At 73.4% G+C, this 110,830-nt stretch carries 106 protein-coding genes and 1 pseudogene; 34 read left to right on the top strand and 73 right to left on the bottom strand.

What is annotated here, in order from left to right:
- Positions 1–104: 104 nt before the first annotated feature.
- The 8 genes from pheT to infC form a co-directional block, all read right to left on the bottom strand.
- Positions 105–2,582 carry a phenylalanine--tRNA ligase subunit beta gene (gene pheT / locus ABTW95_RS24305; protein ID WP_500227453.1) on the bottom strand — a complete coding sequence of 826 codons (2,478 nt, stop codon included), beginning with the start codon at positions 2,580–2,582 and terminating at the stop codon, positions 105–107.
- Positions 2,582–3,691 (bottom strand): phenylalanine--tRNA ligase subunit alpha, encoded by a 1,110-nt coding sequence (gene pheS, locus ABTW95_RS24300; RefSeq protein ID WP_396452044.1) that lies wholly within the window; start codon positions 3,689–3,691, stop codon positions 2,582–2,584. Before pheS ends, pheT begins: the two co-directional genes overlap by 1 nt.
- A gap of 133 nt (positions 3,692–3,824) precedes the next feature.
- Complete coding sequence (locus ABTW95_RS24295) at positions 3,825–4,913, bottom strand: sensor histidine kinase (protein ID WP_396452042.1); 1,089 nt, start codon at positions 4,911–4,913, stop codon at positions 3,825–3,827.
- Positions 4,914–5,122: 209 nt separating this feature from the next.
- A complete protein-coding gene (locus ABTW95_RS24290; RefSeq protein WP_500227452.1) occupies positions 5,123–5,626 on the bottom strand; it encodes an STAS domain-containing protein in 504 nt (167 codons plus the stop codon).
- Between the two features lie 322 nt (positions 5,627–5,948).
- Complete coding sequence (locus tag ABTW95_RS24285) at positions 5,949–6,764, bottom strand: TrmH family RNA methyltransferase (RefSeq protein WP_396452039.1); 816 nt, start codon at positions 6,762–6,764, stop codon at positions 5,949–5,951.
- Positions 6,765–6,798: 34 nt separating this feature from the next.
- Positions 6,799–7,176: a 50S ribosomal protein L20 gene (rplT, locus tag ABTW95_RS24280; protein WP_396452037.1), complete on the bottom strand. Its 378-nt coding sequence runs from the start codon at positions 7,174–7,176 to the stop codon at positions 6,799–6,801.
- Positions 7,177–7,246: 70 nt separating this feature from the next.
- Positions 7,247–7,441 carry a 50S ribosomal protein L35 gene (gene rpmI, locus ABTW95_RS24275; protein ID WP_396452036.1) on the bottom strand — a complete coding sequence of 65 codons (195 nt, stop codon included), beginning with the start codon at positions 7,439–7,441 and terminating at the stop codon, positions 7,247–7,249.
- A 182-nt stretch (positions 7,442–7,623) separates the two neighbouring features.
- Positions 7,624–8,154 (bottom strand): translation initiation factor IF-3, encoded by a 531-nt coding sequence (infC, locus tag ABTW95_RS24270; RefSeq protein WP_279436330.1) that lies wholly within the window; start codon positions 8,152–8,154, stop codon positions 7,624–7,626.
- Positions 8,155–8,750: 596 nt separating this feature from the next.
- On the opposite strand from infC, the gene ABTW95_RS24265 reads away from it, so the two are divergent.
- Both ABTW95_RS24265 and ABTW95_RS24260 read left to right on the top strand, forming a co-directional pair.
- A complete protein-coding gene (locus ABTW95_RS24265) occupies positions 8,751–9,257 on the top strand; it encodes an NUDIX domain-containing protein (protein WP_500227451.1) in 507 nt (168 codons plus the stop codon).
- A 9-nt stretch (positions 9,258–9,266) separates the two neighbouring features.
- On the top strand, positions 9,267–10,220 hold the full coding sequence (locus ABTW95_RS24260) for a PfkB family carbohydrate kinase (RefSeq protein WP_500227450.1): 954 nt from the start codon (positions 9,267–9,269) through the stop codon (positions 10,218–10,220).
- Here the strand turns inward: ABTW95_RS24260 and ABTW95_RS24255 are convergent.
- Positions 10,181–10,915 (bottom strand): HIT family protein, encoded by a 735-nt coding sequence (locus ABTW95_RS24255; RefSeq protein WP_500227449.1) that lies wholly within the window; start codon positions 10,913–10,915, stop codon positions 10,181–10,183. The genes ABTW95_RS24260 and ABTW95_RS24255 overlap by 40 nt on opposite strands.
- Positions 10,916–11,166: 251 nt before the next feature.
- Here ABTW95_RS24255 and ABTW95_RS24250 point away from each other — a divergent pair, with 251 nt between their 5' ends.
- Positions 11,167–12,483 carry a prenyltransferase/squalene oxidase repeat-containing protein gene (locus tag ABTW95_RS24250; RefSeq protein WP_500227448.1) on the top strand — a complete coding sequence of 439 codons (1,317 nt, stop codon included), beginning with the start codon at positions 11,167–11,169 and terminating at the stop codon, positions 12,481–12,483.
- A gap of 14 nt (positions 12,484–12,497) precedes the next feature.
- On the opposite strand, the gene ABTW95_RS24245 is transcribed toward ABTW95_RS24250, so the two are convergent.
- The 7 genes from ABTW95_RS24245 to ABTW95_RS24215 form a co-directional block, all read right to left on the bottom strand.
- Positions 12,498–13,346, bottom strand: a complete 849-nt coding sequence (locus ABTW95_RS24245; protein WP_396452029.1) for a shikimate dehydrogenase — start codon at positions 13,344–13,346, stop codon at positions 12,498–12,500.
- Positions 13,343–14,503 (bottom strand): endolytic transglycosylase MltG, encoded by a 1,161-nt coding sequence (gene mltG / locus ABTW95_RS24240; protein WP_396452027.1) that lies wholly within the window; start codon positions 14,501–14,503, stop codon positions 13,343–13,345. Before mltG ends, ABTW95_RS24245 begins: the two co-directional genes overlap by 4 nt.
- Entirely contained in the window at positions 14,500–14,958 is a 459-nt protein-coding gene (gene ruvX / locus ABTW95_RS24235) for a Holliday junction resolvase RuvX (protein ID WP_396452025.1), read from the bottom strand. Before ruvX ends, mltG begins: the two co-directional genes overlap by 4 nt.
- Before the next feature lie 37 nt (positions 14,959–14,995).
- The gene (gene alaS / locus ABTW95_RS24230; protein ID WP_500227447.1) at positions 14,996–17,665 is read right to left on the bottom strand and encodes an alanine--tRNA ligase; all 2,670 of its coding nucleotides are present in this window, start codon (positions 17,663–17,665) and stop codon (positions 14,996–14,998) included.
- A 2-nt stretch (positions 17,666–17,667) separates the two neighbouring features.
- Positions 17,668–18,003, bottom strand: a complete 336-nt coding sequence (locus tag ABTW95_RS24225; RefSeq protein ID WP_396453054.1) for a hypothetical protein — start codon at positions 18,001–18,003, stop codon at positions 17,668–17,670.
- Complete coding sequence (locus tag ABTW95_RS24220; protein ID WP_396453052.1) at positions 18,000–18,413, bottom strand: DUF948 domain-containing protein; 414 nt, start codon at positions 18,411–18,413, stop codon at positions 18,000–18,002. The genes ABTW95_RS24225 and ABTW95_RS24220 overlap by 4 nt, the downstream gene beginning before the upstream one ends.
- A gap of 103 nt (positions 18,414–18,516) precedes the next feature.
- The gene (locus ABTW95_RS24215) at positions 18,517–19,779 is read right to left on the bottom strand and encodes a replication-associated recombination protein A (RefSeq protein ID WP_396453058.1); all 1,263 of its coding nucleotides are present in this window, start codon (positions 19,777–19,779) and stop codon (positions 18,517–18,519) included.
- Positions 19,780–20,005: 226 nt separating this feature from the next.
- Between ABTW95_RS24215 and ABTW95_RS24210 the strand changes: the two genes are divergently transcribed.
- The 4 genes from ABTW95_RS24210 (at position 20,006) to ABTW95_RS24195 (ending at position 22,336) form a co-directional block, all read left to right on the top strand.
- Positions 20,006–20,404, top strand: coding sequence for a hypothetical protein (locus ABTW95_RS24210; RefSeq protein WP_396453050.1), 399 nt, complete (start codon positions 20,006–20,008; stop codon positions 20,402–20,404).
- Between the two features lie 105 nt (positions 20,405–20,509).
- On the top strand, positions 20,510–21,115 hold the full coding sequence (locus ABTW95_RS24205) for a thioredoxin-like domain-containing protein (RefSeq protein ID WP_396453048.1): 606 nt from the start codon (positions 20,510–20,512) through the stop codon (positions 21,113–21,115).
- Positions 21,112–21,705 (top strand): DUF305 domain-containing protein, encoded by a 594-nt coding sequence (locus ABTW95_RS24200; protein ID WP_396453046.1) that lies wholly within the window; start codon positions 21,112–21,114, stop codon positions 21,703–21,705. The genes ABTW95_RS24205 and ABTW95_RS24200 overlap by 4 nt, the downstream gene beginning before the upstream one ends.
- 64 nt (positions 21,706–21,769) lie before the next feature.
- Positions 21,770–22,336: a TIGR03086 family metal-binding protein gene (locus ABTW95_RS24195; RefSeq protein WP_396453044.1), complete on the top strand. Its 567-nt coding sequence runs from the start codon at positions 21,770–21,772 to the stop codon at positions 22,334–22,336.
- A gap of 614 nt (positions 22,337–22,950) precedes the next feature.
- Here ABTW95_RS24195 and ABTW95_RS24190 read toward each other — a convergent pair.
- Both ABTW95_RS24190 and ABTW95_RS24185 read right to left on the bottom strand, forming a co-directional pair.
- The gene (locus tag ABTW95_RS24190) at positions 22,951–24,186 is read right to left on the bottom strand and encodes a DUF349 domain-containing protein (protein WP_396454279.1); all 1,236 of its coding nucleotides are present in this window, start codon (positions 24,184–24,186) and stop codon (positions 22,951–22,953) included.
- A 72-nt stretch (positions 24,187–24,258) separates the two neighbouring features.
- Positions 24,259–25,005 (bottom strand): peptidylprolyl isomerase, encoded by a 747-nt coding sequence (locus ABTW95_RS24185; RefSeq protein WP_396453135.1) that lies wholly within the window; start codon positions 25,003–25,005, stop codon positions 24,259–24,261.
- A 220-nt stretch (positions 25,006–25,225) separates the two neighbouring features.
- Between ABTW95_RS24185 and ABTW95_RS24180 the strand changes: the two genes are divergently transcribed.
- The 3 genes from ABTW95_RS24180 to aspS are packed head-to-tail and all read left to right on the top strand — an operon-like array spanning position 25,226 to position 29,007.
- A complete protein-coding gene (locus ABTW95_RS24180) occupies positions 25,226–25,957 on the top strand; it encodes an MBL fold metallo-hydrolase (protein WP_500227446.1) in 732 nt (243 codons plus the stop codon).
- Between the two features lie 12 nt (positions 25,958–25,969).
- Positions 25,970–27,250, top strand: coding sequence for a histidine--tRNA ligase (gene hisS / locus ABTW95_RS24175; protein ID WP_396453139.1), 1,281 nt, complete (start codon positions 25,970–25,972; stop codon positions 27,248–27,250).
- Positions 27,247–29,007: an aspartate--tRNA ligase gene (gene aspS, locus ABTW95_RS24170; protein WP_500227445.1), complete on the top strand. Its 1,761-nt coding sequence runs from the start codon at positions 27,247–27,249 to the stop codon at positions 29,005–29,007. The genes hisS and aspS overlap by 4 nt, the downstream gene beginning before the upstream one ends.
- Before the next feature lie 82 nt (positions 29,008–29,089).
- Here the strand turns inward: aspS and ABTW95_RS24165 are convergent, their stop codons facing one another.
- The 17 genes from ABTW95_RS24165 to pgsA all read right to left on the bottom strand — a co-directional run bounded on the left by ABTW95_RS24165 (position 29,090) and on the right by pgsA (position 46,271).
- Positions 29,090–31,261, bottom strand: coding sequence for a RelA/SpoT family protein (locus ABTW95_RS24165; protein WP_396448451.1), 2,172 nt, complete (start codon positions 31,259–31,261; stop codon positions 29,090–29,092).
- A gap of 583 nt (positions 31,262–31,844) precedes the next feature.
- On the bottom strand, positions 31,845–32,369 hold the full coding sequence (locus ABTW95_RS24160; protein WP_396448452.1) for an adenine phosphoribosyltransferase: 525 nt from the start codon (positions 32,367–32,369) through the stop codon (positions 31,845–31,847).
- Between the two features lie 20 nt (positions 32,370–32,389).
- Positions 32,390–33,565, bottom strand: coding sequence for a protein translocase subunit SecF (gene secF, locus ABTW95_RS24155; protein ID WP_500227444.1), 1,176 nt, complete (start codon positions 33,563–33,565; stop codon positions 32,390–32,392).
- A gap of 3 nt (positions 33,566–33,568) precedes the next feature.
- Complete coding sequence (secD, locus tag ABTW95_RS24150; RefSeq protein WP_396448454.1) at positions 33,569–35,383, bottom strand: protein translocase subunit SecD; 1,815 nt, start codon at positions 35,381–35,383, stop codon at positions 33,569–33,571.
- A 42-nt stretch (positions 35,384–35,425) separates the two neighbouring features.
- Positions 35,426–35,914 (bottom strand): preprotein translocase subunit YajC, encoded by a 489-nt coding sequence (yajC, locus tag ABTW95_RS24145; RefSeq protein WP_396448455.1) that lies wholly within the window; start codon positions 35,912–35,914, stop codon positions 35,426–35,428.
- 177 nt (positions 35,915–36,091) lie between these two features.
- Positions 36,092–37,201, bottom strand: coding sequence for a Holliday junction branch migration DNA helicase RuvB (gene ruvB, locus ABTW95_RS24140; protein WP_396448456.1), 1,110 nt, complete (start codon positions 37,199–37,201; stop codon positions 36,092–36,094).
- Positions 37,198–37,803, bottom strand: a complete 606-nt coding sequence (gene ruvA / locus ABTW95_RS24135) for a Holliday junction branch migration protein RuvA (protein ID WP_396448457.1) — start codon at positions 37,801–37,803, stop codon at positions 37,198–37,200. Before ruvA ends, ruvB begins: the two co-directional genes overlap by 4 nt.
- Positions 37,800–38,375 carry a crossover junction endodeoxyribonuclease RuvC gene (gene ruvC / locus ABTW95_RS24130; RefSeq protein WP_396448459.1) on the bottom strand — a complete coding sequence of 192 codons (576 nt, stop codon included), beginning with the start codon at positions 38,373–38,375 and terminating at the stop codon, positions 37,800–37,802. Before ruvC ends, ruvA begins: the two co-directional genes overlap by 4 nt.
- 133 nt (positions 38,376–38,508) lie before the next feature.
- The gene (locus ABTW95_RS24125; RefSeq protein ID WP_396448460.1) at positions 38,509–39,264 is read right to left on the bottom strand and encodes a YebC/PmpR family DNA-binding transcriptional regulator; all 756 of its coding nucleotides are present in this window, start codon (positions 39,262–39,264) and stop codon (positions 38,509–38,511) included.
- A 3-nt stretch (positions 39,265–39,267) separates the two neighbouring features.
- The gene (gene pdxT / locus ABTW95_RS24120; RefSeq protein WP_500227443.1) at positions 39,268–39,885 is read right to left on the bottom strand and encodes a pyridoxal 5'-phosphate synthase glutaminase subunit PdxT; all 618 of its coding nucleotides are present in this window, start codon (positions 39,883–39,885) and stop codon (positions 39,268–39,270) included.
- Positions 39,886–39,971: 86 nt separating this feature from the next.
- Complete coding sequence (locus ABTW95_RS24115; protein ID WP_396448462.1) at positions 39,972–40,586, bottom strand: DUF6928 family protein; 615 nt, start codon at positions 40,584–40,586, stop codon at positions 39,972–39,974.
- A gap of 82 nt (positions 40,587–40,668) precedes the next feature.
- Positions 40,669–41,592: a pyridoxal 5'-phosphate synthase lyase subunit PdxS gene (gene pdxS / locus ABTW95_RS24110; protein ID WP_396448463.1), complete on the bottom strand. Its 924-nt coding sequence runs from the start codon at positions 41,590–41,592 to the stop codon at positions 40,669–40,671.
- Between the two features lie 133 nt (positions 41,593–41,725).
- Positions 41,726–42,760, bottom strand: coding sequence for a DUF3048 domain-containing protein (locus tag ABTW95_RS24105; protein ID WP_396448464.1), 1,035 nt, complete (start codon positions 42,758–42,760; stop codon positions 41,726–41,728).
- A 109-nt stretch (positions 42,761–42,869) separates the two neighbouring features.
- A complete protein-coding gene (locus ABTW95_RS24100; protein WP_396448466.1) occupies positions 42,870–43,412 on the bottom strand; it encodes a LemA family protein in 543 nt (180 codons plus the stop codon).
- Between the two features lie 11 nt (positions 43,413–43,423).
- Entirely contained in the window at positions 43,424–44,581 is a 1,158-nt protein-coding gene (locus ABTW95_RS24095) for a glycosyltransferase family 4 protein (protein ID WP_396448467.1), read from the bottom strand.
- Positions 44,582–44,628: 47 nt separating this feature from the next.
- Complete coding sequence (locus tag ABTW95_RS24090) at positions 44,629–45,582, bottom strand: phosphatidylinositol mannoside acyltransferase (protein ID WP_396448468.1); 954 nt, start codon at positions 45,580–45,582, stop codon at positions 44,629–44,631.
- Positions 45,579–46,271 (bottom strand): phosphatidylinositol phosphate synthase, encoded by a 693-nt coding sequence (gene pgsA / locus ABTW95_RS24085; RefSeq protein WP_396454282.1) that lies wholly within the window; start codon positions 46,269–46,271, stop codon positions 45,579–45,581. The genes ABTW95_RS24090 and pgsA overlap by 4 nt, the downstream gene beginning before the upstream one ends.
- Before the next feature lie 304 nt (positions 46,272–46,575).
- Between pgsA and ABTW95_RS24080 the strand changes: the two genes are divergently transcribed.
- From ABTW95_RS24080 to ABTW95_RS24070, 3 genes are all read left to right on the top strand, one after another.
- Positions 46,576–48,744: an elongation factor G-like protein EF-G2 gene (locus ABTW95_RS24080; protein WP_396448471.1), complete on the top strand. Its 2,169-nt coding sequence runs from the start codon at positions 46,576–46,578 to the stop codon at positions 48,742–48,744.
- 116 nt (positions 48,745–48,860) lie between these two features.
- On the top strand, positions 48,861–49,316 hold the full coding sequence (locus ABTW95_RS24075) for a hypothetical protein (RefSeq protein ID WP_396448472.1): 456 nt from the start codon (positions 48,861–48,863) through the stop codon (positions 49,314–49,316).
- Entirely contained in the window at positions 49,313–50,239 is a 927-nt protein-coding gene (locus ABTW95_RS24070; RefSeq protein ID WP_500227442.1) for an HTTM domain-containing protein, read from the top strand. Before ABTW95_RS24075 ends, ABTW95_RS24070 begins: the two co-directional genes overlap by 4 nt.
- A 35-nt stretch (positions 50,240–50,274) precedes the next feature.
- Here the strand turns inward: ABTW95_RS24070 and ABTW95_RS24065 are convergent, their stop codons facing one another.
- Both ABTW95_RS24065 and ABTW95_RS24060 read right to left on the bottom strand, forming a co-directional pair.
- A complete protein-coding gene (locus ABTW95_RS24065; protein ID WP_396448474.1) occupies positions 50,275–50,676 on the bottom strand; it encodes a thiol-disulfide oxidoreductase DCC family protein in 402 nt (133 codons plus the stop codon).
- Positions 50,673–51,299: an HIT family protein gene (locus tag ABTW95_RS24060; protein ID WP_396448475.1), complete on the bottom strand. Its 627-nt coding sequence runs from the start codon at positions 51,297–51,299 to the stop codon at positions 50,673–50,675. The genes ABTW95_RS24065 and ABTW95_RS24060 overlap by 4 nt, the downstream gene beginning before the upstream one ends.
- A 166-nt stretch (positions 51,300–51,465) precedes the next feature.
- Between ABTW95_RS24060 and ABTW95_RS24055 the strand changes: the two genes are divergently transcribed.
- Positions 51,466–52,047, top strand: coding sequence for an Asp23/Gls24 family envelope stress response protein (locus tag ABTW95_RS24055; RefSeq protein ID WP_500227441.1), 582 nt, complete (start codon positions 51,466–51,468; stop codon positions 52,045–52,047).
- Here the strand turns inward: ABTW95_RS24055 and ABTW95_RS24050 are convergent.
- The 4 genes from ABTW95_RS24050 to ABTW95_RS24035 form a co-directional block, all read right to left on the bottom strand.
- Entirely contained in the window at positions 52,029–52,637 is a 609-nt protein-coding gene (locus tag ABTW95_RS24050; RefSeq protein ID WP_396448477.1) for a hypothetical protein, read from the bottom strand. The genes ABTW95_RS24055 and ABTW95_RS24050 overlap by 19 nt on opposite strands.
- 129 nt (positions 52,638–52,766) lie before the next feature.
- Entirely contained in the window at positions 52,767–54,752 is a 1,986-nt protein-coding gene (gene thrS, locus ABTW95_RS24045; protein ID WP_396448478.1) for a threonine--tRNA ligase, read from the bottom strand.
- 292 nt (positions 54,753–55,044) lie between these two features.
- Positions 55,045–56,508, bottom strand: coding sequence for a sugar porter family MFS transporter (locus ABTW95_RS24040; RefSeq protein ID WP_396448479.1), 1,464 nt, complete (start codon positions 56,506–56,508; stop codon positions 55,045–55,047).
- A gap of 51 nt (positions 56,509–56,559) precedes the next feature.
- Positions 56,560–57,192: a class I SAM-dependent methyltransferase gene (locus ABTW95_RS24035; protein ID WP_500227440.1), complete on the bottom strand. Its 633-nt coding sequence runs from the start codon at positions 57,190–57,192 to the stop codon at positions 56,560–56,562.
- 142 nt (positions 57,193–57,334) lie between these two features.
- Between ABTW95_RS24035 and ABTW95_RS24030 the strand changes: the two genes are divergently transcribed.
- Both ABTW95_RS24030 and ABTW95_RS24025 read left to right on the top strand, forming a co-directional pair.
- Positions 57,335–58,588: a sensor histidine kinase gene (locus ABTW95_RS24030; RefSeq protein WP_500227439.1), complete on the top strand. Its 1,254-nt coding sequence runs from the start codon at positions 57,335–57,337 to the stop codon at positions 58,586–58,588.
- Positions 58,589–58,612: 24 nt separating this feature from the next.
- On the top strand, positions 58,613–59,287 hold the full coding sequence (locus ABTW95_RS24025) for a response regulator (RefSeq protein WP_396448482.1): 675 nt from the start codon (positions 58,613–58,615) through the stop codon (positions 59,285–59,287).
- A gap of 26 nt (positions 59,288–59,313) precedes the next feature.
- Here the strand turns inward: ABTW95_RS24025 and ABTW95_RS24020 are convergent, their stop codons facing one another.
- Both ABTW95_RS24020 and ABTW95_RS24015 read right to left on the bottom strand, forming a co-directional pair.
- A complete protein-coding gene (locus ABTW95_RS24020) occupies positions 59,314–60,270 on the bottom strand; it encodes a quinone oxidoreductase family protein (RefSeq protein WP_500227438.1) in 957 nt (318 codons plus the stop codon).
- Between the two features lie 25 nt (positions 60,271–60,295).
- Positions 60,296–61,042, bottom strand: a complete 747-nt coding sequence (locus tag ABTW95_RS24015) for an SDR family oxidoreductase (RefSeq protein ID WP_396448484.1) — start codon at positions 61,040–61,042, stop codon at positions 60,296–60,298.
- 46 nt (positions 61,043–61,088) lie between these two features.
- Here ABTW95_RS24015 and ABTW95_RS24010 point away from each other — a divergent pair, with 46 nt between their 5' ends.
- Together ABTW95_RS24010 and ABTW95_RS24005 are read left to right on the top strand one after the other, a co-directional pair.
- On the top strand, positions 61,089–62,312 hold the full coding sequence (locus ABTW95_RS24010) for an acyl-CoA dehydrogenase family protein (RefSeq protein WP_396448485.1): 1,224 nt from the start codon (positions 61,089–61,091) through the stop codon (positions 62,310–62,312).
- Positions 62,309–62,971 (top strand): TetR/AcrR family transcriptional regulator, encoded by a 663-nt coding sequence (locus ABTW95_RS24005; RefSeq protein ID WP_396448486.1) that lies wholly within the window; start codon positions 62,309–62,311, stop codon positions 62,969–62,971. Before ABTW95_RS24010 ends, ABTW95_RS24005 begins: the two co-directional genes overlap by 4 nt.
- On the opposite strand, the gene ABTW95_RS24000 is transcribed toward ABTW95_RS24005, so the two are convergent.
- Positions 62,968–64,005 carry an ROK family transcriptional regulator gene (locus ABTW95_RS24000; RefSeq protein WP_396448487.1) on the bottom strand — a complete coding sequence of 346 codons (1,038 nt, stop codon included), beginning with the start codon at positions 64,003–64,005 and terminating at the stop codon, positions 62,968–62,970. The genes ABTW95_RS24005 and ABTW95_RS24000 overlap by 4 nt on opposite strands.
- Before the next feature lie 73 nt (positions 64,006–64,078).
- Between ABTW95_RS24000 and ABTW95_RS23995 the strand changes: the two genes are divergently transcribed.
- A complete protein-coding gene (locus ABTW95_RS23995) occupies positions 64,079–65,254 on the top strand; it encodes an MFS transporter (protein ID WP_396448488.1) in 1,176 nt (391 codons plus the stop codon).
- 92 nt (positions 65,255–65,346) lie between these two features.
- Here the strand turns inward: ABTW95_RS23995 and ABTW95_RS23990 are convergent, their stop codons facing one another.
- The 9 genes from ABTW95_RS23990 to ABTW95_RS23950 all read right to left on the bottom strand — a co-directional run bounded on the left by ABTW95_RS23990 (position 65,347) and on the right by ABTW95_RS23950 (position 73,153).
- Positions 65,347–65,550: a cold-shock protein gene (locus ABTW95_RS23990; RefSeq protein ID WP_067468803.1), complete on the bottom strand. Its 204-nt coding sequence runs from the start codon at positions 65,548–65,550 to the stop codon at positions 65,347–65,349.
- A gap of 187 nt (positions 65,551–65,737) precedes the next feature.
- Complete coding sequence (kynU, locus tag ABTW95_RS23985; protein ID WP_396448490.1) at positions 65,738–67,003, bottom strand: kynureninase; 1,266 nt, start codon at positions 67,001–67,003, stop codon at positions 65,738–65,740.
- Complete coding sequence (locus tag ABTW95_RS23980) at positions 67,000–68,055, bottom strand: amidohydrolase family protein (protein ID WP_396448491.1); 1,056 nt, start codon at positions 68,053–68,055, stop codon at positions 67,000–67,002. The genes kynU and ABTW95_RS23980 overlap by 4 nt, the downstream gene beginning before the upstream one ends.
- A gap of 1 nt (position 68,056) precedes the next feature.
- On the bottom strand, positions 68,057–68,629 hold the full coding sequence (locus ABTW95_RS23975; RefSeq protein ID WP_396448492.1) for a 3-hydroxyanthranilate 3,4-dioxygenase: 573 nt from the start codon (positions 68,627–68,629) through the stop codon (positions 68,057–68,059).
- On the bottom strand, positions 68,626–69,060 hold the full coding sequence (locus ABTW95_RS23970) for a RidA family protein (RefSeq protein WP_396448493.1): 435 nt from the start codon (positions 69,058–69,060) through the stop codon (positions 68,626–68,628). The genes ABTW95_RS23975 and ABTW95_RS23970 overlap by 4 nt, the downstream gene beginning before the upstream one ends.
- Positions 69,060–69,803 carry a 2-keto-4-pentenoate hydratase gene (locus ABTW95_RS23965; protein WP_396448494.1) on the bottom strand — a complete coding sequence of 248 codons (744 nt, stop codon included), beginning with the start codon at positions 69,801–69,803 and terminating at the stop codon, positions 69,060–69,062. The genes ABTW95_RS23970 and ABTW95_RS23965 overlap by 1 nt, the downstream gene beginning before the upstream one ends.
- Positions 69,803–70,588, bottom strand: coding sequence for a 2-keto-4-pentenoate hydratase (locus ABTW95_RS23960; protein ID WP_396448495.1), 786 nt, complete (start codon positions 70,586–70,588; stop codon positions 69,803–69,805). The genes ABTW95_RS23965 and ABTW95_RS23960 overlap by 1 nt, the downstream gene beginning before the upstream one ends.
- A gap of 10 nt (positions 70,589–70,598) precedes the next feature.
- Positions 70,599–72,035, bottom strand: coding sequence for a 2-hydroxymuconic semialdehyde dehydrogenase (locus tag ABTW95_RS23955; protein WP_500227437.1), 1,437 nt, complete (start codon positions 72,033–72,035; stop codon positions 70,599–70,601).
- Between the two features lie 251 nt (positions 72,036–72,286).
- Complete coding sequence (locus tag ABTW95_RS23950) at positions 72,287–73,153, bottom strand: alpha/beta hydrolase (RefSeq protein WP_396448497.1); 867 nt, start codon at positions 73,151–73,153, stop codon at positions 72,287–72,289.
- Positions 73,154–73,363: 210 nt separating this feature from the next.
- On the opposite strand from ABTW95_RS23950, the gene ABTW95_RS23945 reads away from it, so the two are divergent.
- Complete coding sequence (locus tag ABTW95_RS23945) at positions 73,364–74,197, top strand: alpha/beta fold hydrolase (protein ID WP_500227436.1); 834 nt, start codon at positions 73,364–73,366, stop codon at positions 74,195–74,197.
- Between the two features lie 58 nt (positions 74,198–74,255).
- On the opposite strand, the gene ABTW95_RS23940 is transcribed toward ABTW95_RS23945, so the two are convergent.
- From ABTW95_RS23940 to ABTW95_RS23930, 3 genes are all read right to left on the bottom strand, one after another.
- Positions 74,256–76,592, bottom strand: coding sequence for a penicillin acylase family protein (locus ABTW95_RS23940; protein WP_500227435.1), 2,337 nt, complete (start codon positions 76,590–76,592; stop codon positions 74,256–74,258).
- A gap of 61 nt (positions 76,593–76,653) precedes the next feature.
- A complete protein-coding gene (locus tag ABTW95_RS23935; protein ID WP_500227434.1) occupies positions 76,654–77,097 on the bottom strand; it encodes an NUDIX hydrolase in 444 nt (147 codons plus the stop codon).
- Entirely contained in the window at positions 77,094–77,291 is a 198-nt protein-coding gene (locus ABTW95_RS23930; RefSeq protein ID WP_396454487.1) for a hypothetical protein, read from the bottom strand. Before ABTW95_RS23930 ends, ABTW95_RS23935 begins: the two co-directional genes overlap by 4 nt.
- A gap of 182 nt (positions 77,292–77,473) precedes the next feature.
- Between ABTW95_RS23930 and ABTW95_RS23925 the strand changes: the two genes are divergently transcribed.
- Positions 77,474–78,310 (top strand): DUF4253 domain-containing protein, encoded by an 837-nt coding sequence (locus ABTW95_RS23925; RefSeq protein WP_396449424.1) that lies wholly within the window; start codon positions 77,474–77,476, stop codon positions 78,308–78,310.
- A gap of 49 nt (positions 78,311–78,359) precedes the next feature.
- Positions 78,360–79,502, top strand: a complete 1,143-nt coding sequence (locus tag ABTW95_RS23920; RefSeq protein ID WP_396449425.1) for a VldE C-terminal domain-containing protein — start codon at positions 78,360–78,362, stop codon at positions 79,500–79,502.
- Positions 79,503–79,530: 28 nt separating this feature from the next.
- Here the strand turns inward: ABTW95_RS23920 and ABTW95_RS23915 are convergent, their stop codons facing one another.
- The 8 genes from ABTW95_RS23915 to ABTW95_RS23880 all read right to left on the bottom strand — a co-directional run bounded on the left by ABTW95_RS23915 (position 79,531) and on the right by ABTW95_RS23880 (position 88,918).
- Positions 79,531–81,516, bottom strand: coding sequence for an ATP-binding SpoIIE family protein phosphatase (locus ABTW95_RS23915; RefSeq protein ID WP_396449426.1), 1,986 nt, complete (start codon positions 81,514–81,516; stop codon positions 79,531–79,533).
- A 92-nt stretch (positions 81,517–81,608) separates the two neighbouring features.
- Entirely contained in the window at positions 81,609–82,382 is a 774-nt protein-coding gene (locus ABTW95_RS23910) for an SDR family oxidoreductase (RefSeq protein WP_396449427.1), read from the bottom strand.
- 82 nt (positions 82,383–82,464) lie between these two features.
- Positions 82,465–83,325, bottom strand: a complete 861-nt coding sequence (locus ABTW95_RS23905) for a spermidine synthase (RefSeq protein WP_396449428.1) — start codon at positions 83,323–83,325, stop codon at positions 82,465–82,467.
- Positions 83,326–83,368: 43 nt separating this feature from the next.
- Complete coding sequence (locus ABTW95_RS23900; RefSeq protein WP_396449429.1) at positions 83,369–84,388, bottom strand: ABC transporter ATP-binding protein; 1,020 nt, start codon at positions 84,386–84,388, stop codon at positions 83,369–83,371.
- Positions 84,372–85,394 carry an ABC transporter ATP-binding protein gene (locus tag ABTW95_RS23895; protein WP_500227433.1) on the bottom strand — a complete coding sequence of 341 codons (1,023 nt, stop codon included), beginning with the start codon at positions 85,392–85,394 and terminating at the stop codon, positions 84,372–84,374. The genes ABTW95_RS23900 and ABTW95_RS23895 overlap by 17 nt, the downstream gene beginning before the upstream one ends.
- Before the next feature lie 4 nt (positions 85,395–85,398).
- Positions 85,399–86,373, bottom strand: a complete 975-nt coding sequence (locus ABTW95_RS23890; RefSeq protein ID WP_396449431.1) for an ABC transporter permease — start codon at positions 86,371–86,373, stop codon at positions 85,399–85,401.
- Positions 86,374–86,380: 7 nt separating this feature from the next.
- The gene (locus ABTW95_RS23885; protein ID WP_396449432.1) at positions 86,381–87,307 is read right to left on the bottom strand and encodes an ABC transporter permease; all 927 of its coding nucleotides are present in this window, start codon (positions 87,305–87,307) and stop codon (positions 86,381–86,383) included.
- A gap of 6 nt (positions 87,308–87,313) precedes the next feature.
- On the bottom strand, positions 87,314–88,918 hold the full coding sequence (locus tag ABTW95_RS23880; protein WP_396449433.1) for a peptide ABC transporter substrate-binding protein: 1,605 nt from the start codon (positions 88,916–88,918) through the stop codon (positions 87,314–87,316).
- Positions 88,919–89,179: 261 nt separating this feature from the next.
- On the opposite strand from ABTW95_RS23880, the gene ABTW95_RS23875 reads away from it, so the two are divergent.
- Positions 89,180–90,481 carry a M20/M25/M40 family metallo-hydrolase gene (locus ABTW95_RS23875; protein ID WP_396449434.1) on the top strand — a complete coding sequence of 434 codons (1,302 nt, stop codon included), beginning with the start codon at positions 89,180–89,182 and terminating at the stop codon, positions 90,479–90,481.
- A 37-nt stretch (positions 90,482–90,518) separates the two neighbouring features.
- Here the strand turns inward: ABTW95_RS23875 and ABTW95_RS23870 are convergent, their stop codons facing one another.
- From ABTW95_RS23870 to ABTW95_RS23860, 3 genes are all read right to left on the bottom strand, one after another.
- Positions 90,519–91,295 carry an ABC transporter permease gene (locus ABTW95_RS23870; protein WP_396449435.1) on the bottom strand — a complete coding sequence of 259 codons (777 nt, stop codon included), beginning with the start codon at positions 91,293–91,295 and terminating at the stop codon, positions 90,519–90,521.
- The gene (locus ABTW95_RS23865; protein ID WP_396449436.1) at positions 91,292–92,269 is read right to left on the bottom strand and encodes an ATP-binding cassette domain-containing protein; all 978 of its coding nucleotides are present in this window, start codon (positions 92,267–92,269) and stop codon (positions 91,292–91,294) included. The genes ABTW95_RS23870 and ABTW95_RS23865 overlap by 4 nt, the downstream gene beginning before the upstream one ends.
- Before the next feature lie 154 nt (positions 92,270–92,423).
- Positions 92,424–93,068, bottom strand: coding sequence for a PadR family transcriptional regulator (locus ABTW95_RS23860; protein ID WP_500227432.1), 645 nt, complete (start codon positions 93,066–93,068; stop codon positions 92,424–92,426).
- A gap of 103 nt (positions 93,069–93,171) precedes the next feature.
- Here ABTW95_RS23860 and ABTW95_RS23855 point away from each other — a divergent pair, with 103 nt between their 5' ends.
- From ABTW95_RS23855 to ABTW95_RS23845, 3 genes are all read left to right on the top strand, one after another.
- Positions 93,172–94,077: a hypothetical protein gene (locus tag ABTW95_RS23855; protein WP_500227431.1), complete on the top strand. Its 906-nt coding sequence runs from the start codon at positions 93,172–93,174 to the stop codon at positions 94,075–94,077.
- 81 nt (positions 94,078–94,158) lie between these two features.
- Complete coding sequence (locus tag ABTW95_RS23850) at positions 94,159–95,196, top strand: MBL fold metallo-hydrolase (protein ID WP_500227430.1); 1,038 nt, start codon at positions 94,159–94,161, stop codon at positions 95,194–95,196.
- A gap of 70 nt (positions 95,197–95,266) precedes the next feature.
- On the top strand, positions 95,267–95,905 hold the full coding sequence (locus tag ABTW95_RS23845; RefSeq protein ID WP_396449440.1) for a pyridoxamine 5'-phosphate oxidase family protein: 639 nt from the start codon (positions 95,267–95,269) through the stop codon (positions 95,903–95,905).
- A 61-nt stretch (positions 95,906–95,966) separates the two neighbouring features.
- Here the strand turns inward: ABTW95_RS23845 and ABTW95_RS23840 are convergent, their stop codons facing one another.
- Positions 95,967–96,155, bottom strand: coding sequence for a DUF5302 domain-containing protein (locus ABTW95_RS23840; RefSeq protein ID WP_396449441.1), 189 nt, complete (start codon positions 96,153–96,155; stop codon positions 95,967–95,969).
- 144 nt (positions 96,156–96,299) lie between these two features.
- On the opposite strand from ABTW95_RS23840, the gene ABTW95_RS23835 reads away from it, so the two are divergent.
- Together ABTW95_RS23835 and ABTW95_RS23830 are read left to right on the top strand one after the other, a co-directional pair.
- Positions 96,300–97,703, top strand: coding sequence for a cytochrome P450 (locus tag ABTW95_RS23835; protein ID WP_500227429.1), 1,404 nt, complete (start codon positions 96,300–96,302; stop codon positions 97,701–97,703).
- Between the two features lie 56 nt (positions 97,704–97,759).
- Positions 97,760–98,167: a DUF2795 domain-containing protein gene (locus ABTW95_RS23830; RefSeq protein ID WP_396449443.1), complete on the top strand. Its 408-nt coding sequence runs from the start codon at positions 97,760–97,762 to the stop codon at positions 98,165–98,167.
- Here the strand turns inward: ABTW95_RS23830 and ABTW95_RS23825 are convergent.
- The 4 genes from ABTW95_RS23825 to ABTW95_RS23810 form a co-directional block, all read right to left on the bottom strand.
- Entirely contained in the window at positions 98,164–100,116 is a 1,953-nt protein-coding gene (locus ABTW95_RS23825) for an aconitate hydratase (protein WP_500227428.1), read from the bottom strand. The two genes, ABTW95_RS23830 and ABTW95_RS23825, sit on opposite strands and share 4 nt — an antisense overlap.
- A gap of 1 nt (position 100,117) precedes the next feature.
- On the bottom strand, positions 100,118–101,674 hold the full coding sequence (locus tag ABTW95_RS23820) for an FAD-dependent monooxygenase (protein WP_500227427.1): 1,557 nt from the start codon (positions 101,672–101,674) through the stop codon (positions 100,118–100,120).
- A 109-nt stretch (positions 101,675–101,783) separates the two neighbouring features.
- On the bottom strand, positions 101,784–103,385 hold the full coding sequence (locus ABTW95_RS23815) for an acyl--CoA ligase family protein (protein WP_500227426.1): 1,602 nt from the start codon (positions 103,383–103,385) through the stop codon (positions 101,784–101,786).
- 95 nt (positions 103,386–103,480) lie between these two features.
- Entirely contained in the window at positions 103,481–104,344 is an 864-nt protein-coding gene (locus ABTW95_RS23810) for a hypothetical protein (protein ID WP_396449447.1), read from the bottom strand.
- Positions 104,345–104,459: 115 nt separating this feature from the next.
- On the opposite strand from ABTW95_RS23810, the gene ABTW95_RS23805 reads away from it, so the two are divergent.
- Positions 104,460–104,987 (top strand): hypothetical protein, encoded by a 528-nt coding sequence (locus ABTW95_RS23805; protein ID WP_396449448.1) that lies wholly within the window; start codon positions 104,460–104,462, stop codon positions 104,985–104,987.
- On the opposite strand, the gene murA is transcribed toward ABTW95_RS23805, so the two are convergent.
- A complete protein-coding gene (murA, locus tag ABTW95_RS23800; RefSeq protein WP_396449449.1) occupies positions 104,984–106,285 on the bottom strand; it encodes a UDP-N-acetylglucosamine 1-carboxyvinyltransferase in 1,302 nt (433 codons plus the stop codon). The two genes, ABTW95_RS23805 and murA, sit on opposite strands and share 4 nt — an antisense overlap.
- Before the next feature lie 200 nt (positions 106,286–106,485).
- Between murA and ABTW95_RS23795 the strand changes: the two genes are divergently transcribed.
- From ABTW95_RS23795 to ABTW95_RS23775, 5 genes and pseudogenes are all read left to right on the top strand, one after another.
- Entirely contained in the window at positions 106,486–107,751 is a 1,266-nt protein-coding gene (locus ABTW95_RS23795; RefSeq protein WP_396449450.1) for an extracellular catalytic domain type 2 short-chain-length polyhydroxyalkanoate depolymerase, read from the top strand.
- A gap of 169 nt (positions 107,752–107,920) precedes the next feature.
- Complete coding sequence (locus ABTW95_RS23790; protein ID WP_396449451.1) at positions 107,921–108,901, top strand: threonine ammonia-lyase; 981 nt, start codon at positions 107,921–107,923, stop codon at positions 108,899–108,901.
- Between the two features lie 75 nt (positions 108,902–108,976).
- Entirely contained in the window at positions 108,977–109,870 is an 894-nt protein-coding gene (locus tag ABTW95_RS23785) for a hypothetical protein (RefSeq protein ID WP_500227425.1), read from the top strand.
- A 12-nt stretch (positions 109,871–109,882) separates the two neighbouring features.
- Positions 109,883–110,392, top strand: a pseudogene (locus tag ABTW95_RS23780) (tetratricopeptide repeat protein); the annotation flags it as partial.
- 103 nt (positions 110,393–110,495) lie between these two features.
- Entirely contained in the window at positions 110,496–110,627 is a 132-nt protein-coding gene (locus tag ABTW95_RS23775) for a tetratricopeptide repeat protein (protein WP_500227454.1), read from the top strand.
- Positions 110,628–110,830: the final 203 nt, after the last annotated feature.

Below are 110,830 nucleotides of genomic sequence, written 5' to 3'. Positions count from 1 at the left end.
GCGCCGGCGGGCGGCGGTGGGGCGGCGTGCCTGCGGGCGGGCGAGCGGGGGCGGGGCTCGCCCCGGCGCCCCGGCCGGGGCGGTCCGGGGCGCGTCCGGGGACGTCAGGCGCCGCGCAGCACGGCTCCGGTGCGGGCGGACGCCGCCGCCACCGCGGCGTCGCGGGCCTGCGACGCCTCCTCGGCGGTGAGCGTCCGGTCCGGCGCGCGGAACCGCATCGAGTACGCGAGGGACTTGCGGCCCTCCCCCACCTGCTCGCCGGTGTAGACGTCGAACAGCCGGACCGACTCCAGCAGGTCCCCGGCGCCGTCCCGCAGCGCCGCCTCCACCTCGGCGGCGGGCACCGCGGAGTCGACGACCAGCGCGACGTCCTGCGTGGCGACCGGGTAGGACGACACGTGCGGGGCGCGGACGGAGACCGGCTCGCCGAGGCGGCGCAGCTCCAGCTCCATCGCGCACGACCGCGCCGGCAGCCCGTACGCCTTCGTGACGCGCGGGTGCAGCTCCCCCGCGTGCCCGACGAGCGTGTCGCCGGCGTACAGGGCGGCGCAGCGGCCCGGATGCCAGGGCGCGTGCTGGTCGGTCTTGACCGTCAGCTCCACGCCGACCTCGCGGGCCACCGTGCGGGCCGCCTCCACGGCGTCCGCCCACAGGGCCGGGCGCCCCGGGCCCCACCAGCCGGCCGGCTCGCGGGCGCCCGACAGCACGACCGCCACCCGGTGCGGCTGGTCGGGCAGCGCCGCCTCCACCGCGGCGATCTCCTCGGCCGTCGGGCCGCGGTCCACGGCGAGGCGAGGCGCGCGCTCCGGCGCGTCCGCGCGCGGGCGGAACACCACGCCGATCTCGAACAGGGCGGTGTCGCCGAAGCCGCGGCCCACGTTCAGTGCCAGGGTCTTGAGCAGGCCCGGCAGCAGCGTGGTGCGCAGCAGCGGCTCCTGCTCCGACAGCGGGTTCGCCAGCCGCATCGTCCGGCGGCGGGCGTCGTCCGCGGGGATCTGGAGGCCGTCCAGGTCCTTCTCGGCGATGAACGGGAACGCCAGCGCCTCGACGTAGCCGGCGCCGGCGAGGGCGCGGCCGACGCGGCGGCGCAGCCGCTGCTCCGCGGTCAGGCCCTTGCCCGCGACCGGACGCGGCGCGCGGGCCGGGATGTCCTCGTAGCCTTCGAGCCGGATGACCTCCTCGGCGAGGTCGTTCGGGTCGGTCAGGTCGGGGCGCCAGGACGGCGGCGTCACCGTCAGGACGTCGTCCCCGGTGACGGTGCAGCCGACCTGCTCCAGCCGGCGGACGACCGCGTCCCGCCCGTAGGCCACGCCCGCGACCCTGTCGGGGTGGCCGGCCGGCATCGTGACCGTGACCGGCTCGACCGGCGCCTCGGCGTGCGTCACCCCCGGCACGATCTCCGCGCCGCCCAGCTCGGCGAGCAGCCGGACCGCCCGGTACGAGGCGTACAGCGGCAGCTCGCGGTCGACGCCGCGCTCGAACCGGTGCGACGCCTCGCTGTGCAGCCGGTGGCGGCGGCTCATCCGGGCGGTGCCCATCGCGTCGAAGTGCGCGGCCTCGATGACCATGTCGGTGGACCGCTCGTCGATCTCGGTGGCGAGGCCGCCCATCGTGCCGGCCATCGAGATCGGCCCCGACTCGTCGGTGATGAGGATGTCGTCGGGGTCGAGCGTGCGCTTGACGTGGTCGAGCGTCTCCAGCTTCTCGCCGGGCGCGGCCCGCCGCACCACGATCGGGCCGGTGAGCTTGCTCCGGTCGAAGGCGTGCAGCGGCTGGCCGAGCTCCAGCATCAGGTAGTTGGTGACGTCCACGGCGAGCGACACCGGCCGCATCCCGGCGCGGTGCAGGCGGACCTGCATCCACAGCGGGGTCTTCGCGTCCGGGTCGAACCCGCGCACCTCCCGCAGCACGAACCGGTCGCAGGCGGACGTGTCGCCGATGCTCGCGGGGTACGCCTCCCCGTTCTTGGCCGGCAGCTCGACGTCCGCCGGGTCCTTGAACGGGACGCCGTAGGCCGTCGCGGCCTCGCGGGCCAGGCCGCGGATCGACAGCGCGTAGCCGCGGTCGGGGGTGACGGCGATGTCCAGGATGTCGTCGCGCAGCCCGAGCAGCTCGATCGCGTCCGCGCCGACGGGCGCGTCCGGCGGCAGGACGAGGATGCCGCTGTGGTCATCGCCGATGCCCAGCTCGCTGGCCGAGCAGATCATGCCCTCGGACAGCCGGCCGTAGGTCTTGCGCGCGCCGATCTCGAACCCGCCGGGCAGCACGCCGCCCGGCAGGATCACCACGACGCGGTCGCCGGCGGCGAAGTTGGTGGCGCCGCACACGATGTTCTGCGGCTCGCCGGTTCCGTTCGCGTCGCCGACGTCCACCTGGCAGTAGCGGATCGGCTTCTTGAAACCGGTCAGCTCCTCGATCGCCAGGACCTCGCCCACGACGAGCGGGCCGGCGATGTCGGCGCCGGCCCGCTCGACGGTCTCGACCTCCAGGCCCGCCGCGATCAGCTCCTCGGCGAGCGCCCGGCCCGTGACGTCCGCGGGCAGCTCGACGTACTCGCGCAGCCAGGAAAGAGGGGCCCGCATCAGATCTCCATCCCGAACGGGAGGGTGAACCGGACGTCGCCCTCCACCATGTCGTACATGTCCTCCACGCCGTGCCGGAACATCAGCGTCCGCTCGACGCCCAGCCCGAACGCCCAGCCGCTGTAGCGGTCCGGGTCGACGCCGCAGGCCACCAGCACCCGCGGGTTGACCATGCCGCAGCCGCCGAGCTCGATCCAGCCCTCCGAGCCGCACGTCCGGCACGGGTCGCCGCCCGGCTCCGCGGACGCCCCCCGGCACACGAAGCACTGCATGTCCACCTCGGCGGACGGCTCGGTGAACGGGAAGAACGACGGCCGGAACCGGGTCTTCAGCCCCTCGCCGAACATGCCGGTGACGAACGCGTCGATGCCGCCGCGCAGGTCGGCCATCGTCAGGCCCTCGTCGACGGCGAGGCCCTCCAGCTGGTGGAAGACGGGGCTGTGCGTGGCGTCCAGCTCGTCGGTGCGGAACGTGCGGCCCGGCGCCACCACGTAGACGGGCAGCTCCCGCGACAGCAGCGACCGGATCTGCATCGGCGAGGTGTGCGTGCGCATCACCAGGCCGGACTCCTCCGACTCCACGAAGAAGGTGTCCTGCATGGTGCGGGCCGGGTGGTCGGGCACGAAGTTCAGCGCGTCGAAGTTGAACCACTCCGCCTCGACCTCGGGGCCCTCGGAGACCTCGAAGCCCATGGAGACGAAGACGTCGGCCATCCGCTCCTGCATCGTGGTCAGCGGGTGGCGGGCGCCGCGCGGGGCGCGGTCCCAGGGGAGCGTGACGTCGACGGTCTCCTCGACGAGGACCCGCCGGTCGCGCTCCTCCTCCAGCTCGGCCTGGCGCTCCTTCAGCGCCTTGGACACCGCGCCGCGGGCGGCGCCGATGCGCTTGCCGGCGTCGGCGCGGGCCGCGGGCGGCAGCGCGCCGATCTCCCGGTTGGCGAGCGCCAGCGGGGAGCGGTCCCCGGCGTGGGCCAGGCGGACCTGCTTCAGCTCGTCGAGGTCGGCGGCCGCGGCGATGGCGGCGAGCGCCGCGTCGCGGGCCCGCTCCACCTCCTCCGGCCGCAGCGCGGACACCTCGACGGGGTCATAGGACTTGTTGGGTGCAGACATGGTGGTGTGATCGACTCCGGTCGGCGTGGGACGCCCGCAGTCTAGTGCGCGGGCGGTGAAGATCCGGAAAGCGTGCGCGTGACGCGCTGGCCCGTTCAGGGGCCCGGTGCCGTGCCGGCGGCGTGCGCCGCGGTCAGCCGGCGTAGTCGGGGGCCCCTGCGGGCACGGTAAATCGGAACTCGGCGCCGCCGCCGGGCGCCCGGCGCACCGTGATCACTCCGCCGTGCGCCTCGACCAGGCCCTTCACGATGTAGAGCCCGAGACCGGTGCCGCCGCGGCGGTTGCCGCCGGGGCCGCGCCAGAACTGCCGGAAGACGCGCTGGGCGGCCTCGGGCGGAATGCCCTCGCCCTCGTCGCGCACCGACACGGCGGCTCCCTCCTTGTGCGCGTCCGGTTCCACCACAATGGTGACAGTACCCGCCCCGTGCCGCACCGCGTTTTCGACGAGGTTGCCGAGGATCTGGTCCATCTTGTCGGGGTCGAGCCACATCTCCGGCAGCTCGCCGCGCGTCTCGAAGCGGAACCGCTCGGCAGGCTCCCCGGCCGCGATCCGGCCCGCGATGATCTTGCGGACCTCGCCGGGGATGTCGACGACCTGGCGGCGCATCTCCAGCCGGCCCGCCTCGATGCGGGACACGTCCAGCAGCTCGGTGATCAGCCGGGTGACGCGGTCGGCGTCGGCGTTGACGGTCTCCAGCATCACCCGTTTCTGGTCGTCGTTGAAGCGGTGCCACTTGGCGAGCAGCGTGGCGGTGAACCCCTTCACGCTGGTGAGCGGGGAGCGCAGCTCGTGCGCCACGGTGGAGACGAGGTCGGCGCGGTCGCGCTCCTGGCGGGCGCGGTGCACGGCGTCGCGCAGGCACACGGTGAACCGTTCCACCCGGCCCCGCGCGTCCCGCCGGTAGGCGGCCGTCACCAGCACCTCGGTGCCGCCGGGCAGGAACAGGGCGCGCTCCGGGTGCCGGGTGCGGGTGCACAGGCCGTCGTAGGGGGCGAGGCACTTCCACCAGTCGCGCCCCTCCGCGTCGTGCAGCGGCAGGACGTCGCGGAAGTCGCGGCCCACCGCGGACTCGGCGGAGATGCCGGTGATCCGCGCGGCGGCGGCGTTGAACACCGCGACGCGGGCGTCCCGGCCGGCGACCATCAGCCCGTCGGGCAGGTCGTCGGCGGCGTCCCACTCGGCGGCCGGCCCGGACCCCTGCTCGGGTACGCGCGCGGCCACGGGAGGGGACTCCTCTCCGCCCACAGCGGCCTCCAGAACACCGTTGAGAACGCGGCCTGTCGAAAAGAGACTCTAGCCGGAACCGGCCGTGTTGCGGGACCCGGAAACCGCCCGGCGGCAACGCATCTGTAGCCTCCCGGGCGGGGTGCCGCCCCACCGGCGGGCGGCGGCCCCGGCGGCGGCCCGCGGGCCCGCCGGGACGTGCGGGCTCACCGGGACGCGGCGGGCGGGCCGGGCGCGGCCCACGCGTCCTCCACGGCGGCGTGGATCGCGAACAGCCGGTGCAGCCCGGTGATGCGCAGCAGCCGCAGCTGGGCGGGCCGGACCGCGGCCAGGGCGATCTCGCCGCCGTCCGCCGCGATCTGGTTGTGCGCGGCGACCAGCGCGCCGAGCCCGGCCGCGTCGCAGAACGTGACGGCGGCGAAGTCGGCCACCAGCCGGCGCGGCCCCGCCCCCGGCGGCCGGCCGTGCAGCCCGACCAGCCGGTCGCGCAGCGTGCCGGCGGTGCGCAGGTCGATCTCCCCGGCCACCGCGACGACGGCCGTGTCCCCCCGGACCCGCCCGACCTCGATCCGCAGCCCGCCGGCCGCGAGGGGCGCGGTGACGCCCGCCGGGCCGGACGCGGCGGCGGGCGCCGCGACCGCGCCCGCCCGGCACCTCACCTCCGGCGCGCGGCGGCCCGCTCTGCGGGCCGGCCCGGTCTCCTCGGTCATCACGTCTCGCCCCCACTCTGCACGGCGCCATGCCGTCCCTGGTCAACGCACTGATCAACACGGTAGGCGCCGGAGGGGCCGGCGTTGATCCCCCGCCGGTGCCTGATCCGGCTCCTACCTGCGGATGAGCCGCACGGAGCGGCAGGCCCCCCGCCCTCCGCCCGTGCGCGGTCCATCCTCCCAGCCGGCCGGCCGGAAAACGGCGCCCCGGGCGACCGAATGCGGCCAGCCGATCACGGAGCGCAGTGAACCGCGGCGGCCTCCGGACGTACAGCGCCGCGAAGATCACCGGTGTCACCCGCCGCGCCCGGCGCGCCGCGGGTCAGCCGCCGCGCTGCGCGCGCGCCGAGGCGTAAAGGCATACGGCCGCGGCCGTCGCCAGGTTCAGGCTCTCCGCACGGCCGTAGATGGGCACGCGGACGACCTCGTCCACGTGCCGGAGTATCTCGTCGGGAAGCCCCCACGCCTCGTTGCCGAACACCCAGGCGGTGGGGCGCGCGAGCAGCCCCTCGTCGATCGCCCCGTCCAGGGTGCGGTCGCCGCCGCCGTCGGCGGCGAGGACGGCCAGCCCCGCGCCCTTCAGCTCGGGGATCAGCGCGTCGAACCGCGGGCCGGTGACGACCGGCAGGTGGAACAGGCTGCCCGCCGAGGCCCGCACGCACTTGCCGTTGTAGGGGTCGACGGACGCGTCGGTGAACACGACCGTCTCCGAGCCGGCGGCGTCGGCGGTGCGCAGCACGGTGCCCGCGTTGCCGGGGTCGCGGACGTGCGCGAGGACGGTCACCAGCCGGGGACCCGCCTCCAGGGCCTTGGCGAGCGGCACGTCGACGAACTGGCAGACCGCGAGCAGCCCCTGCGGGGTGACGGTCTGGGCCAGCTCGGCCATGACCTCGCCGCTGACCCGCAGCACCGGCGCGCCGGCGCGCTCGGCGGCGAGCACCAGCTCGGGATGGCGGGCCTCCGCCTCGGCGGTGGTGAACAGCTCGGCGAGCGTGCCGGGGATCTCCAGCGCCTCCCGCACCGCCTGCGGCCCCTCGGCGAGGAACCGGTTCTCGCGGCGCCGGAACGCGCGTTTGGCGAGCCGCCGAGCGGCCTTCACCCGTGGTGATCGGAGAGAGGTCAGCTCGCGGCCCGCCATGTCGCCGTACTCGCCCGTCCGCCGGTCGCCCGGCTCAGGCCGCCTCCGTGCCCTCGGCCGGGAGCGCGTCCTTGGCGACCTTGACGAGCGCGGCGAACGCCGCGGCGTCGTTGACGGCCAGCTCGGCGAGCATGCGGCGGTCGACCTCGATCTCCGCCGCCTTCAGGCCCTGGATGAACCGGTTGTAGGTGATGCCGTTGGCGCGGGCCGCGGCGTTGATCCGCTGGATCCACAGCCGGCGGAACTGGCCCTTGCGGTCCTTGCGGTCCCGGAAGGCGTAGGTCATCGAGTGGAGCTGCTGCTCCTTGGCCTTGCGGTACAGGCGCGAACGCTGACCGCGGTAGCCGCTCGACCGCTCCAGGACGACCCGACGCTTCTTGGCGGCGTTGACGCCCCGCTTCACGCGTGCCACGTGCTGAACTCCTTCGTGGGGGCCGGGGCCATCCGGGCCTCGGCCGGTCGCTGATGTTCCTGGTCGAGTGCTACTTGCGCAGCAGCTTCTTGATGTTCTTGGCGTCGGCGTCGGCCACCACGGCCGGGGCGGACAGCCGGCGCGTGCGCTTGGTCGGCTTGTGCTCGAGCAGGTGGTTCTTGTTGGCGCGGCGGCGCATCACCTTGCCGGAGCCGGTCAGCTTGAAGCGCTTCTTGGCACCACTGTGGGTCTTGGTCTTCGGCATGGTCGCCGTCGTCTCCCTTTGTCCCGGCCCCCGTGCGTGCCGCACGGGGGCGCGCCTGATCGGCGCACCGCACGGAGTTCCGTGGACGCGCCTGGTCAGGCTTCAATGTACGTGCGCCGCGACCCCGCTCAGCCGCGAGGTCGCGGAGTCGGGACCGCCGCGAAGCCGTCCCGGAGCGGCCGTCAGGCGGTGCTCTCGGCCTCCTGCCCGCGGGCCGTCTTCTTCTTGTGCGGACCGATCACCATGATCATATTCCGGCCGTCCTGCTTGGGCCGCGACTCGACGAAGCCGAGTTCCTCGACGTCGTCGGCGAGCCGCTGCAGCAGCCGGTAGCCCAGCTCCGGACGGGACTGCTCACGACCACGGAACATGATCGTGACCTTCACCTTGTCCCCGGCCTTCAGGAACCGCACCACGTGACCCTTCTTGGTCTCGTAGTCGTGCGGGTCGATCTTCGGGCGGAGCTTGATCTCCTTGATGACCGTGTGCGCCTGGTTCTTCCGCGCCTCACGCGCCTTCATCGCGGACTCGTACTTGAACTTGCCGTAGTCCATGAGCCTCGCGACGGGCGGACGCGCGGTGGGCGCCACCTCGACGAGGTCGAGGTCCGATTCGCGCGCGATCTCAAGGGCCTTGGCGATGGGCACTATGCCCACCTGTTCGCCGTTCGGGCCGACGAGCCGGACCTCGGGCACGCGAATGCGGTCGTTGATACGCGGTTCGGCGCTGATGGGACCTCCTTGGGGCCGTTCTCAAGTCTGCTGGACCGGTCGTACCCCGAGGCTTCCACAAGAAAAGCCCCGCACGACTCACGCACGGGGCCACCTTCGGTCTCCCTCCCTGGACGGACGGGCCGCCCGGGGACGGCGGCGGGACGAGCGCGCAACGCCCGTTCGCCGGACCGATGACCCACCGGCCTTGCGGCCGGTCAGGTGGGAGGTGGCCTCCGCTTGAGCGCCCGGCGCGCGCCACCGCTCGGATCGCGCGCACTGGGCCGGTCGGCCACCAAGACTACCATCCGGCGGGGCCGGATGCGCCAGACCGAAACCGTCCCGTGACGTCGGGCGGGCGCCGGTGCCTTGGTGAGGTACGCCACTCTGTTCAACAGCACCGGGCGCCCCGCAATTCCCCATCCCGCCGGGCGTCCCGGCGCGCCTCGGCGCGGCGGGGCGCGGGCGGGCGCGGGTGGCCGGGAGCGGGAAGGTGAGGATGTTGTGGCCGGGCGGGCGTCTCGGCGCGCGGGGCCCCGGTTGTTACGGTGGAGCGGAGACGGCCCGGTGGGGCCGGCAGCAGGGAGGTAGTCCCCGCGATGCCCTCGGTCGAGGCCGGCGCCGCCGGCCCCCTCACCGCCTTCCCGCCGATCGCGCTGCAGTTCGCGCAGAAGGCGTTCATCGTGTCCGGCGGGCGGCTGCTGATGGTCCGCAAGTCCGCGTCCGACCCGTTCCACCCGGGCCGCTGGGAGGTGCCCGGCGGGCGGCTGGAGGTGGACGCCGACCTCGACCTCGACGACCACATCCGCCGGGAGGTCTGGGAGGAGGTCCGCCTCAAGATCGATCCGGGCCCGCCGTTCCACCTGTGGCAGTGGTACATGCCCGACCGCGGGTCCCGCGGCGGCCGGGCGCGGGGCGGGCGGATCCGCGTGGTCGCGGCGGCGCGCCGCTGCCGGCCGGTGACGCTGGACGCGACCCTGGACAACCAGGACGGCGGCGACCACCTGGACGGCTGCGCCTGGGTGCCGCTGGACGAGGTCGGCGGCTACGACCTCATCCCGAGCCTGCGTCCGGTGATGCGGGCCTTCCTGCTCCCGCCCGGCTGACCGCCGTCCATGGCCCCGCCCCGCTCGCCCGTGGAGTGGCCGGGGCTCGACGGCGCCGCCGAGCGGCGGTTCTCGATGCTCGTCATCGGCGACGCCGGGATCGAGGTCCGCGCGTCCCTGCCGGACGTCCGGTTCGCCGACGTCCGCGCCGACCGGCTCTGCTACGCCCCCGCGCGGGCCGTGGTCGCCGGCACCGCGGTGAACCTGGCCCGGTGCGCGGCCGCTCGGTTCCGCCGGGTGGGGGTGCTGGCGAAGATCGGCGACGACGACTACACCGCGGTCATCCGCCGGGAGCTGCGCCGCATCGGCGCGGTCGACCACCTGCGCGTCGAGGCGGGCGCGCCGAACGGCGTCTCGGTGATGCTGCGCGACCGCCCGCGCGGCGGCGGGCCGGGCGTCCGGCTGCTCGTCGTCCAGGAGGAGCCGCCGGGGCGCCGGCTCACCGCCGCGGAGGTCGCGGCGGCGGCGGACGCGATCGCGGGCGCCGACGTGCTGGTCGCCGACGGGTACTCGACGCTGTCCCCGGTGTCGCGGGCGGCGCTGGAGGAGGCGGCGCGGATCGCGGGCGCGGCGGGGACGCGGGTCGCGTTCGACCTCGTCCCGCACGACGTCGACGCGCGGCTCCCGGCGTCGGACATGCTGCCGGTGCTGGCCCGCGCGGACCTGGTGTTCTCCGAGGCGCCCACACTGGCGCGCCTCCTGGGGCGTCCGGCGCCGTCCGGCGCCGGCGCGGTGCGCGGGCTGCTGCCGGTGCTGGACCGCGAGGTGCCGGGGCGTCCGCTGTGGCTGCTGCGGTTCGGCCCGACGTCCCTGGAGGGCGTGCTCGCCTACCAGCGGGGACGGCTGCTGATGGAGTACCCCACCGGCTATGGCGCGGGCGTCCGGCGCGCGGGCTTCGGGGACCGGCTGGCCGCGTGCGAGCTCTACTGGTGGCTGTCGGGCGGCGGTTCACCGGACGTCTGATCACCGTAGAACTGGTCACCGGACGGCAGGGCCGCGAGCGCCGCGCGCAGCGCGGTGAGCGTGCGGAGGAAGCGCCGCCGGCTGCCGGGCAGCCCGAACGCCTCCTGCCAGCGCCAGGTCCCGTCCGGCCCGGCGGACGCCACGGCCCAGCGCAGGAACTGGCTCCTGACGCCGTCCCCCGGATGGACGGTCATGACCTCGTCCTCCTCGATCAGGAGGTAGGAGCGTCCGGCGCGCAGGTACGCCCGGAGGGCGGCGCGTCCGGCGGGCATCCCGGGACGGCCCCGCTCCTCCACCACCCGGCGGATGCCCGGGGTCCCGGGGAGCATGTGCCAGTGCGCGTGGTCGATGCACGCGCCGCCGCCCTGCGGAGTCGCCGGGCCGTGCTCGAACAGCAGCAGCTCACCGCTCCCGTAGGCCGCGCGGTAGAGGCGGGCGACGCGGCCGCGCCACCGCAGCGCCCGCTCCCACATGCCCGGGCCGAACTCCCCCGCGCACTGGTAGTGCTCGCGGGTCACCAGCAGGACGTGGCCCTCGGCGAGGGGCGCCACGTCCGGGATGAGGAGGAAGTCGCGGTCGCCGGCGATCACGCCGGACTCGCCGGGGAGGTCCGCCATGCCGTTGAACCGGAACCGCAGGGGCGGGCACAGGACGCAGTCGTGCTCGGGCTCGTTCCACGCCGTCGGCTCGGCCAAGCCTCCTCCAGCACCACGGAACGGGACCACTCTCCCTCCAGCCTTCCCGCCGCCGGCGAACCCTGCGGCAAGGGATACCGACATGGAACCTCCGGGGTACAAAACCTGGCCAAACGGGAACAAAAGGGAGGAAAGGCAACACTGTGCACCAGACGACTCCTCCCCTCCCCGCACCGGCCCCCCGCCCAGCCCGACCCGCCGCCGCGCCGGAACGACTCCGGCCCCGCGGTGCCGGCGCTCCGGCCATCGACATGGCCGTCCTCGAAACCCGGCTGAACGAGTCGCTGGACGTCCTGCGCGACACCTACGCGCCCGCGCTCGGCCCCGGCGGCGGCTGGTACCACGAGCTGGCGCGCCCCGAACCGGGCAGCACCGCGACGGCCCTCGGGCTGATGGCGTTCGTGGAGGCGGGACGCCCCTTCGAGTACTTCGACGAGGGGCTGGCCTTCCTCGCCGCCCGGCAGACCCGCTCGGACGACGGGCTGCGCGACGGCGGCTGGGCCACCAAGACCAGCCTCGGCATGCCGGTGGTGGAGGCGACCGGCTGGATCGCGCGGTTCCTCGCCCGCGCCCGCTGCGACCTGCGCGACGACGCGCCCGACACCAAGCGCGCCTACCAGTGGCTGCTGCGCAACCAGAACCCCGACGGCGGCTGGGGCTCCCTGCACGGCTGCGCGTCCCGGGTGTGGCTGACGTGCCTGGCGCTGCGCGCGCTCAGCCAGCTCAACCCGTACGACCCGGCGGTCGACCGGGGCGTGGAGTGGCTGACCGCCGACCGCACCGCGCACCGGCCCGGCTGGGGGCCGACCCCGGAGTCCCGGCCGACCGTCACCCACACCGCCTTCGCGCTGGTGACGCTGGCCGAGGCGCGCCCGGAGCTGCGGACCGAGCGGCTGCTGGACGCCTACGACTGGCTGCTGGAGAACCTCGACCCCGACGACGACCACACGTGGATCGAGACCTACGACGTCTCCCCGCACGGCGCCTCCGCGCACGGCGCGTCCCCCCGGTGCGCCGGCCCGGAGCCGGTGTGGCGGCTGGCCCTGTGGCACTACGGGCTGCCGATCGCGCTGTCGGCGCTGCTGCGGGACCCGCGCGGCCCGCACGGGCCGGTCGTCGCGCGGGCGTTCCGGACGCTGGTGCGCGGCGAGTTCGCCGACCCGCGCTGGACGGGCTACCCGGGCAGCGGGCGCACGTCGCTGTGGACGCTGTGGTGGCGGCTGGAGACGCTGATCGCGCTGTCCCGCGTCCCGCTCGCCGGGAGCGCCGACATCCTGCACTGGCTGCCGGACGCGACGGTGGTGCAGCGGGCGCACGCGCGGGAACGCCCGCTGGCCGACCTGCTGCCGCACCGGAGGCTGGTGGACCCGGTCGGGTTCGCCCGGCGGCACTGGGCGGCGCTCCTGCTGAGCCTCGTGTGCGCCGCCAGCCTGCTGGGCGTCGCCGCGGACCTGTGGGGGTGGAAGGACTTCTGGCTCAGCGTGATACTGCCCGTCGTCCTCACCGCCATCGACGAGTCGGCAAAGCGGCACCGCACCCCGCGCGGCCCGCCGCCCGCCCCGCCCTGACGCACCGGGGCGGGTCAGGCGCGGCGGGCGAGCTCCGCCTCCCCGGCGGCGCGCATGGCCGCCACGGGCACGTCCTCGCGGCCCGTCATCAGCGCCACCTGCCGGACGGCCTGGTGCAGCAGCATCGCGAAACCGCCGACGACCGTCCCGCCGGCCCGCTCCACCGCCGCCGCCAGCACCGTCGGCCACGGCGCGTACACCACGTCGAACAGGGCCGCGCCGGACGCGGCGACCGGGCCGGCGAACGCGTCGGCCGCGCGTCCCGGCAGCGTCGACACGACGAGCTCCGCCGGAAGGTGCGCGGTCACCCGGTCGAGCGCCACGACGCGGACCGCGAGCCCGAACCGCTCCCCCACCTCGGCGGCGCCGGCGGCCCGCTCGGGCGACCGGGCGGCGAGCACCGCCTCGGCCGTGCCGAGCCGGGCGAGCGCGGCCAGCGCGGACGCGGCGGTGGCGCCGCCGCCCAGCACCAGCGCCGACTGCGGCGCCTTCAGCCCGGCCTCGGTGAGCGCCGTCTCGATGCCGTGCACGTCGGTGTTGTCGGCGTGCCGCCGCCCGTCCCGCAGGACGATCGTGTTGGCGCCGCCGACCGCCACCGCGAGGTCGGACACCGAGTCGGCGAGGTCCAGCGCGACCCGCTTGAGCGGCATGGTCAGCGACAGCCCCGCCCATTCGGGGCCGAGGCCGTCCAGCAGCGCGGCGAGGCCGTCCTCGCGGCACTCGATCGCGTCGTAGGTCCACGAGTCCAGGCCCATCGCCGCGTACGCCGCGCGGTGCAGCACCGGCGACAGCGAATGCGCGACCGGCGATCCCAGCACCGCCGCCCGGCGCACCGCAGCGCCGGCCGCCGTCCCCCCGGTCACTGGCCCGGATGCGCCTTCTGCCACTCGCGGAACTCCTTCTCGATCGCCTGCCGCTCCGCCTCGGTGGTGGCGAACTTGGTGACCTTGTTCGTCGGGTCGGTCGCGATGAAGTACAGCCACGTCCCGGGCTTCGGCGCGAGCGCCGCCTCGATCGCGTCCGCGCCGGGGTTGCTGATCGGGCCGGGCGGCAGGCCCGCGTGCAGGTAGGTGTTGTAGGGCGACTGGATCTGCAGGTCCTTCTCGGTGACCGTCAGCCGCCGCTCGTCCAGCGCGTACAGCACCGTCGTGTCGAACTGCAGCTTCATGCCCTTCTTCACCCGGTTGTAGATGACCCGGGAGATCTTCGGCAGGTCGGCGGGCTTGCCGCCCTCGGCCTGGACGAGGCTGGCGATCGTGACGACTGTCGCGGGGTTCATCTTCGCCCTGCGCGCCTTCGCGACGAGGTCGGTGCTGCTCGCCTCCTCGTTGAACCGATCCACCATCTGCTTGAGGATCTGCCGCGCCGAGCCGTTGGGGTCGAGGTCGTAGCGGCCCGGGTACAGGTACCCCTCCACCCTGCCCTTCGCGTAGGGCGGCAGCCCGAGGCTCTTCCCGTCCTTGGCGGCGTTCTGGAACTCCTTCGCCGAGATGCCGGTCTTCTTCGCCAGCAACTGGTAGATCTCGGCGGCGCGGCGGCCCTCCGGGATCGTGATCTGGTTCCCGGCCCGCGACTTCGGGTTCAGCAGCAGCGCCATCGCCGCGGCCGACGACATCTTCAGCCGCATCTGGTAGAAGCCCGGCTGGATGCTGGAGGCTCGCGTCTCCTTGTTGTAGGCCTTCACGAACGCGCGGGCGCTCTTGACCACGCGGTGCTCCTCCAGCGTCGCGCCGATCACCGAGCCGCTGGCGCCCTTCTTGATCTGGACCGTGACGCTGCCGGACCCCTGGCCCGCGTAGTCCGGCGGGTGCCACTTGTTGTCCAGCCAGGCGTAGCCGAGGACACCGCCGGTGCCGAACACCGCCACCAGGAACGCCATCGCGAACAGCGCCGCCGCCCGGCCGTTGCGCCGGCGGCGCTTCTGCCGTTTCCGGACGCGCCGCTGCTCCCGCCTGCCGTACACCTCGTCCGACGGCCGCCCGTCGCCGTAGGGGTCTGAGAAGAGGTCCAAATCGTTCATGAGCTCCCCCGGACGATCTCTCCTGGGGGGTGCCCAGTCAACCGTTCCGCGTCGAGGGCCGCCTGGAGCAGGACCGCCGCGGCGGCCTGGTCGACGACCTTGCGCCTCGCTTGACCATGTACTCCCCCGGCCCGCAGACCGCTCTCGGCGGTGACGGTGGTGAGCCGCTCGTCGTACAGCCGGACCGCCTCCGGGGGAAGGCGGTCCGCGAGCCTGGCCGCGAACTTGCGCGCCGCCCGAGCCGCCGGGCCCTCCCGGCCCGACAGCGACGTCGGCAGCCCGACGACGACCTCGATCGCCTCGTACTCGGCGGCGAGCGCCACGAGCCGGTCGACGTCGCCCCTGCCGCTCTTCACGGTCTCCAGCGGGGAGGCGAGGACGCCGCCGGGGTCGCTCTTGGCGACCCCCACGCGCACGCTCCCCACATCGACTCCCAGCCGGACGCCCTGCCTCATGGCAGGTGCTCCGGTCGCATACCCCGTCGCGCCGGGCTCACGCGGCCCCTACGGCTCGTTCGACGGCGGCGAGGGCGTCGCCGACGGCGCCGGCGTTCGCACCGCCGCCCTGCGCCAGGTCGTCCTTGCCGCCGCCACCGCCGCCGAGGGCCTTGGCGGCGAGGCCGACGAGCGCGCCCGCCTTGAGGCCGCGCTCGCGGGCGCCCTCGGTGACGGCGACGACCACGACGGGGCGGTCCTTCGGCACGCCGGCGACCATCACGACGGCGGGCCGGGCGGCCAGCCGGCCGCGCACGTCGACGGCGAGCCGGCGCAGGTCGTCGGCGCCGGTGCCGTCGGGGGCGCGGTGCCCCACGAACGCGATGCCGCCGATGTCCTTGGCGGAGTCGGCGAGCGAGCCCGCGATCGCGAGGACCTGCTGGGCGCGGAGCTTCTCCAGCTCCTTCTCGGCGTCGCGGAGCCGGGTGAGGACGCCGGAGATCCGCTCGGGCAGCTCCTCCTTGCGCGCCTTCATCTGCTCGGCGAGCTGCGCGACGAGGACGCTCTCGCGGGCCAGGAACCGGAACGCGTCGATGCCGACGAGCGCCTCGACGCGGCGGACGCCGGCGCCGATGGACGACTCGCCCAGCACCTTGATCAGGCCGAGCTGCCCGGAGCGGGCCACGTGGGTGCCGCCGCACAGCTCGCGGGAGTAGTCGCCGACCTCCACGACGCGGACCTCGTCGCCGTACTTCTCGCCGAACAGCGCGAGCGCGCCCATGGCGCGGGCCTCGTCGATGGAGGTGTGGAAGGCCCGGACGTCCAGGTCGCCGACCAGCACCTCGTTGACCTCGTCCTCGACGTCGCGCAGCACGCTCGGCGGGACGGCGCCGGACGCGGTGAAGTCGAACCGGAACCGGCCGGGCGAGTTCTCCGACCCGGCCTGCGCGGCGGACTCGCCGAGCGCGCGGCGGAACCCGGCGTGCACCATGTGGGTCGCGGTGTGCGAGCGGGAGATCGCGCGGCGCCGCTCCACGTCGACCTCGGCGTAGGCGGTGTCGCCGGCCTGCGCCTCGCCGCTGCGGACGCGGCCGCGGTGCACGATGAGGCCCGGGAGGGGCGCCTGCACGTCGGTGACCTCGATGACGGCGCCGTTGCCGAGCCGGATCAGGCCGTGGTCGGCGAGCTGGCCGCCGCCCTCGGCGTAGAACGGGGTGCGGTCGAGGACGACCTCGACCTCGGTGCCCTCCCCGGCGGCCGGCGCGTTGGCGCCGTTGACGAGGAGCCCGACGAGGCGGGCCTCGCCGGTGAGGCTGCCGTAGCCGGTGAAGTCGACCCTGCCGCCGGCGCCGGTGAGCAGCTCGTCCAGGACGGAGACGTCGAGGTTGCCGGTCTTCTTGTCGCGGGCGTCCTTCTTCGCGCGCTCCCGCTGCTCCTGCATGAGCCGGCGGAAGCCCTCCTCGTCGACCTGGAGGCCCTGCTCGGACGCCATCTCCAGGGTGAGGTCGATCGGGAAGCCGTAGGTGTCGTGGAGCTTGAACGCCTGCTCGCCGGGCAGCGTCGCGCCGCCGGAGCGCTTGGTCTCCTCGACCGCGGTGTCGAAGATCGCGGTGCCGGTGCGGAGCGTCTGGAGGAAGGAGTCCTCCTCGGCGTCGATGACCGTGTGGATGTTCGCGGCGGTGCGGACCAGCTCCGGGTACTGCTCGCCCATCGCGCTGATCGCGACGCCGGTCAGCTCGTGCATGAGCCCGGCGTCCTGGCCGCCGAGCAGCCGCAGGTTGCGGATGGAGCGGCGCAGGATGCGGCGCAGCACGTAGCCGCGGCCCTCGTTGCCGGGGCGGATGCCGTCCGCGACCATCATCGTCCCGCTGCGGACGTGGTCGGCGATCACACGCAGCGACACGTCCGCGCGGTGGTCGCGGCCGTACCTGGCGCCGGTGAGCTCCGCGGCGCGGTCCAGGATCCGCCACAGGGTGTCGGTCTCGTAGATGTTGTCGACGCCCTGCAGGATCGCCGCCATGCGCTCCAGGCCCATGCCGGTGTCGATGTTCTTGGCGGGCAGCTCGCCGAGGATCGGGAAGTCGGCCTTGCCCTCCCCCGGACCCCGCTCGTACTGCATGAAGACGAGGTTCCAGACCTCCAGGTAGCGGTCCTCGTCGGCGACGGGGCCGCCCTCGCGGCCGTACTCGGGGCCGCGGTCGTAGTAGATCTCCGAGCACGGCCCGCACGGGCCGGGCACGCCCATCGACCAGAAGTTGTCCTCCATGCCGCGCCGCTGGATGCGGTCGAGGGGGACGCCGACCTTGTGGTGCCAGATGCTCTGGGCCTCGTCGTCGTCCTGGAAGACGGTGACCCACAGCTTGTCCTCGGGGAACCCGAAGCCGCCCTCCTCCCGCGGCCGGGTCAGCAGCTCCCAGGCGAACGGGATCGCCTGCTCCTTGAAGTAGTCGCCGATGGAGAAGTTGCCCAGCATCTGGAAGAAGGTGGCGTGCCGGGTGGTCTTGCCGACCTCCTCGATGTCCGGCGTCCGCACGCACTTCTGCGCGCTTGTCATCCGGGGGGACGGCGGGGTGCGCTGCCCGAGGAAGTACGGCTTGAACGGGACCATGCCGGCGTTGACCAGCAGCAGGGTCGGGTCCTCGGCGACCAGGCTGGCCGAGGGCACCACCGTGTGCCCGCGCTCCTCGAAGAACGTGAGGAAGCGGCGGGCGACCTCTGCCGACTCCATGATCAGTGGCCATCCTTGTCGTCGTCGATGATCGTGTATCGCGCCTTCAGCACCCGGCGGGGCGGGGACCCCCGGTATCCGGGCACCTCGGCGTCCGGCGGAGCCTGGTCCATGCGGACGGCCTCGCGCAGCTCCTGTTCGCGGGCCTGCATCTCGGTACGGACGTCGGCGGCGAAATTCCTCAGCCGCTCCCCGGTGCCCTTGCCCGTCGCCACCGCGCGCATCGCGACCCCTTCCGGGGACAGGCTCCGCGCGACCGCCTCCACGCGCCGCTTCACGCGGTGCGTCACGTAGACGCCGGCGCCGGCGCCGACCGAGAGCCAGAACAGCCGCCTCATCGCCGCCCCTTCCCCGCGGAGCGGGCCTGAAGCTGCGGCCGGCCGGACGCGCCCCGCCCGTCGCCGTCGCTCTTCAGCGCCTTGCGGACGCCGTAGGAGAAGGCCGCGGCCTTCACCAGCGGGCCGCCCACCACCGAGGTCATGACCGTGGTGACGGCCGAGACGTTCTGGGTGACGCCGGCGACCTGCTTGGTGATCACGTCGGTCCGGCCGAGCTGCTCGTTGGCGCGCTTCACCGTGTGCGTCATGTCGTCCAGCAGGGGGGCGGCCTGGTCGCCGATGTCGCGGACGACCTTGCCGGCCTCGGCGAGGAGCCGGGAGAGCTTCAGCAGGGTCAGCGCGATGAACGACACGAGCACCGCCCAGAACACGGCCACGATGAGGGCTGCCAGCTGTCCACCAGTGAGCATCGGGCTTTCCGTTCGTGCGAATTCGGTTCGGGGCCGTTGCGGCGTGACAGACCTTACCGGTCGGAACGCCCCCGTGGCGGTAGCACCGGCCCGGCGGGGGCGTTCAGCGCCGGTCGCCGCCGCCGCGCAGGACCGAGCGGATCCGGGCGAGGACCTCGGTGAACCGCGCCTCGGCGCCGTGCCTGGTCGGGCGATAGTACTCCCGCCCGTCCACGGAGTCGGGCGCGTACCGCTGCTGGACGACGCCGCCGGGGTGATCGTGGGCGTACTTGTAGCCCTCCCCGTGCCCGACCTTCGCGGCGCCCTTGTAGTGGGAGTCGCGCAGATGCCCGGGGACGGGCCCGGCGAGCCCCTTGCGGACGTCGCCGAGCGCCCCGTCCACCGCCATGATCACCGCGTTGGACTTGGGCGCCAGGGACAGGTGGATCACCGCCTGGGCGAGGTTGATGCGGGCCTCGGGCAGGCCGACGAACTCCACCGCCTGCGCGGCGGCGACCGCGGTCTGCAGCGCGGTGGGGTCGGCCATGCCGACGTCCTCGCTGGCGTGCACGATCAGCCGCCGGGCGATGAACCGCGGGTCCTCCCCGGCCTCGATCATGCGGGCGAGGTAGTGCAGCGCCGCGTCGACGTCGCTTCCGCGGATGCTCTTGATGAACGCGCTGATGACGTCGTAGTGCTGGTCGCCCTCGCGGTCGTAGCGGACGGCGGCCCGGTCGACGGCCTTCTCCAGGACGTCCGCGTCGACGGCGCCGCCCTCGCCGACGACCAGGGACGCGGCCTCCAGGTAGGTGAGGGCGCGGCGGGCGTCGCCGCCGGCGAGCCGGACGAGGTGGTCCTCGGCGGCGGGGTCGAGGGACACCGCGCCGCCGAGGCCGCGCTCGTCGGCCAGCGCCCGGCGGACCACCTCGCGCAGGTCGTCGTCGCCGAGCGGTTCCAGGGTGAGCAGCAGCGAACGGGACAGCAGCGGGCTGATGACGGAGAAGAACGGGTTCTCGGTCGTGGCGCCGATGAAGGACACCCAGCGGTTCTCCACGGCGGGGAGCAGCGCGTCCTGCTGGGCCTTGTTGAAGCGGTGGACCTCGTCGACGAACAGGACGGTCTGCCGGCCGGTCATGCCCAGCTCGCGCCTGGCGAGGTCGATCTCGGCGCGCACCCGCTTGACGCCGTCGCTGACGGCGGAGATCTCCACGAACCGCCGGGAGGTGACACGGCTGACGACCGTGGCCAGCGTCGTCTTCCCGGTGCCCGGCGGCCCCCACAGCACCAGCGACATCGGCACGTCCCGGTCGACGAGCTGCCGGATCGGGGTGCCGGGGCCGAGCAGGTGGCCCTGCCCGACGACCTCGTCCAGCGAGCGCGGGCGCATCCGCACCGCGAGCGGCTGCTCCGCCCCCGCGGCGGGCGGCGCGGCCTCGGGGGCGGGCCCGGCCGGCTCCCGGCCCGGCGCGTCGAAAAGGCCCTCCGGCTCGCCCGATTCAGCCCTGCTGGTCACGCCTCGACACTATCTCCCGGCACCGACGGCCGTGGCCGGGGAACCGGGCGGTAGGCTCCGGCGTTGGAACAGCCCGAAGGCGCATTGCAGGAGCGTGACGGTGTCTCGTACGGCCCCGCATCGGCGCCACGGGACGGCCGGGCTGCTCGTGGCGCTGTTCGTCGCGGCCGGGCTGGTGTTCAGCTACGGCCTGGGCCACGGGCCGCCGCCCCGCGTGTGCACCGAGCACGCCGTGAGCGTGCCCGTCACCGCCCTGTCCGCCGGGCAGGGGCTCGCGGAGGCGGCGCTCAGCGCCCCCGCGAAGCCGCATCCGCGGGCGCCGCTGGACGTGTGCCTGTGCGCCGCCGTCCTGTTCACCCTCCTGCTGCTGGCGCTGGCCGCCGGGCTGCGCCGCCCCTTCTCGCGGCTGCCCGCGCGGGCGGGCTGGTCGCTCGCCCCTCCGCGGAGCGCCGCGCCCACCGCGCCGTCTCTGCCCGTCCTCCAGGTGCTCCGGCTGTGATGAGCAGGCCGTAAGGCCGCACGCACCGCCGTATCGCCGTCGTGACCGACGCCGCGATGCGGCGCTGCCCGCATCCCGTCAGCAAGCACCCGAGAGGACCCCTCCATGTCCAAGAGCGCCCGTGTCAAGAACGCCAGGAAGCAGAACGCGCTGACGCAGCGCGAGACCCCCTGGGGCGCCATCGCCTTCTTCACCGTCATCGGCCTGGCCGCGGTCATCGCGATCGGCTACACGTTCGCGCAGACCAGGTCGTCGTCCGCCGACTCCCCCTCCGTCGCCGGCCTGGTCGTCAAGGACGACCTCGGCCGCGACCACACCACCGGCGCGGTGAAGTACGACAGCGACCCGCCGATGGGCGGCGACCACGACCCCGTCTGGCAGAACTGCGACGGCCGCGTCTACGACGCCCCGCTGCGGAACGAGAACGCCGTGCACTCGCTGGAGCACGGCGCCGTCTGGATCACCTACCGCCCCGGCCTCGCCGGCGACCAGCTCGACATGCTGAAGGCCAAGGTGTCCGGCATCGACTACACGATGCTGAGCCCCTACCCTGCCCAGGACGTGCCGATCAAGCTCACCGCCTGGGGCCACCAGCTCTCGCTGGAGGACGCCTCGGACGCGCGCGTGGACGAGTTCCTGCGCGGCTTCGTGAAGGGCCCGCAGACGCCCGAGCCGGGCGCGGCCTGCGACGGCGCCAAGGACACCCCGTGAGGGGGCGGCGGGTCACCATCGCCGTGGCGGTGCTCGTCCTGATCGCCGGGGCCGCGCTCCTGGCCCGGACCGGTGCCCGCGGTCCGGGCACGGCCGGCCCCGAGGCGGGGTTCGCCCGCGACATGAGCGCCCACCACGCGCAGGCCGTGCGGATGTCGTTCATCGTGCGGGACCGCACGGACGACCCCGACGTGAGGCTGCTGGCCTACGACATCATCACCGCGCAGCAGGCGCAGATCGGCATGATGACGGCCTGGCTGGACGAGTGGGGGGCGCCGAAGGCCGACCCGTCCGGCGGCATGCGGTGGATGTCGGGGCACGGCGGCCACCGGGGCGGCGCCATGCCGGGGATGGCGACCCGCGAGCAGCTCGCCGAGCTGGAGAAGGCGTCCGGCCGGGCCGCCGAGGTCCTGTTCCTGCGGCTGATGATCGCCCACCACCGCGGCGGCGTCGACATGGCGGAGGCGGTGCTGGCCCGCACGGGCCACGACCGCGTGCGGCGGCTGGCCCGCACGATGGTCACCGGCCAGCGTTCGGAGATCACGCTGATGAACGCGATGCTCCGGGAGCGGGGCGCCGCCGCGGTGTGATCGTGACCCGCGACCTTCGCGATAGCGCTTGACAGCGCGGTCGGATCGCGGGTCACTGACCACCATGGCTCACAACCTCAGCGGCTACCACCGGGCCCTCGACCTCTTCGAGGGCCTGGTGGCCGGGGTGCCCAGGGACGATTGGGACGCGCCGTCGCCCTGCGCGGGGTGGACCGCCCGGGACGTCGCCGGCCACGTGACCGGCGGCCAGTTCCTGATCCGGGCGCTGGCCGCCGGCGAGCCCGAACCGGACGTCGGCCGGGACCCGGCGCGGTTCGTGCCGGGCGACGTCCTGATGAGCTGGCGGGCGGCCCGCAAGGAGTGCGCGGCGGCGCTCACCCCGGACGCGCTGGGCCGCCTCATCCCGTTCGGCGGCCTCGGCGAGCTCCCGCTGCGCGACTACCTGGAGGGCTACATCCTGGAACCGCTGGTGCACGCCTGGGACCTGGCGCGCGCGACGGGCCAGCCGTCCCGCCTGGACCCGGACCTGGTCCACCACGCGTTCGCGACGGCCCAGGTGGTGGCCGCTCCCCTACGCGCCACAGGCCGCCTGGCCCCGCCCCTCCCGGTCCCCCGCGGCGCGGACGAACAAACAAGAATGCTGGCCTTCCTAGGCCGCAACACCACCTGAAACAGACCAGACCCGAGCCACAGCACCCCCCGAAGCGCCCACCACGGGCAGGCACACAGAGGGCCGCAACAGCCATGCCCAACGGTTCCAGGGAGTCGCCCCCTGGGCCATACAACCGCCTCTCGGACGAGCACAATTCACACCCTCTCGCACCAGACCCGAGCCGGGGCGCAGACCGAAGCGACCGCCACGGCCAGGCACGCGGAGGGCGCTCTGCGCCCGGAGCGGGCATGCCCGCGCGACGCAGGCGACCGCAGCGACGCCACGCAAACCGCAACAGGCACGACAGACCGCAACAAAGGAGCGAGGATCGCCTGCGTCGCCAACGGGGCTTCCAGGGGGTCGCCCCCCTGGACCAACACAGCCGCCTCTTGGACGAGCACAATTCACACCCTCTTGGACCAGACCCGCGCCGTGACCACCGACCGAAGCGACCACCACGGGCAGGCACGCGGAGGGCGCTCAGCGCCCGGAGCGGGCATGCCCGGCGACGCAGGCGACCGCAGCGACGCCACGCAAACCGCAACAGGCACGACAGACCGCAACAAAGGAGCGAGGATCGCCTGCGTCGCCAACGGGGGTTCCAGGGGGTCGCCCCCCTGGGCAAACACAGTTCACGAGAATTCCGCGAGTGTCCGCTCTGCCTCTTCCAGCCAGGCGCGGCGGGCGTTGAGGGCCTCTTCGGCCTCTTTGACGTCCTTGTCGCGGCCGGCGTCGCGGGCCTTGCCGAGGCGCTTCTCCAGCTGCTCGATGGAGTTGCGCAGCTGCCCGACGGTGGCTTCGGCGCGGGCGCGGGCCTCGGGGTTGGTGCGGCGCCACTCGTTCTCCTCGGCGGCGCGGACGGCCTCCTCGATCTTGCGGAGGCGGCCTTCGAGGCGGTCGCGCTGATCGCGGGGGACCATGCCGGCGGCCTCCCAGCGCTCCTGGATCACGCGCAGCGCCTGCCGGGCCTGCCGGACGTCCTTGACGGGCAGCAGCCGCTCGGCCTCGGCGAGGATCTTCTCCTTCTCCTGGGCGTTGCCGCGGAATTCGGCGTCGCGTTCGGCGAACGCGGCGCTGCGGGCCTGGAAGAAGGTGTCCTGGGCGCCTTTGAAGCGGGCCCACAGCTCCTCTTCGGCGTCCCTGGAGGCGCGTCCGGCCATCTTCCAGCGGCGCATCAGGTCGCGGTAGGCGGCGGCGGTCTCGCCCCAGTCGGTGGAGCCGGACATCGCCTCGGCCTCGGCGACGAGGCGCTCCTTCTCCCGGCGGGACTCCTCGCGCTGGTCGTCGAGGGTGGCGAAGTAGGCCTTGCGGCGCTTGGTGAACGCGTTGCGGGCGGCGGACAGCCGCTTCCACAGCGCGGTCTCGGTGGGCCGGTCGATGCGGTCGGCGGCCTTCCATTCCTCGACGAGCTGGCGGAGCCGCTCGCCGCCGTTCTTCCAGTGGGTCTCCTCGGCGGCGATGCGCTCGGCCTCGGCGACGATCCGCTCCTTGACCTCGCGGGCCTCGTGGCGGTGCTGCTCGCGCTGGGCCTTGACCTCCTCGCGGCGCCGCCCGACCTGCTCGGTCAGGGCGTCCAGCCGCCGGGTGAGCGCGTCGAGGTCGCCGACGGCGTGCGCGTCGGCGACGGCCTCGCGGAGCCGGTCGATGCTCTGCTGCGCCTGCGCGGGCTGCAGGTCGGTGGTGCGGACCCGCTGCTCGAGCAGGCCGATCTCGGTGACGAGCGCGTCGTACTTGCGCTTGAAGTAGGCCAGGGCCTCTTCGGGCGCACCGGCCTGCCAGGATCCGACGACCCGCTCGCCGTCGGCCGTCCTGACATAGACGGTGCCGTCCTCGTCCACCCGGCCCCAGGGATCGGTCGCGCTGGACACCCTTGCCTCCTGAATCGCGGGTCCGGACGACTTACGCCCTCCGGACCCTCCACACCTTAGTATCCCGTTCGCCTATTTCCCGGCGATCGTGACGTCCTGGATTTCGACCTTCTTCTTGGGCTTGCCGTCGCCCTTGGGGTCCGAACCCCCCTTGGCGATCTTCTGGAGCACGTCCAGCCCCTTGGTGATCTTGCCGAACACGGTGTACTCCGGCGGGAGCTGCGAGTCCTTGTAGACCATGAAGAACTGGCTGCCGTTGGAGTCGGGCGCACTGCTGTGCGCCATCGCCAGCGTGCCCTCCGTATAGGTGGCACCGTCGGTGTTCTCGTTGGCGAACCGGTAGCCGGGCCCGCCCTCGCCGGACGCCGTCGGGTCGCCGCACTGCAGGACGTTGAGGCCGCCGCTGGTGAGCCGGTGGCACTCGGTCTTGTCGTAGTAGTTCTTCTGCGCCAGGAACGCGAAGGAGTTCACCGTGCAGGGCGCCTTGTCGCCGTACAGCTGCATCTCCACGTCGCCCCGGTTCGTCTTCAACGTGGCCTGGACGATGCCCGGGTAGGCGGGCTTGCCCGGCGGCCGGCCGACGTCCTTCGGCACCCGGCCCTGCGTGTCGCCCTTGTAGACGCACTGCGGCCCGGCGGCCGTGGACTCGTCCTCCTTGAACACCATGAACGCCGCGGCGCCGGCCACGACGACCGCCACCGCGGCGACCGAACCGATGATCTTGAGGCGGCGCGCCCTCGCCGCCTCCTGTGCCCGGCGCTGCTGCTGGCGCTCGTACCGTTGCCGCGCGAGCTGCTTCTTGCGGTCCTTCCCCGCCACGTGCCTCGCCTCTCCGGTGTGATCAGGTGAACGTGCAGCGCATAGTAGCGGTACCTGCGAGTAAAAGCGCCTCCGCGTTCAGGGAGCGCTCAGGGAGCGCTTTCCGCGCGCCCTGCGGGCCCCGCGCGACACGGCGGCGCCCGATCTCGTTCGCGGTGGCCGCGGCCCCGCCGGTACGCTCGGACACGCCCACCCGAGATGGTTCTAAGGAAGGACGACCGTGCTCGTCGCCGGGTTCCCCGCTGGATCGTTCGCCGCGAACTGCTACATCGTGGCGCCCGCCGCGGGTGAGGAGTGCGTGATCATCGACCCCGGGCAGGACGCCGAGGACGGGATCGAGGAGATCCTGCGCGAGCACCGGCTGAAGCCGGTCGCGGTGCTGCTGACGCACGGCCACCTCGACCACGTCTGGTCGGTGGCCCCGGTGTGCGGCGCCAAGGACGTCCCCGCCTACATCCATCCGGGCGACCGCGAGCTGCTCACCGACCCCGCGAAGGGGCTGTCGCTGAGCGCCGGGCAGCAGCTGTTCGGCGGACTGCGGCTGTCGGAGCCGGACGACGTGCGGGAGCTCGCCGACGGCGCGGCGCTGGAACTGGCCGGGCTGAGCTTCACCGTCGACCACGCGCCGGGCCATACGCCCGGGTCGGTGACGTTCCGCACCCCGCGGACCGAGCAGCTCCCGGACGTGATGTTCAGCGGCGACCTGCTGTTCGCGGGGTCGATCGGGCGCACCGACCTGCCGGGCGGATCGTACGAGGAGATCCTCGCCAGCCTGTCCCGGGTGTGCCTGACCCTGCCCGACGACACCGCCGTCCTGCCCGGCCACGGCGAGCAGACCACAATCGGCCGGGAACGCGCCACCAACCCGTTCCTCACCGGGCTTCGGCCAGGGGAGTCGCCCTCCCTGAAGGGGACGAGCGCGCCCGCGGACGGGCCCAACAAGGGATTCTGAGCCTAAGAGACCATGAGTTCGAGCTTCCGGGCCCCCAAGGGGGTCAGTGAATACGTCCCGCCGCGCGCGGACCTCTTCTACGCCATCCGCGAGGCGTTCGCCGAGCAGGCGCGGCTCGCCGGCTACGGCTACCTGGAGCTGGCCGTCTTCGAGGACACCAACCTGTTCCGGCGCGGCGTCGGCGAGTCCACCGACGTGGTGTCCAAGGAGATGTACACCTTCGAGGACCGGGGCGGCCGGTCGCTGACGCTGCGCCCCGAGTTCACCGCGTCGGTGCTGCGGTCCGTCCTGGAGAACAACCTGCACAAGGGCCCGCTGCCGGTGAAGGTGTGGACGACGGGCCCCGCGTTCCGCGCCGAGCGCCCGCAGCAGGGCCGCTACCGGCAGTTCTACCAGCTCGACCTGGAGGCGATCGGCAGCGAGGACCCGCAGGTCGACGCCGAGACCATCGCGATCGCGTCGGACTGGTACCGCTCGCTCGGCATCACCCGGGTGCGGCTGCTGCTGAACTCGCTCGGCTGCAAGGAGTGCCGCCCCGCGTACCGTGCCCTGCTGCAGGAGTTCCTGCGCGGCCTCGACCTCGACGAGGACACCCGCGCCCGCGTCGAGATCAACCCGCTCCGCGTCCTGGACGACAAGCGCCCCAAGGTCCGCGAGCAGCTCGCCGGCGCCCCGCTGATGGCCGACCACCTGTGCCCGGCGTGCAAGGCGCACCACGACCGGGTCCGCGAACTGCTCGCCGACCTCGGCATCGCGTGGGAGGACACGCCCACCCTCGTCCGCGGCCTGGACTACTACACCCGCACCACCTACGAGTTCGACCACCCGCTGCTCGGCGCCCAGTCCGGGATCGGCGGCGGCGGCCGCTACGACGGCCTCTCCGAGGACATCGGCGGCCCGCCCCTCCCCGGCATCGGGTTCGGCCTCGGCCTCGACCGCACCATCCTGGCCCTCGAAGCCGAGTCGCGGGAGGGGCGGGGCGCGGCGTTCGCCGCCAAGCCGCGCTGCGAGGCGTTCGGCGTCCCGCTCGGCGACACCGCCGAGCGCCGCGTGTTCACGCTCGTCGCCGACCTGCGCCGCGCCGGGATCGCCGCCGACATGGCGTTCGGCGGCAAGAAGCTGAAGGGCGCCATGAAGGACGCGGACCGCTCCGGCGCCCGCTACGCCGTGATCCTCGGGGAGCGAGATATCGCGGACGGCGTCGCCCAGGTCAAGGACCTGGCCGGGGGCGACCAGACCGCCGTCCCGCTCACCGACCTCGTCACGACGTTGAAGGAAAGGCTCTCCAAATGATCCGCACCCACGAGGCGGGCACCCTCCGCAAGGAGCACGCCGGTCAGCAGGTGACCCTGGCCGGCTGGGTCGGCCGCCGCCGCGACCACGGCGGCGTCACGTTCATCGACCTGCGCGACGCGTCCGGCACCGCGCAGGTCGTCTTCCGCGAGGAGGACACCGCGCACGACCTGCGCTCGGAGTTCTGCGTCAAGGTCGTCGGAGAGGTCCGCGTCCGCCCCGCCGGCAACGAGAACCCCGAGCTGCCGACCGGCGACATCGAGGTCGCCGCCACCGACATCGAGGTGCTGTCGGACGCCGCGCCGCTCCCCTTCCCCATCGAGGGCGACGTCAACGTCAACGAGGAGATCCGGCTCAAGTACCGGTACCTCGACCTGCGCCGCGAGTCCGTCGCCCGCGCGATGAAGATCCGCTCGGAGGCGTCGTTCCTGACGCACGAGGTGATGCGCGAGCACGGCTTCGTCAACGTCGAGACGCCCACGCTCACCCGGTCGACGCCCGAGGGCGCCCGCGACTTCCTCGTCCCCGTCCGGCTCAAGCCGGGCCACTGGTACGCGCTGCCGCAGTCGCCGCAGCTGTTCAAGCAGCTGCTGATGGTCGGCGGCATGGAGCGCTACTACCAGATCGCCCGCTGCTACCGCGACGAGGACTTCCGCGCCGACCGGCAGCCCGAGTTCACCCAGATCGACATCGAGATGTCGTTCGCCGACCAGGGCGACGTCCTGAAGGTCGGCGAGGACCTCGTGGCGCGCCTCTGGAAGGACATCGCCGGCTACGAGATCCCCCGGCCGATCCCCCACATCACCTACGCCGACGCGATGGCCCGGTACGGCTCCGACAAGCCCGACCTGCGCTTCGGCCTCGAACTGACCGACATGACCGAGTACTTCGCCGGCACGTCGTTCCGCGTGTTCCAGGCCCCGTACGTCGGCGCGGTCGTCATGCCGGGCGGCGCGTCGCAGACCCGCAAGGAGCTGGACGGCTGGCAGGACTGGGCGAAGGCCCGCGGCGCCCGCGGCCTCGCCTACGTCCTCGTCCAGGAGGACGGCGCCCTCGGCGGCCCGGTCGCCAAGAACCTCTCCGACGCCGAGAAGGAGGGCCTTGCCGCCAAGACGGGCGCCGCGCCCGGCGACGCGATCTTCTTCGGCGCCGGCAAGCGGCACGTCACGCAGGAGCTGCTCGGCGCGGCCCGCCTGGAGATCGGCCGCCGCCGCGGCCTGATCGACGAGTCCGCGTGGGAGTTCGTCTGGGTCGTCGACGCCCCGATCTTCGAGCCCGTCGAGGACGACAAGGGCGAGCAGATCGGCTGGACGTCCGTGCACCACCCGTTCACCGCGCCGAAGCCGGAGTACGCCGACACCTTCCACGAGGACCCGGGCGCCGCCCTCGCCGACGCCTACGACCTCGTCCTGAACGGCAACGAGATCGGCGGCGGCTCCATCCGCATCCACCGCGCCGAGATGCAGCAGCGGGTCTTCGACGTCCTCGGCCTGTCCAAGGAGGAGGCGGAGTCCAAGTTCGGCTTCCTGCTGGAGGCGTTCAAGTTCGGCCCGCCCCCGCACGGCGGCATCGCCTTCGGCTGGGACCGCACCGTCATGCTCCTCGCCGGGCAGGACTCCATCCGCGACGTGATCGCCTTCCCGAAGGCCGCGTCCGGCTACGACCCGCTGACCGCGGCCCCGACCCCGATCACCGCCCAGCAGCGCGCCGAGGCCGGCGTCGACGTGATCCCCGAGGACGACCGGCCCGAAGAGTGACCTGAGCCCCGCCCCCGCCGCTCGCGGCGGGGGCGGGGCCTGGCAGGTGCCGCCTGGCGGGTGCCGCCCAGCGGGTGCCGCCCTAGCGGGTGGCGCCGCTGGTCACGCGGTAGACGTCATAGACGCCGTCGATGGAGCGGACCGCCTTCAGAACGTGGCCGAGGTGCTTCGGGTCGCCCATCTCGAAGGTGAAGCGGCTGACCGCGACGCGGTCGCGGGACGTGGTGACCGAGGCCGACAGGATGTTGACGTGCTGGTCCGAGAGGACGCGGGTCACGTCCGACAGCAGGCGGGGCCGGTCGAGGGCCTCGACCTGGATGGCCACGAGGAAGACCGAGTCCTCGCCGGGGGACCATTTGACGTCGATCAGGCGGTCGGGCTGCGACTTCAGGCTGGCGACGTTGGCGCAGTCCGAGCGGTGCACGGACACGCCGTGGCCGCGGGTGATGAAGCCGACGATGTCGTCGCCCGGGACCGGGGTGCAGCAGCGGGACAGCCGGACCCACACGTCCGGGTCGTCGGCGACGACGACGCCGGGGTCGCCCGCGCGGCGCTGCTTGCGGCGGGTCGGCAGCGCGATCTCGGCGAGGTCCTCCTCGGCGCTCTCCACGCCGCCGAGGGCGTCCACGAGGCGCTGGACGACGTGCTGCGCGGAGACCTGGCTCTCGCCGACGGCGGCGTAGAGGGAGGAGACGTCCGGGTAGCGCATGTCGCGGGCGAGGGCGAGGAGGGCCTCACCGGACATCATCCGCTGCAGCGGCATGTTCTGCTTGCGCATCGCGCGGGCGATGGCGTCCTTGCCGGACTCGATCGCGGTGTCGCGGCGCTCCTTGGAGAACCAGTGCTTGATCTTGTTGCGGGCGCGGGCGCTCTTGACGAAGCCGAGCCAGTCGCGCGAGGGCCCCGCGTCCGGCGACTTGGAGGTGAAGACCTCCACGGTGTCGCCGTTGTCGAGGGTCGATTCGAGCGGGACGAGGCGGCCGTTGACGCGGGCGCCGATACATCGGTGCCCGACCTCGGTGTGGATCGCGTACGCGAAGTCGACGGGCGTCGCGCCCTGCGGCAGCGCGATCACGTCGCCCTTCGGGGTGAACACGAACACCTCGGAGACCGACAGGTCGAAGCGCAGCGACTCCAGGAACTCGGCCGGGTCGGCGGTCTCCTTCTGCCAGTCGAGGAGCTGGCGGAGCCACTGCATGTCGCCGGCCTTGCGGCCGCCGACCGTCTCCTCCTTGTACTTCCAGTGCGCGGCGACGCCGTACTCGGCGCGGCGGTGCATGCCCCAGGTGCGGATCTGCAGCTCGACGGGCTTGCCCTCCGGGCCGATCACCGTCGTGTGCAGCGACTGGTACATGTTGAACTTCGGCATCGCGATGTAGTCCTTGAACCGGCCGGGGACCGGGTTCCATCGCGCGTGGATCGAGCCGAGCGCGGCGTAGCAGTCGCGGACGCTGTCGACGAGGACCCGGATGCCGACCAGGTCGTAGATGTCGTCGAAGCTGACGTCCCGCGCGATCATCTTCTGGTAGATCGAGTAGTAGTGCTTCGGCCGGCCGGTGACGGTGGCCTTGATCCGGGCCTCGCGCAGGTCGGTGGAGACGTTCTCGATCACTTCCTGCAGGTAGACGTCGCGGCGCGGGGCGCGCTCGGACACCAGCCGGGCGATCTCGTCGAACCGCTTGGGGTACATCGTGGCGAACGCGAGGTCCTCCAGCTCCCACTTCAGCGTGTTCATCCCGAGGCGGTGCGCGAGCGGCGCGAACACCTCCAGGGTCTCGCGGGCCTTCTTCTCCTGCTTGTGCCGCGGCATGTAGCGCAGCGTCCGCATGTTGTGCAGCCGGTCGCCGAGCTTGATCACCAGGACGCGGATGTCGCGGGACATGGCCACGACCATCTTGCGGACGGTCTCGGCCTCGGCCGCCTCGCCGTACTTGACCTTGTCGAGCTTGGTGACGCCGTCGACGAGCGCGGCGATCTCGTCGCCGAACTCGGCGCTGAGCTGGTCGAGGGTGTACGGGGTGTCCTCGACGGTGTCGTGCAGCAGCGCCGCGCAGAGCGTCTCGGTGTTCATGCCGAGCTCGGCGAGGATCGTCGCGACCGCGAGGGGGTGCGTGATGTACGGGTCGCCGCTCTTGCGCTTCTGGTTGCGGTGGTAGTGCGCCGCGACGTCGTACGCGCGCTCGATGAGCCGCAGGTCCGCCTTGGGGTGGGTGTTGCGGACCGTCTTGATCAGTGGTTCCAGTACCGGGTTCATAGTTGGGCCGCGCTGGGCGCCCAGCCTGGCGAGCCTGCGGCGCACCCGGGCGGCAGACGGTGGAATCGTGGCCGGCGTCGGTTTGGACGGGACGTCGGGCTCGGACGCGTCATCGGCGTCCTCCCTGGAGGCGGTGCTCTCGGCGGGGGGAGTCTGTGGGCGGGAGGGCGGCGCGGCGGGCTTCTCCGCCGGCGGCGCCTCGGTGGCCGGAGCGGTCTCCGCGACCGGACCTTCGGGAGCCGGAAACTCGGGAGCCGGGCTTTCGGGTGCCGGGAGCTCGGAGCCCTCGGGAGCCTGCGGGCCCTCGGCGGGAGGTCCGGTCGGCGGCGCACGGCGGTCCCCGCGCCTCGGCGGCGCGCCGGACGCCCCGGCCGTCTTCACGGCCCGCTCCCCCGCGGTCTCCCGCACCGGACGGTCTCCGGCCCGGGTCGCCGCGGCGGCGTCGCTCACCGCGCCGGTCGATACCACCTCACCGGGCACCCAGCCTCCTTCGTCCATCCGGGCGCTGTAGCGCAGGTCCCGCGGGTCGCGCCCGTCCCCGCCGGACCCTGTTGGCGCCAGTGTATCCGGCGGGCATTTCGCACTAGACCGTAACCAGGGAATGGACGTCCAGATTCCCCAGTTTGTCGCGTCCGTGCAGGAAGGAGAGCTCCAGGAGGACCGACAGCCCGACGACGTCGCCGCCGACCCGCCGGACGAGGTCCGCGGCGGCCCGGGCCGTCCCGCCGGTGGCGAGGACGTCGTCGACGACCAGCACCCGGTCGCCCGGTTCGAGCGCGTCGGAGTGGATCTCGATCGTCTCGTTCCCGTACTCCAGGTCGTAGGTCTCCGCGCGCGTCTCCGCGGGCAGCTTGCCCTTCTTGCGCACCGGGACGAACCCGGCGCCGAAGTGGTAGGCGACGGGCGCGGCGAGGATGAACCCGCGGGCCTCGATGCCGACGATCTTGTCGATGGTGCCGCGGCCGCGGTGGTTGACGATCGAGTCGACGACACCGGCGAACGCGACGTGGTCGGCCAGCAGCGGGGTGATGTCCTTGAACACCACCCCGGGCTTCGGGTAGTCGGGGATGTCGCGGATCCGCTCCTGGATCAGCTTTCCGAGGTCCACGGTCGAAGAGTCCCCTTGTGCTACTTGCCGCCGCGGCGCTGCTGCCGCGTCCCGCGCTTCGGCTGCTGCCGCGGCCCCGTCTGCACGACCTTCCGCACGGTGACGGTGCTCCGCACGTCCGCGGGCCGGTCGTCGGACCCGCCGCCGGACGCCGCGCCGCCGGACGCCGCGCCTGCGGGCGGCTCCCCGGACGCGCCCGCACCGGCCGTGACCTTGGCGGTCTTGACCTGCTTGGTCGCGTTGCGCTCCCGGCGGGCGATGTTCTCCCGGATCTGCCGGTACTTCGGCTCGCGCTCCTTGAACTGGACGAGCAGCGGCGTCGCCACGCAGATCGAGGAGTACGTCCCGACGATCATGCCGACGAACAGGGCGAGCGACAGGTCCTTCAGCGTCCCGGCGCCGAACAGGGTGGTGCCGATGAACAGGATCGCGCCGACCGGCAGGATCGCCACCAGGGAGGTGTTCAGCGAGCGCACCAGCGTGCTGCTGAGCGCCTGGTTCGCGGCCTCGCTGTAGGTGGTCTTGGACGTCGGGCCGAGCGGTCTCGTGACCTCCTTGATCATGTCGAACACGACGACCGCGTCGTACAGCGAGTAGCCGAGGATCGTCAGGAAGCCGAGCAGCGTCGCCGGGGTGACCTCGAACCCGGACCAGGCGTAGACGCCGGCCGTGATGACGAGGTCGTGGATCAGCGCGACGACCGCGGCCACGGCCATCCGCCACTCGAACGCGACCGACAGGTAGCCGATGATCAAGATCATGAAGACGATCAGCGCCTGCCAGGCCTTCTTCTGGATCTCGCCGCCCCACGAGGCGCCGACGACCTGGGTGCTGACCTCGTTCGCGGGAACGCTCAGCTCCTGCGTGATCTTGGACTTGACCTGGGTGACGTGCGCGGAGTCCATGCTCTCGGTCGTGACCCGCCAGTCGTCACCGGCCTTCTGCACGATCGCCTGGTGGGCGCCGCCGTCGGTGACGGCGGTGCGCACCTGCTCGATCGAGGAGCTCTTCGCCTGGAAGGTGAAGACGGAGCCGCCCTTGAACTCGACGCCGAAGTTCAGGCCCTGGACGATCAGGCCGGCGATCGACAGCGCCAGCAGCAGCCCGGAGATGGTGTACCAGATCTTCGGGCGGCCGACGATGTCGGCGCTGATCTCGCCCCGGTAGATCCGCGAGGTGGCCGTTCGCAGTCCCATGGGTCAGGCCTCCTGGCTCGTCGTGCGGGCGGTGGCCGCCGCGGCCTTGTCCTGGGCGGCCTTGTGCAGCCGCCTCGGGTCGAGCCCCGACATCGGATGCCCCCGGCCGAAGAACTTGGTGCGCGACAGCAGCGCGACCATCGGCTTGGTGAAGAAGAACACCACGACGATGTCGATGAGCGTCGTGAGGCCCATCGCGAACGCGAACCCGGCGACGCCGCCGACCGCGAGGAAGTACAGCACCAGCGCGGCGAGGAACGTGACGGCGTCGGCGACGAGGATCGTGCGCCGCGCCCGCTTCCAGGCGTTCTCCACGGAGGAGCGCAGCTTGCGGCCGGCCCTCAGCTCGTCGCGCAGCCGCTCGAAGTAGACGATGAACGAGTCGGCGGTGATGCCGATCGAGACGATCAGCCCGATGATGTGCGGCAGGGAGAGCCGGAAGCCCATCCCCTCACCGAGGATCACCACCGACTCGTAGGTGGTGATCGACGCCACGACCAGGCTGGACACCGCCACCAGGCCGAGGCCGCGGTAGTAGAACAGGCAGTACAGGACGACCAGGCCGAGGCCGATCGCGCCGGCGATGAGGCCGCCGGTCAGCTGGTCGGAGCCCAGCGTGGACGACACCTCGTCGATGGAGCTCTGCGTGAACTCCAGCGGCAGGGCCCCGTACTTGAGCACGTTGGCGAGGTCGGTGGCGTACTGCTGGTCGAAGCTCTCCGGCGGCCCGTCGATGCTGGCCGTGCCGCCGGTGATCGGGCCCTCCCGGATGGCGGGCGCCGAGACGACCTGGCCGTCCAGCACGATCGCGACCTGCGCCTGCGGCGAGGACGGGTTCTGCTGGTAGGCGCGGGAGGCGTCGGTGGTGACCTCGCCGAACTGGCGGGCGCCCTTGCCGTCGAACTTCAGCGAGACCGACCAGCTCGCCTGGCCCTGCTGGGCGTTCGGCGGCATCGCGTTGGCCTTGTCGACGTTCTCGCCGAGCACTCGGACGGGCCCGAGGATGTACTTGGTGACCTGGCCGTTCTCCTCGTCCTGGTCACAGGCGGCGACGAACTTGCGGGAGGGGTCGTTCGCGCCGGGGGCGTGCCGGTCGCCGCTGTAGCAGTCGAGCGCCTCGAACTGCTTGATCACGGCCTTGTCGGTCACGCCGGGGTAGTCCTGCGCCGGGGCGGAGGGCTGCCCGGACGGCTGGACCAGCGGCGACGACGGGGACGGGGTCGCCCCGCCGGACGGCTTCGGCGTCGGGGCGGTCAGCGCCTGCGACAGCGCTTTGCCGCGCGGGGTGGACGACGACGAGGGCGACGCGCTCGCCGTGGGCGACGCGGACGGTGAGGCGCTCTTACCGCCGTCCTTGGCGCCCTTGTCGTTCTTGTCGCCCTTGTCCTTGGCCGAGTGGCTCGGCGACGGGCTCGGCGAGGCACCGCCCGACGGGTGGCCGTCCGCCGTCGCGAAGACCTGGCGGAACTGCAGCTTCGCCGTGGTGCCGATCAGGCTGACGACGCGGCTCTGCCCTTCGCCGGGGACGTTCACCACGATGTTGTTGCTGCCCTGCTTCGCGACCTCGGCGTCCGAGACCCCCAGGCCGTTGACGCGCTGCGTCATGATCTTGACGGCCTGGTTCATCTGCTCGGCGGGGGGATCGCCCCCGCCGGGGGTCTTGGCGGTGAGGGTCACGGTCGTCCCGCCGGCGAGGTCGAGGCCGAGCTTGGGCGTCGTGCGCCCCTGCCAGACCGCCAGACCGGCGAGGACGACCAGGACCGCGAACAGCGCGAGGAGGGTGCGCCCGGGCTTGGGAGCGTTTCTGGGCGATGCCACTTGTCGTCGTACTTCCCGTCTTTGTCGTCGCCGAGGGAGGGGCTAGGCGGACGGCTTGTCGGCCGTCTTCACCTTCGTCTTCCCTTTCGGCTCGGACTCGGGCTCGCCGTCCTCGTCCGCCGCGGAGTCGTCGGCGTCCGCACCGCCGTCCTTGGAGAGGTCGACGGCGTCGTCCTCGTCCTCTTCCTGCTCGTCGGCGTCCTCGTCGAGCTCGTCGTCGAGGTCCTCGGAGTCGGAGTCCTTGAGGACCTGCATGACGGCCTGCTTGAGGAACCTCACCTCGACACCGTCGGCGATCTCCAGCACGACACCGTCGTCGTCGACCTCCACGACGACGGCGCGCATGCCGCTCGTCGTCAGCACGCGGGCGCCGGGCCGCAGGTCGCTCTGCATCTGCATCTGCTCCTTGCGCCGCTTGCTCTGCGGCCGGATGAGCAGAAGGTAGAAGACCACGGGGATCGCGAGGAGCAGGAGCAGGTTGAAGGCCCCGCTGCCGCCCGAGTCCGCGGCGAGAATCATGTCGCTGCCCATTGCAGGGGCATCCTTCCGATGTCGATTGCCCAGCCTGTGACCGGAACGGCCACGCGCACGGGACCGCCGGCTGGAGACGGTGAACCAAGTCCCGGAGTTTAGAGAGTACGCGAGACCCCGGCAACGACGCGACGATCGGCGACGCCCGGAAGTTCCCAACCCGTTACCGGATGATCACTATTGCGCCGGGTCGGCGCCCTCGTCCACGTCGAACAGGGTCCCCGCCGGAGGCGCCGCCGGCGGCGGCGGGGCGAGGCCCATGTGGGCCCACGCGGCCGCGGTGGCGACGCGCCCGCGGGGCGTCCTCGCCAGCAGGCCCTGCCGGACGAGGAACGGCTCGGCGACGACCTCCACGGTCTCGGGTTCCTCCCCCACCGACACGGCGAGGGTGGAGAGACCCACGGGGCCGCCGCCGAACTTGCGCATCAGCGACTCCAGGACGGACCGGTCGAGCCGGTCCAGCCCCCGTTCGTCCACCTCGTACAACGCGAGGGCGGCCCGAGCGGATTCCCTGGTGATGACCCCGTCGGCCCGGACCTCGGCGTAGTCGCGGACGCGGCGCAGCAGCCGGTTGGCGATGCGGGGCGTGCCGCGGGACCGCCCGGCGACCTCGGCGGCGGCGTCGTCGGTGATCTCGACGTCCAGCAGCGCCGCCGACCGCCGGACGATGACCTCCAGCTCGGCGGGCTCGTAGAAGTCCATGTGCGCCACGAAGCCGAACCGGTCGCGCAGCGGCCCGGGCAGCATGCCCGCCCGCGTGGTGGCCCCGACCAGCGTGAACGGCGCGATGTCGAGGGGGATGGCGGTCGCGCCCGGCCCCTTGCCGACGACGACGTCGACCCGGAAGTCCTCCATCGCCATGTAGAGCATCTCCTCGGCGGGACGCGCCAGCCGGTGGATCTCGTCCAGGAAGAGGACCTCGCCCTCGGCGAGGGTCGACAGCACGGCCGCGAGGTCGCCGGCCCGCTCGATCGCGGGCCCGGAGGAGATCCGCAGCGGCTGCCCCAGCTCCGCCGCGATGATCATGGCGAGGGTGGTCTTGCCGAGGCCGGGGCCGCCCGACAGCAGCACGTGGTCGGGCGTCCGGCCGCGCCGCAGCGCGCTGTGCAGCACCAGCGACAGCTGCTCGCGGACCCGTTCCTGCCCGACGAAGTCGGCGAGCTTCTTCGGCCGCAGCGCGGCCTCGATCCGCTGCTCCTCGGCGCCGTCGGCGGCCGCCGACACGAGCCGCTCGGGCTCCTCGCGCCCCGCTCCCCGCGGGGGGAGCCCCGGTCCGCCGCCCGTCATCTGCTCAGCTTCTTCAGCGCCGACTTCAGCAGGACGGCCACGGGCGGCGCCTCGCCGCCGTCGAGGTCGGCGGCGACGGCGTCCACGGCGGCGCCGGCGTCCTTCGCGGACCAGCCGAGGTTGATCAGCCCCATCTGCACCTGCTCGCGCCAGGCCTCCGCGCGGGCGGTCGCGCGGACCTCGCCGGCGCCGTCGCCGGCCGGGCCGCCGAGCCGGTCGCGGAGCTCCAGGACGATCCGCTGGGCGCCCTTCTTGCCGATGCCGGGCACCTTGGTGAGGGCGGCGACGTCCTCGGCGGCCACGGCGCGGCGCAGCGCGTCGGGCGTGTGGACGGCGAGCATCGCGAGCGCGAGCCGGGGCCCGATGCCGCTGGCGGTCTGCAGCAGCTCGAACACCGTCCGCTCGTCGTCGTCGGCGAACCCGAACAGGGTGAGGGAGTCCTCCCGGACGACGAGGGACGTCGGCACGTGCGCCTCGTCGCCGACCCGCAGCCCGGCGAGGGTCGCGGGCGTGCACTGCACCGAGAGCCCGACGCCGTGCACGTCGATCACCGCCCCGTCGGGGCCCGCGGCGGCCACCCGGCCGCTGACGAAGGCGATCACTGGACTTCTCCTCCTCTGCCGCGGGCGGCGAGCCGGGCGCGCTCGGCCCGGGCCGCCTCCTCGATGCGCGACCGCCGCGCGTGTGCGAGCCGCTGCTGCGCTCCCCCGCGCCAGACGTGGCAGATGGCCAGCGCGAGCGCGTCCGCCGCGTCCGCCGGGCTGGGGGCCGTCTCCAGGGACAGCAGCCGGGTCACCATCCGGGTCACCTGCGCCTTGTCGGCCCGCCCGTTCCCGGTGACGGCGGCCTTGGCCTCGCTGGGGGTGTGCAGGGCGACGGGCAGCCCGCGCCGGGCCGCCGCCAGCATCGCGATGCCGGCGGCCTGCGCGGTCCCCATCACCGTCCGGACGTTGTGCTGGGAGAACACCCGCTCGACGGCGACGGCGTCCGGCCGGAACTCCTCCATCAGCGCCTCGATGCCCGCCTCGATGCCCACCAGGCGCAGGGCGTGCTCCTCGTCCGCGCCGGTCCGCACGACGGACACGTGCACCAGGTGGAGCCGCTTGCCCGGGGCGCCCTCGACGACCCCCACCCCGCACCGGGTGAGCCCGGGGTCCACCCCCATCACCCGCACGGCCGCTCCTTCGATCATCTGTTCGGCCGCCAACGCTACCAACCCGCGGCCCCGGCCAGAAGCACCCCGGCGGGAGCGGCGCGACGCGCGGCGCCGCCGCGTCCCGGCGGGGAGCGGCGGCGGAGGAGCGGGCTCAGGCGTCGAGGGAGGCCATGACCTCGTCGGAGACGTCGAAGTTGGCGTAGACGTCCTGGACGTCGTCGGAGTCCTCCAGGGCGTCGAGGAGGCGGAAGACCTTCTTGGCGTTCTCCTCGTCGAGGGGGACGGTGACGCTCGGCAGGAACTTGCTCTCCGCCGACTCGTAGTCGATGCCCGCGTCGACCAGGGCGGTGCGGACGGCGACCAGGTCGGCGGCCTCGCTGACGACCTCGAAGTTGTCGTCGTCGAGGTCGTTGACCTCCTCGGCGCCCGCGTCGAGGACGGCCATCATGACGTCGTCCTCGCTGGTGTTCGCCTTGGGGACGATCACGACGCCCTTGCGGTTGAACATGTACGACACCGAGCCGGGGTCGGCGAGCGAGCCGCCGTTGCGGGTGAGCGCGACGCGCACCTCGGAGGCGGCGCGGTTGCGGTTGTCGGTCAGGCACTCGATGAGCACCGCGACGCCGCCGGGCGCGTAGCCCTCGTAGGTGATGGTCTGCCAGTCGGCGCCCCCGGCCTCCTCACCGGCGCCGCGCTTGCGCGCGCGCTCGATGTTGTCGTTGGGCACGGAGTTCTTCTTCGCCTTGTAGATGGCGTCGTAGAGGGTGGGGTTGGCATCGGGGTCGCCGCCGCCGGTGCGCGCCGCCACCTCGATGTTCTTGATCAGCTTCGCGAAGAGCTTGCCCCGCTTGGCGTCGAGGGCCGCCTTCTTGTGCTTGGTCGTCGCCCACTTGGAATGGCCGGACATCTGTCACTCCTCCTCTGTGGTCCGGCGCACCAGATCGGCGAAGTAGTGGTGCACGCGGAAATCGCCTGTCAACTCCGGATGGAACGAGGTCGCCATGAGACGTCCCTGACGAACGGCGACGATCCTACCGGCGTTCGGGCCGCTCTCGGCGCGTCCGAGGACCTCGACGGCGTCGCCCACGGACTCGACCCAGGGCGCGCGGATGAAAACGGCGTGGTACGGCGTGTCCCCCATACCGGTCAGCGGCACCGCGGCCTCGAAGGAGTCGACCTGGCGGCCGAACGCGTTGCGCCGCACGGTCATGTCGATCCCGCCGACGGTCTCCTGGCCCGCGACGCCGTCCCGGATGCGGTCCGCGAGCATGATCATGCCGGCGCAGGAGCCGTACGCGGGCATGCCCGCCTCGATCCGCTTGCGCAGCGGGTCGAGCAGGTCGAACGCGCGCGCCAGCCGCCACATCGTGGTGGACTCGCCGCCGGGCAGGACGAGCCCGTCGACGCGCTCCAGCTCCTCGGGGCGGCGCACGCGCACCGTGCGCGCCCCCGCGGCCTCCAGCGCGCGGGCGTGCTCGCGCACGTCGCCCTGCAGGGCGAGGACACCGATCGTCGGCACAGTCGTCACGTGGGAACCTTCCGGGGATGCGGCGGGGTCGTGTCAACCCTAGACATTCCTTACAACGCGCCGCGACCTGGCCGGTCTTCCCGCGGTCAGGCGTGCTTGAAGCGGCGCAGCGGGAGCTCCAGGGGCAGGAAGCCGTCCTTGCCGCGGTCGGCGATGCCGCGGCCGAACATGTGCGCCTCGGCGAGCGCGAGGCCGAACTCCTCGGGGTCGAACGGCAGGGGGACGTCCGGCGCGCCCGCGTCGATGGCGCGCCAGAACGGCCGCTCGGCGGCCAGCCGGTCGCCCTGGTCGACGACGACGCCGTCCTCGGCGGTGACGAACACGTCGCGGCGCAGCTCGCCGGAGTCGTACCAGCGGAACCAGCAGCCGCGGATCACGTTGTGCAGGACGAGGACGCCGCAGTGCGAGCCGGGCAGCGCCGCCGCGGCGGTGTCGGCGATCCGGCGGGCGTCGTCGTCGAGGCAGAACAGCCGCCGGTCGCAGAGCAGCAGCGCCCGCTCGAACGCCCCGACGAACAGCTCGTCCTCGTACGGCCAGAGCGCGAAGTCCAGGACCGTGTCACCGGTCTCGGTCAGGGTGTCCGCGGGGTAGAGGCCGCGCGCGATCGCCGCGGCCGCGTCCGGGTCGGGCACGAGGCCCGGCCGGAACACCTCGGTGGGTTCACCCGCGCTCGCGCACGCCAGCGCGACCGACCAAGCCATGCTCTTCCCTCCCGCGGCCGGACACCGCCCTCCGGCCACGCCGCCAGGTTAACCCCGTCCGCCCGAGCTGTTGACCCCCGGGCTACCAGCCGCGGCCCGCGAACTTCTGGTCCTCGCCGAGGGAGGCGGCGTTGATGCCGACCATGGCCTCGCCGAGCCCGCGGGACACCTTGGCGATCACGTCGGGGTCGTCGTGGAAGGTGGTGGCCTTCACGATGGCCTCGGCGCGCTGGGCCGGGTTGCCGGACTTGAAGATCCCGGAGCCGACGAAGACGCCCTCGGCGCCGAGCTGCATCATCATCGCCGCGTCGGCGGGCGTGGCGATGCCGCCGGCGGTGAACAGCACGACGGGCAGCTTGCCGGCCTGCGCGACCTCCTTGACCAGCTCGTAGGGGGCCTGGAGCTCCTTCGCGGCGACGTACAGCTCGTCCTCGGGCAGGTTCTGCAGCCGGCGGATCTCCTGCCGGATCTTCCGCATGTGCGTGGTCGCGTTCGAGACGTCGCCGGTGCCGGCCTCGCCCTTGGAGCGGATCATCGCCGCGCCCTCGGTGATCCGGCGCAGCGCCTCGCCGAGGCTGGTCGCGCCGCACACGAACGGGACGGTGAACGCCCACTTGTCGATGTGGTTGTCGTAGTCGGCCGGGGTGAGCACCTCGGACTCGTCGATGTAGTCGACGCCGAGGGCCTGCAGCACCTGGGCCTCGACGAAGTGGCCGATGCGGGCCTTGGCCATGACCGGGATGGAGACCGCGTTGATGATCCCGTCGATCATGTCGGGGTCGCTCATCCGGGAGATGCCGCCCTGGGCGCGGATGTCGGCGGGCACCCGCTCCAGGGCCATGACGGCGACGGCGCCCGCGTCTTCGGCGATCTTCGCCTGCTCGGGCGTGACGACGTCCATGATCACGCCGCCCTTGAGCATCTCCGCCATGCCGCGCTTGACGCGGGCGGTCCCGGTCTCGGGCGCTGCGTTGTCAGTGGCGGGAGTGGAAGTGGACACGGGCATTCCTCACGTGGACGGACGACAAATCACTTTCCATGATATTGCCTGCTCGTGCGACTGTTCGACCCGGCAGACCGTCAACGCGCACGGCCCGGCGCTTACAGAGTGACCGCCGCCGGGCCGTCCGGAACGCGGGTCAGGGCGTGTAGGGCTTGCCGTCGTTGACGAGCAGCACCCACACCTGGCCCGGCGCGAACGTCATCGGCTCGCCGTCGGCGGTGGTGAAGGTCGTCCCCTTCTTCTCGGAGGGCCGCGACCACTTGGCCTTGTAGGACTTGCCGTCCCGCAGGACGACGGCCCGGCCGGTGCCGGTGGTGTGGATCAGCGGCGTGTAGCTGCCGAGGAAGTCGTGGAACTTCGACCGGGTCGTCTTGGCGTACTGGATGACGATGGTCTTGCCGCCCAGCCGCCCGCCCTCGGCGGCGCGGTCGGGGCGGCCGCCCCAGCTGGCGAGCCACCGCTTCTCCTTGGCCGACCAGGTGAAGCCCATGGTCGCCGACGGCCACCGGGCGGTGAACGACCTGGTCGGCTTGCCGCCTTCGGGGGCGTCCCCGAACCGGAACCCGATGTCGCGCGGCTTCGCCGCCTTCGGCGCCCGTTTGAGCAGGTTCTTCGGGTTCGCGTACAGGTTGTAGGGGATGCGCCTGGCGCTGGACCTGAAGTAGGCGCCGCCCCCGTTCTCCTGTGAGATGTCGTACACCGGCGCCCTGCGGATGTACTTCTTCATCTTGCTCTGCACGCCGGAGAACGCGAAGGCGGGCCGCCCGAACTGCGGCAGGATGTGCAGGTCCGAGATGCGGGCGCTGCGGACCGGCCCGACCCGCTTCGGCAGCTTGGACGAGTACACCGCCATGAGCCGGGTCTCGCCGCCCTCGACCTGCTCGACGTAGACGATGTCGGCGGCCTTCACGCCGCTCTGCGGCAGCGCCGGCCGGGTGTTCTCGATCTTGACGGCGAGGACGGGGTTGTCCAGCCCCTTCGTGCCGCCGTTGAACGGGTGCACGGCGGGCTCGGGCGTCTCGCTCGGCGACGGCGCCGGCGTGCTGCGCGGCGGCGGCGCGCTCTTCGGGCCGCCCGAGTCCGAGCAGGCCGGCAGGGCTGCGGCGCCGAGGACGACGACGAGCCCGGCTGCCGCGCGGCGCCGGACGGCGGTGCCCCTTGCGGATCGCACGATGTACCCCTCCCATGGACGGTCTGCCAGAGAGTAGCGAACGTGATCGGATGCGCCCGCCCCGTCCGGGGATACGGATCCGGCCCCGGCTGTGATCGATATCGGCGGATCAGATGGCCGGCGGGTCGTCGTCGATCTCGAAGAAGTCCGGCAGCGGGGCGCGCCCGGCGAGCGGCAGGATCCGGATCAGCGGCTTGCGGCGCGCGATCCGCGCCTGGGAGACGGCGTCGTTGTAGAAGCGGCGGGCATAGGCGACCTTCGCGGCGGCCGACGACAGCTCGTCCAGTACCTCGGCGCCGTCGCCCGCGCCGCGGGCGGTGATGGTGGCGGCGAACTCGGGCTGGTCGACGACCGCGCGCAGCGCCCGGGACAGGTCGCTCTCGGCGAACTCGCGGCGCTCGGCGTCGGCGGTGCGCGCCTCGTGCGCGGCGGTCGCCAGCACCAGGCTGGTGGCCGGGTCCAGCAGCCGGGAGGCGGCCAGCTCCAGCGCGGCGGCGGCCCGCCGGACGAGCGCGGCGTCCAGCGCGGCGCGGGCGGTCTCGACGCGGACGTGCAGCCGGTCGAGCCGGGTCGCGCGCCACGACACGTACACGCCGATCAGGAAGACGACGGCGATCCAGAACAGGACGTCGATGATCCAGTCGTAGGACATCCGGCGCGCTCCTACAGCCCGAGGCCGGACTCGACGACGCCGGCGCCGCCGTCCGTGACCGTCTCGTACACCCTCAGCACCTCGCGCGCGACGGCCGACCAGTCGTAGGCGCGGACGGCGGCGCGGGCCTCCGCGGACAGCTGCTTGCGCCGCGGCGGGTCGTCCAGCAGCTCTCCGGCGGCCGCGGCGAGCGCCTCGTGGTCGCCGACCGGGAACAGCGCCCCGGCGCGCCCGCCGAGCAGCACCCGGTCGAACGCCTCGATGTCGCTGGCGAGGATCGGCGCGCCCGCCGACATCGCCTCGGCGAGCACGATGCCGAAGCTCTCGCCGCCGAGGTTCGGCGCGACGAAGACGTCCACCGAGTGGTAGGCGCGGACCTTGTCCTCCTCGCTGACCATGCCGAGGACGACGACGCGGTCGCGCAGCTCGGGCGAGACCCGGCCGATCACGTCGTCGGCGTCGCCCGGCCCGGCGAGCAGCAGCCGCAGCCCGGGGCGGCGGCGGCCGAGGATCTCGAAGGCGCGCAGCAGCACCGGCAGGCCCTTGCGCGGCTCGTCCATCCGGCCGAGGAACCCGAGCGCCCCGCCGTCGCCGCGCGGCGCCTCGGCGCGGCCGCGCCAGCCGGGCAGCGGCTCGGCCATCGCGTAGCGCTCGGTCGCGACGCCGTTCGGGATCAGCACGGCGTCGCCGCCGAGGTGCTCGACGAGCGTGGTGCGGGCCGCCTCCGACACCGCGATCCGGCCGGTGATCTTCTCCAGGGCGCTCTGCAGGATCGGCGCGGTGACCGACAGCGCCCGCGACTTCTCGTAGGACGCGTGGAAGGTGCCCACGATCGGCCCGTCCGCCGCCCAGCAGGCCAGCAGCCCGAGGGAGGGCGCGGCGGGCTCGTGGACGTGCAGGACGTCGAAGCCGCCCTCGCGGATCCACCGCCGGACCCGCCCGGCCGACAGGAACCCGAACGCCAGCCGCGCCACCGACCCGTTGTAGGGCACGGGGACGGCGCGCCCGGCCGACACGACGTAGGGCGGCAGCTCGGCGTCGTCGTCGGCCGGGGTGATCACCGACACGTCGTGGCCGAACCCGATCAGCGCCTCGGCGAGGTCGCCGATGTGCCGCTGCACGCCGCCCGGGACGTCCCACGTGTACGGGCAGACGATTCCGATCCTCATCGCGGGGTCCTCATCGCCCGGTCCTCATCGCCCTCATCGCGCGGCGCTCATCCCCGGCCGCCCGCCCGGTCGTCCGCCCCGTCGCCGTCCAGGTCGTCCACCCAGACCTTCTGCAGCATGTGCCAGTCCTCGGGGTGCGCGGCGATGCCCTCCTCGAACGCGCGCGCGAGCTCCTGGGTCATGGCCTGGATCTTCTCCTGTCTGCCGCCCTCGTCCGGTACCGGTATCTCCTCGTGGACGCGCGCCGCCCAGTACTCCCCCTCATACCAGAGTGTCACGGGAATGAGGGCGGCGCCGGTCTGGATCGCGAGCGCGGCGGAGACGGCGGGCATCCGGGCGGTGGCGCCGAAGAACTCGACGTCGATCCCGCTCTCGGTCAGGTCGCGGTCGACGACGAGGCACACCGGCCGCCCGGCGCGGAGCCGCTGCGCCATCCGCCCGAACGCCGAGGCGCCCCGGTGGGGCAGGACCTCCATGCCGAGGCTCTCGCGGAACTCCACGAACCGGTCGAACAGCGACGCCGGCTCCAGCCGCTCGGCGACGGTGGTGAACGGGTACCCGCAGTGCACCAGCCACGCGCCCGCGTGCTCGTAGTTGCCCATGTGGGGCAGCGCCAGGATCACGCCGCGCCCGGCTTCGAGGTTGGTGAAGATCTTCTTCTCGCCGGTCACGCGCATCCGGCCGAGGATCCGCGCCCGGTCGTACTCGGGGAGCCGGAACACCTCCAGCCAGTAGCGCAGGTAGGAGCGCAGCACCTTCTTGCTGAGGATGCGGACCTCGTCGTCGACCTCGTCCTTGCCGAGGACGCGGCACAGGTTCTTCTCCAGCTGCCGCACCCCGGAGCCGTAGCGGTGCCAGGTGCGGTCGGCGAGGGCGGTGAAGACCAGCCGCGCGACGCTCTCGGGCATCTTGCGGACGACCGTCCAGCCGAGGGCGTAGACGGCGTCGGTCACCTCATCGCGGAGCGACGGCGGGTCGCCTCCGCGGCGGGGCGTGGTCATGGCCGCGGCTCCGGCGTCCTCTCCGCCCCGTTCTCCGCCCCGTTCTCCTCCCCGTTCTCCTCACCGGTCCCGTCCTGCTTCCCGGCCCGGTCGGCGGCGCTCGCCTGGGCGTACACCGCGGCGAACCGCTGCCCGACCGTGACGGTGCTGAGCGCGGCGAGCGCCCACAGCGCCACCGCGAGGATGTAGGGGACGCCGAGGCCGTCGAACCCGGCGGCGACCAGCGCGACGATGAGGCGCTCCGCGCGCTCGGCGATGCCCACGTTGCAGGTGTACCCGAGCCCTTCGGCGCGGGCCTTGGCGTACGACACCACGACGCCGGAGACCAGGCAGTACAGCGCGACCCCGGCGAGGGGCTCCTGGCCGTCCCGGTACAGCCCGATCATCAGCCCGGCGAAGATCGCGGCGTCGGCGACCCGGTCCATGGTGGAGTCCAGGAAGGCGCCGAACTTGGAGATCTTGCCGGTGACCCGGGCGACCGCGCCGTCCAGCATGTCGAACAGCACGAACGCGGTGATGACCATCGTGCCCCAGAAGAACTCGCCGCGGGTGAACAGGACGAGCGCGCCGGCGGCGACGCCGACCGTGCCGATGACGGTGATCGCGTTGGGCGAGACCCCGGTCCGCGCGACCGCCTGTCCGACGGGGGTGAGGACGCGCCCCAGCGCGGGCCTGATCTTGTTGAGCATCGCCGTCCGTTCTCTGTCGCTCCGCCGCCCCGTGACCGGGCGCGCCCATCGTAGTGCGGCCGGGGCGCGCACGCGGCCGCGGCGGGTTTGGGACGGCGGCCGTCCGGACAGATCACGGTTGAATGCCGTTCCCCCCTTGTGGTCCCGGCCGTACCGGGCAAGGGTGGTGGTACGGGTGTGACGTCGGTCACGCGCGATTGGACGAGGTCGGACGCCGCACTCGGACGTCGGGGCCGGGCCCGCACGGGCCGGGCCCAAGCCGCACGCGGGCCTCCGCGCGGAGACCCGTCCGAGGAGGTAAGTCATGGCGGACAAGGGAGGCCACCCGGGAGCCCCCGGCAGGGCACCGGAGGCCGGCGGGTGCGACAAGGTGCGCAACGTCGCGCTGGTCGGCCATTCTGGGGCCGGCAAGACCACGCTCGTCGAGGCGCTGCTCGCCGCGACGGGCACCGTGCAGCGGGCGGGCAAGGTCGAGGACGGCACCACGGTCAGCGACTTCGACGAGGTCGAGGTGCGCCAGCAGCGCTCGGTGAACCTCTCGCTCGCGCCGCTGACGCACGGCGACGTCAAGGTAAATCTCATCGACACGCCCGGCTACGCCGACTTCGTCGGCGACCTGCGGGCCGGGCTCCGCGCCGCCGACGCGGCGCTGTTCGTGATCTCCGCGGTGGACGGCATCGACGGCCTCACCCGCATGCTGTGGGAGGAGTGCGCGGCGGTGCGGATGCCCCGCGCGGTCGTCATCACCAAGATCGACCAGCAGCGCGGCGACTTCGACGACGTCGTCATGACCTGCCAGGACGTGTTCGGCGAGGGCGTCGCCCCGCTGTACTTCCCGGCGGCCGGGGAGGACGGGCTCAAGGGCCTGATCGGGCTGCTGTCGCAGCGCTGCCTCGACTACTCCAGCGGCGAGCGCGTGGAGTGCCAGCCCGACCCGGAGTACCTGGAGCAGATCGCCGAGCAGCGCGCGTCGCTGATCGAGGGCATCATCCAGGAGAGCGAGGACGAGACCCTCATGGACAGGTACCTGTCCGGTGAGGACATCGACGTCAAGGCCCTCATCGAGGACCTGGAGACCGCGGTGGCGCGCGGCAGCTTCTACCCCGTGCTCGCGACCTCGGTGCCGCACGGCGACCACCCCGGCCCGGTCATCGGAATGCTGGAGCTGCTGGAGGTCATCACCCAGGCGTTCCCCTCGCCCCTCGAACACGGCATCCCCCCGGTGACGGCGGTGACCGGCGGGCCGCCGAAGGAGATCACCTGCGACCCGGACGGCCCGCTGGTCGCCGAGGTCGTCAAGACCACGTCCGACCCGTACGTCGGGCGGATCTCGCTGGTGCGGGTGTTCTCCGGGACGCTGCGTCCCGACACCACGGTGCACGTGTCCGGGCACGGCATGGCCGACCGCGGGCACGAGGACCACGACGTCGACGAGCGGGTCGGCGCGCTGACCTCCCCGCTGGGCAAGACCCAGCGGACGATGTCGTCCTGCCCCGCGGGCGACATCTGCGCGGTGGCGAAGCTGAGCCGCGCCGAAACGGGCGACACCCTGTCCGACCCCGGCTCGCCGATGGTGATGGCGCCGTGGTCGATGCCCGACCCGCTGCTGCCGGTGGCGATCCGGGCGCGGTCGAAGGCCGACGACGACAAGCTCAGCCAGGCGCTCGGCCGGCTCGTCGCCGAGGACCCGACCCTGCGGCTGGAGAACAACGCCGAGACGCGGCAACTGGTGCTGTGGTGCATGGGCGAGGCCCACGCCGACGTGCTGATCGACCGGCTCAAGAGCCGGTACGGCGTCGAGGTCGACCGGGTCGACCTGCGCGTCCCGCTGCGCGAGACGTTCGGCGCGGCGGCCAAGGGCCTCGGCCGGCACGTCAAGCAGAGCGGCGGGCACGGCCAGTACGGCATCTGCCACATCGAGGTCGAGCCGCTGCCGTCCGGCGAGGGCTTCGAGTTCGTCGACAAGATCGTCGGAGGGGTGGTGCCGCGGCAGTTCATCCCGTCGGTGGAGAAGGGCGTCCGGCAGCAGATGGCGCGCGGCGTGTCCGCCGGGTACCCGCTGGTCGACATCAGGGTGACGCTGTACGACGGCAAGGCGCACTCGGTCGACTCGTCCGACATGGCGTTCCAGGCGGCCGGGGCGCTCGCCCTGAAGGACGCGGCGGCCAAGGTGCCGATCCTGCTGCTGGAGCCCGTCGACGTGGTGGAGGTGCTCATCGCCGACGAGTACGTGGGGCCGATCATGTCCGACCTCACCTCGCGGCGCGGCCGGGTGCTCGGCTCCCAGGCGGTGCCGGGCGGCCGCACGATGATCAAGGCGGAGGTGCCGCAGCTGGAGATCGTCCGCTACGCGATCGACCTGCGGTCGATGTCGCAGGGCACCGGCACGTTCAGCCGCACGTTCCTGCGCTACGAGCCGCTCCCGACGCACCTGGCCGACAAGGTCGCCGCCGAGTCGCGGGACGACGGCTGACAGAGGCCGCTGACAGAGGCCGCTGAGAGAGGCCGCTGAGAGACGGCCGGCAGCGGCCGCCGCCGCGCGCCCCGGGCCCCGCCCGCTCCCGCCGGGCGGGGCTCTAGGCTTGCCGCGTGGATCTTCCTGCCCTCCGCCTCGGGCCGCGCGCGCGGCTCTGGCGGTCACTCGCGGGCACCGCGGTCGTCGGCGCCCTGTTCTACACGAGCGCGTACGGGAGCAACGACGACTTCCCGCTCGGGCCGATGACGCAGTTCGCGTTCTCGGTGAAGAACGACGGCGGGGTGATCGGCTCCTACTGGCTGGAGGCCGACACCGCGGCGGGCACGCACGTGAAGCTGTCCTTCGACGCGGTCGGGACGGGCATGAAGCGCGCCGAGATCGAGGGGCAGATGCCGCGCATCGTCCGCGACCCCTCGCTGCTGCAGGGCATCGCCGACGCGCAGCGCAGGCTCCACCCCGGGCAGCCCCGGTTCACCCGGATCTACGTCGTGCGGGAGATCAGGAAGCTGGAGCACGGCAAGGTCGTGTCGACCTCGCGGCAGAACCGCGTCGTCTGGGACGTGCGGTGACGGCCGCCGCGACGCCGGAGGCGCCCCGCCCCGTCCGGCCGGCCGGGGACGCGCCCGGACCGGCCCGCACGGCGTGGGACCGCTGGTGGTTCGGGCCCGTCCCGCTCGCCCGGATCGCCTGGCTGCGCGTCATCGGGTACGTGTTCCTGCCGTTCGACATGCTGCTGCTCACCAGCAGCTCGCTGGCGCACGCGCGGCTGCCCGCCGACCTGTACCAGCCGGTGCTGCTCGGCCGGCTGCTGCACCTGCCCGCCCCCACGCCGTGGTCCATGTACACGCTGCTCGTGGTGACGATCGCCGCCGGGCTCGTCGCCATGACCGGCCGGGTGCTGCCCCGCGCGAGCGGCTACCTCGCCGCCTGCGGGTACCTGTGGTGGGTCACGATCAGCATGTCGTACGGCAAGGTCGACCACGACCACCTCGCCCTCGTCGTGGCGCTGTTCGTGCTGCCGAGCGCCGGGCGCGCCGGCCTCGGCGACACGCGGCGCTGCGAGGCGTCGGCGTGGTCGGTGCGCTGCGTCCAGCTCGGGGTGGTCGCGGCCTACTTCCTGTCCGCGTGGGCGAAGGTGCGCATCGGCGGGTTCCCGGCGTGGCCGAACGGCTCGACCGTCCAGTGGGCGCTGAGCCGCCGCGGGACGCCGCTCGGGCGCGCCCTCATCGACTACCCGGCGGCGCTGAAGGCCAGCCAGTGGATCATGTTCGCCGCGGAGGCGGCGTCCCCGGCGCTGCTGTTCCTGCGCGGCCGGCCGCTGTACGCGGCGGTGCTGTTCTTCGCCGGCTTCCACGCCGTCACCTACGCGCTGATGACGATCCACTTCCTGCCGCACGCGATCTGGCTCGCGGCGTTCCTGCCGCTGGAGCGGCTGACCCGGTTCCTGCCCGCGCGCCTGCGCGGCGGGACGGCGCGGGAGGCCGCGGCCTGAACCGGGCCGGCCCCGGCGCGGCCGGCCCGCCCCGGTCAGCCGCCGGCGCCGGGCCGCCGGTCGGCGGGCAGCATGCACGCCGCCGTCCCGCCCGGCATCCGGTGCCGGTTGGCGGCCACCAGCCGGTACACGCCGTGCGCGAGCCAGCTCACCGGCGGGATCCGCATGACGGTTCCGGGCACCCGCCACAGGCCGCCGGCGGCCGTCAGCATCCGCCCGATGGCCTCCGCGCCGCCGCTGACCCGCCCCGCCCGGTCGATCCACAGCACCTCGTACTGGGCGCGCTCCGCGGTGGTGCCGAGCGCGTCGAGGTCGGCGAACTGGAACGCGACGACCGCGGCCCGGACGGGCACGTGCCGTTCCAGGAACCGCACCGAGGACGTGCAGAACCCGCAGTCGCCGTCGTAGACCAGCACCGGCCTGGCGGGGCCGCTCATGAGACCGGCCACGCCTCGGCGAGCATCTGGCGGGTGTCGCGCAGCAGCTGCGGCAGCACCCGGGTGTGCCCGACGACCGGCATGAAGTTGGTGTCGCCGCCCCAGCGCGGGACGACGTGCTGGTGCAGGTGCGCCGCGATGCCGGCGCCGGCGACGAGGCCGAGGTTCATGCCGACGTTGAACCCCTGCGCCCCGGTGGCCTTGCGGAGCGCGGTGAGCGAGCGCCGGGTGAACACGGCCAGTTCCACGTACTCCGGCTCGTCGAGCTCGGTGTAGTCGGCGACGTGCCGGTACGGGACGACCATCAGGTGCCCGGAGTTGTACGGGTAGAGGTTCAGCACCGCGTACACCGACTCGCCCCGGGCCACGACGAGGCCCTCCTCGTCGGTCATCTTCGGGATCTCGCAGAACGGGCAGCCGTCGCCGGAGCCCGCGCCCGTCGGCTTGCCCTCCCCCTTGATGTAGGCCATCCGGTGCGGTGTCCAGAGCCGCTGGAAATTGTCTGGCGTGCCCGCGCCGCCTCTCTCCTCCTCGAAGCGGGGCGTGTGCGCGTTCCCGGTGCCGCCCCGGGGCGCGTCGTCGCGCTCCTGCTGCACCACGGACTCCTCCGGCTCTGCGGTCAAGGCGGTGGTCTCCTTTGTTCACGACCTGACCAGCAGCATAGAGAGGGAAGCGGCCGGGGCTGTAGCCGGGATCCCACTCGCCGGACGCTCCAGAGGCCCGCCCCCGCATGGCGTTCCGGGGCCGACTCCGACACCATGGTCACCAACCGAACCATGGGGAGCGATCATGACCGGGCCCGACAGGCGGCAGACCGAGGACGGCGGGCCGAGGACGGACCCGGGATCCATGCCCTATTTCCCGGGGATGCCGGGGCGGCACGGAGCGAACCCGCCGAAGGAGGCGCCCCTCCCGGCCCCGCCCGCGCCGGCCCCGCCCGCGCCGGCGGCGTCCGAGGCCCGCGGCGGGCCCGCCGCGGGCAAGTCCGGCGCGGTGCCGATGACGCTGCAGGGCGCCCCCGGCGACGTCACCGTGGCGGTGGAGGGCCGCATCGTCATCGAGGACGCGGTGCTGGAGAAGATCGCCTCGCTGGCCGCGGCGGAGGTGGCCGGGGTCGCGGGCCCCGCACCGGCCGGTACCCGCGTCGCGGTGGACGAGGAAGGCGGCGAGGTCACGGTCGACCTGTCCATCGCGGTCGCCTACGGCAGCGTGGTCAAGGACGTGGCGCAGGCCGTGCAGCAGAACGTGGCGCGGGTGGCGGGGCTGATGCTCGGGATGCGGGTCGCCGCGGTCAACGTGTCCGTCCAGGACGTCCTCATGCCCGCCGCGCCCCGGCCGCGGGAGGCCCCGGGTCAGACGGCGCGCGCGTAGCAGCTCTGCATGCCGCCGCCGACCGACACGGTGGTGACCTTGACGCGCTCGACCTGGCGCGGCGGGACGCCGGTGAAGTGGAAGGTGTGCGGCCTGCCGCCCTTGGCGCTCGCCTGCTGCGACTTGGGCGACGCCCCCTGCAGGACGAGTTCGGCCCGGATCAGGCCGCTCGCGGAGACGGTGACGAGGACGTCCACGCCGGTCGCCGTGGCGCGGTAGAACGCCGTGCCGTTCGGGCACCAGTCGAGGGACCCGCCGCCGCCCGGCTGCGGGATCTGCGGGCCGCCGCCCTGCCCGCCGGACCCGCCGGTCGCGCCGCCCGGGTACGGGCTGCCGCCGCCGTTCTGCTGCGGCACCGGGTTGGTCGGCGTCGCCGGGAGCACCGCGCCGCCGGGCGCCCCGGGCGGCGCGGAGGCGGCCGGGCCCGCCGGCCCCTGGGCGCCCGCCGTGCCCTTCTTCCCGTCGTCCATCAGCGGCATGAGCAGCACGATCACGGCGGCGGCGACGAGCAGCAGGGTGCCGCCGTAGCCGGCGATCCGGCCCCAGAGCCGGGCCCTCCGGCCACGCCGCGCGGGCCTCCTGGTCTTCATCTCCGCTGACTCCCCGTCGTGGCACGTGATCGATGAGGCTACCAACTCCGGGCGGCGCCCACCCCGCCGTCCGCCGCGCCGGGCAGGCGGGCGGGCGGCCGGGCCTGGGGCGCCGGGATCGCGGGGGCGTCAGATCTGCACGCGCGCCTCGACGGCCTTGACGATCTCGTCGACCGCGTCGTCGATCGGGACGCCGTTCTTCTGCTCGCCGGTGCGGTACCGGAACGACACGGCGTCCTTGGCCACGTCGTCGTCGCCCGCCAGCAGCATGTACGGGATCTTCTGCTTCTGCGCGTTGCGGATCTTCTTCTGCATCCGGTCGGCGGAGGCGTCGACCTCGGCGCGGATCCCCCGCTCGCGCAGCCTCGCCGCGACCTTCTCCAGGTGCGGGACGTGCGCGTCGCCGATCGGGATGCCGACCGCCTGCACCGGCGACAGCCACGGCGGCATCGCGCCCGCGTAGTGCTCGACCAGCACGCCGAGGAAGCGCTCGACCGACCCGAACAGCGCGCGGTGGATCATCGCGGGGGTCTGCCGGGTGCCGTCGGCGGCCTGGTACTCCAGGCCGAACCGCTTGGGCTGGTTGAAGTCGAGCTGGATGGTGGACAGCTGCCAGGTGCGGCCGATCGCGTCCTTGGCCTGGACGGAGATCTTCGGCCCGTAGAACGCCGCGCCGCCCGGGTCGTCCACGAGGTCGAGGCCGGACTCCTCGGCCGCCTGGCGCAGCGCCTCGGTGGCCTCCGCCCAGTCGGCCGCGTCGCCGATGAACTTGTCGGAGTCGTCGCGGGTGGACAGCTCCAGGTAGAACTCGGAGAGGCCGAAGTCGCGCAGGACGCTGAGCACGAAGCTCAGCAGCGACTTGATCTCCTCGCCCATCTGCTCCTTGGTGGTGTAGATGTGCGCGTCGTCCTGGGTCATGCCGCGCACGCGGGTGAGCCCGTGCACCACGCCCGACTTCTCGTACCGGTACACCGAGCCGAACTCGCAGAGCCGCAGCGGCAGCTCCCGGTAGGACCGCCCGCGCGCCCGGAAGATCAGGTTGTGCATCGGGCAGTTCATCGGCTTGACGCGGTACTCGACCTCGTCGACCTCGAAGGGCGGGAACATGTCCTCGCCGTAGTACGGCAGGTGGCCGGAGATCTCGAACAGCGACGACTTGGTGATGTGCGGGGTGTTGACGAACTCGTAGCCGGCCTCCTGCTGCCGGCGGCGCATGTAGTCCTCCATCTCCTTGCGGATGATGCCGCCCTTGGGATGGAAGACCGGCAGGCCGCTGCCCAGCTCCGGCGGGAAGGAGAACAGGTCGAGCTCGGCGCCGAGCCGGCGGTGGTCGCGCTTCTCGGCCTCCTCCAGGAACTTCAGGTACTCGTCCTGCTTCTCGCGGGACTCCCACGCGGTGCCGTAGATCCGCTGCAGCTGCGGGTTCTTCTCGCTGCCGCGCCAGTACGCGCCGCCCGAGCGCATCAGCTTGAACGCCGGGATGACGCGGGTGGACGGCAGGTGCGGGCCGCGGCACAGGTCCTTCCAGCGCAGCTCGCCGGACTTGGCGTCGAGGTTGTCGTAGATGGTCAGCTCCCCGGCGCCCACCTCGACGTTCGCGCCGTCCGCGGCGTCCTCGACCGGACCGGAGCCCTTCAGCCCGATCAGCTCCAGCTTGTAGGGCTCGTCGGCCAGCTCGGCGCGCGCGTCGTCGTCGGAGACGGGGCGCCGGGAGAACCGCTGGCCCTGCTTGACGATCTCGCGCATCCGCTTCTCGATGCGCTTGAGGTCGTCGGGGGTGAACGGCTCGGCGACGTCGAAGTCGTAGTAGAACCCGTTCTCCACCGGCGGGCCGATGCCGAGCTTGGCCTCGGGGAACAGCTCCTGCACGGCCTGCGCCATCACGTGCGCGGCCGAGTGCCGCATGATCGCCCGGCCGTCGTCGGAGCCGATCTCGACCGGCTCGACTGCGTCGCCGTCGCGCAGCTCGCGGGCGAGGTCGCACAGCTCCCCGTTGACCCGCGCGGCGATCACGGTGCGGCCGTCGGCGTCCAGGGCCTCGCCCGCGGTGGTGCCCGCCGGTACCGCCCGCTCGCCGCCGTCGAGTCTGATGCGCAGTTCGGGCACGGTGGACACGGGTACTCCTCGCGATGGTGGTCTGGGATCAGCGGGTTCCGATGCTATCGACTCGGGGCCGGCCCCGGACGCATCCGGCTCCATCGGGTGCTCCTCTCGTCGGGGAGGACCCGCGGCGATCTCCGGAAAGCGGAAGGGCCCCGGGGATCGCTCCCGGGGCCCTTCCGCGTGCAATGTCAGGACATGCCGCCGTCGCGCCGGGAGTGACCCGGCGTGGTCGTCTGGACGGACGCGTGCGGCATGCCACCACTGTAACCGAGCGGGGCACGCCCCCGCACCCGGTTACGCGCCGTCACGCGCGCGCCCGCGGGGCGGCGAGCCGGTCCATGTCCTCCAGCTCGCGGCCCTTCGTCTCGGGGACGGCGCGCAGCACGAACAGGAACGCGAGGACGGAGAACGCCGTGTAGAGGCCGTAGGCGAGGAGGAGGGAGAACCCCGAGATGCCGGGGAAGGTGGTGGTGATCACCCAGTTCGCCACCCACTGCGCGGCGGCCGCGACGGCGAGCGCGGAGGCGCGGATGAAGTTGTTGAACATCTCGCCCAGCATCACCCAGACGACCGGCCCCCAGGTCGCCGCGAACGAGGCGACGAACACGTTGGCCGCGACGAGCGCGACGGGCCCGGCGACGTCGCCGAGGTTCGGCTCCCCGTCCACCACGGGCGCGGTGCCGAAGCAGGCCGCGAGGGTGCCGAGGGAGACCGCCATGCCGGCGGCGCCGGCGAGCAGCAGCGGGCGCCGCCCGATCCGGTCCACCAGCGCGATCGCGACCAGCGTGAACGCCACGTTCACCAGCGAGTTGATCACCGAGGTGAACATCGCGTCGCTCTCGGAGAACCCGACCGCCTGCCACAGCGAGGACGAGTAGTAGAAGATCACGTTGATGCCGACGAACTGCTGGAAGACCGACAGCAGGATGCCGACCCAGACGATGGGCAGCAGGCCGAACCGGTTCCCGCGCAGGTCCCCCAGCCGGACGGGCCGGTCCTCGGCGATCGACCGGACGATCTCCTTGATCTTGGCGTCCACGTCGCCGCGGCCCATGACCCGCCGCAGCACCCGGCGGGCTTCGGCCGTCCGGCGCCGCTTGACCAGGTAGCGCGGCGACTCGGGGATGGTCAGCGCGACGGCCCCGTACAGGACGGCGGGCACGGCGGCGCTGGCGAACATCCAGCGCCACGCGTCCCCGCCCCACGGGAACGTCCCGGAGGCGCCGCCGTCGGATACCCGGGCGATGACGTAGTCGACGACGAGGGCCGCGAAGATGCCGAGGACGATCGCCATCTGCTGCAGCGAGCCGAGCCGGCCGCGCACGGCGGCGGGCGCGATCTCGGCGATGTAGGCGGGCGCGATCACCGACGCGGCGCCGATGGCGAGGCCGCCGACCAGCCGCCAGGCGGTCAGGTCGGCGGCGCTGAAGGCCAGCGCCGAGCCCATCGAGCTGACCACGAAGAGCACCCCGGCGATGAGCATCACCCGGACACGGCCGATCCGGTCGCCGATCGGCCCGGCGAACCAGGCGCCGGCGGCGCAGCCGAGCAGCGCGGACGACACCACGAGGCCGACGACGAAGCCGCTCAGGTCGAACCGCCCCTTGATCGCGTCGACGGCCCCGTTGATCACCGAGGAGTCGTAGCCGAACAGGAAGCCGCCGAGGGCCGCCGCGGCGGCGAGCAGCACCGCGGTGGCGGTGGCGTGCGAGGGGCGGTCCCGCTCCGGGTCGTCCGATGGCCGAGGCCGGCTGCCCGAGGTCGTCATGGGCCCTGATCTTCCCCGGCAGGAGGACCTTATGCGGGATGCCGGGCGGCCTCAGTCGCGGACGGCGACGCCCAGGACGTGCGGCGAGGCCGGGTTGCCCCGCCCGGGGACGGGGAAGTCGAAGCGCCGCTCGGTCCGCACGGTGAAGCCCGCGCCGGCGATCCATTCGCCCGTCGGGCGGGACACGTGGCAGCCGGCGGCGAAGAACGGCCACAGCACGTCGGCGAACCGCTGGAACCGCACCTTCCCCGGCGTCGTCCCCCGCACGTGCTCGTAGTAGCGCAGTTGGCCGCCCGGTTTGAGGACGCGCCTCAGCTCGGACAGGGCGCGGACGGGATCGCGCACCGAGCACAGCACGAGCGACGCCACCGCGACGTCGAACGAGGCGTCGTCCAGGTCGAGGTCCTCGGCGACGCCGGGGCGCACCGTGACGCTCACGGGCGCGCGGCGGGCGGCGTGGTCGGCCTTGGCGCGCAGCCGCGGCTCGGGTTCGACGGCGACGACCTCGGTGACCTCCGGCGGGTAGTGCGCGAAGTTGGCCCCGTGCCCGGCGCCCACCTCCAGCGCGCGGCCGGACGCCCCGGCGAGCAGCTCGGCGCGGTGCGCGTCCCCGCCCGCCCTCGCGCAGCCGGCGTCCAGCCGCGGATAGAGCCGGGCGAAGATCGGATGGCTCAGGTCGGTCATCCCCGCAGTCTCCGCCGCCGCCCGGGCCACCGCAAGATCGCCGCGCGATCGCGCTGCCCAGGGGTGATACCCGAGGACCGGGTCGGATCTCCCTCCTCCGGGTCAGGCGGACGGCGCCCCGGGGTTCTAGGCTCCGAGTCAAATGAACGATCCCGAACGCTCCGCGGCGGTCCGCCGCACCCGGCTGCTCGCCGGCGTGCGCTCCGCCCTGCTGCCCGGCGGGGACGGCCCGCCGGTCACCCTGCTGCCCGGGCGCCTGCTGCTGCGCGTGCCGATCCTGGTGCTGCTGGCCGGGTTGACGATCGGCTTCACCGCGGGGTCCATCGCCATCCCGATCGAGCAGTACCACGTGGCGTCCGGGCTGGCGTGGCCGCTCGGCGTGCTGCAGGCGACCCCGCTGATCTTCGCGGCCCGCTGGCCGCTCGCCGCCTGGCGGGTCGCGGCGGCCGGGCTGCTGCTCACGGTGTTCGCCCGGCACGGCGAGGGCTTCATGCCGTGGCCGGTCACCGCGATCCTGGCGCTGGTCGTCATCCTGTTCTTCACCGGCGTCGGCGCGGACCGGCAGACGACCGTCGGGGTCGGCGCGGTCACCGTCGGCGGCGTGTTCCTGCCCGCCGTGCTGTTCGGCATGCCCGGCTGGTTCGCCATGATCCTCACGGGGATCGCGGCGGTCGCGCTGACGTTCGGCGACGCGGTCGGCGGGCGGCACTCCGCGGTGGAGGAGCTGCGCCGCCGCGAGGAGCAGCACCGGCAGGACCTGGCCCGGCAGGCGGTGCTGGAGGAGCGCGCCCGCATCGCCCGCGAGCTGCACGACGTGGTCGCGCACCACATGTCGGTGATCGCGATGCAGGCGGAGGCGGCCCCCTACAAGATCCCCGACCTGCCGGAGGCGGCCCGGCAGACGTTCGGGGTGGTGCGGGACGCGGCGCGCGAGGCGCTCACCGAGACGCGCCGCGTGGTGGGGCTGCTGCGCGCCGACGGCGAGGGCGCCGAGCGGGCCCCGCAGCCGGGCCTGGACCGGCTGGACGACCTGGTCGCCGCCGCGCGCCGCTCCGGGCTCTCGGTCGCCACCGCCGTGGTCGGCGTGCCGCGCCCGCTGAACGCCGGGGTGGACCTGTCGGCGTACCGGATCGTGCAGGAGTCGCTGAGCAACGCGTCCCGGTACGCGCCGGGCTCCCGCGTCCACGTCGAGGTGAGGTACGGGCCGGATGCGCTGGCGGTGTCGGTCACCGACGACGGCGCCCGCAGCACGCCCGAGGAGTCGCAGGGCGGCGGGCACGGCCTGGTCGGGATGCGCGAGCGCGTCACGATGCTCGGCGGCCGCCTGGACGCCGGCCCGCACGGCGCCGCCGGCTGGTCGGTGGCGGCGGAGTTGCCCTACGGGGACGCGGACTGATCTTCGCCGCCGTAGGGTGGCGTCGTGACGATTCGGGTGCTGATCGCCGACGACCAGGTGATGATCCGCGACGGGCTCGCGGCGCTGCTGTCCTCCGACCCGGAGATCGAGGTGGTCGGGCAGGCGGGCAACGGCCGCGAGGCGGTGGAGATGAGCCGCCGGCTCGACCCGGACGTGATCGTGATGGACATCCGGATGCCGGAGATGGACGGCCTCGCCGCCACCGCCGAGCTGGCCGGCGCCCCCGACCCGGACGCCGACCCGGCCGGGGCGCGGCCGAAGGTGCTCGTCCTCACCACGTTCGACCTGGACGAGTACGTCTACGAGGCGCTCGGCGCGGGCGCCAGCGGGTTCCTGCTGAAGGACGCCTCGGCGGCCGACCTGGTGAACGGGGTGCGGGTCGTGGCGGCGGGCGACGCGCTGCTCGCCCCGTCCATCACCCGGCGGCTGATCGGCGACTTCGCGCGCCGCCGCCGGCACCAGCGGCCGAGCCCGCAGGCGACCGCCGGGCTGACGCCGCGCGAGCTGGACGTGCTGCGGCTCATGGCGCGCGGCCTGTCCAACGCCGAGATCGCCGCCGAGCTGGTGCTGGCCGAGCAGACGATCAAGACGCACGTGGGGCACGTGCTGACCAAGCTCGGGCTGCGCGACCGCACCCAGGCCGTCGTGTACGCCTACGAGAACGGCCTGGTCGGCTAGCCGGACGGGGCCGGCCGCCGCGCCGGCTAGCGGGACGGGTCGAGGACGAGCTTGCCGGTGGTGCGGCGCGCCCGCAGGTCCTCGTGCGCGCGCCCGGCCTCGGTGAGCCCGTACTCGCCGCCGCCGATCACCCGGAGCCGGCCGGCGGCGGCCAGGCCGAACAGCTCGTCCAGCGCGGTGCGCATCACGTCGCCGGGGAGCCGGAAGACGTGCGGCAGCCACATGCCGGAGATCGTGGTGGAGTGCGCCATCAGCGCGGCCGGCCGGACGGGCGACGGCTCCCGCCTGGACGCCATCCCGTAGAACGCGAGCCGGCCGAACGGCGCGAGGGCGCGCAGGCTCTGGTCGGTGACGGAGCCGCCCGTCATCTCCAGGACGATGTCGACCCGCCTGCCGCCGTTCGCGTCGATCAGCGCGGCCTGGAGGTCGGGCTCGTTCGCGTCGACCGCGGCGTCGGCGCCGAGGTCGAGGGCGAGGTCGCGCTTCTCCTCGGACGAGGCGGTGGCGATGACCCGCCCGGCGCCCCAGGTCTTGGCGAGCTGGACGGCCAGCGTCCCGACCCCGCCGGCGGCGGCGTGCACGACGACCGATTCGCCCGGCGCCAGGTGCGCGTTCCGGCGCAGCAGCACCCACGCGGACGCGCCCTGCACGATCATGCCGAGCGCGGTGACGTCGTCGACGGCGGCGGGGACGTCCCAGGCCAGCGCCTCGGGGGCCACGGCCTTCTCGGCGTAGCCGCCGGTGCCGACGAGCGCGACGACGCGGCGGCCGTCCGCGGTGGTGCCGACGACCTCGCCGCCCGGCACCATCGGCAGCGTGGACGCCGACAGGTAGCTGTTCTCGGCCTGGTGGGTGTCGGCGTAGTTGACGCCGGCCCGCGACACGTCGATGAGGAGCTGACCGGGCCCGGCGGACGGGTCGGGCAGCTCGGCGACGTTGAGGACCTCGGGCCCGCCGAACTCGGTGATCTGGATCGCGCGCAATGTCCCTCCTCCGGGTCTCGGCGGCTCAGCGGGGGCCCGGGACGCCGCGGAACTTGAACGGCTCGGACGGGCGGCCGGGCACCACGTACCAGGCCTCGCCCGCGCCGCCGGCCTCCAGGATCCGCATGAACGCCTCGACGACGTCGCCGACGTCCAGGATCGGGAAGCCGGTCTCCTGCAGATGCCCCTTGAGCGGGGCGAGGATGTCGGTGTCGGCGAACGAGGGGCACAGGGCGTTCACCCGGATGCCCTCGTCGGCGTACGTCGGCCCGAGGGCGCGGACGAGACCGACGACGGCCGCCTTGTTCGCGCCGTACACGGGGTCGAACGGCGTCGCGGTGAGCGCCGCCATGCTGGCGGTGGCGATGATGTCGCCGCCCCCGCGGGCGCGCAGCGCGGGCAGCGCGGCGTGCGCGCCGAACACGACGCCGTCGAAGTTGACGCCCATGGCCCGGCGGTAGGCCGCGAGGTCGAAGTCGTCGCCCACTCCCCCGCCGCCGGCGACGCCGGCGTTGAGGAACGCGACGTCCAGGCCGCCGAAGCGCTCGACGGCGGTCGCGACGGCGGCCTCGCTGTCGGCGGGCTCGCGCACGTCGCAGCGGACGAACGCGCCGTCCAGCTCCTTCGCGAGCGCGTCCCCGGCCTCGGCGTCGACGTCGGCGAGGACGACCCGGGCGCCCTCGCGGGCGAGCCGGCGCGCCACCGCGGCCCCGATCCCGTTGGATCCGCCCGTGATCAGCGCGACCTTTCCGGTGCCGTCGAAGGCTGCCATGGGGACTCCCTCCCGAAGTAACTGACTCGTCAGTTACTCTAGCGGAATGGACTTCGGTTTGAGCGAGCGGGCCCGGGAGTACCTCGGGCGGCTCCAGGAATTCATGGACTCCCACGTCTACCCGGCCGAGCCGGTCTACGCGGCCCAGCGGGCGGAGCTGCGCGCGGCCGGCCGCGAGCACCACGTCCCGCAGGTCGTCGAGGAGCTCAAGGTCGAGGCCCGCAAGCGCGGCCTGTGGAACCTGTTCCTCCCCGACAGCGACGATCCGGCGCACGGCCTGTCGGTCACCGACTACGCCCCCCTCGCCGAGCTGACGGGACGCTCCCCGAGCCTCGCGCCGGAGGCGACCAACTGCGCGGCGCCCGACACCGGGAACATGGAGGTCCTGCACCTGTTCGGCACGCCCGAGCAGAAGGAGAAGTGGCTGCGCCCGCTGCTGAACGGCGAGATCCGCAGCGCCTTCGCGATGACGGAGCCGGACGTCGCCAGCTCCGACGCCACCAACATCTCCACCCGCATCGAGCGGGACGGCGACCACTACGTGATCAACGGCCGCAAGTGGTGGACCAGCGGCTCCGCCGACCCGCGCTGCAAGATCATGATCGTGATGGGCAAGACCGACCCGGACGGGCACCCCTACCGGCAGCAGTCGATGGTCCTGGTGCCGCTGGACGCGCCCGGCGTGGAGGTCGTCCGGTCGCTGCCCGTCTTCGGCTACCAGGACCAGCACGGCCACTGCGAGATCACCTTCACCGACGTCCGCGTCCCGGTGGAGAACCTCGTCGGCGAGGAGGGCGGCGGCTTCGCGATCGCGCAGGCGCGGCTCGGCCCCGGCCGCATCCACCACTGCATGCGCGCGATCGGGATGGCCGAGCGGGCGCTGGAGCTGATGTGCGAGCGCGCGGTGTCGCGCGTGGCGTTCGGCGGCCCGCTGGCCAAGCAGGGCGTCGTCCGCCAGCAGATCGCCGAGTCGCGGATGGCGATCGAGCAGGCCCGGCTGCTCACCCTGAAGGCCGCCTGGATGATCGACCAGCACGGCGTGCAGGCGGCCCGGTCCGAGGTCGCGGCGATCAAGGTGGTCGCGCCGCGCGTCGCGCTGGAGGTCGTCGACCGGGCGATCCAGGTGCACGGCGGCGCCGGGGTCAGCGCCGACACCCCGCTCGCCGCGATGTGGGCGGGCCTGCGCACGCTGCGCCTCGCCGACGGGCCGGACGAGGTGCACGTGCGCTCGGTGGCCCGCGCCGAGCTGGGCAAGTACCTCGGCACATGACGAGTGACACGGGGGAGGCGGGCGTGCGGCGGCGGATGCCGTACGCCCGGCGGCGCGAGCAGCTGCTGCAGGTCGCGCTGGAGGAGTTCGGCCGCCGCGGCTACCACCTGACGCAGATGGAGCACGTGGCCGCGGCGGCGCGGGTGTCCAAGGCGCTGCTCTACCAGCACTTCGCGTCCAAGGAGGAGCTGTTCGCCGAGGTCACCGAGGCGATCGTCGCCGAGCTCACCGCACGGCTGAACGAGGCGGTGCTCGCCGCGCACGGCTCGGCGGACGGCATCCGGGCGATGATCCGGGTGCTGTTCGACTACGCCACCGCGGAGCCGGACGCGTGGGCGGTGGTCGTCCGGCACCTGGACAAGCCGGAGGTGGGCCTGGAGCTGCGGGAGCTGCGCGACCGGCTCGGCACCGCGTTCGCCGACCTGCTGCTGCGCCGCCGCCGCGCCGACCCGGCGCTGTCCCCGGCCGCGCTGGAGGTCAACGAGCGGCGCGCCCGGCTGCTCGTCCCGCTGATGTACGGGTCGATGCTGTCGATGGTGTCGTGGTGGCTGGAGCACCCCGACACCCCGCGCGAGCGCGCCGAGCAGATGGCGGTGGAGTTCATCTGGCTCGGCCTCGACCGCCTCCGCACGGGCGAGCGCCTGCCCAAGGACTCCTAGCCGGAGAAGGACTCGTAGCCGAACACGTCGTCGCGGACGAGGTCGAGGGCGGTCAGCACGGCGCCGCGCAGCACCGCGTCGCCCTCGACGCGGCTCGCCCGCACCTCGGCCGCGGCCGGGCTGAGCGGGCCGAGCCGGTCCGCGACCAGCCCGGCGAGCCGGTCGCCGCCCGCGCGGCCGAGCGCGCCGCCGAGCACGACGAGCCCGGGGTCGAGCACGGCGACGAGCACGAACACCGCCTCGGCGATCCGCGCGGCGACCGTCTCACTGCCGAGGCCGGCCACGGCGGCCGCGTCCAGCAACCGGCAGAAGTCGGCGCCGCCGAACTTCAGCAGCCCCACCTCGCCGGCGCCGCCGGACGCGCCGCGCCGCAGCCGCCCGTCCAGGACGAGCGCGCCGCCGACGCCGTCGTCCAGCCACAGCAGCGCGAAGTCGTCGCTGCCCGCCGCGGCGCCCTCCCGGTGCTCGGCGATGGCGCCGAGGTTGACCTCGTTCTCCAGCCGCACCCGCGTGCCGAGCGCGTCCCGGAGCGCCGCGCCGAGGTCGGGCCGCCCGCCGGGGACGCCGCTGCCGGTCACCGCTCCGGTGCGCGGGTCGACGAGCCCGGGGGTGCCGAGCACGACGGTGTGCAGGGCGCGGCCGCCGGCGGCCTCGCCGACCGCCCCGGCGACGAGCGCGGCCAGGTCAGGGTCCGGCGGCAGCGGGCGCGACGCGCTCCCGGTCTCGCCGCCGGCGAGGTCGGCGACGGCGACGTGGACGGCGTCGCGGCGCAGGTCGACGCCGGCGACGTGGGCGCGCCCGGAGACCAGGCCGTAGAGCCGGGCGTTCGGGCCCCGCCGGTCGCTGCCGGTCTCCCCCACGATCTCGATCAGCCCGCCCGCGCGCAGCCGCTCGAGCAGGTCGGACACCGTCGGCCGGGACAGCCCGGTCAGCGCGCGCAGCTGCGGCGCGGTCAGCGGGCCGCGTTCGAGCAGCAGGTCGAGCGCGAGCCGGTCGTTGATCGCGCGGGCCATCGTCGGGTCGGCGGTCTTCACGGCCCACATATTAGTCAGGGAGCCTGCCTTATCCACTTTTCATCAGGAAGCCTGCCTGTTAGTTTCTACGCCCATGAACCCTCACCACCGCGCCATCGGCGTGACCTTCGCCGTGCACGGCGCCGTGGCGGGCACCATCGCCACCCGCCTCCCCTGGATCCAGGACCGTCTCGGCCTCTCCCCCGGCGTCCTCGGGCTCGCCCTGCTGTGCCCGTCCGTCGGCGCGTTCGCCGCCATGCCGACCGCGAGCCGGCTCGCGCACCGGATGGGCGAGCGCCGCACCGTCCGGCTGCTGATCGCGGCGTGGTGCGCGGCGCTCGCCCTGCCCGCCCTCGCGCCCGCGCCCGGCTGGCTGTTCCCGGCGATGCTGCTGTTCGGGGCGACCGCCGGCATGTCGGACGTCGTGATGAACGCGCACGCCGTCGCGGTGGAGCGGAGCATGCGCCGCCCGATCATGTCGGGGCTGCACGGGCTGTGGTGCGTCGGCAGCCTCGCCGCCGGCGGCGCCGGGATCGCCGCCGCGCACGCCCGGGTCGACGCCCGGCTCCACCTCGGCCTGGCCGCGCTGGCGCTGCTGGCGGCGGGCGGCCTCGCCGGGCGGCGGCTGCTCGCGGACCGCCCGGCCGGCGGCGTCCCGGCGCCGCGCCGCTTCGCGCTGCCGACCCGGGCCGTCCTCGCGATCGGCGTGGTCGGGTTCTGCGGGACGTTCGCCGAGGGCGCGAGCGCCGACTGGTCCGCCGTCTACCTCACCGAGGTCGCCGACTCGGGGCCCGGCCTCGCCGCCGCCGCGTACACGATCTTCATGTCCAGCATGGCGGGGGCCCGGCTGGCGGGCGACCGGGTCGTGCACCGGTTCGGCCCGCCGGCGGTCGTCCGCTCCGGCGGCTCGGTCGCGGTGCTCGGCGGGGTCCTGGTGGTCGCCGCCCGCACGCCCTGGCTCGCCATCGCCGGCTTCGCGCTCATCGGCGTCGGGATCGCCACGGTCGTCCCGCTGGTGTTCGCGGCGGCGGCCGGCACCGGCGCGACGCCCGGCGAGGGCGTGGCGGGCGTCGCGACGATCACCTACCTGTCCGGGCTGACCGCCCCGGCCGTCACCGGCTGGACGGCGGGCGCGCTGTCCTACCCCGCCGCGTTCGCGATGATCACCTGCGTGGTCGCGGTGATGACGCTGGCGGCCGGCGCGCTGCGGCCGCGCGGCGCCGGCCGGGGCGCGCCCGTGCCCGGGACGTCCGCGAAGGCGCTGCGCTAGCGGCCCGCGAGCCGGGCGAGCGCGGCCGGCGGGGAGGCGAAAGGCCGGGGACGGCGAGCGTCCCCGGCCTGACGCGGGTGCGGACCTGTGCCTTAGAGCGGGTAGACGCCCTCGGCCTGCGGGCCCTTCTGGCCCTGCGTGATCTCGAACCCGACGCGCTGGTTCTCGTCCAGGCTGCGGTACCCGCTGGTGGTGATCGCCGAGTAGTGGACGAACACGTCGGGGCCGCCGCCGTCAGGCGCGATGAACCCGAAGCCCTTCTCGGCGTTGAACCACTTCACGGTGCCTTCGGCCATGCTGTCTTTCCTTCTGCTGTGACCTCACCGGCCCGCCGGGCGGCGGGCCGGGCTGCAAGCGGACTCATCCCACGTCCGCCGGTCACCCGGAAAAACGCTTCGAGACTGCTAGACGCCGGCCTGGCCGGGTCATCGTGCAACGCGTCCGAACCTACCCGATGCCGGACCGACTTATGCACTGACACACCTAAACAAGATCCGCCAGTGCCTCGGCGGCGCGGTGGCAGTCGTGGAACGTGCAGTACAGCGGGACGGGCGCGAGCCGCACGACGTCGGGCTCGCGTGCGTCGGCGACCACGCCGTGCGCCTCGGCGAGCCGCCGGACGAGCCCGCCCGCGTCCGCGACCCGCAGCGACAGCTGGGTGCCGCGCGCCGCGGGGTCCGCCGGGGTGATGATCTCCAGGCCGCCGAGCGGGGCGAGCCGGGACGCCAGGTAGCCGGTGAGGCGCAGGCTCTTGGCGCGCAGCGCCTCCATCCCGACCCGGTCGAAGATCTCCAGGGAGGCGAGGACGGGGGCGAGCGCCATGATGGGCGGGTTGGACAGCTGCCAGGCGTCGGCGGAGGCGGGCGGCGCGATGTCGGGGTCCATCCGGAAGCGGACCGACGGTTCGGTCCCCCACCAGCCGGACAGCCTCGGCACGGACGCGTCCCGCACGTGCCGCTCGTGGACGAAGCAGCCGGCGACCGCGCCGGGGCCGCTGTTCAGGTACTTGTAGGTGCACCAGGCGGCGAAGTCCACGTCCCAGTCGTGCAGGCGGAGCGGGACGTTCCCGGCGGCGTGCGCGAGGTCCCAGCCGACGGCGGCGCCGGCGGCGCGGCCCGCCTTGGTGATCGCGGGCATGTCCATGAGCTGGCCGGTCAGGTAGTTGACGCCGCCGAGCAGGACGAGCGCGACCGTGTCGCCCTCGCGTTCGAGGAAGCCGAGGACGTCCTCGGTGCGCAGGTTGTCCTCGCCGCGGCGGGGCCTCAGCCGCACGACGGTCTCGGCCGGGTCCAGCCCGTGGTGGACGGCCTGGCTGGCGACCGCGTACGAGTCGGACGGGAACGCCGAGTCCTCGATCACGATGCGGGTGCGGGTCCCGGCGGGCCGGTAGAAGCTCGCCATCATCAGGTGCAGGTTGACCGTCAGCGAGTTCATCGCGACGACCTCGTGCGGCCGGGCCCCGACGAGCCGGGCGAAGGGCTCGCGCAGCAGCTCGTGGTAGCCGACCCACGGGCGGCGGCCCCGCGTGTGGGCCTCGACGGCGAGCCGCGCCCAGTCGTCCAGCTCCTCGCGGATCAGTCCCGCGGCGCCGCGCGGCTGGAGGCCGAGGGAGTTGCCGGCGAAGTACGCGGCCTCCTCGTACGCACCGCCGGGCGCGGGCGGGACGAGGAACTCGCCGCGCAGCGTGGGCAGCGGGTCGGTCTCGTCGAGCCGCCGCGCCTCGTCCTCCGCTGAGGTCGCGTAGCTCACTGGGCCATTCCCTCCGTGGTCACGAGTCGTTCGCCTGCCGCGTCCGCCACCGGGTCGCCGGCGGGGGCGAAGAACGCCTCCGCGTTGCCGCCGAGCATCCGGGCGCGGTCGGCGTCGTCCAGCCCGGGGCACGCCCGGATCGCCGCGCCCGGCTCCTTCTCGCCGAGCGGGAACGGGTAGTCGGTGCCGAGCATGACGCGCCCGGCGCCCATGACGTCCACGAGCAGCCGGAGGGCGCGCGGGTCGAACACGGCGGAGTCGACGTGGAACCGGTCGGTGTACTCCGACGGCGGGCGCGGCGAGTCGGCGCGGACGATGTCGCGGCGGTGCCAGGCGTTGTCGGCGCGGCCGAGCAGGAACGCGAAGGAGCCGCCGCCGTGGCAGAAGCACAGCCGCAGCGACTCCGGGATGCGCTCGAACGCACCCGACAGCATCAGCCCGAGGATGCTGAGCTGGGTCTCGGCGGGCATCCCCGACAGCCAGGGCAGCATGTGCCCGCGCATCCGGTCGGCGCCGAGCATGTCCCAGGGGTGCGCCAGCACGGGCAGGCCGAGCGTCGCGCAGTGCGCGAGGAACGCGGTGATGCCGTCGTCGTGGAGGTCGCGGTCGCCGACGTGGTTGCCGATGTGGACGCCGCGGTGCCCGGCCGCCTTCGCCCGCGTCGCGATGTCGCGGGCGAGCTCCGGGTCCTGGAGGGGGACCTGGCAGAGCGGCAGGAGCCGGCCGGGGGCGTGCGCGCAGAACGCGAGGATGCGCTCGTTGACCAGCTCGCACCACTCGGCGGCGCGGGACGGCTCGGCCGCGTACCCGAACATGAGCGGGGTGGACGAGACGGCCTGGACGTCCACGCCCGCCGCGTCCATGTCGGCGATGCGGCGCTCGGGGTCCCAGAGCGCCTCGCCGACCGGCCGGTACTCGTCGTCGCCGCACATCATCATGCCGCTGCCGCCGCCGTCGACGCGGAGCCAGGGCTGCCCCTCGTCGGCGAGGACGCGGCCCTCGGCGCGGCTGATCCGCGGGAAGACGTGGGCGTGGACGTCGATGACCGCCATGTCAGACCCGGGGCGCCGTGGTCGGGGTCATGGTCTGCGGCCACGTCTTGCCGGGGTGGACGGCCCCGCAGTTGGGGCACTTGCGGTCGCCGCCGTAGAAGGCCTCGAAGGCGGGCGGCAGGTCGTCGACGATCGAGCGGACCTGGAGCTCGGCGCGGTGGACGAGGTGGTGGCACTCGGTGCAGTACCACTCGAACGCCTCCTTGAGCCCCTCCGGCCGCGGGATCTCCACGACGAGGCCGATCGAGCCGGCCTCGGGCCGCTGCGGCGAGTGCCGGACGTGCGGCGGCAGCAGGAAGACGTCCCCCTCGTTGATCTGCAGGTCCGTCGGCGGGCGGCCCTCCTCCTCCATGACGCGCAGCACCATGTTGCCCTTGAGCTGGTAGAAGAACTCCTCGGTGGGGTCGTCGTGGAAGTCGGTGCGCTGGTTGGGGCCGCCGACCACCATGATGATCAGCCCGGCGTCGTCGAACACCTGGACGTTGCCGACCGGCGGTTTGAGCAGGTCGCGGTGCTCGTCGATCCAGGACTCGAAGTTGAACGGCCGTCCGTACGACAGCTGCGGGAGGGTCATGATCCGGCCTCCTTGCCGTTGCGGGGAATGTGGGCGACGCACGAGATCTCGATGAGCAGGTGCGGGTGCGGGAGCTGGTGGACGGCGACGGTCGTGCGGGCGGGGCCGGTCTCGTCGAAGTACTCGCCGTAGACCTCGTTGTAGCCGCCGAAGTCGTTCATGTTCACCAGGTAGGCGGTGATGTTCACGATGTCGCGCAGGTCCCCGCCGGCGGCCCCGAGCAGGTCGCGGACGTTCTCGATGACGGCGCGGGTCTGCGCGCGGATGTCGAGGTCGGTGACGCCCATGGGGTCGGCGCTCGCCCCGACGAACGTCCCGTCCGGGCGGCGGGAGCTCGTCCCGGACACGAACACGAAGTCGCCGGCCCGCTTCAGGTGCGGGAACCGCCCCCGCGGCCTGGCCTTGCCGTCCACGAGGAACGCGTCGCCCATCACGTCGTCACCTCCACGGCGCCGAGGCCCGCTCCGGTGACGCGGACGTGCGCGTCCTTCGGCAGCGGGACTGCGGCCGTCGCCGCGCCGGCGAGGACGATCCAGCCGGGTTCCAGCGTCATCCCGGCGCCGAGCGCGAGCCGCGCCGCCGCCCGCAGCGACCGCGCCGGGTCGCCGAGGATCGCGGCGGACGAGCCCGTCTGCACCGGACGCCCGTCGATCTCCAGCAGCAGCCCGACGTTCGGCAGGTCGCGCGGCGCGTGCCAGGCCCCGTACCCGAACCGCGCCGCGGACGCGTTGTCGGCGATCACGTCGGGGAGGGTGAACTCGAAGTCCCGGTAGCGGGAGTCGAGCACCTCGAACCCGACCGCGACGCCCGCCACGGCCGACTCCACCTCGGCGGCCGAGCGGACCTCGCGTCCGATCAGGTAGGCGATCTCCGGCTCGATGCGCGGGTGGATGAGGCGCGACAGGTCGACGGACGTCTCGGCGAGCATCCCGTCGGTGAGCAGGCCCCAGATGACGTCGTCCACGCCCATCTGCACCATCTTGGCGCGGCTGGTGAACCCCATCTTCACCCCGGCGAGGCGCTCGCCCCGCTGCCGCCGGCGCTCGATCCCCGCCCGCTGCACCGCGTAGGCGGCGGGCACGTCGAACGGCGTCTTGTCCGTCAGCTTCGGGATCGCGCGGACGTCCCGGGCGGCCTCGTCCAGCTCCGCCGCGAGCGCGTGCACGTCCACCATCAGCCCTCCTCCTTGCCGAAGGCGACGCGGACGTCGCCGAGCCCGTCGATGCGGGCCTCGAACACGTCGCCGGGCGCGGCCGGGACGACCGGGCCGAGCGCGCCGGTCAGCACGGTGTCCCCGGCGCGCAGCGGGCGGCCGACGCGGACCAGCGTGTCGGCGAGCCACAGCGCGGCGTTCAGCGGATGGCCGAGGCAGGCGGCGCCGTTGCCGGTGGAGACCTGCTCGCCGCGCCGCTCCATGACCATCCCGCAGAGGCGCAGGTCGGCGTCCTTGAGGAGGACGGGGCGGTTGCCGAGCGCGTACATGCCGGAGGAGGCGTTGTCGGCGACGGTGTCGGCGAGCGTGATGTCCCAGTCGCGGACGCGGCTGCCGACCACCTCGATCGCTGGCAGCGCGAACGCGGTCGCGCGGATGACGTCGGCCGCGGTGTGCCGCTCGTGGGTCAGGTCGCGGTCGAGGACGAGCGCGACCTCGGCCTCGGCGCGCGGCTGCAGGACCGCGCCGGCGGGGATCTCCTCGCCGTCCGGGACGGCCATGTCGGCGAACAGCATGCCGAAGTCGGGGCTGTCCACGCCGATCTGCCGCTGGACGGCCTTCGAGGTCAGGCCGATCTTGCGTCCGGCGAGGCGGCGGCCCTCGCCGAGCCACCGCTCGGTGAGCCGGTCCTGGACGGCGTAGGCGTCGTCCGCCGTCGTGATCAGGTCGCGGACGGGCGCGCAGGGCGTGCCGCTGGCGTAGGCGCCGAGGAGCCGCTCGGCGGCCCGGTCGATGTTCGTCGTCACTGGCTCGCTCTCAGATCTGGATGCAGACGTTGACGGGTTCGGAGAAGAAGTCCAAGGAGTACTCTCCCCCTTCCCTTCCGATCCCGGACGCCTTGACACCGCCGAACGGGGTCCGCAGGTCGCGCAGGTTCCAGCAGTTCACCCAGACGATGCCGGTCTCGATGCGGGGCGCCACCCGGTGGGCGCGCGACAGGCTCGTCGTCCAGATCGTGGAGGCGAGGCCGTAGGGGCTGTCGTTGGCGAGGCGCAGGGCCTCGTCCTCGGTGTCGAAGGGGGCGACGTGGCAGACCGGCCCGAAGATCTCCTCCCGCACCGTGCGGGCGGACTCGGGGAGGCCGGTGAGCACGGTGGGCTCGACGTAGAAGCCGCCGTCCCGTTCGTCGCCGAAGGCCGGGGCGCCGCCGCCGGTGACGACCGTGGCGCCCTCCTCCCTGGCGAGCCGGTAGTACGACAGGACCTTGTCGCGGTGCTCGGCGGAGATCATCGGCCCGTAGTCCTCGAGCTCCCTCACCCGTCCGGCCAGCTTCCCGACGAACTCGTCGAAGACCGGCCGTTCGACGTAGACGCGCTCGGTGCACAGGCAGATCTGCCCCGAATGGGTGAAGGAAGACCGCACCGTGCCGTCCACGGCCGCGTCGAGGTCGGCGTCGGCGAAGACGAGGGCGGGGTTCTTGCCGCCCAGCTCGAACGACACGGGCGTCACGTGCTCGGCGGCGTTCCGCATGATCGCCGCGCCGGTGGCCGACTCCCCGGTGAAGGCGATCGCGTCCACGCCCGGGTGCCCGGTGAGGAACTCGCCGGCCGCGCCGGCCCCGTGCCCGTGCACCAGGTTGAACACGCCCTCCGGCAGCCCGGCCTCGTCGATGACCCGGGCGAGGAGCGTGGCGGTGGACGGCGTCTCCTCCGACGGCTTGAGGACGACGGTGTTCCCGCACGCGAGCGCCGGGGCGATCTTCCAGGTGGACAGCAGCAGCGGCAGGTTCCACGGCGAGATGACCGCCACGACGCCGAGCGGCCGCCGCACCGTGTAGTTGAGCGCCTGCCCGGTGCCCGTGCTCCACCCCGGGACCTGGGTCGTGTAGGCGCGTTCGGGACGTCCATACAGCAGGTCGGCGTAGGCGCGGAAGTTGCCGGCCGCACGCGGGACGTCGACGGTCTCGGCGAACGCCCTGGGCCTGCCGGTGTCGGCGACCTCGGCCGCGACGAACTCCTCGAACCTGGCCTGGACGCCGTCCGCGACGCGCCGCAGCGCGGCCGCCCGCTCCTCGGCGCTCGCCGTCCCCCACGGGCCCTTGAGGGCGGCCCGCGCGGCCGACACGGCGTCGTCCACGACCCCCCGCGTGGCCTCGGGGACGGCCCCCAGCTCGGCGCCGTTCACGGGGTCGATCAGCGGGAACGTCCGCCCGTCCGAGCGGAAGACGCCGCCGACGTAGTGCTCAGCCTTCATCCGTTCCTCCCGCTCAGCTCGACACCTCCGATCCTCCGCCCGCGAGCTATGCCTGACAAATACCAATTGACCAGTGAGCTATCACGAACCCGTGATAGTGAGGCGGCATGCGGGCGATCGGCCTCCTCAACGGGCGGCTGAAGCAACGGCACCTGGAGGCGGTCCGCCGCCGGGTCGGCGTGACGCCGCCCGCTCCCCGGTCCCGTCCGCCCGCCTCATGCTCGACCGCCTCGAACGCGAGGCGGCCGCGCTCACCGCCTGATCAGGCGCATCAACTCGGCGCTCACCGGCGACCGCGGGTCGGCGAGTTCGAGCACGACATCGAAATGGTCGCGGTCCGGCACGATCATCAGCTCCCCGGCGCCCCACTGCGGCTGGAACGACTTCGACTGCTCCAGGAACCCGTCCCCGTCGTGCTCTCCGGCCACGAACACCGCGGGACACCGGTAGTCGGCGTCCAGCAGAGCAGGGCTCAGCGCCGCGGCCCGCTCCAGATCGAGCTTCACGTACTCGTTGACATAGATTCGCGTGATCGGCCGGATGTCGAACAAACCGCTGAACGGCATCGCGGCCTTGACGACGTCCCGCGGAAGCCCCAGGCCGTCCTGCCAGCCGCCGACCATCGTCATGCCGGTCAGATGCCCGCCCGCCGAGCTGCCGCCCACCACGATCCGCTCGGGATCCAGGCCGAAATCACGTCCGTGCCGGTACACCCACGCCACAGCGGCCCGCACCTGCCGGACGATCTCCTCCAGCGTCGCCTCCGGCGCCAGCGTGTAGTCGGGCACCACGGTCGCGACGCCCTGCTCGTCCAGGGCCCGCGCCATGAAGGACGAAACGTCCCGCGAAAGCGCCATCCAGTAGCCGCCGTGCAGGAAGACGAACACGGGCCGGAGCCCGCCGCCGGTGCCCCACACATCGAGCCGCTCCCCGCTGGCCTCGTCGTAGACGATCCCCGGATGGCCGGCCAGCCCGTCCACGGCCTGCTCCGACATCTCCCGGTACCGCTCCATGTGCCGCGCGAACAGCTCCGGGCCCGCCTTCCGCCGCACGTTGTAGGCGACGTCCAGTTCCTCGTCGCTGAGCCCGCTCCCCGGCCAGTCATGCAGATCGCTCACGCCCACACCCTCCTCCCGCCGCGCACGACCGGGCAAATACCGATTCACCCGGCGGCTATCACCACTCTGCTATCCGCTCGCACCGCCGGCGCGCGACCACCGGAACCGAGAGCACGGGCTCCGCCGCAGCGGACACGGAGGAGGAGAGTTGACAGCGTCGGCTAATCAGGTTAGCTTTTAGCTAATTCAATTAGCTACTTGGAGGTCGTCATGACCGAGTTTCTGACCGTCGACGGCGGGACTCTCGCCTATGAGGTGGCGGGGGACGGGCCGCTGATCGTCCTGGCGCACGGGATGGGCGACAGCCGTGACGCGTACCGCGGCATGATCCCGGCACTGGCGGAGGCGGGGTACCGGGTCGCCGCCGTCGACCTGCGCGGCTGCGGCGAGTCCAGCGTCGACTGGCCCGAGTGGAGCCGCACCGCCGTCGCCGGCGACCTGCTCGCCTTGATCCGCCACCTGGGCGGCCCGGCCGTGCTCGTCGGCCACTCGTTCTCGGGCGGCGCCGCCACCATCGCCGCGGCGAAGGAGCCCTCGCTGGTCAGCGCCGTGGTCGAGCTGGCGCCGTTCACCCGCAAGCAGTCGGTCAGCCTCGGCGGCCTCCTGAAGGTGCAGCGCTACCGGCGCGGCATGCTGCGGCTGCTCGGCACCGCGATGTCCGGCAGCGTGCGGCTCTGGCGCTCCTACCTCGACGTCGCCTACCCCGGCGCCAAGCCGGCTCACTGGGACGAGCGGATCGGCCGCATCGACTCCCTGATGCGCGAGCCGGGCCGGATGAAGGCCATGCAGGGCATGGGCAAGAGCGCCCCGGCCGACGCCGGCGAACAGCTCGGCAACGTCCGCTGCCCGGTCCTGGTCGTGGAGGGCTCACTCGACCCCGACTGGGCCGACCCGCGCGCCGAGGGCGCCGCGATCGTCGACGCCCTGCCGTCCGGCCGCCTGGAGATGATCGAAGGGGCCGGGCACTACCCGCACGACCAGTTCCCCGACCAGGTCGTGGCCCTGATTCTGGACTTCCTCCGCTCGGACGCCGCCCGCGCCTAGGGCCGGACTGGACGCGCGCGGCCGGCGTCCAGGGCCTCGATCCTGCTCCTCGGCCGGGTCACTTCCCCGTGAGGGTGACCACCTTCAGGCCCGGGGCCTTGTCGATCTCGCTGGAGCAGAAGCGTTCGGTGACCCACTGCTTCTTAGAGAAGAGGCGGGTCTGGTCGGCGTAGTGCGGGGACGTCGGGTCGGCCGACTGGGAGTAGGTCAGGAGGGTCCGGGTGTCGGGGCAGGCATCGCCGTCGAAGGAGACGACCTGGACGTAGCTGGACCCCGTGGTCACCTCCGTGTAGCCCTTGCCGGGCGTCCAGGGAGCCTCGATCTTGTTGAGGACGCCGAGGTCCTCGGTGCCTCCGCCGAGCGGGATCTTCTCGCCGTTGCGCGTGACGTACTGGTGGTCGCCGAGAGGCGCGTCGAGCGGGATGTTCGACTTCCGCAGTTCGTCGACCGCGTCGATCAGGGCCTTGCGGGCGGCCCAGGAGCCGGTGTTGAAGTCGCGCGGCGTGTCGACCGGGTCGGACGCATCGAACGGCGTCTTCCACAGGTCCCATGCGGAGAGCGCCTTGCGCCAGTACCGGTCGAAGAGGAGAGCGCCCCTGCTGTCGGCGTCCGCCGTCCTGTCCCACTCGGCGAGAACGTCGCACGGCTCTCCGAGGCGCATGTCGCGGCACATCTTCACGGTCCCCGCCGCGGCCAGTTCACCCGCCTGGTCGCGGTTCGCGAAGACGAGGTCCTGCATGTCGGCGCGAGTGAACCTGCCCTTGGCGAGCTGGTCCTGGACCGAGACGATGCCGCTCCGGGTGCGGAGGCTGCGGGCGGTCTTCTCATCGCCGATGATGCGGTCGAACCCGGTCAGCGGCTTCTCCGGGTTCGACAGCCAGTAGCTGTCGTTGGAGTTGGTGACGTAGTCGCCCCGGTGCAGCACCGGGTACCGGTCGGGGTCGAGGATGCCCGGCTGGACGGTCCCGGGGGCCTTCCCAGGGGCGCAGGACGACCGGGTGCCGTCCAGGATGGCGAGGCCCGCCTGCCGGAACGTGATGTGCCCGAGGAGGCTGTTGCAGCGGTCCGCGAACGCGTTCGTGACGTTGGGCAGCACTTGGATCTGGGCGAACAGCGCCTTCCCGCGCGAGTCGGCCGCGATGGTGTTGACCCACGGGAGGCCCTGGGTCTGCTTCAGCGCGTGCAGGGCGTCGTCGGTGGTGCGGGCCTTGTCCAGGGCGAGCGAGGTGTTGACCAGGCGCAGGTTGGTCGAGTTCGGGTCGGTGATCGCGTAGGCGTTCCACGTCGTCCACGGGAGCCCGATGGACGAGACGGACGTGACGATCGGGCCGTAGCGGCTGCGCCATTGGGTCTTCGTGACCGGCTTGAGCGAACCGTCCGGCTGCTTGACCTGCACGGTGACCCGCCGCTGGGTCATCTTCTCGATCTTGCCGTCCACGAAGTAGGACGTCGGGTCGCCCGGCACGAGGCGGAGCTCCGTCAGGCTGAACGGGACGCCGGTCGCGACGGTGTGGCTCCACGCGAACGTCGAGGTGTGGCCGATGTTGACCGACGGCGACCCGAGCAGTGCGGCGCCGCTCACGTCCAGTTCGCCGGGGATCGTCTGCTGCATCTGCCAGAAGCGCCGCCCGTTGTGCCACGGATAGTGCGGGTTGCCGAGCAGCAGGCCGCGCCCGTTCGCGGTGGCGTCCGCGCCCACCGCGATGGCGTTGCTGCCCATGCCGGTGTCCGCCAGCAGCTTGGTGGCGTCCCGCGCGGCCTTCTCCAGGGGCTGGGCCCCGGGCTGCGCGCCGCCCGGGGGCGCCGCCTCGGTGATCTGGTCGGTGACCATCCCGGAGCCGCCGAGCATGGCGAGGGCGTAGGCGCGGCGGTGGACGTCCATCTCGGTGAGGGGCCGCAGCCACGCGGCCCCCTTGCACGCCGGGTCGGTGATCCGGCCTTCGCGCAGGAAGCGGTTGTAGCCGGCCACCCAGCCGCGGCTGAGCTCGCGCACCTCGCGGGTCGGGCCGTAGGGGGCGGGCGCGGCCGCCAGCCTTTCGACGATCCCGCTGTCGTTGATCGCGGTGAAGAAGACGTCGCTGGCCAGGTTGGTGGACGCCGACGACAGCGACCCGTCCGGCGCGGCGTCCGGCCCGAAGTACTTGGAGCGTTCCCCGCTGAGGGTGACCACGCCCTGCGCGAGCAGGCAGATGCCGTCCTTCGCCGCCGCGTAGCCGGTGCCGTAGCCGAGGCTCGCGTAGTCCCGCGCGGTGATGTGCGGGATGCCGTACTCGGTATAGCGGATGGTCGCCGACATGCCGCCCTCGCCGACCGCGGCCGCGGACGAGGGCACGGGGGTCAGGAGGGCGGCGGCGACCACGGCGGTTCCCGCCAGGCGCAGACCGGTACGCGGCATCGAGGCTCCTTGATCACAGAAGTCCCGCAAAATTGGCACATGCCGCCGTTCCTGGCAAGACCTACGGGAGGAGTCCGGGGAGGTCGGCGGCGTAGTCCCGCAGGTAGGCGCCGAGGGTCTCGGGGATGAGGTCGATGGGCGCCAGCGCGGCGGGCGTGCACGGCACGATGTCCACGTCGTAGCGGCCGTTCGAAGGGTCGTCGAACTCGGGGCCGTGCCGCCGCGACAGGTCCATCGAGACCAGGCGGCAGACGTAGAACACGTTGAGCCGGTGCAGGTCGGGGCCCTGCTCGGCGCACGCGAAGACCTGGCGGACCGGCCCCGCCACCGCGCCGAGCTCCTCGTCCAGCTCGCGGCGCAGCGCCGCCTCCGGCGACGCGTCCGAGGGCTCGATCTTGCCGCCGGGGGTCGTCCAGTAGACGGGGCGGCCGGGCCGGGTGCGGCGCAGCAGCACGAGCGCGCCGCCGTCCAGCAGCAGGGCGCGGACGGAGCGGCGGACCCTCATGCGCCCGGGTGCGCCGGGACGGCGAGGACGCGGCGGTGCCCGCCGCCGCCGGGCGGCGGGCCGACCTCGGCGAACACGGCGCCGATGTGCCCGCCGGCCGACCGCTCGGCGCCGGCGAGCGCGGGCACGGCGGTGCGAAGGGCGGCGGCCGGTTCGCGGACCGCCGCCGCGCTGCGTTCCAGTGCGCTTCTCATGTCACCTCACCGACGACCGTAGGCGACCGCGGGGCGCCGCGCAGCCGGGCCGGCGCCCGGGACGGGGGTGCAGCCCGCCGCACCTTGCGTCCCGGGACGGCCGAACCGCGCAGCCGGTCCCCCTGGCGGCCTCTCCGCCGTTACGATCGCCACTGGCATGCTCTGTACCGGAACGGCGTGAAATGGATGATGTGGAGGTCCGGCACCTGCCGGGCGATCTGCCGCAGCTGTTCGACGGCGGCGTCGAGGACGCCGCCGGGCGGACGCTGTCGGTGCCGCTGCCCGACGGGGACCTGGTCTGGCCCGATCCCGGCTACCCGCAGCGGCGGCCGCTCCTGCGGCCCGCGTTCTGGCTGAGCGACGACCCGGTCCGCGGCGACCTGTGGGCCGCGCTGCGCGCCGAGCACCACCGGTCGGGGCTGTGGCCGCTGCTGATGGACGAGAGCGACCAGCCGTGGGCGGCCGGGCAGATCGCGCCGGAGCCGGTCGGCGAGATCGCCGGCTACAGCCCCCACGCGTTCATGTACGAGGTGTGGACCGACTTCGCCGAGCAGGCGTCCGACGTCGACCTGGACGACCTCGCCCCCTTCGGCCGGCACTGCCCCGGCCCCGCCCCGGCGGGCACGCCGCTCGACGACCCGGGCGCGATGGCCGACCGCTACGCCCGCGTCCTCGCGGCGCGCGGCCTGCCGCTCGGCCTGGTCGCGGTCGAGCGGGGCGCGGACGCGCTCGCCGCCGTGGGCTGGCAGGGCGCCCTCAACCACAACGAGTGGACGGCGCCGCTGTCCGCCGTCCTGCGCAGCTGGGAGGACCGGTTCGGCGCCCGCGTCATCGGGCTCGGGTTCAACACGCTGGAGCTCAGCGTCGCGGCGCCGCCCGTCACCACCCGGCACGCCGTCCACGTCGCCGCCGAGCACTGGGCGTTCTGCCCCGACATCCTGTTCCAGGGCCCGGGCACGCTCGCCGGGTACGCGGAGGAGATCCGCGGGAAGACCTACTGGTCGTTCTGGTGGGACTGACCCGCTCCCCTACGATGCGGCGGAAGGAAGGCGAGGGGATCGGGGTCGTATGCGCGGTGGACGGGCGCTCGCGGGGGGCGTGGCGGCGGCGGTCGCCGCGACTCTGGCGGCCGACGTCACCGTGCTCGCCACCCGCGCCGGCGGCGAGCCGTCCAGGCCCGGGAACCTCGTGTCGGTGGACCGGGGCGCCGCGCCGCACGCGCCGGCCGTCGCGCCGCTGACCCGCCGCTACACGCCGCACCTGCTGGTCGCCGGGACGTCGCCGCTGCCGCCGCGGGCCGTCGAGCGGGCGCGGCGGCTCAAGGGCGTCGCGGGCCTCACCGTCGTGGACGCCGCACAGGCCCGCGTCGGGGGGCGCCGGATGGGGCTGCTCGGCGTCGACCCGTCGGCGTTCCGGGCGTTCGCGCCCGAGGCGGCCGCCGAGTCCGACCGGCTGTGGCAGACGGTCGCGTCCGGCGGGCTGGCCGTCTCGTTCGAGCAGGGCCGGGACGGGGGGCTGCCGCTCGGCGCGGTCGTCCCGGCCGGGCGCAGCGCCGCCCCCGGCAAGGTCCGCGTCGGCGCCTACGCCTCGATGGGCATCGGCGACGTCGACGCCATCGTGTCCCGCGAGCAGGCCCGCGCGCTGGGCCTGCCGGACGGGAACGGGCTCGTCATCAGCGCCCCGAGGGCCGACGCGGCGAAGCTGGCGAGGCGGCTGCGGAAGATCCTGCCGCGCGGGACGAAGGTGGCGGCGCTCGCCCCGCCCCGCGCGCCGGGGACGTCCGCGAAGCGCCCGCCGCGCCCGCGGCTGACCGGGCGGCCGGACGGCGCGGCCGGCGACCGCACCCCCATCACCGGCAACATGATGACGCCCACGATGCGGACCGTCGTGCTGGAGATCGCGGGCATGTTCGGGCCGTTCCCGGTCATCGGCTGCTTCCGCGCCACCGGCGACCCGCAGGACCACGGCGACGGCCGCGCCTGCGACTTCATGGAGAGCACCGGCGGGCGGATGCCGAGCGCCGGCGCGCAGCGGCACGGCGACCAGGTGGCCCGCTACGCGGTCGCGAACGCTCGGCGGCTCGGCATCTCGTACGTGATCTGGCGGCAGCACATCTGGAACGTGCGGGGCGGCGGCTGGCGGCCGATGGCGGACCGCGGCGGCCTCACCCAGAACCACTACGACCACGTGCACATCTCGGTGCTGCGCTGAGCCGCGGCGGCGGGCGGGCGCACGGGCGTCAGGGCAGTTCCTGCTCGCACCAGACGACCTTGCCGCCGGCGGTGCGGCGCACGCCCCAGCGGCGCGCCAGCCGCCCCACGACGTGCAGGCCGCGGCCCGACTCCAGCATGTCGTCCTCGTCGTGGAGGCGGATGCGGGGAGCCCCGTCGGAGGAGTCGAAGACCTCGCAGACCAGGCCGCCCTCCCGCACCAGCCGCAGCTTGACCCGCCCGCCCGCGTGCCGGATCGCGTTGGTGACCAGCTCCGACACCAGCAGCATCGTGGAGTGGGTCAGCTCGTCGAGGCCCCAGCGGGCGAGCCGGTCGCGGACGAGGCCGCGGGCGCGGCGGACGGCGGCGGGCTCGGCGGGCAGCTCCCAGGAGGCGTGGTGGTCGGCCGGGATGCGCGAGAGCCGCGCCACCAGCATCGCGATGTCGTCGCGGTGCTGGTCGTCGTAGACGCCGTCGAGCGCCGCCTGGCACAGGTCGTCCAGCGGGCGGGCGGCCGCGCCCGGCCCGAACGTCGCGAGCAGCCGGGCCAGCCCGTCGTCGATGTCGCGGGCCCGGTTCTCCACCAGGCCGTCGGTGTAGAGGAACAGGAGCGTGCCGTCCTCGACGGTGAACTCGCGGGTGGTGATGGGGCGGTCGCCGCCGACGCCGAGCGGCGGCGCGGGCGGCACCGGCAGGTACTCCGAGTCGGCGCCCGGCGGGGCGAGCAGCGGCGGCAGGTGCCCCGCGCTCGCGACCTCGCACCGCCCGGTGACCGCGTCGTAGACGACGTAGGCGCAGGTGGCGAAGTGCGGCTCGCGCTCGCCGAGCGTCGCCATCAGCGCGTCGAGCCGCTCCAGGGCCTCGGCGGGCGGCAGTTCGAGGCCGGCGAGCGTGTGGATGGCGGTGCGCAGCCGCCCCATCGTGACGGCGGCCTTCACGCCGTGCCCGGCGACGTCCCCCACCACGAGCGCGACGCGGGCGCCGGGCAGCGCGATCGACTCGTACCAGTCGCCGCCGACCTCGATGCGGCGGCTGCCCGGCAGGTAGCGGTGGTTCACCTCGACCGTCGACGGCGCCGACAGCCCGGTCGGCAGCAGGCTGCGCTGCAGGGTGAGGGCGGTGGCGCGCTCCCGCGAGTACTGGCGCGCGCTCTCCACGAAGATGGACGCCCGGTTGGCGAACTCCATGCCGATCTCGACGTCGTAGGCGTCGAACGGCCGGTGCGCGGCGTTGCGGGTGCAGACGAAGAACCCGAGCACACCCGCCGACGACACGATCGGCAGGAGCAGCATCGACGCGCCCTTGAGCAGGTCGGCGACCGGCGGGCGGCGCCACGCGCTCGCGAGCTTCGCCGCGCCCTCGCCGCCGAGGGTGCGCAGCACCGGCTCGCCCGACTCCAGGCACAGCGCGTGCGGCGTGCCCGGCGGGTAGACGAGGGACTCGCCGGTCGGGAACGTCGCGTCCCAGATCGGGTCCTCGTCGTCGAACCCGATCGCCATCCGGCGCAGCTGCGGGCCGTCCGGGCCCTCCGGCGGCTCGTCGGCGTCGATGTGGCTCTCGGCGAGCAGCAGCGCGCCGGAGTTGCAGAAGTGCGGGACGAGCGCGTCCATCAGGCCGCGGGCCAGCAGCTCCAGGTCGAGCGTGGACCCTATGCGCGGCAGCGAGTCGTCCAGCAGGGCGCGGCGGATGACGGCCGGGTCGACGAACCGGTCGGCGAGCGGCACCGGCACCCGGATGACGGCGAGCGCCGCGAGGTCGGGCCCGCCGCCCGCCGCCCCGTTCAGGCCGCCGCTCATCGGGTGCACGGTCACGACCGCGTCCAGGGTCCCGCTCGCCGGCGTGTCCACGGCGAGCATGGCGGTGCGCTCCCGCCCGGCCTTCAGCGCCTCCAGCAGCGGCTCCCGCGCGCCCGAGATCACTTCGTCCAGGTAGGCGCCCAGCAGATCGTCCGCATTCGGGGAGAGAACTGCGGCGGCGTTGCGGTCGAACTGCAGAATCCTCCCCGACGAATCCATGCCGAGAATAAGAATTCGGGTGGACGACTCCATCGCTCGATTATGGGACATGGAGCGGCCCGATGAGGCCGATACGGGCGGGGAAGCCGCCGTCAGCGGCGCCCGTGGGTCTCCTCCAGATACTGGCGCCAGGTGCGCTTGCCCACCGCGTGGTCGGGGGCGAGGTGGTGGCCCTCCCGGAACCCCCGCCCGGCCTTCCCCGGCAGCGGCAGCGGCACCCGGACGGGACGCCGCAGGCCGCGCACCTCCAGGTAGTCGCGCAGCATGTCCTCGGCGGTGAGCACCTCCGGGCCGCCCATGTCGTCCACGCGCCGCGCGGGACCGGCGGCGAGCGCCAGCTGGGCGAGCCGCTCCGCGACCTCCCCGACGTCGATCGGCTGGTCGCGCAGCGCCTTCGGCACCGCCGCCACGCCGGGGACCTTCGTGAGCACGTTGAAGACCATGTCCGGCAGCGTGTGGAACTGCGTCGTCCGCAGAATCGAATATGGCAGCCCGGAGTCCTCGATGAGCCGCTCCACCGCGTACTTGGTCCGGTAGTAGCTGTAGGGGATCTTGTCGACGCCGACGATCGAGATGTAGATCAGGTGCGGGGCGCCCTGCCCGCGCGCGGCCTCCACGAGCCGCCGGGCGGCGGGCAGGTCCCGCTTGGCGTGGAACGGGTCGCTGGCGCAGTGCACGATCGTCTCCGCTCCCGCGCACGCCGCGTCGACGCCCTCGCCGGTGTACAGGTCGCCCTTGTGCCAGGTCATGCCCGGCTCGGGGTCCCTGTCGCGGCGGCTCAGCCCGTGCACGTCCGCGCCGGCCTCCCGCAGGCGCCGTACGAGGGGGCTGCCCAGCGTGCCTGTGGCCCCGGTTACGAGAATCATCGGTTCCTCCTTGATGTGTGGGAAGCGTCCGGAAGCCGGACGGAACGAGCGCCCGGAACGCGGCGGCGCACCCGCGCCGCCGTCAGGACGACCCGAAGACCTGGGGCGGGGGGACGGGTGTGACGATCTCTTCCCCGTCGTGCAGCGGCGCGGCCCCGGCGCAGAACGCGGCGAGGTCGCCGCCGTCCACGACCCGGGCCCGGACGATGCCGCCCGCGGCGCGGCGGGTCAGCTCGGCGACCGGCAGCGGCCGCTGCGACGCGGCCACGATCAGGTTGCCGAACCGGCGGCCCCGCAGCACCCCCGGATCGCCCATCAGCACCGTGTGCCGGAACACCGACCGGATCGTGGCGGTCACCCGGCGCGCGAACGGCAGCCGGAACCCGTCGGCGACGTTGGCGAGGTAGACGCCGCGGGGGCGCAGCACCCGGGCGGCGTCCAGGACGAACTCGCGGGTGGCCAGCTCGGGCGGCATGGACGCCTCGGCGAACGCGTCCATCACGACCAGGTCGTCGGCGTCGTCGGCGAGCGCCGCGATGCCGCTGCGCCCGTCGGCGATGCGGATCCGCAGGCCGGGGACGCCCTTGACCGGCAGCCGCTCGCGGACGAGCTGCACCAGCTGCGCGTCCGGCTCCAGCACGATCTGCCGCGACCCCGGCCGGGTCGCGGCGATGTAGCGGGGCAGCGTGCAGCCCGCACCGCCGATGTGGACGGCGTCGAACGCCTCGCCCTCCGCGCCCGCGCAGTCGACCACGTCGCCGATCAGCCGCATGTACTCGAAGTCGAGGTAGGTGGGGTCGGACAGGTCCACGTAGGACTGCGGCACACCGCCGACGAGCAGCATCCAGCCGCCGTCCCGGTCGGCGTCGCGCAGCAGCTCCGCCTCCCCGCCGGCGATCTCGTAGGTGCGCGGCGGGGAACCGTGCCGGCGCTTGCGTCCCATGCCCCCACCCTACGGACCCCTCCCCCGGGCCGCCGCGCGGGCGTCAGGTTCGCTCGGTGAGGGCGGGCTCGGCCGCGAAATGGCACGCACTGGGGTGGGCCGACCCCTCACGCTCCTCCAGGGCCGGGACCTCGTCCGCGCAGATCTCCCGCGCCTTCCAGCAGCGGGTGCGGAACCGGCACCCGGACGGCGGGTCCAGCGGCGACGGCGGCTCGCCCTCCAGCCGGATCTGCCCCGCCCAGCCGGGCGCGTCCGGGTCGGGCACCGGGACGGCCGACAGCAGCGCCTGCGTGTACGGGTGCGTCGGATGCTCGTAGATCTGGGTCTCGTCCCCGGTCTCGACGACCTTGCCCAGGTACATGACGGCGACGCGGTCGGAGATGTGCCGGACCGCGGCCAGGTCGTGCGCGATGAACACGTACGCCAGGCCGAGCTCGCGCTGCAGCTCGGCGAGCAGGTTCATCACCTGCGCCTGCACGGACACGTCCAGCGCCGACACCGGCTCGTCGCACACGACCACGTCGGGGCGCAGCGCGAGGGCGCGGGCGATCCCGACGCGCTGGCGCTGCCCGCCGGAGAACTGGTGCGGGTACCGGCTGACGTGGTCGGGGTCGAGGCCGACGAGTTCCAGCAGCTCCTGGACGCGCCTGCGCCGATCGCCCTTCGGCGCCGCGTCCCGGTGGACCGCGAACGGCTCGCCGACGATGTCGCCGACCGTCATGCGCGGGTCGAGCGAGGAGTACGGGTCCTGCATCACCAGCTGGATGCGCCGGCGCAGGGCCCGCAGCTCGGCCTTCGGCAGCGCGAAGACGTCGCGGCCGCCGAAGCGGACCGTCCCGGCGGTGGGGCGTTCGGCGGCGAGCAGCAGCTTCGCCAGCGTCGACTTCCCGCATCCGGACTCGCCGACGACGCCGAGCGTCTCACCGCGGCGCAGCTCCAGGTCGACGCCGTCCACGGCCTTGACGTACCCGACCGGCCGCTTGACCACCACGCCGCGGGTGACGGGGTAGTGCTTGACGAGGCCCTCCACCTGGAGGATCGGCGCCTCATTCGGGTCGGGCACGGTGGACCTCCTCGGCGAAGTGGCACGCGGCGTCGTGGCCGGGCGCGACGGCGGTGAGCGGCGGTTTCTCCGCCGCGCAGACCGCCTCGGCGCGGGGGCAGCGCGGCTGGAAAGGGCAGCCGGGCGGGAGCACGGCCGGGTTCGGCGGCGTCCCCTTGATCGGGACGAGCGGCGCGCCGCGCCGGTCCAGGCGCGGCACCGACGCCAGCAGCCCCCGGGTGTAGGGGTGGGCGGGGCGCGCGTACAGCTCGCGGGCGGGCGCCTGCTCGGCGACCGTCCCCGCGTACATGACGACGATCCGGTCCGCGACGCCGGCGACGACGCCGAGGTCGTGGGTGATCAGCACCATGCCCATGCGCAGCTCGTCCTGGAGCCCGGCGAGCAGCCGCATGATCTGCGCCTGGACGGTGACGTCCAGCGCGGTGGTCGGCTCGTCGGCGATGAGGACGTCCGGTTCCAGCGCGAGCGCCATCGCGATCATGATGCGCTGGCGCATCCCGCCGGAGAACTGGTGCGGGTAGTCGCCGAGCCGCTTCGCGGCGGACGGGATCCGCACCCGCTCCATCAGCTCGACGGCCCTGTCCCGGGCCTCCCTCCGGCCGAGCCCGCGGTGCACCCGGTACATCTCGCGGAGCTGGTCGCCGACGGTGAGCACCGGGTTCAGCGCGGTCAGCGCGTCCTGGAAGATCATCGAGATGCGGTCGCCGCGGTAGGCGCGGCGGCGCCGCTCGGGCAGGCCGAGCAGCTCCTCGCCGCGCAGCCGCACCGACCCGCGCTCCACTCGGGCGGGCGGCACGTCCAGGATCCCCATGACGGCCTGGGCGGCGACGCTCTTGCCCGATCCCGACTCGCCGAGGATCGCCAGCGTCTCCCCCTCGTCGAGGGTGTACGACAGGCCGTTCACCGCGTGCACGTCCCGGCCGCGCACGCGGAACCGCACGTGCAGGTCGTCGACGCGCAGCAGCGGGGGCGGCGGCGCGGGGTCGTCCTTCACATCCGTCAGCATGAGCTCACCGCAGCTTCGGGTCGAGGGCGTCGCGGGCGGCGTCGCCGAGCATCAGGAAGCTCAGCACCGTCGCCGACAGGAACACGGCGGGGAAGACCAGCAGGTGCGGGTGGTCGATGAAGGAGTCCTTCGCCTGGTTCAGCTGGAGCCCCCAGGAGACCTCCGGGTACTGCAGGCCGACGCCGAGGAAGTCCAGCGTCGCCTCCCCCACGATCACGTTGCCGACGTTGAGGGTGGCGACCACGATCACCGGGGCGATCGCGTTCGGCAGGATGTGCCGGGCCATGATCCGCCCGTCGGACGCGCCGAGCAGCCGCGCCGCCTGCACGTAGTCGGCGTCCCGGACGGCGATGACCTGCCCCCGCATGATGCGGATCATCGTCGTCCAGCCGAGCAGCACCAGGACCAGCGTCATCGCCCACACGCCGTGCGAGGGGAACGCCACCAGGATCACCGTGGCGCCGAGCACGAACGGCAGCCCGAAGAACACGTCGGTCAGCCGTGCGATGAGCGCGTCGAGGAGGCCGCCGTAGTATCCGGCGAGCAGCCCGAACACCAGCGCGATCGCCAGCGCGAACAGGGTGACCGCTACGCCGATGAGCAGCGTCGGGCGGGCGCCGTGCACGACGTGCGCGTAGTAGTCGCAGCCGGCGAGGTCGGTGCCGAACCAGTGGTCGCCGGACGGGCCGAGCTTCGCGGCGTTCGGGTCGCAGCCCTGGTTGACGTCCTTCGCGGTGAACAGCCTCGGCAGCGCCGCCATCACCGCCACGACCGCGAGGATCGCCGCCGAGCCCCAGAACACCCAGCGGCGCCGCAGGTCGCGCCACGCGTCGTGCCACAGCGACGCCCGGCCGATCTCGCCGCCCGCGGCGGCGACCGCGGCGGCGCTCGTCCCTGCGGCCCCCGTCGCGTCCCCCGGCCCGGGTCCCGGCTCGGGCTCGGCGCCCGGCGGCCCGGCGTCCGGCTCCTTGATCGTCATGCGCGCCTCACTCGTACCTGATCCGCGGGTCGAGGACCCCGTACAGCAGGTCCACGACCAGGTTGACCAGCAGGAAGATCAGCACGAGGACGGTGACCGCGCCGACCACGACCGGGCCCTCCTTCAGCTGGATCGACTGGAACACCTGCTGCCCGATGCCCGGCAGGTTGAAGATGCCCTCGGTGACGACCGCGCCGCCCATCAGGTTGCCGAAGTCGACGCCGAGGTAGGTGACGACGGGGATCAGCGAGTTGCGGAGCGCGTGCCTGCCGACGACCCGCGCCCGCGACAGCCCCTTGGCGTTCGCGGTGCGCACGTAGTCGGCCCGCAGGTTCTCCGACAGGCTCGTCCGCGTCAGCCGCGCCACGTACGACAGGCCGAGCGAGCCGAGGACGATGCCGGGCAGCAGGTAGCTCATCGGCCAGCCCTCGTCGGTCCCGGCCGTGGGGAAGATCCGCCAGTGCAGGCCGAACAGCAGCTGCGCGGTGTAGCCGAGCACGAACACCGGCACCGCGATCACCAGCGTCGTCCCGCCGAGGACGAGGGTGTCGGCGAGCCTCCCGCGCCGCAGGCCCGCCCACGTGCCGAGCGCGATCCCGATGGCCAGCTCGAAGATCCAGGCGGTGACGGCCAGCTGCGCGGTCACCGACCACCGCCCGCTGAGCATCTCCGACACGCTCTGGCCGGTGTAGTTCTCGCCCAGGTCGCCCTGGGCGAGGCCCCACATGTACTTCGCGTACTGCACCAGCAGCGGGTCGTTGAGGTTGTACCGGTCCCGGAGCGTCTGGAGGACGTTGTCCGGGACCGGCTTGTCCCCGGCGAGCGCCTGGATCGGGTCGCCCGGAAGCGCGAACACCATCACGTAGATGAGCAGCGTCGTGCCGATGAAGACGGGCACCGCCTGCAGGAGCCGCCGTAGGACGTAGCGCCACATCGCCCGCTACTTCACCGTCACATCCGTCGCGACCAGGCCCGTCGAGAACGGCGTGATCGTGACGTTGTCGACCTTGTCGGAGCGGCCGCCCTGGCCGGCCCACGTCCAGAGCGGGATCATCGGCATCTCCTGGACGGCGATGTCCTCGGCCTGGTTGTAGAGCGCGATGGCCTGCTGCTGGTCGGCCGCCTTGTTGGCCTTCGCGATGAGGTCGTTGAACTGCTTGTTCTCCCAGCCCATGCGGTTGTCCAGGCCCCACATGTTCTCCAGGTAGTTCTGGGGGCTCGGGTAGTCGGCCTCCCAGTTCTGCCGGTACGGGCCCTTCTCCTCGTGCTCGCGCAGCATGGAGAAGTAGTCGGACGCGGGCACCTGCCGGAACTGGATGTCGGTGATGCCGAGGTTGTCGCGCAGCGAGTTCGCGACGATCCGCATCCACTGCGCGTAGGTCGGCTGCGCGTTGGAGAAGTACAGCTCCATCGTCCCCTTGAACCCGCCGGCCTTGTCGAACAGCTGCTTGGCCTTGGCCGGGTCGTAGGTGCACAGCTCACCGCACGCGTTGTCGCGGTGGCCCGGGATGATGGACGGGATGAGCGAGTCCGCCGGGAAGTAGTCGCCGTTGTAGACCGCCTTGTTGATGCCCTGCCGGTCGATGACCATCGAGATGGCCTTGCGCAGGTCCGGGTTGTCGAACCGCTTGTCGAACAGCGGGAAGCCGAGGTAGTCGGTCGTGCTCATCTTCCGGGCGAGGAAGCGGTCGCCCAGCAGCCGCTTGGCCTCGGGCACCTTCGCCGCCGGGATGGTCTGCAGCACGTCGATCCGCCCGGCGCGCAGGTCGGTGTAGGCGGTGTCGGCGCTGGAGTAGCTCTTCCAGGTCACGCCCTTGTTCTTCGGCTTGCGCGGCCCGGTGTACCCCGGGAAGGCGACGAGCTTGATCTGCTTGTTGCGCTCCCAGTCGCCGTCCATCATGTACGGCCCGTTGCCGATGGGGTGCGCATCGAAGGCCTTCAGGTCCTTGAGGCCCGCCTTCGGCATCGGCGCGTACGCGGGATAGGTCAGCAGCAGCGGGAACTGGCTGAACGGGTCGTTCAGCGTGACCTTCAGCGTGTCCGGCCCGGTCACCTCCACGCCCGAGAGCGTGTCGGCCTTCGGCTTGGCGTCCTCATCCTCGGGGTTCATCTCCGCGTACCCCTTGATGTAGGAGAAGTAGGAGTTGGCGCCCATGGCGTTCGGCCCGTAGGCCGCGCTGTTCCACGCGTCGGCGAAGCTCTGCGCGGTCACCGGCTCCCCGTTGTGGAACTTCTGCCCCGGCCTGACCTTGATCGTCCAGACCTTCTGGTCCTCCGAGGCCACGGACTCGGCGGCCAGCGGCACGGCCTTCCCGTCCTCGGTGAGCGTCATCAGGTTGTCGAACAGCTCCGTGATCACGTCGAAGGAGTAGCTGCTGGTCGTGTTGGCGGGCACCAGGTGGTCGGGTTCGGAGTGCCCGACGGTGAACGTCCCGTCGCCGGCCCCCGCCTCGTCCCCGCCGCAGCCCGACAGCCCCAGCGACGCCGCGAGCGCCACCGCGACGACCCCCGCGACCTTCCTCCGCACACCCCTCTGGCTGGTCATGCTCCTCCTCGGCCCAGTCGCGCCGTGGCGCCGCGGGCGCTTGGCCGCCCGCCGCACCTAGATTGCTGGCAGCGTCGTACTCGGGGTGACCGTTTGCACACAGGGCTCACGGAGTCGAAACCGGATCGAGACGTTCTTGATCATGCATCACCGCATCCCCCGCAATCCCACCGCCATCGGACGCACCATCCACAAGCGTCTCCCGATTGACACAGGTCAGCGCCCGAGGAAAATGAACCCTCATTGCGGAACGGGGGTGCGATGGACGGCGGAGCGGGCGCGGAGGCGGGGCGGATCTGCGGCGAGCTGATCCGGTTCGACACGACCAACCGGGGCGAGGGGGCGGCGCGTCCCGAACGGCCGGCCGCGGAGTACGTCGCCGGGCTGCTGGACGAGGCCGGGGCGGAGCCGGCGATCGTGGAGTCGGCGCCGGGACGGGCGAGCGTGCTCGCGCGGATCCCCGGCACCGACCCGTCCCGTCCCGCCTTCCTGGTGCACGGGCACCTCGACGTGGTGCCCGCCGACGCGGCCGAGTGGACGGTGCCGCCGTTCTCCGGCGAGGTGCGCGGCGGGTGCGTGTGGGGGCGCGGCGCCGTCGACATGAAGGGCACCCTCGCGATGACGCTCGCGGTCGTGCGGCGGCGGCTGCGCGAGGGGCGGCGCACGCGCGGGGACCTGGTCCTGGCGTTCCTGGCGGACGAGGAGTGCACCGGCGAGTACGGGTCCCGGTACGTGGCGCGGGAGCACCGGGAGGTCTTCGAGGGGTGCACCGAGGCGATCAGCGAGTCCGGCGGGTTCAGCGTGGACGCGGGCGGGACGCGCGTCTACCCGATCGCGGCGGGCGAGCGCGGCACCGCGTGGATGAGGCTGACGGCGCGCGGCACGGCCGGGCACGGCTCCAAGCCCGCGCCGGACAACGCGGTCGCCGAGCTCGCGCACGCCGTGTCCCGGCTCGCCGCGTACGAGTGGCCCGTCCGGCTCACCCCGGGCGTGCGGGCTCTGCTGGACGGCCTGGCGGACGCGCTCGGCACCTCCGTCGACCACGACCGCCTCGACGCGGAGGCCGCGCGCCTCGGCCCCGCCGGGCGCCTGTTCGCCGGGACGATCCGCAACTCCGCGAACCCGACCCGCCTGGACGCCGGATACAAGGTCAACGTCGTCCCGGGAACGGCGACCGCGCAGGTCGACGGGCGCTACCTGCCCGGCACCGGCGAGGAGTTCCTCGCCACGATCGACCGGCTGCTCGGCCCCAAGGTCACCCGCGAGTTCATCAACCACGAGGAGGCGCCCGCCGCGGACCCGGCCGGGCCGACCTTCGCCGCGCTCGCGGACGCCCTGCGCGCCGAGGACCCGGACGCGCGCCCCGTCCCCTACGTCATGGCGGGCGGCACCGACGCCAAGTCCTTCCACCGCATCGGCATCACGAGCTTCGGCTTCGCCCCGCTGCGCCTCGGCCCCGGCCTCGACTACTTCGGCATGTTCCACGGCGTGGACGAGCGCGTCCCCCTGGACGGGCTGGCCTTCGGCACCCGGGTCCTGGACCGCTTCCTGGACTCCCGCTGACCCCGGCCGGCGGACGGCCGGGGTCGGCGGAGCGCCTCTACTGGGACTTCTGGTACGTCCTGATCGAGTGGGTCGCCAGCGCCACGGTGGCGGCGGACAGGGCCAGCAGCCAGGAACCGTGCATCGCGGCCGACGGCCAGTCCGGGGCGGCGGACAGGGCCGTGCGGGCGCTGTCGAGGGCCCAGCTCACCGGGTTGACGGCGGCCACGTGCCGGATCCAGGACGGCATCAGGTCCTTGGGCATGAACGCCGACGACAGGAACGTGAGCGGCAGCAGCAGCATCACGTTCAGGCCGATGATGGTGTTGCGGTCACGGAACAGCAGCGCCAGCGTGTTCGACAGCGCGGCCAGGACGATGCCGATCAGCACCGAGGCGGCGACGAGCACCGCGAGGCCGGGCAGGCCCCCCGGGTAGCCGGCGCCGGCCGCCCAGCCGAGCAGGATGATCACGATGGACTGGAAGGCCGTGCTCAGGGCCTGCTCGACGACGCCGGCGTTCACCAGCGCGCCGCGCCTGACCGGGGTGACCAGGAACCGGTTCAGGGTGCCGCGTTCGATCTCGTCCATGGTGGCCATCCCGGCGAACGAGTTCAGCGACACCGCGTTCATGACCACGACGCCGGGGACGATGTAGTCGAGGTAGGACTGGGCGCCGAAGCCGGGCAGCTCGGCGACCCTCTTGAACAGCTCGCCGAACAGGAACAGCCAGATCATCGGCTGCACCAGCGTCATGACGACCACGGCGGGGTTGCGCAGCAGCGCCGACAGCCGCCGGTGGGTCATCCACCAGGTTCCCGTGAGCAGTGCGGTCATCGGGCGCCTCCGGCGGTGGCGGGCTCGGCGTCGGCGATGCGGCGCCCGGCGTGGCGGAGGTAGACGTCGTCCAGGGACGGCCGCGCGACGGTCGCCGCGGCGGCGGGGACGCCCGCCTGGTCGAGCGCGGCGAGGACGGCCGGCACGGCGGACGCGCCGTCGGCCGTGCGGGCGCTGAGCCGCGGCCCGTCCAGGACGATCTCGCCGATGGCGGGCAGCCGGCCCAGTGCCTCCCGCACGAGCGGCTCCGGCGGCGCCTCCCGCCATTCGACGTGGACGGCGTCGCCGTGCAGCTCGCCCTTGAGGCCGTCGGGGGTGCCCTCGACGACGACCCGGCCGCGGTCGACGATCGCGAGCCGCTGCGCGAGCCGGTCGGCCTCGTCCAGGTAGTGGGTGGTCAGCAGGATGGCGAGGGCGTCGTCCCCGGCGAGCCGGGCGATCTCGGCCCACATGGACGCGCGGGCCTCCGGGTCGAGCCCGGTCGTCGGCTCGTCGAGGAACAGGACCTGCGGGCGGTGGACGAGGCCGAGCGCCACGTCGAGCCGCCGCTGCATCCCGCCCGAGTAGGTCTTCACGGGGCGGCCCGCCGCGTCCTCCAGGCCGAACCGGGCGAGCAGCCCGGCGGCCCGGCGGCGCGCCTCCGCCCCGGGCAGCCCGTACAGGCGGCCCTGCAGGACCAGGTTGTCGCGGCCGCTCGCCTCCGGGTCGGCGCCGGACTTCTGCGAGACGACGCCGATGACGCGGCGGACCCGGTCGGGCCGGCGCAGCACGTCGTGCCCGGCCACGGCGGCGCTGCCCGCGTCCGGCCGGATCAGCGTGGTGAGGATCTTGACGGCGGTGGTCTTGCCGGCCCCGTTGGGGCCGAGCAGCGCGAGGATCTCGCCCCGCCCGACCGTGACGGACAGGCCGTCCAGGGCCCGGACGCCGCCGGGATAGCTCTTCACGAGGCCCTCGGCCTCGATGGCATGCGCCATGGTCTCCTCCGTTGCAGCGCATCGTGCATCGGCGGAGGGGCCGGATAGGCTGGAGTCGCGTGCTCGCCTCCGGGGCCCGCTCCGCGGGAATCTCGGTGGTGGGTTCTCCGGCCCGGGGGCGGTGTTGCCGCACCGCCGCCGGGCCTTCTGTCGGCTATTTCCCGGGTGCTCCCCTTTCCGCCAGCTCGGCGATCTCGGGCGGGAGCTCGCCGGTCTTGTGGAACTCCCGCCACATGTCGAGGCCGGGCAGCGAGCCGTCCTCGATCTCGGCGAGGAAGCCGCGCACCCACGCGACCTCCGCGCGCCTGATCGCCAGGTCGTACTCCTCCTCGATCAGGAAGAGGCGCGGGACGTCGGCCGCCGCCGCCATCGCGGCCTCGTCCTCGGCGATCTGCCGCTCCAGGGCGTCGAGGCGCCGGCGCAGCAGCCCGGCCACCTCGTCCGGCCCCAGCGCGCCGAGGACGGACAGCCCGGCCTCGAACCGCGGCACCTCCCGCTCGGGCTCCGCGATGAGCTCCCGGACCCAGTCGGCGAGTTCGTCCAGGCCCGCCTCGGTGATGCGGTAGACGGTCCGTTCGGGCCGGGCACCCTCCCGGACGCTCCCCTCGACGGCCAGGAACCCGTGCTTCACCAGGTTGCCCACGACGGTGTAGAGCGAGCCCCACTTGATGTTCATGTCGCGGTCCTTGCCGCGGGCGCGCATCAGGGCGGCCATCTCGTACGGGTGCATGGGCCGGGTGGAGACCGTGGACAGCACGGCGAGCCCGAGCAGGTTGCTCACCTTGCGCCGCTTGGCCATCCCGCACCTTCCTCGTAGACGAATACTCGTGGACGAGTATAGCCCTGGGCGCGCCGGGCCGTCCACCCGGATCCGCCGGCCGCGGGCGGGGTAAAGATCAGGCGTGGACTTCTCCAGCGCGGCCGACGAGCTCTACGGCGTCCCGCCCGCCGAGTTCGTGGCGGCCCGCAAGCGGCTGGCGCGGCGGGCCAAGGAGGACGGCGACGCGGCGCTCGCCGGGCGCCTCGGCGCGCTGCGGCGCCCGACCATGTCGGCGTGGGCGGTGAACCTGCTCAGCCGCTCCGCCGCCGGCGACCTGGACCGGCTGCTGGACGTCGGGGCCGAGATGCGCTCGGCGTGGGGCTCCGGCAGCGGCCTCCGCGACCTGGAGCAGCGCCGCGCCGACCTGGTCGCCGCGCTGGTGCGGACCGCCGCCGACCTCGCGGCCCGGAGCGGCGGCGCCCTCCGCGAGCAGGCCGTCCGGGAGGTCGAGGACACCCTCCAGGCCGCCACCGTCGACGCCGAGATCGCCGAGGAGGTCCGCGAGGGCCGGCTGACGCAGCCGCGCAGCCACACCGGGTTCGTCCCCGCCGGCTTCCCCATGGCGCCGCCGGGCGGGAAGCGGCGGACGAAGCGGGAGCCCGGGCCCGAGCCCGGGCGCAGGCCCGGGCCCGAGCCCGAGGAGGAACCGGCTCCGAAGAAGGAGCCGAAGACGAACGTCACGCGGACGAGCGCGGCACGGGCCCGGCGCGCCGAGACCATGCGCAGGCGCGCCGCGGAGGCCGAGCGCAAGCTGGCCGACCGCGCGGAACGGGCGGACGAGGCGAGGCGCGAGGCCGAGGAGGCGTCCGCCGAGGTGGGGCGCCTGCGCCGCGAGCTGGACCGCGCCGTCGCCGCCCGGGACGCGGCGGCCCGCCGGGCGGAGCGCGCCGAGCAGAACCGCGCCCGCGCGGAGGAGGCGGCCCGCGAGGCCCGCGAGGCCGCCGCCGAGGCGCGCCGCGCCGCCGGCCGCGACGCCCGCCGCGGCTGACCCCGACCCGGCGGCGAAAGGGATGTTCATGATGAAGTAGGTTCGATCAGAACGTGATTCGACATTCCGAGGGGGCGCGCGGTGACGGCACCGGTCGTGGAGCAGCCGACTGACTGGACCGAGCCGGGCGCTCATCCGGTGGTGCCGGGGGTGCACCGGATCCCCCTGGCGCTGCCGATCCCGTCGCTGCACGCGGTCAACGTGTACGTCATCGAGGACGCCGAGGGCCTCGTCGTCATCGACTCCGGCTGGGCGATGCCCGACACGCGCGCGTCCATGGAGCAGGCCCTGCGCAGCATGGGCCACGGGCTGGACGACGTGGCGCAGTTCCTCGTCACCCACGCGCACTGGGACCACTACTCGCAGGCGCTCGCGCTGCGCGAGTCGTTCGGGACGCGGGTGCGGATCGGCCGCGGCGAGCGGCCGTCCATCGAGGCGTTCGACATGCGCCGCGGACTGCACCCCCGGCAGGTGGAGAAGCTGCGCCGCTGCGGCGCCGGCGACCTGGCCGACGAGATCGCGAGCATGCCGGTGGACCGTTCCGAGCGCGACGTCCCGCACACGCTGCCGGACGCCTGGCTGGACGACGGGGAGCGCATCGCGCTGACCGGCCGGGGCCTGGACGTGTTCGCCACGCCCGGCCACACGCGCGGCCACATCGTCATGCGGGACGCCGCCGACGGGCTGCTGTTCGCGGGCGACCACATCCTGCCGCACATCACGCCGTCCATCGGGCTGGAGACCGAGCCGGAGCCGAAGCCGCTGCGCAGCTACCTGGAGTCGCTGCGGCTGGTCCGCGACATGCCGGACACGCTGCTGCTCCCGGCGCACGGCCCGGTGCGGCCGAGCGTGCACACCCGGGTCGACGAGCTGCTGGAGCACCACGCCGAGCGCCTCGACGCCGCCGCCGCGCAGGTCCGGGCGGGCCGCGGGACGGCGTTCGAGGTCGCCGCGGCCATGCCGTGGACGCGCCGCAAGCGCGCGCTCGCCGACCTCGACGCCTTCAGCCGGATGCTGGCCGTCCTGGAGATCGAGGCCCACCTGGACGTCCTGGCCGACCGGGGCGTGCTGGACGCCCACGAGGAGAACGGCGTCCGCAGCTACGCGCCGAAACGCTGACCCTGCCGCCGAACGCCCGGAAACCGCCGGGTTAGGCTGATCATCCAGTCCCCCGGCGGAAGGAACGGCGATGACGCTCGCCCCCGAGTTCACCCCGATCACCTCGGCCGAGGAGCTGCGCGAGCTCCTCGGCGCACCGATGCGGAGGGCGATCGACAAGGAGCGCGTCACGCTGCACGCCTGGGACCGGGAGTGGCTCGCCCGCTCCCCGTTCTGCCTGATCTCCACCAGCGACGCCGACGGCAACTGCGACGTCTCCCCCAAGGGAGACCCGCCCGGGTTCGTGCGCGTCCTCGACGACACCACGATCGCCATCCCGGACCGCCCCGGCAACCGCCGCGCGGACGGCTTCATGAACGTGCTGAGCAACCCGCACGTGGGGCTGATCTTCCTGGTCCCCGGCCGCGGCGAGACCCTGCGCATCAACGGCCGCGCCACCCTCGTCCGCGACGCCCCGTTCTTCGACGACATGATCGTCAAGGGCCACCGCCCGGCCCTCGCGCTGATCGTGGACATCGAGCAGATCTTCTTCCACTGCGCGAAGGCGCTGATGCGCTCGAAGCTGTGGAAGCCGGAGACGTGGGATCCGCAGGCGCTGCCGTCGCACGCCCGGATCGTCAAGGACGTCCAGTACACCGAGGAGAACCTGGAGCAGCTGGAGGAGTACTACGCCGAGCGCAACTACTCCAAGAAGCTCTACGGCCGCTGACCCGCGGTCGGGCGGACCCCCGCGCGCCGGGCGCGGGGGTCGATCGGCGGGGCGGCCCCGGTCAGCCGCTCTTGCGGCGGAACTGCCGCTGGTGATCGGCGCGGTCGTGCTTGCCGCGCACCTTCGAGCCGCTCCTGCCGGACGTGCCGGCGTTCCTGCCCGCCGCTCCGCGCTTGCGCTCCAGGGCCTCCCGGAACCTGCGCTTGACGTCGTCCTCTCCGTCGGCGGGTTCTCCTGACGAGTCGGCCATGCGGACCTCCAGCTCTGTTAGGGGCACCCCCAGCCTCACATACCGGCGGTGGAATCGGCCATCCGGCCCGCCCGGAAGATCATTTCGGGCGTTTCCGCCGCAAAGCACGCCAGCGGAGAACGATCTCTCCTATGGTTTGTGCACGTGGAGCCCCAGACGCCGCAGGCGGACCCCGCCCCCGCCCATCCCCCGCTGGAGGCGCTCGCCGTCCAGCCGCTGCTGAACCGCGACTACGAGTCCCGCCCCGCCGTGTTCTACGAGCGGCTGCGCGAGGAGTACGGGCCCGTCGCGCCGGTGGACGTCCTCGGCGTCCCGGCGTGGCTGGTGATCGGCTACCCGCAGACGCTCGACATCCTGCGCGACACCCGCGGCGTCTGGAGCAGGCGGGTCGAGAACTGGCGCCAGTACCGGGAGGGGGCCGTCCCGGCGGACTGGCCGATGCTGCCCGTGGTCGAGTCCGACAACGCGGGGTTCCGCGACGGCGCCGACTCCACCCGGCTGCGCAGCGCGTGGAGCGCGGGCCTGCGGCCGTTCCAGGACCGCACCCGCCCGGAGGCCAAGTCGCTGGAGCAGGCCGTCCGCCGGCACGCCGACGAGCTGATCACCGTGCTGTCGGAGAACGGCGGCCCGTCCGGCTGGGCCGACCTGTCCGCGCAGTACGCGCGGCCGCTGCCGCTGATGGTGATCGGGCGGCTGCTCGGCACCGGCGGTAAGGGCGACGACGAGCTGATCATCGACCTGTGGCGGGTGATGGACGCCGGCCCGGAGGCGCAGGAGGCGTCGGCCCGGCTGGTCGCCCGGGTCGCGGACGTGTGCGCGGCGCGGGTCGCCTCCCCCGGCGCGGACCTGCCGTCCTTCATGCTCGCCGCCGTCCCGGACCTGACCGCCGAGGAGCTGACCGGCGAGATGGCGATGATGACCGGGCTCGTCGGCGACGTGACGGGCACGCTGATCTGCAACACGATCACCGAGGTGCTGATCGGCGACACCGGGGCCGGCGACAGCATGTCGGCCGGGATGATCCAGGAGGCGATCAACCGCGCGGCGGCCGCGAACCCGCCGATGGCGAACCTGTCGTTCCGCTGGGCGAAGGCCGACGTGCGCATCGGCCGGTTCCAGATCGCCGCCGGCGACCCGGTCATGGTGTCGCCCGCCGCCGCGCACCTCGACCCGGCGTTCACCACGTCCACCACGCCGGACTCCATCTACAGCTCCCGCGCCCACCTGGCCTGGAGCGCGGGGCCGCACGCCTGCCTCGGCCGCGACCTCGCCACCGCCATCACGACGATCGCGGTGGAGCGGCTGTTCGACCGGTTCTCCTCGCTGCGCCTCGCACTGCCCGCCGACCAGCTCCCGTGGCGGTCGTCCCCGCTGATGCGCGGCCTGCGGTCGCTGCCGGTCATCTACGAGGTGGCGCAGGCCGCGCCGGACCCGCGGGCCGCCGCGCCGGGCGACGCGGAGGAGCCCGCCGAGGAGAGGGCGCCGGAGGAGGCCGGGGGGAACTCGCTGGTGCGGCGCGTGCTGCGCCTCATGCGCCTGTCGTCCTGATGCACTCCCAAGATCGGCGGCATGTTTGGGCACGGGCGCCCGGGAACGCTCCCCCCATGCCTGACATGAGCGACAAGCACAGCCCGAAGGTCGACGACGAGATCGTCCACGAGACGCGGGGCATGGTCAGCGGCGGGCATCCCACGCACGCGGAGGAGTTCAAGGAGACCGAGCCGTTCTCCGACGACGACCCCGCGGACCCGACCCGCGCGGCCGCCGACGAGCGCGAGGGCGCTCCGCCCGGGATGAGCGCGCGGGACGTCGCGAGCCGCAGCGCGCTCGCCCGGATGCTCACCGGGGTCGGCTATCCGGCGCGCCCGAACGAGCTGGTCCGGCACGCGGCCGAGGCCGGCGCCCCCGACGAGGCGGTCGAGCAGCTGCGGACGCTGCCCAAGCGCGAGTACGCCAACGTCGCGGACGTCGCCGAGGAGCTCGGCTACGGCCGCGAGGAGCGCCGCTACTAGCCGGCGCGTTCGCGGAGCAGCGGGATCTGGCCGCCGGCGGCGACCAGGTCGCGCTGGCGCGCGGACAGGCGGTGCCGCGCCCGGTACGTCTCGCCCTTGGTGGTGTTGCGGACCTCGATCTCGTTTCCGGCCTTCAGCGCGTCCCGGACGTTCGCCACGCGCAGCACGTCGCCCTGCTCGACCCGGTCGTAGTCGGCGCCGTCGGCGAATTCGAGCGGCAGGATCCCGAAGTTGACGAGGTTCTGCCAGTGGATCCGCGCGTAGCCGCGGGCCAGGACGAGCCGCAGCCCCAGGTGGCGCGGCGCGATCGCGGCGTGCTCGCGGGACGAGCCCTGCCCGTAGTTGCGGCCGCCGACGACGGCGTGCGGCCCGGCCCGCCGCGCGCGCTCCGGGTAGCCCTCGTCGAGCTGGATGAACGTGAAGTCGGCGAGCCGCGCGATGTCGCTGCGGAACGGGAGCGCCCGCGCGCCCGCCTGGAGGATCTCGTCGGTGGACACGTCGTCCCCGACCTTGATGGCGACGGGGATCTCGAACTCGTCCGGGAGCGGGTCGAGCTCGGGCAGGACGCCGATGCTGGGCGCCTTGTCCAGTTCGACGCCGCGCGCCTCGTCCTCGGGCGGCGGCGCTTCGAGCATGGCGATGTTGACGCTGGACCTGTCCGGGAGCCGGACGGCGGGCGGTTCCATGCCGAAGTCGCGCGGGTCGGTGATGCGGCCGGTGAGGGCGGCGGCAGCGGCGGTCTCCGGCGAGCACAGCCAGACCCGGTCGTCCTTGGTGCCGGAGCGGCCGGGGAAGTTGCGCGGGACGGTCCGCAGGCTGTTGCGGCCGATCGCGGGCGCCTGCCCCATGCCGATGCAGCCCATGCAGCCGGTCTGGTGGATGCGCGCGCCGGCCTGGACGAGGTCGGCGGTCGCGCCCATCCGGGTCAGGTCGACGAGGATCTGCCGCGACGTGGGGTTCACGTCCAGCGACACCCGCGGGTGCACCTGGCGGCCCTTCACGATCGCCGCGACGGACGCGAAGTCGCGCAGCCCGGGGTTCGCCGACGACCCGACGACGACCTGGTGGACCTCCTCCCCCGCGACCTCCCGCACCGGGACGACGTCGCCGGGCGAGCTGGGGCGGGCGATCAGCGGCTCCAGCGACGACAGGTCGATCTCGTCGGCGACGTCGTAGGACGCGCCCGGATCGGCGGTGATCCCGGTGAAGTCGTCCGCGCGGTCCTCGGCGCGCAGGAACTCCAGGACCCGCTCGTCCGAGGGGAACACCGTCGTCGTCGCGCCCAGCTCGGCGCCCATGTTGGCGATGACGTGCCGGTCCATGGCGGTCAGCGACGCGATGCCGGGCCCGTGGTACTCGATGATCCGGTTGACGCCGCCGCGCACCCCGTGCCGGCGCAGCATCTCCAGGATCACGTCCTTGGCGCTGAGCCACGGCGGCAGCTCCCCGGTGAGCCGGACGCCCCAGATCTCCGGCATCGTCACGTGCAGCGGCTCGCCCGCCATCGCCATCGCGACCTCCAGCCCGCCGACGCCGATCGCGAGCATGCCGAGCGACCCGGCCGCGCAGGTGTGGGAGTCGGAGCCGACCATCGTGGCGCCCGGCACCCCGAACCGCTGCATGTGGGTCGGATGCGAGACCCCGTTGCCGGGCTTGGAGTACCAGAGCCCGTACCGGCGGGCGGCGGACCGCAGGAAGATGTGGTCGGCCATGTTGCGCTCGTCGGCCTGCAGCAGGTTGTGGTCGACGTACTGGACGGAGACGTCCGTCTTGACCCGGTCGAGGTCGAGGGCCTCCAGCTCCAGCATCACCATCGTGCCGGTCGCGTCCTGGGTGAGCGTCTGGTCGACGTGGATCCCGATCTCGGTGCCGGGCGTCATCTCGCCGCTCACCAGGTGCGAGGCGATCAGCTTGCGGGCGACGTTGCGGCTCTCCGCTCGGTCCGCCATGTCAGGTCCTCCGCTCGTTCTCGTTCGCCGGGACGCCCCCGACGCGGCGCGGTTCGTGCACGGCCCGGTCGGCGGGCTGCCCGCACCAGTGGTTCAGCGCGTCGCGGATCTCGGCGGCGCGCCGGTCCGGCGCGGTCTCGTCGGTGGCCCACACGATATAGCCGTCCGGGCGGACCAGCGCGGTCGTGCGGGTGGCGCCCCCGGCCAGGGCGCAGTGCACGCGGCCCGCCCACCGCTTGGTCGCCAGGTAGGTGACCGCCGGGTCGTTCGCGGCGACGACCAGGACGAACATCCCGTCGCCGAGCAGCTCGTACAGCCGCGCCGGGCTGCCGGCGAGGGGCACGTCGGGGGCGCGGCGCCCGGTGAGCGGGTGCGCGCCCCGCGGCGCCGGATAGGCGATGTCGATGCCGGAGACGGCCCCGGCCAGCCGCCGCGCGACCGGCCGGACGCGGGTCGCCGCCCACGCGGCGCCGGCGCGCGCGGCGCGCAGCCAGCGCGGCTCGGCGAGCGCGAACCGCAGCACCGCGCCGCTGCCCCGCAGCACCTGCCGCCCGACGGGGTGCCGCTCCTCGTGGTAGCTGTCGAGCAGCCACGACGGCGCCCAGCCCCACAGCTCGGCGGCGAGCTTCCAGCCGAGGTTCGCCGCGTCCTGCATCCCGGTGTTCATGCCCTGCCCGCCCGCCGGGGAGTGGACGTGCGCGGCGTCCCCGGCCAGGAACACCCGTCCCACCCGGTAGCGGGGGACCTGCCGCTCGTCGCTGTGGAACCGGGACGTCCAGCGCGGTTCGCGGATGCCGGGGTCGGCGCCGAGCGCGCGGCGGACCACCTCCCGCAGCTCGGCCATGTCGACGGGTTCGGAGTCGGCGGCCTGGTGCCGCCGGTTCCAGGCGATGACCCGGTACCAGCCGTCGCCGAACGGGGCGATGAACGCGAACGCGTCGCCGACCGCGCCCACGGTGAGGACGCCGGCGGGCGGCTCGTCCAGCCGGACGTCCGCGAGCATCACCGACCGCACCGCCGCCCGGCCGGGGAACGGCAGCCCGAGCTCCCGCCGGACGGTGCTGCGGACCCCGTCGGCGCCGACGACGTAGGACGCGCGGCGCGTCTCGGTCCCGCCGCCGGCCGTGCGCACGTCGACGTCCACGCCCGCCGCGTCCTGGCGCAGCGCGACGGCCTCGGCGCCGTGCACGATCTCCGCGCCGGCCGCCAGCGCCCGCCCGCGCAGGACGCGTTCCGTCTCGTACTGCGGCGTGACGAGGACGAACGGGAAACGCCCCGGCAGATGGGAGAGGTCGAGCGCGGTCGAGCCGAGCAGCCGCAGCGTCCCGACGCTCGTCCCGGTGGCGATCAGCTCGTCGGCGAGGCCGCGCTGGTCGAGCATCTCCAGGGTGCGGGCGTGCACGGCGAACGCCCGCGTCAGGTTGGCCGTCTCCTCCGCGCGGCGCTCCAGCACCGTGCAGGCGATTCCGGCCGCGGCCAGGTCCCCGGCCAGCAGGAGCCCCGTCGGGCCGGCCCCCACGATCAGCACGTTCCCGGTCGGCCTCTCGGTGGGCGCCATCACGCTCCCCTCTCCACGGACGGCCGGCTGCCCGGCCCTCGCCCAGGGAACACTTCCCCGGAACCATCGGTCCTCACGCCCCCGGGAGGCCCGATGCGGCAAGGGTTCCTCAGCCCTGGACGCGGCGTTCGCGGCCCGCCCACGCGCGCTCGCGGAGCTGGAACTTCTGGATCTTGCCGGTGGACGTCTTCGGCAGCTCGGTCACGAACTCCACCGTGTCGGGCGCCTTGTACCGGGCGAGGCTCGCGCGGACGTGCTCGACCAGCTCGGCTTCGGTCGCGGCCTGCCCGTCGCGGAGCACGACGAACGCCTTGGGCCGCTCGCCCCACTTCTCGTCCGGCACCGCGACGACGGCGACCTCCAGGACGGCCGGGTGGGAGTCGATGGCCCGCTCGACCTCCACCGTCGAGATGTTCTCGCCGCCGGAGATGATGATGTCCTTGGACCGGTCGCGCAGCTCGACGTAGCCGTCCGGGTGCCGGACGCCGAGGTCGCCGGAGTGGAACCAGCCGCCCCGGAACGCCTCCGCGGTGGCCTCCTCGTCCCGGTGGTAGCCCTTCATCACGTTGTTGCCGCGCATGACGATCTCGCCGAGCGTCTCCCCGTCGGCCGGGACGTCGTTCATGGCGTCGTCGACGACCCGGAGGCCGTCGGTCTGGATCATCCCGACGCCCTGCCGGGCCAGCAGCCGCGCCCGGTCGCCGGCGGCCAGGACCGGCCACCCGGGCTGCGGCTCGCACACCGAGTACGGCCCGTAGGTCTCGGTCAGCCCGTACACGTGCACGATGCTCGCGCCGAGCCCCTCCATCTGCCCGATGATCGTCGGGCTGGGCGGCGCACCCGCCGTCGTCACGGTCAGCGGCCGCTCCAGGGGGTGCGCCTCCGCCGCGTTCGCGATCGCCACCAGCACGGTCGGGGCGCCGTTGAGGTGGGTGACGCCCTCGGTGTCGATGAGCCGCCACACCTCCCCGGCGGCGACGGCGCGGAGGCACACCTGGGTCCCGCCGATCGCGGCGAGCGCCCACGGCGTGCACCAGCCGTTGCAGTGGAACATCGGCAGCGTCCACAGGTAGACGCTGTCCGGCGTGTGCCGCGAGTGCACGACCTCGCCGAGCGCGTTGAGGTAGGCGCCGCGGTGCGTGTAGACGACGCCCTTGGGCCGTCCCGTGGTCCCGGACGTGTAGTTGATCGAGATGGCGGCGTTCTCGTCCGGGACGTCCCAGGGCAGCGGCTCGGCGGAGCCGCGGGCGAGCAGCTCGTCGTAGGTGATGCCGCCCACCGCCGGGTCGGGCTCCGCGCCCGCCGCCGGGACCGTGACGACCTGCGGCAGCCCGTCCGCGATCGGCGCGATGGACGCGTGCAGGCCCGCGTCCGCCACCAGTGCCCGGGCCCCCGAGTGTTCGAGGATGTAGCGGATCTCCTCCGGGGCGAGGCGCGTGTTGATCGCGACGAGGACGGCCCCGGCCAGCGGCACGGCGAAGTGGGCGACGAGCAGCTCGGGGACGTTCGGCGCCAGGTAGGCGACGCGGTCCCCGGGTTCGACCCCGGACGCCCGCAGCGCGTTCGCGAGCCGCGTCGCCTCGGCGGCGAACTCGGCGTAGGCGACCCTGCGGTCCCCGTAGACGTAGGCGGTCTTGTCCGGGAAGACCTCCGCCGACCTGTTCAGGAACGCCAGCGGCGTGAGCGCCGTGTAGCCCGGGCCGTTGTCCATCGGGAGCCTCCGGAGCCGTCGGATACGAACTGCGGCTCAAGGATCCCACGCGCCCGCGCCCCCGCCACGGAGCCGAATCGCGCCTTTCCGGGCGCTCAGCGCTCCGGGTCGCGGGTCAGGATGGAGACGGCCTTGACGGTCGCGTAGCCGCGCCATTCGAGCTCGGCGGCGGGCGAGTAGCTCGCGAAGTCGACGCGCCAGCCGCCGTCGTCCTGCTGCTGCTCGTCGAGGCGCCGCAGTTCGGCGCGCACGAGGTCCTCCTTGAAGAGGGCGCGTGCGGGGCGTCCGGGGTAGGGGGCGAAGTCCAGGGGCCTCATCATCTCGTCCTCCAGCCCGCCCTGGACGTGCACGAGGCCGCTCTCCGGGATGTGCCGGCCGAGCAGGCGGAGCGTTTCGCGGTCTTCGATCGCGTCGGCCAGCCAGATGGCGAACGAGAGTTCCAGCGCGTGCAGCTCGTCCCTCTTCCGGACGGCGTCGAGGCAGTAGCGCGTCGCGCGGTCGAGCCAGGGGTGCTTGGCGACGGCCTCATCGTGGGCGGCGACCCGGTGCGCCATCGCCGCGACGACCGCGGTGATCTGCAGCGAGGACGTCTCCGCGTCGGCGCCCGTCCAGAACGGTGCAGACCCAACCGGATCGGGCATGGGCAGCGCGAACGGGATGCCGCCGTCCGGGAGGGTCACGGACTCCAGCCAGTCGCAGAGCGCGACGGCCTCCGGGGCGGTGACCGGGGCCAGCTCCTCGAAGACCTCGAACGCGTGCAGGGCCGGGCCCGTCTGGCTCGTCCGCGACCGCAGGTCGGGTTCGAGGCCGTGCCCGTAGCCGCCGTCGGGATTGCGGTAGGCGTTCAGTGCGGCCAGCAGCGCGTCCCTGTCCCCCTCGCCGATCAGCAGCTCGAAACGGCGCCGGTCGAGCGGGCGGGCGTGCGTGGCCATGAAGTCGGATGCCTTGTCGATGTCCATGCCTCCAGCCTGACCGCCGGACGCGCACCGGTCTTGTAGGTTTCGGCCATCACCGGGTAAGGAGCGGCCGGAAAACGGAATGCGCGCCCGGGACGGCGCGGCCTAGCCTGACCGCATGGACGTGCGCTTCGAACGGACGGGTGAGCGCCGGTACGCCACCGTCGTCATCCTGCCCGGGCGGCAGCCGCGCCGGATGGATCCCGCACCCGGCTACGACGACCACATCCCGCACGACCTCGTCCACTACCTGGCCGAGGCGGAGCTGGGCCTGGAGTCGGGGGTGTTCGGGCGCGCGGCGGCCGGCGGCGGCGGCTTCTTCGAGACGGTCGAGACGCCGGGCGACCGGCGCCGCCGGGCCCGGGAGCAGCGCCGGCTGAAGAAGCGGGAGGCGTCCCTGAGCAGGGCCGATCGCGGCGACATGGCCAGGTCCGAGTACCTGGCGGGCCTGTGCGACGTCGCCTGGCGGCGCCGGGCCGGGGCCGCGACGCCCGAGTGGGCCCGCGGGACACCGGTCCCGGCCGAGGACGCGGCGGTCGTCGGCCGCGTCCTCGACCGCCTCGACGAGCTGGCGCCGCTCTGGCACGACCTGCCGGTCGGCGGCGCGCTCACGTTCACCTGGCCGAGCGCCGAGGTCGTCCGCTAACCCTCCCGGAGGGCGAGGCCCAGCTTCCGGAACTGCTCCACCGGGCGGTGGTAGCCGCGCTCGATGTGGTGGACGCCCCGCAGCGTGGACGGCCCCTCGGCGACCGCCGCCGCCAGCACCGCGGAGAACCCGGCGCGGATGTCGGGCATGGTCACGTCCCCGCCGCGGAGCTTGGTGACCCCCCGCACGACGGCCGAGTGCAGCGCCGCCGTGTCGTGGTACCGGCACGCCGGACCGCCCAGGCAGGTGTCGTACACCTCGATCTCGGCGCCCATGCTCTGCAGCGCCGGCACGTACGCGAGCCGGTTCTCGTACACGGTCTCGTGCAGCACCGACATGCCCTCGGCCTGCGTGAACAGCACCATCAGGGGCGTCTGCCAGTCGGTCGCGAACCCCGGATGGGTGTCGGTCTGCACCGCCGCCGGATGCAGCCCGTCCGGCGCCGACGCCATGATCCAGTCGTCGGTGATCTCGAACTCCGCGCCCATCCGGGTCAGCGTCGTGATCGCGGTGACGAGCCGGTCCTGCGGGCAGCCGTGCACCCGCACCTCTCCCCGCGTCACCAGGCCCGCGACCAGGTAGGAGAACGCCTCGATCCGGTCGCCGTCCAGCCTGGTCTGGGCGCCGCTGAGCCGCTCGACGCCCTCGACCACGATCCTCCGGTCGGGGGCGAAGGAGATCCGCGCGCCCATCCGCTGCAGGAACAGCGCCAGCTCGATGATCTCCGGCTCCGTCGCCGCGTTGCGGATGACGGTCTTCCCGCGCGCCCGCACCGCCGCCAGCAGGACGGTCTCGGTCGCGCCGACGCTCGGGTAGGGCAGCTCGATGCGCGCGCCCACCAGCCGCGACGCGCGGGCGTGAATGCCGTCGGGCGCGTGGGTCATCTCGGCTCCGAACGCGCGCAGCGCGTCCACGTGGAAGTCGACGGGGCGCCTGCCGATCGGGTCGCCCCCGACCAGCGGCACGAACGCCTCGCCCGCCAGGTGCAGCAGCGGCCCCAGCATCAGGATCGGGATGCGGTTCAGCCCGGTGAACGCCTTGCCGACGCTCGGGTCCGACACCGGCCCCGGCACGACCGTCACCTCGCCGCCGGAGCGCTCCACCGTCATCCCGACGTGCTCCAGCATGCCCGCGGTTATGCCGACTTCGCCGACGTCGGGCGCGTTGCCGATCGTGCTCGGCCCGTCTCCCAGCATCGCCGCGACCATGTGCTTGCTGACCGCGTTCTTCGCCCCCCGCACGGTGACGTCCCCGCGCAGCGGCCCGGACGGCTCGATCCGCCAAAGCTTCTCAGTCACCTGTGCAGCCTACGGCGTCCCCGCCGCACGCCCCGCCGTTTTCACCGCGCCCGCTGCGAGGCCGTGCCCGAAACCGGCGGCGGGTCGGGGCGTGGGGACCGCCGCCATGTTGATCTCCGGGATTGTGTTCTCGCGCGATCTGGCAGGCGATGCGCGGGCTGCCGACGATGACGGCACCCACCCCACCCCCGGGAGTTCCGATGCGCCTGAGGATCAGGCAGGGGCTCTGGGCCGCCGCCGCGGCCGCAGCCCTGGCAACGACCTCGCTGTCCGTCGTCCACGCCGACGTCCCGCCGCCGACCACCGCCCCGCTCGCCGAGTACGACATCAGCGCCGCCTATGTGAGCGGGGTGTCGTCCGGCGGATTCATGGCCAACCAGCTCCATGTCGCCTACTCGTCCCTGTTCCAAGGGGCCGGCATCTTCTCCGCCGGCGCCTACGACTGCGCGCAGAACAGCCTGAGCACCGCGCTCAACGCCTGCATGGCGACGTACCTGCCGCGCAAGACCCCCGCGCAGCTCGAACAGCTGACCCGCGACCGCGCCGCGGCCGGCACGGTCGACCCGGTGGCGAACCTGTCGGGCGACCCGGTGTGGCTGTACCACGGCACGTCCGACACCACCGTCGCCGAGGCGGTCAACGACGACCTGGCCGCCTACTACCGCGACTTGGGCGCCGACGTCGTCTACGACCACGACTCACCCGCCGGGCACGCCTGGGTCAGCCCCATCGGCCCCGGCTCCTGCTCGGTCACGCAGTCGCCCTGGATCAACGACTGCGGCGGGGACCCGGTCGGGGACATGCTGGGCCACCTGTTCGGCACGGTGCAGCCCGCCGCCTCGTCCCCGACCGGGCGGCTGGTGCAGTTCGACCAGAACGCCTACGTGCCCGGCGGGAACGCCTCGTCCATCAGCATGGGCGGCGAAGGGTTCGCCTACGTCCCGCAAGCCTGCGAGCAGTCGTCCTGCAAGCTGATGGTCGCGCTGCACGGCTGCTACCAGTACTACGGCAACATCGGCGACACGTTCATGGACAAGGCCTATCTCAACGAGTACGCCGACACGAACGCCATGATCGTCCTGTATCCGCAGGCGACCGCGTCGGGACTGAGCAACCCGCGCGGCTGCTGGGACTGGTGGGGCTACCAGTCCGCGCAGTACCCGCTCAAGACCGGCCCGCAGATGACGGCCGTCGTCAACATGGTCAAGGCGATGAGCGGCGGCAGCGCCTCACCGACGCCGACCACCACGCCGACCACGACTCCGCCCACGACTCCGACGCCCACGCCCACGGAGACCTCCGCCTGTGTGACGGCGTCCAACTATGCGCACACCACCGCCGGACGAGCACACCAGTCGATGGGCTACACCTACGCCAACGGCTCCAACCAGAACCTCGGGCTGTGGAATGTGTTCACCACCAGCAGCATCAAGGAGACCGATCCGGGCTACTGGGTGAAGTGCTGACGTGAAGCCTGCCGGGTCTTGCCCGCCGTGCTCGGCGGGCAAGACCCACAGGCGGTTCCGTCCCATCACGAGCACGCCGATCGACTGCCACAGCGACCGGACGTACTCCGCTCCACCGACGACGCGCGCCCCCCGGGAGACGGCATCAGCGGCGTTACGCTGACATGTCGTGCATGAGACGCGCCTCGACACCGCCCGGATCCGGGCGGCCCGCCAGGTCATCGACCCGATCTTCCTCGACTCTCCGCTGTACCGCTGTGAAGCGCTGGAGCCCGTACTCGGGTGCGCGGTGAGCATCAAGCTCGAAACGGCGAACCCGGTGCGCAGCTTCAAGGCCCGCGGCACCGAGGTGATCGCGAGCCGGCTCGCCGCCGAGGGCCCGAGCGCCGTGGTGTGCGCCAGCGCGGGCAACCTCGGCCAGGCCCTCGCCTGGTCGGGCCGCGGCCGGGGGCTCGACGTCACCGTCGTGGCGTCCCGTTTCGCGCCCGCCGCCAAGCTCGACCGCATCCGCGCACTGGACGCCAGGCTGGAGCTGGTCGACGGCGACTTCGACATGGCCCGCGAACGCGCGGCGGCCGCCGCGCGGCACGACGGCATCAGGCTCGTCGAGGACAGCCTGGACATCGAGACCTGCGAGGGCGCGGCGACCATCGGCCTGGAACTGGTGGAGGCGGCGCCGCCGTTCGACGCCGTGCTGATCGCTCTCGGCGGTGGGGCGCTGGCCACCGGCGTGGGGCACGTGCTGAAGGACCTGGCGCCCGGCGTCGAGGTGGTCTGCGTCCAGCCGGCCGGCGCGCCGGCGATGACCCGCTCGTGGCACCGGCGGCGGGTCGTCACCACCGACTCGACCGACACCATCGCCGAGGGCGTGGCCGGCCGGCGCCCCATCCCGGCCGTCCTGGACGATCTGCTCGTGGTCGCCGACGACGCCGTCCTGGTCGAGGAGGCGTCGATCATCGCCGGCATGCGGACGCTCTTCGACCACGCCGGCCTCGTCGTCGAACCGTCGGCCGCGCTCGGCGTCGCGGCGATCCTCGAAGACCGCGAACGCTTCGCCGGCCGGCACGTGGTCACCATCGTGTGCGGCGGCAACGTCGACATCGACGCCTACCGCCGCTGGATCGGCGCGGCTCCCACGGACGGGGCCTGACAATTCCTCGGCTCAGGAGAAGGCGCAATCGGCGAACTCTCCGCGAGCACCGAAGGGGCGGCGTAAATTGATGCGGTGGCGATCGAAGAAGAGGCGTTACGCCGACTCCGGACTCTGGAACTCGGCCGGGAAGAGTACTGCCAGCGACTTCTGACCATGCTGATCCTCGACGGCCCGTATCCGCCGTGGAACAGCCGCAATGAGCCGAGCACGAAGGGCGTCGAGTATCTCTCGGCTCTGGACGCCCTCTGTTTCGGCACCGCGGAATGGTCAGCGCGACCAACGTTCGTCGACGAATTCGAGCTGGCCAAGCGCAATGACGAGGAGGCGGGCGCGGCGCCCGACCACGCGCTGATGTGGGAAGACCGGCTCTGGATGATCGAGTTGAAGACCGAGGCGTCCAGCCACCGTCCCGCGCAGATACCGACCTACTTGCGGCTTGCCCGCCACCACTACCCATCGTGCCGCGTCCACCTGACGTACCTCACTCCGGAGATGGCGTGGACGCGGCCCGCATCCGGTGACGCGCAACTCGCCCACGTCACATGGCGCCAGGTCCTTCCGCTCATCACCGACACCTGGGGCGACGGGGATCGAATGCAGCGGCAAGCGGTGAAGCTGCTCGTCGAGGCGATCGGCTGTATCGGCAGTCGATGGTCGCACGGACAGCGTCCAAAGACCGCCGAGAGCGATGACCCCGTCAAGGAGGCGGTCGCGCTCGCGGAGGCCACAAGCCGGGACGGGCGCCAGCGGGCACTGAACTACCTGGGCGCCGGGCTGGAGGAACTGCAGCGGCTGCGGCTTGAGGTGAAAGAGGCGATCGGCTCGGCACCCGCGGGAGCGCCCATCCGGTTCGTCCAGCCTTGGCTCTGGAACGTCGACAGCAGCACCGGCCGCGCACTCACCCATGCCGGCGGGGAGACCGGATACGAGATCCGGCTTTCCCGGTACCGCGCCGATCATTACTGAGCCTCGGCAGGCATGAACAGCGCGGTGACGTTGGCGATGACGCGGGTCGTAGGGCGGCGGCGGGCCTCATCGCGTCCCCTTGGGCACGCTCCCACGCAGGCGCCGGGGTGGCCACGCCGGTGCAGATGTGTGGGTTGGCACCGGCGCGGCCATGATCCCGGCCGCGGCCGAGCGGACCAATCCTGCCCTACCGCACGTTGCACTACCGTTGCGCCGCCCGCCCTGACCGGTATCACGCGGTCCGCCCCTATGCTGAGGTCCATGATCACTCCAGGGGCGGACTGGGAGCGGCGGATGGCCGACCTCTGGGCTGCTTTCGACGACCACGAACCCGCCGACTTCCTCGCGAAGGTCAAGGAACTGACCGATGAGCTGCCGGAAGGCGATGCGGTCGCCGAGTACGAGCTGGGTTCGGCCTACGACTCGATCGACCGGGAGTCGGAGGCCGCCGCGCACTACCGGCGGGCGTTCGCCGCCGGACTGCCCGAGGACCGCCGCCGCAGCGCGACGATCCAGTACGCGAGCACCCTGCGGAATCTCGGCCGGGCCGAAGAGAGCGCGGCCCTTCTGACCGCGGAGCGGGGGGGCGCGTTCGGACGAACTCGACGACGCCGTCACCGCGTTCCTGGCTCTCGCACTCACCGACCTCGGACGCGAACGGGAAGCCGCCGGCCTCGCCCTAGAGGCGCTGTCACGGCATCTGCCGCGCTACAACCGTTCGCTGGCCAACTACGCCAAGGCGCTCATGAAGCCTTGACGCCGCGCCCAGTCTTGGACGCGCACCTGGAAATGCCATTCAGGTCCTGGCCTTCTCGCGGGGCATGGGGAACATCTGATGCCCCGCCTGAGTCTTCACGTCAAACACGAGAAATGAGAAAGGGCCCCGCCGATCGGCGAGGCCCTTCCCCGTAATATGAGTCCGGCGGCGTCCTACTCTCCCACACAGTCTCCCATGCAGTA

The organism is Spirillospora sp. NPDC127506 (assembly GCF_040302145.1).
GTDB lineage: Bacteria > Actinomycetota > Actinomycetes > Streptosporangiales > Streptosporangiaceae > Spirillospora.
Note: the sequence above shows the minus strand (reverse complement) of the source record. Positions and strands in the feature narration are given on the sequence as shown.

Coding starts and splice junctions, on each gene's coding strand:
- pheT (WP_500227453.1), bottom strand. CDS start 2,582: ATGCGGGCCCCTCTTTCCTGGCTGCGCGAGTACGTCGAGCTGCCCGCG.
- pheS (WP_396452044.1), bottom strand. CDS start 3,691: ATGTCTGCACCCAACAAGTCCTATGACCCCGTCGAGGTGTCCGCGCTG.
- ABTW95_RS24290 (WP_500227452.1), bottom strand. CDS start 5,626: ATGACCGAGGAGACCGGGCCGGCCCGCAGAGCGGGCCGCCGCGCGCCG.
- ABTW95_RS24285 (WP_396452039.1), bottom strand. CDS start 6,764: ATGGCGGGCCGCGAGCTGACCTCTCTCCGATCACCACGGGTGAAGGCC.
- rpmI (WP_396452036.1), bottom strand. CDS start 7,441: ATGCCGAAGACCAAGACCCACAGTGGTGCCAAGAAGCGCTTCAAGCTG.
- ABTW95_RS24265 (WP_500227451.1), top strand. CDS start 8,751: ATGCCCTCGGTCGAGGCCGGCGCCGCCGGCCCCCTCACCGCCTTCCCG.
- ABTW95_RS24260 (WP_500227450.1), top strand. CDS start 9,267: ATGGCCCCGCCCCGCTCGCCCGTGGAGTGGCCGGGGCTCGACGGCGCC.
- ABTW95_RS24250 (WP_500227448.1), top strand. CDS start 11,167: ATGGCCGTCCTCGAAACCCGGCTGAACGAGTCGCTGGACGTCCTGCGC.
- mltG (WP_396452027.1), bottom strand. CDS start 14,503: ATGAACGATTTGGACCTCTTCTCAGACCCCTACGGCGACGGGCGGCCG.
- ruvX (WP_396452025.1), bottom strand. CDS start 14,958: ATGAGGCAGGGCGTCCGGCTGGGAGTCGATGTGGGGAGCGTGCGCGTG.
- alaS (WP_500227447.1), bottom strand. CDS start 17,665: ATGGAGTCGGCAGAGGTCGCCCGCCGCTTCCTCACGTTCTTCGAGGAG.
- ABTW95_RS24225 (WP_396453054.1), bottom strand. CDS start 18,003: ATGAGGCGGCTGTTCTGGCTCTCGGTCGGCGCCGGCGCCGGCGTCTAC.
- ABTW95_RS24220 (WP_396453052.1), bottom strand. CDS start 18,413: ATGCTCACTGGTGGACAGCTGGCAGCCCTCATCGTGGCCGTGTTCTGG.
- ABTW95_RS24215 (WP_396453058.1), bottom strand. CDS start 19,779: ATGCGCCCGCGCTCGCTGGACGAGGTCGTCGGGCAGGGCCACCTGCTC.
- ABTW95_RS24205 (WP_396453048.1), top strand. CDS start 20,510: ATGTCCAAGAGCGCCCGTGTCAAGAACGCCAGGAAGCAGAACGCGCTG.
- ABTW95_RS24195 (WP_396453044.1), top strand. CDS start 21,770: ATGGCTCACAACCTCAGCGGCTACCACCGGGCCCTCGACCTCTTCGAG.
- hisS (WP_396453139.1), top strand. CDS start 25,970: ATGAGTTCGAGCTTCCGGGCCCCCAAGGGGGTCAGTGAATACGTCCCG.
- aspS (WP_500227445.1), top strand. CDS start 27,247: ATGATCCGCACCCACGAGGCGGGCACCCTCCGCAAGGAGCACGCCGGT.
- ABTW95_RS24165 (WP_396448451.1), bottom strand. CDS start 31,261: ATGAACCCGGTACTGGAACCACTGATCAAGACGGTCCGCAACACCCAC.
- secF (WP_500227444.1), bottom strand. CDS start 33,565: ATGGGACTGCGAACGGCCACCTCGCGGATCTACCGGGGCGAGATCAGC.
- yajC (WP_396448455.1), bottom strand. CDS start 35,914: ATGGGCAGCGACATGATTCTCGCCGCGGACTCGGGCGGCAGCGGGGCC.
- ruvB (WP_396448456.1), bottom strand. CDS start 37,201: ATGACGGGCGGCGGACCGGGGCTCCCCCCGCGGGGAGCGGGGCGCGAG.
- ABTW95_RS24125 (WP_396448460.1), bottom strand. CDS start 39,264: ATGTCCGGCCATTCCAAGTGGGCGACGACCAAGCACAAGAAGGCGGCC.
- ABTW95_RS24115 (WP_396448462.1), bottom strand. CDS start 40,586: ATGGCTTGGTCGGTCGCGCTGGCGTGCGCGAGCGCGGGTGAACCCACC.
- pdxS (WP_396448463.1), bottom strand. CDS start 41,592: ATGCCCGTGTCCACTTCCACTCCCGCCACTGACAACGCAGCGCCCGAG.
- ABTW95_RS24100 (WP_396448466.1), bottom strand. CDS start 43,412: ATGTCCTACGACTGGATCATCGACGTCCTGTTCTGGATCGCCGTCGTC.
- ABTW95_RS24095 (WP_396448467.1), bottom strand. CDS start 44,581: ATGAGGATCGGAATCGTCTGCCCGTACACGTGGGACGTCCCGGGCGGC.
- ABTW95_RS24090 (WP_396448468.1), bottom strand. CDS start 45,582: ATGACCACGCCCCGCCGCGGAGGCGACCCGCCGTCGCTCCGCGATGAG.
- pgsA (WP_396454282.1), bottom strand. CDS start 46,271: ATGCTCAACAAGATCAGGCCCGCGCTGGGGCGCGTCCTCACCCCCGTC.
- ABTW95_RS24080 (WP_396448471.1), top strand. CDS start 46,576: ATGGCGGACAAGGGAGGCCACCCGGGAGCCCCCGGCAGGGCACCGGAG.
- ABTW95_RS24065 (WP_396448474.1), bottom strand. CDS start 50,676: ATGAGCGGCCCCGCCAGGCCGGTGCTGGTCTACGACGGCGACTGCGGG.
- ABTW95_RS24055 (WP_500227441.1), top strand. CDS start 51,466: ATGACCGGGCCCGACAGGCGGCAGACCGAGGACGGCGGGCCGAGGACG.
- ABTW95_RS24050 (WP_396448477.1), bottom strand. CDS start 52,637: ATGAAGACCAGGAGGCCCGCGCGGCGTGGCCGGAGGGCCCGGCTCTGG.
- ABTW95_RS24040 (WP_396448479.1), bottom strand. CDS start 56,508: ATGACGACCTCGGGCAGCCGGCCTCGGCCATCGGACGACCCGGAGCGG.
- ABTW95_RS24035 (WP_500227440.1), bottom strand. CDS start 57,192: ATGACCGACCTGAGCCATCCGATCTTCGCCCGGCTCTATCCGCGGCTG.
- ABTW95_RS24030 (WP_500227439.1), top strand. CDS start 57,335: ATGAACGATCCCGAACGCTCCGCGGCGGTCCGCCGCACCCGGCTGCTC.
- ABTW95_RS24015 (WP_396448484.1), bottom strand. CDS start 61,042: ATGGCAGCCTTCGACGGCACCGGAAAGGTCGCGCTGATCACGGGCGGA.
- ABTW95_RS24010 (WP_396448485.1), top strand. CDS start 61,089: ATGGACTTCGGTTTGAGCGAGCGGGCCCGGGAGTACCTCGGGCGGCTC.
- ABTW95_RS24005 (WP_396448486.1), top strand. CDS start 62,309: ATGACGAGTGACACGGGGGAGGCGGGCGTGCGGCGGCGGATGCCGTAC.
- ABTW95_RS23995 (WP_396448488.1), top strand. CDS start 64,079: ATGAACCCTCACCACCGCGCCATCGGCGTGACCTTCGCCGTGCACGGC.
- ABTW95_RS23990 (WP_067468803.1), bottom strand. CDS start 65,550: ATGGCCGAAGGCACCGTGAAGTGGTTCAACGCCGAGAAGGGCTTCGGG.
- ABTW95_RS23980 (WP_396448491.1), bottom strand. CDS start 68,055: ATGGCGGTCATCGACGTCCACGCCCACGTCTTCCCGCGGATCAGCCGC.
- ABTW95_RS23975 (WP_396448492.1), bottom strand. CDS start 68,629: ATGACCCTCCCGCAGCTGTCGTACGGACGGCCGTTCAACTTCGAGTCC.
- ABTW95_RS23970 (WP_396448493.1), bottom strand. CDS start 69,060: ATGGGCGACGCGTTCCTCGTGGACGGCAAGGCCAGGCCGCGGGGGCGG.
- ABTW95_RS23965 (WP_396448494.1), bottom strand. CDS start 69,803: ATGGTGGACGTGCACGCGCTCGCGGCGGAGCTGGACGAGGCCGCCCGG.
- ABTW95_RS23955 (WP_500227437.1), bottom strand. CDS start 72,035: ATGAAGGCTGAGCACTACGTCGGCGGCGTCTTCCGCTCGGACGGGCGG.
- ABTW95_RS23945 (WP_500227436.1), top strand. CDS start 73,364: ATGACCGAGTTTCTGACCGTCGACGGCGGGACTCTCGCCTATGAGGTG.
- ABTW95_RS23940 (WP_500227435.1), bottom strand. CDS start 76,592: ATGCCGCGTACCGGTCTGCGCCTGGCGGGAACCGCCGTGGTCGCCGCC.
- ABTW95_RS23935 (WP_500227434.1), bottom strand. CDS start 77,097: ATGAGGGTCCGCCGCTCCGTCCGCGCCCTGCTGCTGGACGGCGGCGCG.
- ABTW95_RS23930 (WP_396454487.1), bottom strand. CDS start 77,291: ATGAGAAGCGCACTGGAACGCAGCGCGGCGGCGGTCCGCGAACCGGCC.
- ABTW95_RS23925 (WP_396449424.1), top strand. CDS start 77,474: ATGGATGATGTGGAGGTCCGGCACCTGCCGGGCGATCTGCCGCAGCTG.
- ABTW95_RS23920 (WP_396449425.1), top strand. CDS start 78,360: ATGCGCGGTGGACGGGCGCTCGCGGGGGGCGTGGCGGCGGCGGTCGCC.
- ABTW95_RS23915 (WP_396449426.1), bottom strand. CDS start 81,516: ATGGATTCGTCGGGGAGGATTCTGCAGTTCGACCGCAACGCCGCCGCA.
- ABTW95_RS23910 (WP_396449427.1), bottom strand. CDS start 82,382: ATGATTCTCGTAACCGGGGCCACAGGCACGCTGGGCAGCCCCCTCGTA.
- ABTW95_RS23905 (WP_396449428.1), bottom strand. CDS start 83,325: ATGGGACGCAAGCGCCGGCACGGTTCCCCGCCGCGCACCTACGAGATC.
- ABTW95_RS23895 (WP_500227433.1), bottom strand. CDS start 85,394: ATGCTGACGGATGTGAAGGACGACCCCGCGCCGCCGCCCCCGCTGCTG.
- ABTW95_RS23890 (WP_396449431.1), bottom strand. CDS start 86,373: ATGACGATCAAGGAGCCGGACGCCGGGCCGCCGGGCGCCGAGCCCGAG.
- ABTW95_RS23885 (WP_396449432.1), bottom strand. CDS start 87,307: ATGTGGCGCTACGTCCTACGGCGGCTCCTGCAGGCGGTGCCCGTCTTC.
- ABTW95_RS23880 (WP_396449433.1), bottom strand. CDS start 88,918: ATGACCAGCCAGAGGGGTGTGCGGAGGAAGGTCGCGGGGGTCGTCGCG.
- ABTW95_RS23875 (WP_396449434.1), top strand. CDS start 89,180: ATGGACGGCGGAGCGGGCGCGGAGGCGGGGCGGATCTGCGGCGAGCTG.
- ABTW95_RS23870 (WP_396449435.1), bottom strand. CDS start 91,295: ATGACCGCACTGCTCACGGGAACCTGGTGGATGACCCACCGGCGGCTG.
- ABTW95_RS23865 (WP_396449436.1), bottom strand. CDS start 92,269: ATGGCGCATGCCATCGAGGCCGAGGGCCTCGTGAAGAGCTATCCCGGC.
- ABTW95_RS23860 (WP_500227432.1), bottom strand. CDS start 93,068: ATGGCCAAGCGGCGCAAGGTGAGCAACCTGCTCGGGCTCGCCGTGCTG.
- ABTW95_RS23845 (WP_396449440.1), top strand. CDS start 95,267: ATGACGCTCGCCCCCGAGTTCACCCCGATCACCTCGGCCGAGGAGCTG.
- ABTW95_RS23840 (WP_396449441.1), bottom strand. CDS start 96,155: ATGGCCGACTCGTCAGGAGAACCCGCCGACGGAGAGGACGACGTCAAG.
- ABTW95_RS23830 (WP_396449443.1), top strand. CDS start 97,760: ATGCCTGACATGAGCGACAAGCACAGCCCGAAGGTCGACGACGAGATC.
- ABTW95_RS23825 (WP_500227428.1), bottom strand. CDS start 100,116: ATGGCGGACCGAGCGGAGAGCCGCAACGTCGCCCGCAAGCTGATCGCC.
- ABTW95_RS23820 (WP_500227427.1), bottom strand. CDS start 101,674: ATGGCGCCCACCGAGAGGCCGACCGGGAACGTGCTGATCGTGGGGGCC.
- ABTW95_RS23815 (WP_500227426.1), bottom strand. CDS start 103,385: ATGGACAACGGCCCGGGCTACACGGCGCTCACGCCGCTGGCGTTCCTG.
- ABTW95_RS23810 (WP_396449447.1), bottom strand. CDS start 104,344: ATGGACATCGACAAGGCATCCGACTTCATGGCCACGCACGCCCGCCCG.
- ABTW95_RS23805 (WP_396449448.1), top strand. CDS start 104,460: ATGGACGTGCGCTTCGAACGGACGGGTGAGCGCCGGTACGCCACCGTC.
- ABTW95_RS23795 (WP_396449450.1), top strand. CDS start 106,486: ATGCGCCTGAGGATCAGGCAGGGGCTCTGGGCCGCCGCCGCGGCCGCA.